The sequence below is a fragment of the Paraburkholderia sp. BR10923 genome (genome assembly GCF_040948765.1).
Lineage (GTDB): Bacteria > Pseudomonadota > Gammaproteobacteria > Burkholderiales > Burkholderiaceae > Paraburkholderia > Paraburkholderia youngii.
Map to the genome: position 1 here is coordinate 1 of NZ_JBFPKO010000026.1, position 104,989 is coordinate 104,989.

General features: G+C 63.9%; 104 protein-coding genes and 1 tRNA gene. 45 read left to right on the forward strand and 60 right to left on the reverse strand.

The window, feature by feature from the left end; all coding sequences use genetic code 11:
• Positions 1 to 170 precede the first annotated feature (170 nt).
• Positions 171 to 1,286 (reverse strand): AI-2E family transporter, encoded by a 1,116-nt coding sequence (locus AB3X94_RS33440; RefSeq protein ID WP_176109096.1) that lies wholly within the window; start codon positions 1,284 to 1,286, stop codon positions 171 to 173.
• Positions 1,287 to 1,557: 271 nt separating this feature from the next.
• Between AB3X94_RS33440 and AB3X94_RS33445 the strand changes: the two genes are divergently transcribed.
• The 4 genes from AB3X94_RS33445 (at position 1,558) to AB3X94_RS33460 (ending at position 5,457) form a co-directional block, all read left to right on the forward strand.
• The gene (locus tag AB3X94_RS33445; protein ID WP_176109097.1) at positions 1,558 to 2,772 is read left to right on the forward strand and encodes a DUF2863 family protein; all 1,215 of its coding nucleotides are present in this window, start codon (positions 1,558 to 1,560) and stop codon (positions 2,770 to 2,772) included.
• Positions 2,773 to 2,985: 213 nt separating this feature from the next.
• A complete protein-coding gene (locus AB3X94_RS33450; RefSeq protein ID WP_176109098.1) occupies positions 2,986 to 3,867 on the forward strand; it encodes a response regulator transcription factor in 882 nt (293 codons plus the stop codon).
• Between the two features lie 126 nt (positions 3,868 to 3,993).
• Positions 3,994 to 4,668, forward strand: a complete 675-nt coding sequence (locus tag AB3X94_RS33455; protein WP_368613749.1) for an energy-coupling factor ABC transporter permease — start codon at positions 3,994 to 3,996, stop codon at positions 4,666 to 4,668.
• Between the two features lie 174 nt (positions 4,669 to 4,842).
• Complete coding sequence (locus AB3X94_RS33460; protein ID WP_368613750.1) at positions 4,843 to 5,457, forward strand: hypothetical protein; 615 nt, start codon at positions 4,843 to 4,845, stop codon at positions 5,455 to 5,457.
• A gap of 112 nt (positions 5,458 to 5,569) precedes the next feature.
• Here AB3X94_RS33460 and AB3X94_RS33465 read toward each other — a convergent pair whose 3' ends face one another.
• Positions 5,570 to 6,736: a M14-type cytosolic carboxypeptidase gene (locus AB3X94_RS33465; protein WP_368613751.1), complete on the reverse strand. Its 1,167-nt coding sequence runs from the start codon at positions 6,734 to 6,736 to the stop codon at positions 5,570 to 5,572.
• A gap of 46 nt (positions 6,737 to 6,782) precedes the next feature.
• Positions 6,783 to 7,565, reverse strand: a complete 783-nt coding sequence (yaaA, locus tag AB3X94_RS33470; RefSeq protein ID WP_176109101.1) for a peroxide stress protein YaaA — start codon at positions 7,563 to 7,565, stop codon at positions 6,783 to 6,785.
• A 57-nt stretch (positions 7,566 to 7,622) separates the two neighbouring features.
• Here yaaA and AB3X94_RS33475 point away from each other — a divergent pair, with 57 nt between their 5' ends.
• Positions 7,623 to 8,138: a putative toxin-antitoxin system toxin component, PIN family gene (locus AB3X94_RS33475; protein ID WP_176109102.1), complete on the forward strand. Its 516-nt coding sequence runs from the start codon at positions 7,623 to 7,625 to the stop codon at positions 8,136 to 8,138.
• A 137-nt stretch (positions 8,139 to 8,275) separates the two neighbouring features.
• Positions 8,276 to 9,448 carry a pyridoxal phosphate-dependent aminotransferase gene (locus tag AB3X94_RS33480; RefSeq protein ID WP_368613752.1) on the forward strand — a complete coding sequence of 391 codons (1,173 nt, stop codon included), beginning with the start codon at positions 8,276 to 8,278 and terminating at the stop codon, positions 9,446 to 9,448.
• Between the two features lie 109 nt (positions 9,449 to 9,557).
• Here the strand turns inward: AB3X94_RS33480 and AB3X94_RS33485 are convergent, their stop codons facing one another.
• Positions 9,558 to 10,205, reverse strand: a complete 648-nt coding sequence (locus tag AB3X94_RS33485) for a glutathione S-transferase family protein (RefSeq protein WP_176109104.1) — start codon at positions 10,203 to 10,205, stop codon at positions 9,558 to 9,560.
• Positions 10,206 to 10,332: 127 nt separating this feature from the next.
• On the opposite strand from AB3X94_RS33485, the gene AB3X94_RS33490 reads away from it, so the two are divergent.
• The 6 genes from AB3X94_RS33490 to AB3X94_RS33515 all read left to right on the forward strand — a co-directional run bounded on the left by AB3X94_RS33490 (position 10,333) and on the right by AB3X94_RS33515 (position 16,684).
• The gene (locus tag AB3X94_RS33490) at positions 10,333 to 11,889 is read left to right on the forward strand and encodes a 3-hydroxyacyl-CoA dehydrogenase (protein ID WP_368613753.1); all 1,557 of its coding nucleotides are present in this window, start codon (positions 10,333 to 10,335) and stop codon (positions 11,887 to 11,889) included.
• On the forward strand, positions 11,886 to 12,674 hold the full coding sequence (locus tag AB3X94_RS33495; protein WP_368613754.1) for an oxepin-CoA hydrolase, alternative type: 789 nt from the start codon (positions 11,886 to 11,888) through the stop codon (positions 12,672 to 12,674). Before AB3X94_RS33490 ends, AB3X94_RS33495 begins: the two co-directional genes overlap by 4 nt.
• Positions 12,675 to 12,695: 21 nt before the next feature.
• The gene (locus AB3X94_RS33500; protein WP_176109107.1) at positions 12,696 to 13,412 is read left to right on the forward strand and encodes a histidine phosphatase family protein; all 717 of its coding nucleotides are present in this window, start codon (positions 12,696 to 12,698) and stop codon (positions 13,410 to 13,412) included.
• A 20-nt stretch (positions 13,413 to 13,432) separates the two neighbouring features.
• Positions 13,433 to 14,539, forward strand: coding sequence for a phosphotransferase (locus tag AB3X94_RS33505; RefSeq protein ID WP_176109108.1), 1,107 nt, complete (start codon positions 13,433 to 13,435; stop codon positions 14,537 to 14,539).
• 57 nt (positions 14,540 to 14,596) lie between these two features.
• The gene (locus AB3X94_RS33510) at positions 14,597 to 15,856 is read left to right on the forward strand and encodes an acyl-CoA dehydrogenase family protein (protein ID WP_368590383.1); all 1,260 of its coding nucleotides are present in this window, start codon (positions 14,597 to 14,599) and stop codon (positions 15,854 to 15,856) included.
• 126 nt (positions 15,857 to 15,982) lie between these two features.
• Positions 15,983 to 16,684, forward strand: coding sequence for a glutathione binding-like protein (locus AB3X94_RS33515; protein ID WP_176109110.1), 702 nt, complete (start codon positions 15,983 to 15,985; stop codon positions 16,682 to 16,684).
• 99 nt (positions 16,685 to 16,783) lie between these two features.
• Here the strand turns inward: AB3X94_RS33515 and AB3X94_RS33520 are convergent, their stop codons facing one another.
• The 30 genes from AB3X94_RS33520 to AB3X94_RS33665 form a co-directional block, all read right to left on the reverse strand.
• On the reverse strand, positions 16,784 to 17,260 hold the full coding sequence (locus AB3X94_RS33520) for a MaoC family dehydratase (RefSeq protein WP_176109111.1): 477 nt from the start codon (positions 17,258 to 17,260) through the stop codon (positions 16,784 to 16,786).
• Complete coding sequence (locus AB3X94_RS33525) at positions 17,257 to 17,715, reverse strand: MaoC family dehydratase (RefSeq protein WP_368613755.1); 459 nt, start codon at positions 17,713 to 17,715, stop codon at positions 17,257 to 17,259. The genes AB3X94_RS33520 and AB3X94_RS33525 overlap by 4 nt, the downstream gene beginning before the upstream one ends.
• Positions 17,716 to 17,749: 34 nt before the next feature.
• Complete coding sequence (locus AB3X94_RS33530; RefSeq protein ID WP_368613756.1) at positions 17,750 to 18,877, reverse strand: acyl-CoA dehydrogenase family protein; 1,128 nt, start codon at positions 18,875 to 18,877, stop codon at positions 17,750 to 17,752.
• 10 nt (positions 18,878 to 18,887) lie between these two features.
• The gene (locus AB3X94_RS33535; protein ID WP_368590378.1) at positions 18,888 to 20,084 is read right to left on the reverse strand and encodes an acyl-CoA dehydrogenase family protein; all 1,197 of its coding nucleotides are present in this window, start codon (positions 20,082 to 20,084) and stop codon (positions 18,888 to 18,890) included.
• 48 nt (positions 20,085 to 20,132) lie between these two features.
• A complete protein-coding gene (locus tag AB3X94_RS33540) occupies positions 20,133 to 20,558 on the reverse strand; it encodes a DUF1178 family protein (protein WP_013088951.1) in 426 nt (141 codons plus the stop codon).
• Positions 20,559 to 20,774: 216 nt separating this feature from the next.
• The gene (locus tag AB3X94_RS33545; RefSeq protein WP_176109115.1) at positions 20,775 to 21,299 is read right to left on the reverse strand and encodes an AlpA family transcriptional regulator; all 525 of its coding nucleotides are present in this window, start codon (positions 21,297 to 21,299) and stop codon (positions 20,775 to 20,777) included.
• Between the two features lie 63 nt (positions 21,300 to 21,362).
• The gene (locus tag AB3X94_RS33550; protein ID WP_246392068.1) at positions 21,363 to 21,608 is read right to left on the reverse strand and encodes a hypothetical protein; all 246 of its coding nucleotides are present in this window, start codon (positions 21,606 to 21,608) and stop codon (positions 21,363 to 21,365) included.
• 292 nt (positions 21,609 to 21,900) lie between these two features.
• Positions 21,901 to 22,491 (reverse strand): NUDIX domain-containing protein, encoded by a 591-nt coding sequence (locus AB3X94_RS33555; RefSeq protein ID WP_368613757.1) that lies wholly within the window; start codon positions 22,489 to 22,491, stop codon positions 21,901 to 21,903.
• Between the two features lie 45 nt (positions 22,492 to 22,536).
• Positions 22,537 to 22,833, reverse strand: a complete 297-nt coding sequence (locus AB3X94_RS33560; protein WP_018420024.1) for a DUF2818 family protein — start codon at positions 22,831 to 22,833, stop codon at positions 22,537 to 22,539.
• A complete protein-coding gene (gene nuoN, locus AB3X94_RS33565) occupies positions 22,833 to 24,305 on the reverse strand; it encodes an NADH-quinone oxidoreductase subunit NuoN (protein ID WP_176109116.1) in 1,473 nt (490 codons plus the stop codon). Before nuoN ends, AB3X94_RS33560 begins: the two co-directional genes overlap by 1 nt.
• A 24-nt stretch (positions 24,306 to 24,329) precedes the next feature.
• Positions 24,330 to 25,820 (reverse strand): NADH-quinone oxidoreductase subunit M, encoded by a 1,491-nt coding sequence (locus tag AB3X94_RS33570; RefSeq protein ID WP_176109117.1) that lies wholly within the window; start codon positions 25,818 to 25,820, stop codon positions 24,330 to 24,332.
• Between the two features lie 14 nt (positions 25,821 to 25,834).
• Positions 25,835 to 27,901, reverse strand: coding sequence for an NADH-quinone oxidoreductase subunit L (gene nuoL / locus AB3X94_RS33575; protein WP_176109118.1), 2,067 nt, complete (start codon positions 27,899 to 27,901; stop codon positions 25,835 to 25,837).
• Between the two features lie 17 nt (positions 27,902 to 27,918).
• The gene (nuoK, locus tag AB3X94_RS33580) at positions 27,919 to 28,224 is read right to left on the reverse strand and encodes an NADH-quinone oxidoreductase subunit NuoK (protein WP_176109119.1); all 306 of its coding nucleotides are present in this window, start codon (positions 28,222 to 28,224) and stop codon (positions 27,919 to 27,921) included.
• Between the two features lie 20 nt (positions 28,225 to 28,244).
• Positions 28,245 to 28,937, reverse strand: a complete 693-nt coding sequence (locus AB3X94_RS33585) for an NADH-quinone oxidoreductase subunit J (protein ID WP_176109120.1) — start codon at positions 28,935 to 28,937, stop codon at positions 28,245 to 28,247.
• Between the two features lie 192 nt (positions 28,938 to 29,129).
• Positions 29,130 to 29,618, reverse strand: coding sequence for an NADH-quinone oxidoreductase subunit NuoI (gene nuoI, locus AB3X94_RS33590; protein ID WP_013088942.1), 489 nt, complete (start codon positions 29,616 to 29,618; stop codon positions 29,130 to 29,132).
• Positions 29,619 to 29,633: 15 nt separating this feature from the next.
• Entirely contained in the window at positions 29,634 to 30,698 is a 1,065-nt protein-coding gene (gene nuoH / locus AB3X94_RS33595) for an NADH-quinone oxidoreductase subunit NuoH (RefSeq protein ID WP_176121312.1), read from the reverse strand.
• Entirely contained in the window at positions 30,699 to 33,032 is a 2,334-nt protein-coding gene (nuoG, locus tag AB3X94_RS33600) for an NADH-quinone oxidoreductase subunit NuoG (protein WP_176109122.1), read from the reverse strand.
• A gap of 128 nt (positions 33,033 to 33,160) precedes the next feature.
• Complete coding sequence (gene nuoF, locus AB3X94_RS33605) at positions 33,161 to 34,489, reverse strand: NADH-quinone oxidoreductase subunit NuoF (protein WP_368613758.1); 1,329 nt, start codon at positions 34,487 to 34,489, stop codon at positions 33,161 to 33,163.
• The gene (nuoE, locus tag AB3X94_RS33610) at positions 34,486 to 34,971 is read right to left on the reverse strand and encodes an NADH-quinone oxidoreductase subunit NuoE (RefSeq protein ID WP_013088938.1); all 486 of its coding nucleotides are present in this window, start codon (positions 34,969 to 34,971) and stop codon (positions 34,486 to 34,488) included. Before nuoE ends, nuoF begins: the two co-directional genes overlap by 4 nt.
• A gap of 133 nt (positions 34,972 to 35,104) precedes the next feature.
• Positions 35,105 to 36,358 (reverse strand): NADH-quinone oxidoreductase subunit D, encoded by a 1,254-nt coding sequence (locus tag AB3X94_RS33615; RefSeq protein WP_176109124.1) that lies wholly within the window; start codon positions 36,356 to 36,358, stop codon positions 35,105 to 35,107.
• A gap of 9 nt (positions 36,359 to 36,367) precedes the next feature.
• Positions 36,368 to 36,970, reverse strand: coding sequence for an NADH-quinone oxidoreductase subunit C (locus tag AB3X94_RS33620; protein ID WP_368613759.1), 603 nt, complete (start codon positions 36,968 to 36,970; stop codon positions 36,368 to 36,370).
• A gap of 20 nt (positions 36,971 to 36,990) precedes the next feature.
• A complete protein-coding gene (locus AB3X94_RS33625; protein WP_006052903.1) occupies positions 36,991 to 37,470 on the reverse strand; it encodes an NADH-quinone oxidoreductase subunit B family protein in 480 nt (159 codons plus the stop codon).
• A gap of 62 nt (positions 37,471 to 37,532) precedes the next feature.
• On the reverse strand, positions 37,533 to 37,892 hold the full coding sequence (locus tag AB3X94_RS33630) for an NADH-quinone oxidoreductase subunit A (protein WP_018420012.1): 360 nt from the start codon (positions 37,890 to 37,892) through the stop codon (positions 37,533 to 37,535).
• A 158-nt stretch (positions 37,893 to 38,050) separates the two neighbouring features.
• A tRNA-Leu gene (locus AB3X94_RS33635) sits at positions 38,051 to 38,135 on the reverse strand.
• A 112-nt stretch (positions 38,136 to 38,247) separates the two neighbouring features.
• Entirely contained in the window at positions 38,248 to 38,643 is a 396-nt protein-coding gene (gene secG / locus AB3X94_RS33640; RefSeq protein ID WP_176109126.1) for a preprotein translocase subunit SecG, read from the reverse strand.
• A gap of 82 nt (positions 38,644 to 38,725) precedes the next feature.
• A complete protein-coding gene (gene tpiA / locus AB3X94_RS33645) occupies positions 38,726 to 39,502 on the reverse strand; it encodes a triose-phosphate isomerase (RefSeq protein WP_176109127.1) in 777 nt (258 codons plus the stop codon).
• A gap of 97 nt (positions 39,503 to 39,599) precedes the next feature.
• On the reverse strand, positions 39,600 to 40,616 hold the full coding sequence (locus tag AB3X94_RS33650) for an NAD(P)H-quinone oxidoreductase (protein ID WP_368613760.1): 1,017 nt from the start codon (positions 40,614 to 40,616) through the stop codon (positions 39,600 to 39,602).
• 145 nt (positions 40,617 to 40,761) lie between these two features.
• Positions 40,762 to 42,897, reverse strand: a complete 2,136-nt coding sequence (gene pnp, locus AB3X94_RS33655; RefSeq protein ID WP_176109129.1) for a polyribonucleotide nucleotidyltransferase — start codon at positions 42,895 to 42,897, stop codon at positions 40,762 to 40,764.
• A 346-nt stretch (positions 42,898 to 43,243) separates the two neighbouring features.
• Positions 43,244 to 43,516: a 30S ribosomal protein S15 gene (rpsO, locus tag AB3X94_RS33660; protein WP_008920609.1), complete on the reverse strand. Its 273-nt coding sequence runs from the start codon at positions 43,514 to 43,516 to the stop codon at positions 43,244 to 43,246.
• A 194-nt stretch (positions 43,517 to 43,710) separates the two neighbouring features.
• Complete coding sequence (locus tag AB3X94_RS33665) at positions 43,711 to 45,018, reverse strand: branched-chain amino acid ABC transporter substrate-binding protein (protein WP_368613780.1); 1,308 nt, start codon at positions 45,016 to 45,018, stop codon at positions 43,711 to 43,713.
• Positions 45,019 to 45,205: 187 nt separating this feature from the next.
• On the opposite strand from AB3X94_RS33665, the gene AB3X94_RS33670 reads away from it, so the two are divergent.
• From AB3X94_RS33670 to AB3X94_RS33680, 3 genes are all read left to right on the forward strand, one after another.
• A complete protein-coding gene (locus AB3X94_RS33670) occupies positions 45,206 to 45,757 on the forward strand; it encodes a hypothetical protein (protein ID WP_176380822.1) in 552 nt (183 codons plus the stop codon).
• Between the two features lie 228 nt (positions 45,758 to 45,985).
• On the forward strand, positions 45,986 to 46,621 hold the full coding sequence (locus AB3X94_RS33675; protein ID WP_368613761.1) for a carbonic anhydrase: 636 nt from the start codon (positions 45,986 to 45,988) through the stop codon (positions 46,619 to 46,621).
• A 107-nt stretch (positions 46,622 to 46,728) separates the two neighbouring features.
• Entirely contained in the window at positions 46,729 to 48,291 is a 1,563-nt protein-coding gene (locus AB3X94_RS33680; protein WP_368613762.1) for a SulP family inorganic anion transporter, read from the forward strand.
• A gap of 126 nt (positions 48,292 to 48,417) precedes the next feature.
• Here AB3X94_RS33680 and AB3X94_RS33685 read toward each other — a convergent pair whose 3' ends face one another.
• From AB3X94_RS33685 to AB3X94_RS33710, 6 genes are all read right to left on the reverse strand, one after another.
• Positions 48,418 to 49,965 (reverse strand): 2-isopropylmalate synthase, encoded by a 1,548-nt coding sequence (locus tag AB3X94_RS33685; protein WP_368613763.1) that lies wholly within the window; start codon positions 49,963 to 49,965, stop codon positions 48,418 to 48,420.
• Positions 49,966 to 50,333: 368 nt separating this feature from the next.
• Positions 50,334 to 51,203, reverse strand: coding sequence for a CDP-diacylglycerol--serine O-phosphatidyltransferase (gene pssA, locus AB3X94_RS33690; protein ID WP_176109134.1), 870 nt, complete (start codon positions 51,201 to 51,203; stop codon positions 50,334 to 50,336).
• Between the two features lie 24 nt (positions 51,204 to 51,227).
• Complete coding sequence (locus AB3X94_RS33695) at positions 51,228 to 51,866, reverse strand: phosphatidylserine decarboxylase (protein ID WP_368613764.1); 639 nt, start codon at positions 51,864 to 51,866, stop codon at positions 51,228 to 51,230.
• Positions 51,867 to 51,999: 133 nt separating this feature from the next.
• A complete protein-coding gene (gene ilvC, locus AB3X94_RS33700; RefSeq protein ID WP_008920617.1) occupies positions 52,000 to 53,016 on the reverse strand; it encodes a ketol-acid reductoisomerase in 1,017 nt (338 codons plus the stop codon).
• Between the two features lie 105 nt (positions 53,017 to 53,121).
• Positions 53,122 to 53,613 (reverse strand): acetolactate synthase small subunit, encoded by a 492-nt coding sequence (ilvN, locus tag AB3X94_RS33705; protein WP_008920618.1) that lies wholly within the window; start codon positions 53,611 to 53,613, stop codon positions 53,122 to 53,124.
• Between the two features lie 124 nt (positions 53,614 to 53,737).
• Positions 53,738 to 55,501, reverse strand: a complete 1,764-nt coding sequence (locus AB3X94_RS33710; protein WP_176109135.1) for an acetolactate synthase 3 catalytic subunit — start codon at positions 55,499 to 55,501, stop codon at positions 53,738 to 53,740.
• 354 nt (positions 55,502 to 55,855) lie between these two features.
• Here AB3X94_RS33710 and AB3X94_RS33715 point away from each other — a divergent pair, with 354 nt between their 5' ends.
• From AB3X94_RS33715 to AB3X94_RS33765, 11 genes are all read left to right on the forward strand, one after another.
• Positions 55,856 to 56,416: an RNA polymerase sigma factor gene (locus AB3X94_RS33715; protein WP_368613765.1), complete on the forward strand. Its 561-nt coding sequence runs from the start codon at positions 55,856 to 55,858 to the stop codon at positions 56,414 to 56,416.
• On the forward strand, positions 56,413 to 56,835 hold the full coding sequence (locus tag AB3X94_RS33720; RefSeq protein WP_176109136.1) for a DUF3619 family protein: 423 nt from the start codon (positions 56,413 to 56,415) through the stop codon (positions 56,833 to 56,835). The genes AB3X94_RS33715 and AB3X94_RS33720 overlap by 4 nt, the downstream gene beginning before the upstream one ends.
• A 16-nt stretch (positions 56,836 to 56,851) precedes the next feature.
• Positions 56,852 to 57,625, forward strand: coding sequence for a DUF3106 domain-containing protein (locus AB3X94_RS33725; protein WP_176109137.1), 774 nt, complete (start codon positions 56,852 to 56,854; stop codon positions 57,623 to 57,625).
• A gap of 21 nt (positions 57,626 to 57,646) precedes the next feature.
• Complete coding sequence (locus AB3X94_RS33730) at positions 57,647 to 58,171, forward strand: RDD family protein (RefSeq protein ID WP_176109138.1); 525 nt, start codon at positions 57,647 to 57,649, stop codon at positions 58,169 to 58,171.
• A 728-nt stretch (positions 58,172 to 58,899) separates the two neighbouring features.
• Positions 58,900 to 59,841 (forward strand): UDP-2,3-diacylglucosamine diphosphatase, encoded by a 942-nt coding sequence (locus tag AB3X94_RS33735; protein WP_176109139.1) that lies wholly within the window; start codon positions 58,900 to 58,902, stop codon positions 59,839 to 59,841.
• Between the two features lie 48 nt (positions 59,842 to 59,889).
• The gene (locus AB3X94_RS33740) at positions 59,890 to 60,921 is read left to right on the forward strand and encodes a glycosyltransferase family 1 protein (RefSeq protein WP_176110622.1); all 1,032 of its coding nucleotides are present in this window, start codon (positions 59,890 to 59,892) and stop codon (positions 60,919 to 60,921) included.
• A gap of 20 nt (positions 60,922 to 60,941) precedes the next feature.
• Positions 60,942 to 61,625 carry a diacylglycerol kinase gene (locus tag AB3X94_RS33745; protein ID WP_176109140.1) on the forward strand — a complete coding sequence of 228 codons (684 nt, stop codon included), beginning with the start codon at positions 60,942 to 60,944 and terminating at the stop codon, positions 61,623 to 61,625.
• Between the two features lie 282 nt (positions 61,626 to 61,907).
• On the forward strand, positions 61,908 to 62,633 hold the full coding sequence (locus AB3X94_RS33750) for a TetR/AcrR family transcriptional regulator (protein ID WP_013088915.1): 726 nt from the start codon (positions 61,908 to 61,910) through the stop codon (positions 62,631 to 62,633).
• A gap of 2 nt (positions 62,634 to 62,635) precedes the next feature.
• Entirely contained in the window at positions 62,636 to 63,223 is a 588-nt protein-coding gene (locus AB3X94_RS33755) for a TIGR00730 family Rossman fold protein (protein WP_176109141.1), read from the forward strand.
• Positions 63,224 to 63,293: 70 nt separating this feature from the next.
• Complete coding sequence (locus AB3X94_RS33760) at positions 63,294 to 64,040, forward strand: SDR family oxidoreductase (RefSeq protein WP_368613766.1); 747 nt, start codon at positions 63,294 to 63,296, stop codon at positions 64,038 to 64,040.
• 283 nt (positions 64,041 to 64,323) lie between these two features.
• The gene (locus AB3X94_RS33765; protein WP_368613767.1) at positions 64,324 to 66,375 is read left to right on the forward strand and encodes an ArnT family glycosyltransferase; all 2,052 of its coding nucleotides are present in this window, start codon (positions 64,324 to 64,326) and stop codon (positions 66,373 to 66,375) included.
• Positions 66,376 to 66,427: 52 nt separating this feature from the next.
• Here AB3X94_RS33765 and AB3X94_RS33770 read toward each other — a convergent pair whose 3' ends face one another.
• The 15 genes from AB3X94_RS33770 to AB3X94_RS33840 all read right to left on the reverse strand — a co-directional run bounded on the left by AB3X94_RS33770 (position 66,428) and on the right by AB3X94_RS33840 (position 82,337).
• A complete protein-coding gene (locus AB3X94_RS33770) occupies positions 66,428 to 67,072 on the reverse strand; it encodes a DUF924 family protein (protein ID WP_368613768.1) in 645 nt (214 codons plus the stop codon).
• Complete coding sequence (locus AB3X94_RS33775) at positions 67,065 to 67,478, reverse strand: group II truncated hemoglobin (protein WP_176109145.1); 414 nt, start codon at positions 67,476 to 67,478, stop codon at positions 67,065 to 67,067. Before AB3X94_RS33775 ends, AB3X94_RS33770 begins: the two co-directional genes overlap by 8 nt.
• A gap of 37 nt (positions 67,479 to 67,515) precedes the next feature.
• Positions 67,516 to 70,005: an ABC transporter permease gene (locus tag AB3X94_RS33780; RefSeq protein WP_246392207.1), complete on the reverse strand. Its 2,490-nt coding sequence runs from the start codon at positions 70,003 to 70,005 to the stop codon at positions 67,516 to 67,518.
• Between the two features lie 101 nt (positions 70,006 to 70,106).
• On the reverse strand, positions 70,107 to 70,718 hold the full coding sequence (locus tag AB3X94_RS33785; protein ID WP_176109147.1) for a DUF4126 domain-containing protein: 612 nt from the start codon (positions 70,716 to 70,718) through the stop codon (positions 70,107 to 70,109).
• A 229-nt stretch (positions 70,719 to 70,947) separates the two neighbouring features.
• The gene (gene sugE, locus AB3X94_RS33790; protein WP_176135238.1) at positions 70,948 to 71,268 is read right to left on the reverse strand and encodes a quaternary ammonium compound efflux SMR transporter SugE; all 321 of its coding nucleotides are present in this window, start codon (positions 71,266 to 71,268) and stop codon (positions 70,948 to 70,950) included.
• A gap of 102 nt (positions 71,269 to 71,370) precedes the next feature.
• Positions 71,371 to 72,069, reverse strand: coding sequence for a two-component system response regulator KdpE (gene kdpE, locus AB3X94_RS33795; protein ID WP_176109149.1), 699 nt, complete (start codon positions 72,067 to 72,069; stop codon positions 71,371 to 71,373).
• Positions 72,062 to 74,914 (reverse strand): DUF4118 domain-containing protein, encoded by a 2,853-nt coding sequence (locus AB3X94_RS33800; RefSeq protein ID WP_368613769.1) that lies wholly within the window; start codon positions 74,912 to 74,914, stop codon positions 72,062 to 72,064. The genes kdpE and AB3X94_RS33800 overlap by 8 nt, the downstream gene beginning before the upstream one ends.
• A 149-nt stretch (positions 74,915 to 75,063) precedes the next feature.
• A complete protein-coding gene (gene kdpC, locus AB3X94_RS33805; RefSeq protein ID WP_368613770.1) occupies positions 75,064 to 75,642 on the reverse strand; it encodes a potassium-transporting ATPase subunit KdpC in 579 nt (192 codons plus the stop codon).
• Between the two features lie 28 nt (positions 75,643 to 75,670).
• Positions 75,671 to 77,782 (reverse strand): potassium-transporting ATPase subunit KdpB, encoded by a 2,112-nt coding sequence (kdpB, locus tag AB3X94_RS33810; RefSeq protein ID WP_368613771.1) that lies wholly within the window; start codon positions 77,780 to 77,782, stop codon positions 75,671 to 75,673.
• Between the two features lie 95 nt (positions 77,783 to 77,877).
• Positions 77,878 to 79,683 (reverse strand): potassium-transporting ATPase subunit KdpA, encoded by a 1,806-nt coding sequence (gene kdpA, locus AB3X94_RS33815; RefSeq protein WP_368613772.1) that lies wholly within the window; start codon positions 79,681 to 79,683, stop codon positions 77,878 to 77,880.
• Positions 79,680 to 79,772 (reverse strand): K(+)-transporting ATPase subunit F, encoded by a 93-nt coding sequence (gene kdpF / locus AB3X94_RS33820; protein ID WP_085484604.1) that lies wholly within the window; start codon positions 79,770 to 79,772, stop codon positions 79,680 to 79,682. Before kdpF ends, kdpA begins: the two co-directional genes overlap by 4 nt.
• A complete protein-coding gene (locus AB3X94_RS33825; protein WP_176109154.1) occupies positions 79,772 to 79,882 on the reverse strand; it encodes a potassium ABC transporter ATPase in 111 nt (36 codons plus the stop codon). The genes kdpF and AB3X94_RS33825 overlap by 1 nt, the downstream gene beginning before the upstream one ends.
• A 178-nt stretch (positions 79,883 to 80,060) precedes the next feature.
• Positions 80,061 to 81,035 (reverse strand): quinone oxidoreductase, encoded by a 975-nt coding sequence (locus AB3X94_RS33830; RefSeq protein WP_368613781.1) that lies wholly within the window; start codon positions 81,033 to 81,035, stop codon positions 80,061 to 80,063.
• A 46-nt stretch (positions 81,036 to 81,081) separates the two neighbouring features.
• Positions 81,082 to 81,471: a methylglyoxal synthase gene (locus tag AB3X94_RS33835; RefSeq protein ID WP_013088898.1), complete on the reverse strand. Its 390-nt coding sequence runs from the start codon at positions 81,469 to 81,471 to the stop codon at positions 81,082 to 81,084.
• A gap of 86 nt (positions 81,472 to 81,557) precedes the next feature.
• Positions 81,558 to 82,337 (reverse strand): SDR family oxidoreductase, encoded by a 780-nt coding sequence (locus AB3X94_RS33840; protein ID WP_176109156.1) that lies wholly within the window; start codon positions 82,335 to 82,337, stop codon positions 81,558 to 81,560.
• Positions 82,338 to 82,553: 216 nt separating this feature from the next.
• Between AB3X94_RS33840 and upp the strand changes: the two genes are divergently transcribed.
• The 10 genes from upp to AB3X94_RS33890 all read left to right on the forward strand — a co-directional run bounded on the left by upp (position 82,554) and on the right by AB3X94_RS33890 (position 91,986).
• Positions 82,554 to 83,204, forward strand: coding sequence for a uracil phosphoribosyltransferase (gene upp, locus AB3X94_RS33845; protein ID WP_013088896.1), 651 nt, complete (start codon positions 82,554 to 82,556; stop codon positions 83,202 to 83,204).
• A gap of 620 nt (positions 83,205 to 83,824) precedes the next feature.
• Positions 83,825 to 84,553 (forward strand): YebC/PmpR family DNA-binding transcriptional regulator, encoded by a 729-nt coding sequence (locus AB3X94_RS33850; protein ID WP_176109157.1) that lies wholly within the window; start codon positions 83,825 to 83,827, stop codon positions 84,551 to 84,553.
• Between the two features lie 104 nt (positions 84,554 to 84,657).
• Complete coding sequence (purD, locus tag AB3X94_RS33855) at positions 84,658 to 85,941, forward strand: phosphoribosylamine--glycine ligase (protein ID WP_176109158.1); 1,284 nt, start codon at positions 84,658 to 84,660, stop codon at positions 85,939 to 85,941.
• Between the two features lie 229 nt (positions 85,942 to 86,170).
• Positions 86,171 to 87,094, forward strand: coding sequence for an oxygen-dependent coproporphyrinogen oxidase (gene hemF / locus AB3X94_RS33860; RefSeq protein ID WP_176109159.1), 924 nt, complete (start codon positions 86,171 to 86,173; stop codon positions 87,092 to 87,094).
• Between the two features lie 10 nt (positions 87,095 to 87,104).
• Positions 87,105 to 87,860, forward strand: coding sequence for a nicotinate-nucleotide adenylyltransferase (locus tag AB3X94_RS33865; RefSeq protein WP_368613773.1), 756 nt, complete (start codon positions 87,105 to 87,107; stop codon positions 87,858 to 87,860).
• Positions 87,861 to 87,864: 4 nt separating this feature from the next.
• Entirely contained in the window at positions 87,865 to 88,314 is a 450-nt protein-coding gene (rsfS, locus tag AB3X94_RS33870; RefSeq protein ID WP_176109161.1) for a ribosome silencing factor, read from the forward strand.
• Between the two features lie 36 nt (positions 88,315 to 88,350).
• Positions 88,351 to 88,821, forward strand: a complete 471-nt coding sequence (gene rlmH, locus AB3X94_RS33875) for a 23S rRNA (pseudouridine(1915)-N(3))-methyltransferase RlmH (RefSeq protein WP_008919684.1) — start codon at positions 88,351 to 88,353, stop codon at positions 88,819 to 88,821.
• A gap of 259 nt (positions 88,822 to 89,080) precedes the next feature.
• Positions 89,081 to 89,710: a nucleoside triphosphate pyrophosphatase gene (locus tag AB3X94_RS33880; protein WP_176109162.1), complete on the forward strand. Its 630-nt coding sequence runs from the start codon at positions 89,081 to 89,083 to the stop codon at positions 89,708 to 89,710.
• Positions 89,711 to 89,719: 9 nt separating this feature from the next.
• The gene (gene rng, locus AB3X94_RS33885) at positions 89,720 to 91,189 is read left to right on the forward strand and encodes a ribonuclease G (protein ID WP_176109163.1); all 1,470 of its coding nucleotides are present in this window, start codon (positions 89,720 to 89,722) and stop codon (positions 91,187 to 91,189) included.
• Positions 91,190 to 91,587: 398 nt separating this feature from the next.
• On the forward strand, positions 91,588 to 91,986 hold the full coding sequence (locus AB3X94_RS33890) for a VOC family protein (RefSeq protein ID WP_176380796.1): 399 nt from the start codon (positions 91,588 to 91,590) through the stop codon (positions 91,984 to 91,986).
• Between the two features lie 18 nt (positions 91,987 to 92,004).
• Here AB3X94_RS33890 and AB3X94_RS33895 read toward each other — a convergent pair whose 3' ends face one another.
• Together AB3X94_RS33895 and AB3X94_RS33900 are read right to left on the reverse strand one after the other, a co-directional pair.
• Positions 92,005 to 92,814, reverse strand: a complete 810-nt coding sequence (locus tag AB3X94_RS33895; RefSeq protein WP_176109165.1) for a mechanosensitive ion channel family protein — start codon at positions 92,812 to 92,814, stop codon at positions 92,005 to 92,007.
• 200 nt (positions 92,815 to 93,014) lie between these two features.
• Positions 93,015 to 93,515 carry a GAF domain-containing protein gene (locus AB3X94_RS33900; protein WP_368613774.1) on the reverse strand — a complete coding sequence of 167 codons (501 nt, stop codon included), beginning with the start codon at positions 93,513 to 93,515 and terminating at the stop codon, positions 93,015 to 93,017.
• A gap of 285 nt (positions 93,516 to 93,800) precedes the next feature.
• Between AB3X94_RS33900 and AB3X94_RS33905 the strand changes: the two genes are divergently transcribed.
• Together AB3X94_RS33905 and AB3X94_RS33910 are read left to right on the forward strand one after the other, a co-directional pair.
• Positions 93,801 to 94,283 carry a lysozyme gene (locus AB3X94_RS33905; protein ID WP_368613775.1) on the forward strand — a complete coding sequence of 161 codons (483 nt, stop codon included), beginning with the start codon at positions 93,801 to 93,803 and terminating at the stop codon, positions 94,281 to 94,283.
• The gene (locus AB3X94_RS33910; RefSeq protein ID WP_176121274.1) at positions 94,280 to 94,717 is read left to right on the forward strand and encodes a hypothetical protein; all 438 of its coding nucleotides are present in this window, start codon (positions 94,280 to 94,282) and stop codon (positions 94,715 to 94,717) included. The genes AB3X94_RS33905 and AB3X94_RS33910 overlap by 4 nt, the downstream gene beginning before the upstream one ends.
• A gap of 36 nt (positions 94,718 to 94,753) precedes the next feature.
• Here the strand turns inward: AB3X94_RS33910 and AB3X94_RS33915 are convergent, their stop codons facing one another.
• Positions 94,754 to 95,179 (reverse strand): molybdopterin-binding protein, encoded by a 426-nt coding sequence (locus AB3X94_RS33915; protein ID WP_184227651.1) that lies wholly within the window; start codon positions 95,177 to 95,179, stop codon positions 94,754 to 94,756.
• Between the two features lie 158 nt (positions 95,180 to 95,337).
• On the opposite strand from AB3X94_RS33915, the gene AB3X94_RS33920 reads away from it, so the two are divergent.
• From AB3X94_RS33920 to AB3X94_RS33940, 5 genes are all read left to right on the forward strand, one after another.
• Complete coding sequence (locus tag AB3X94_RS33920) at positions 95,338 to 96,900, forward strand: SH3 domain-containing protein (RefSeq protein ID WP_368613776.1); 1,563 nt, start codon at positions 95,338 to 95,340, stop codon at positions 96,898 to 96,900.
• A 149-nt stretch (positions 96,901 to 97,049) separates the two neighbouring features.
• Positions 97,050 to 97,535, forward strand: a complete 486-nt coding sequence (locus AB3X94_RS33925) for a VOC family protein (protein WP_368613777.1) — start codon at positions 97,050 to 97,052, stop codon at positions 97,533 to 97,535.
• A 67-nt stretch (positions 97,536 to 97,602) separates the two neighbouring features.
• The gene (locus tag AB3X94_RS33930; RefSeq protein ID WP_176109171.1) at positions 97,603 to 98,076 is read left to right on the forward strand and encodes a VOC family protein; all 474 of its coding nucleotides are present in this window, start codon (positions 97,603 to 97,605) and stop codon (positions 98,074 to 98,076) included.
• 91 nt (positions 98,077 to 98,167) lie between these two features.
• Positions 98,168 to 99,388 (forward strand): MFS transporter, encoded by a 1,221-nt coding sequence (locus AB3X94_RS33935; protein WP_368613778.1) that lies wholly within the window; start codon positions 98,168 to 98,170, stop codon positions 99,386 to 99,388.
• Between the two features lie 560 nt (positions 99,389 to 99,948).
• The gene (locus AB3X94_RS33940; protein ID WP_368613779.1) at positions 99,949 to 100,806 is read left to right on the forward strand and encodes a FecR family protein; all 858 of its coding nucleotides are present in this window, start codon (positions 99,949 to 99,951) and stop codon (positions 100,804 to 100,806) included.
• Between the two features lie 3 nt (positions 100,807 to 100,809).
• On the opposite strand, the gene AB3X94_RS33945 is transcribed toward AB3X94_RS33940, so the two are convergent.
• Positions 100,810 to 101,742 (reverse strand): recombination-associated protein RdgC, encoded by a 933-nt coding sequence (locus tag AB3X94_RS33945; protein ID WP_176109173.1) that lies wholly within the window; start codon positions 101,740 to 101,742, stop codon positions 100,810 to 100,812.
• A gap of 199 nt (positions 101,743 to 101,941) precedes the next feature.
• Between AB3X94_RS33945 and AB3X94_RS33950 the strand changes: the two genes are divergently transcribed.
• Positions 101,942 to 102,268 carry a hypothetical protein gene (locus tag AB3X94_RS33950; protein WP_176109174.1) on the forward strand — a complete coding sequence of 109 codons (327 nt, stop codon included), beginning with the start codon at positions 101,942 to 101,944 and terminating at the stop codon, positions 102,266 to 102,268.
• A gap of 66 nt (positions 102,269 to 102,334) precedes the next feature.
• On the opposite strand, the gene AB3X94_RS33955 is transcribed toward AB3X94_RS33950, so the two are convergent.
• Entirely contained in the window at positions 102,335 to 103,180 is an 846-nt protein-coding gene (locus AB3X94_RS33955) for a glycosyltransferase family 2 protein (protein WP_176109175.1), read from the reverse strand.
• Positions 103,181 to 103,470: 290 nt separating this feature from the next.
• Between AB3X94_RS33955 and AB3X94_RS33960 the strand changes: the two genes are divergently transcribed.
• Positions 103,471 to 104,772 carry an O-antigen ligase gene (locus AB3X94_RS33960; protein ID WP_176109176.1) on the forward strand — a complete coding sequence of 434 codons (1,302 nt, stop codon included), beginning with the start codon at positions 103,471 to 103,473 and terminating at the stop codon, positions 104,770 to 104,772.
• The last annotated feature ends 217 nt before the right edge of the window (positions 104,773 to 104,989 follow it).

Sequence of the window (104,989 nt, forward strand, 5' to 3'; positions counted from 1 at the left end):
CTTTCACCGGATCGTCAACAGGTTTTTATCACTTGCTTAACCTGCCCACGCCGCTGAAGCCCTCGCCAACAAAGGCTTCCCGCCTCTCCGCGCCCCGGCGTCCGGAGCACGAAAGAGCGGAATTCTAATCGCCGCGGCCAGAACTTGCAAGTGATATCCTGGGGTTTTCCTTAAGGGGTCTTCCCCACTCGGCCCGGATCGTCTATCGCTGGCGTTTTGACTTCTGGCGCCACCGTCTGCGCCCCGGATGCGCCGATCGTCCAATCATGCAGCACGGTATGAGCGACCGCCAACAACGTTGGGCCGATGAAAACACCAAGAAACCCAAACGCAAACGCGCCGCCGAGGATGCCAAGCATGACCAGAATCAGGGGCATGTCACTGTTCTTGCCAATCAGGATCGGCTTGATGACGTTGTCCGCCATGCCGACTACAAGCAGACCCCATACAACCAGAAAAATCGCCCATCCAGTCGACCCGCCCTGATAGAGCCAGATCGCTGCCGGCAACCAGACAACGACCGGACCGCCCGGTATCACCGACAGAAAAAACGTCACGAGCCCGAGCAACGCCGGCGCCGGCACGCCCGCCATCCAGAAACCGAATCCCGCGAGAACCCCCTGCACCAGGGCCGTACCAAGAATCCCGTAGACCACACCCTTCACGGTGCTGCCCGCCAGCGCCAGCAGATACTCGGCGCGCTCACCGGCAACTCGACGCATGCCAGCGTTCAGCCATGCACCCGCCCCCTCGCCCCCGGTATAAAAGAAGAACGCAAGCACGATGCTCAGCGCGAGCAGCCCCAGCCCATGCGTCACCGCCAGCGCCGCCGCCAGAATCCACTTGCCAGCCGGCGCGGCGAGTGTGCGCAACTGCGCAATCAGCTCAGAATTGCTGCTTGTCAAGCGCTCCCAAAAAGCTTCGATGCTCGAACCAACCAGCGGAATCCGCTGTACCCACGGCGGCAGATCGGGCAACCCCGACTCGAACAGTCTTTCCACTAGCGCGACGATCTCGTGAACATGCGTGCCGAACGCGAAACCCGCATAGACGAACGGCCCGAGCACCACGACTAGAATGATCAGCACGATCAAGGCCGCGGCCAGCTTGCGCCGGCCACCAACCACGCCAGTGAGTCGCCGGTAGAGTCCCCAGGAGCTGTAGCTGAGGATAGCGCCCCACAGCAGCGCGGTCGTAAATGGCGCCAGCACTAGCAGCGACCCACCCACGAGCACAATCAACGCGAATACGGCGGCTAGTCGCTCGATTAATTGGTCCGATTTCACAATGGATCTCCTGTTGCGCCAGACGTGGCGATGAAATGACACACGCCCGTCAGGCGCCCGCTAAACGCCGTAAGTATAGAAGCGAGTCGGGCGTCCGGGGTGTCGTATCCCATCCCGCCAGGGCGTTACGAGTCGCGTGCGACGTGCCAGCGGCGAATGCATTTTTTTAGATGAAAGAGTTCGAATCTGCCCGAAGATTGCCGACCAAGCCATATAGCTGCCTGGAAAAGACTAGAATATAAGGTTCCGTGCCCCCAATTTTTCTGGATTTATGCGCTCGCGAATCGCCAAACGTCTCCCTCCCGACGCCGACAAGCTCGTCGGTCTCTCGCTCGCGCTTTTCGCGTCGGGCAGCCGTACCGAAGATCGCTTCTGGGAAGCGAAGCTCGACGCGCTGCTGGCCAAAGTCGTGCGCAACGCCAACCAGACTACGCTGGACGCCGCGCTCGACCATCTGCAGCAAAACCATCCGGATGCCTACGGCGCGCTGGCCGACATGGCGGAAACGCATAGCGAATCGTTCGTCATCGAACACGAAGGCGTGTCTTACGAAGCGCTGCTGATCGCAGCTCCCGTGCTCGCCTGGACCCGCTACGTGATCCCGTCCGGCCCGCTCAAGTCCGACGCCGCCGACGCCCTGCGCGCGCACCTGCAAGCGCACGTGCTCGCCGCGAACACGCGAGTGGCAATGGCTCCGTTCCTGTACAGCATCGACCAGTTGCCGCGCCATCACGTCGAAACCTGGCGCATCGCCCAGCAACTTGCGCAAGCCGCGGTCAGCGGCGGCAACGCGAAGCTCAATTTCGGCGAACTGCCGGAGACCTCGCCGATTCTGGCGGACCCGCGCTTTCTGCTTGCCGTAGTCGCCGCGCCCGTCGGCGAAGCGACGTTTCGGTGGCAGGAAGAAGAGCACGGCACGCGGATCGAGCGCGGCCAATGTCTCGAGCAATGGGCCACGCAAGGCGGCGCGAACCTATCGGTCGTGCTGCCGGGCTGTGAATTCGAATGTCTGCTGCCGGATGCTTACTACTCGGCCTGCCGCGACGCCGACGAAAGCGTGCGTCCGCACACTGTGCGGACCGCCGTGCGTTATCTTTTCGACACCATTGGCGCGGCGCCGCAGGATCTGCGCGCGGTGGTCGCCGGCTTCGGTGAACGGCGCATCGATGAGTACCGCGTCGGCTTCACGCGCAAGGGCAGCAACGATGTGATCTACGGTGTCGTGTGGCCGCTCTACGGCCGCGAAAACGGCGAGGCGGGCATCGACGAGGAGCCGGAAGAAGTCACCGGCTCGGACGAGCCGCTGGAGGAAATCGTCGCGCTGCTGAAGGAAACCGGCATCACGGATGTGCGCCGCCACGCGGGCCGCTTCGAGCCGGAATATTGCGACGACTGCGGCGTGCCGCTGTATGCGGACCCGCTAGGCGAAATCGTCCACGCGGAAATGCCCGAGGACGCCGAGCCCGCGCAACCACATTTCCACTAATCCCGCGTCCGCATCCCCACCTTATCGCGAAAAAACCCCGTCTATACGGGGCTTTTTTCGTTGAATGTCCGCTTTTCTTATGCCTTTTGGACAGCCGTCAAAACGGAGGGAATTTGTCATCATAGGCACGGTGACGCATCGCCGTGCTCGGGTCAGCTTTACGAATCCCACAGATGCGTCGCGCCATTTCGCCCGATACATCTGGAGACATGCATGCGCTTCGCGATTCTCAATTCAAATGCAGAACGACGTGATGGACTCAAAGCCTTGCTGCGGCAGATCGACCGGCTGGCGCGCTTCACCGAGGCCGACGAATGGCGTCTGCTCGAACGTCCTTTCAAGCGTTATCGGCCGGATCTCGTCGTGATCGACTGGGAGGACTGGATGTCGGTTGCACAAGTTCGCGCGCTGCTCAGCCACTTCCCCGACCTGCGCATCAGCGTGCTCACCGACGGGACCTTGCCCGCGCTCGTGCGTGCGCTGATGGACGAGGGTGTGCTCGGCGTCGTTCCACGCGACACCGATCCCTGCCTGATCGTGCGCGCATTGGAAATGGTGCTGCTCGGCGGTCACTACGTGCCGCCCGGCGCGCTGGCGATCGATCCGCCGCTGCCGACCGACACCACGATCCGCACGTTCGATGAAGAAAGTCCGCCGCCCCGCCGCAACAAACTCTCGAGCGGGCTGTCGCCGCGGCAAGAGCAGATCATGCGCTGCGTGCACATGGGCAGCACCAACAAGATGATCGCCCGCACGCTCGGCATTAGCGAAGGCACGGTCAAGATCCACCTGACGAGCATATTCCAGCAACTCGGCGCACCCAATCGCGCCGCCGCGGTCGCGCTTTACAACGGCTGGCTCACGAATCATTTGCAAGTGCTGCGCAACAACGGCGAGCACGGCGCGCAGCCGGTCATACGCGGGCAGCCTGGCCCGGTTCCGCTCCGGCGACGCCAACGCGCGCGCTTCCAGTACCCGTTGCCCGGCAGCGACACCAGCAGCGCGCTGCCGATGGCCGCGGAGCCCGCCACTTCGTACGGTGAGACCCCACACGGCAAGCCCGCGCGGAAGTCGGTCAGGCCGGACTCCGCATGACGCGGGTCGCGCCGCGCGTACGGTTAGAACATCCGCATGTCCGCAGCGGCATGCGCGCAGCGTCGAGGGCGGGCTGGCATGGAATCCGCTCACACCTTTTGTCGTCCAACGAGTAATATGAGACTCATGGGTTTCCTCTACACACCGCTTCCGTTCTGGGTCGCTGTCGGTGGCTGGATTGCCACCGCGATGGTGATCGCGCTCGCGCTGTGGAAAAATCCTTTCAAAAGACTTCAGGACGGCACGCTCCAGCATGTCTGGCTCGCAATAATCGTCGCGGTGTCGGTGCTGTGGGCGAGCAACGCCTGGCTCGACGACGGCACCGTGATGCACCTTCTCGGCGCCACGCTCGTCGTCACGCTATTCGACTGGGGACTCGCCCTGATCGCGATGGCGCTGGTCACGGGCCTCGCCGCCATCGTCTTCGATGCGCCGTGGCAAGGCATCGCGCTGACGTTCCTCGTGTACGGCGCCCTGCCCGTCGCCGTGTCGACCTTGCTCCAGCGCATCTGCACCGCGTGGCTGCCGCGCAACCTTTTCATGTTCATCTTCGGCCAGGGTTTCGTTTCGCCCGCCATCGCCGTGTCCTTCACCGCCGCGGCTGCGCTCGGCCTCCATGTCGCGGTGTCCGGCGGTTCGATGACCGTGGTGCCGGTCGGCTACGCGCTCAGCGTGCTGCTGCTCGCCACCGGCGAAGCATGGTTCACCGGCATGGCGACCGCGTTGATCGCGGTCTATCGTCCGGCGTGGGTTACCACCTACGACGTGCGGCGCTATCGCCTGGGCGGCCCGCGCACCTGAGAATGCGCGCTTTGGCGTCGCGTGCGGCGGATCTGTGACAATCAGCGCCTCGTCGCTGGAGACTTTCCGGGCACGCCAATCAGGACAAGACAGAATATTTGCAGCAAGATTGAACTCAACCCTTGCGCGGGGCATCTTATTTGCCTCATCTCCCATTTGCGTCTAAAGAACTAGATGGATCGCACCAATGTACCGAGCCGGTTGCTGCGGGCGATCGGCCGGTTGGCAGCCTGCGCAGCGAGTCTCTCGCTCATCTGCGCGGCTCCCGCATTCGCTGATCAGCTCGAACAGCACAACGACCTCGTCAAAAGATTTATCACCGAAATGCACGCGGATCCGCTCGTCGCGGACTGCGCCGCGCATGGCGACTTCGTCGCGAGCACGTCGACCGCGTTCGACCACGTCGAATTTCCGTCCAGTTCGTTCGACAGCGCGCACTCGTCCGTCACGCCGTGGAATGACTCGTTCGACGAAGGCAAGCAGCGCGTCAAGGTGGACAGTATCGTCACCGTCGAAGGCGTCGGTGTGCGCCAGAACAACTCGGGCGAGCCCGCCGATCTGAAATTCCGCTGCGGCTACGTGGGATCGCAAATGCTCGCGTTCAGCTGGAACGACCCGGTACCGCCGAACCGCGCGCGCAGCGAGGGATCGGGCAAGCACAAAAGCGGCAAAGGCAAGCACGCGGTCGGCGGCAAGACGCCGAAGAAGTCGTCGAAGTCAGGCTCGGGCCAATCGTCGCGCACGACGTCGAGCAAATCGGCAAACAAGAGCTCGAAGAAGAAGAGCTAACCGCATCTGGCGCTGATCGAGCCGCGCCAGCGTCCGATCAGTCGCCCCAATAAAAAAGAGGCACGCACTTTTTCCGTGCGTGCCTCTTTTTTGTGTCCAGCCGTCCGCTTATTCAGGCGAACGTCTCCATGTGACGCAAAATCGCCTGCAACATTGCGGCGCCAAGCGACGCGCTGCGCTCACCGTTCCAGCCCACGCGTTCGTCGGGCAGATTCGCGTTGTCCTTGAACGGCATTTCCAACGTCAACGACAGACAGCCGAATTCATTGCCAATGTACTTTGACGCAAGCTTCAACGCATCCTCGCGATACTTGCTCGCCGCATAGCCATACTTGTCCTGAAAATCCGGACTCGCGTGCTTGAACGCGTCGATGAACGCCTTCTGCTCGCGCCCCTGCCGCTCGGTGAAGCCCGGCAGCATTTCGGAGCCCGCGACGAACACATACGGCAAAGCCTCGTCGCCGTGAATATCGAAGAACAGGTCGCAGCCTGTCGCGTGGATCGCGTCGCGCACCACCAGCACCTCGGGACTGCGCGCGGCGTCCGGCTCCATCCATTCGCGATTCAGGTTCGCGCCGGCCGCGTTGGTGCGCAGATTGCCGCGCACGCTGCCGTCCGGATTCATGTTCGGCACGATGTGAAACACCGCGTGATCGTACAGCTTGCGCGCGACCGGGTCGCCCGCCCAGTCTCCCCAGCCCACGAGGCGCTTCACCAACCCTTCGATAAACCACTCGGCCATCGTCTCGCCCGGATGCTGGCGAGCGATCAGCCAGATGTTCTTTTTGGGCGCGGCGTTGGCGGCATCGTCCGCGGGCGGCGTGCCGAGCGTGAGCAGCGAAATCGGCCGCCCTTCGACCGTCTTGCCGAGCTCGGTCAGCGACGCGTGCGGCATCTGCTGCACGGCGCCGAGAAACTCGGCATGTCGCTCCTCGCTGTACGGTTCGAAGTACGCGTAATAGATGCTGTCGAAATCGGGCGTATGGTCGATCGTCAGCACGCGGCCGTCGTACGAGGTCGGCACGCGAAACCAGTTCACGCGGTCATAGCTCGCGACTGCCCGATAGTCGCGCCAGCCCTCCGCGAACGCGCACGCGGCGGCGTTCTCGAAGCTCATCACGCAGCGCTCGCCCGCCGCGCCCGACAGGCGGAAATAGAACCACTGCGCGAACTCGGCGTGGCTGTCGGGCCGCACGCGCAGGCGAATATTGCCGGCGTCCTCGCAGGACAGCACATCGATTGCGCCTGCGTCGAAATTGCTCGTAATCGATAAGGTCATCAGAGTCTTCCTGATTGCACGCTGCTTTTTTAGCGCAGCGGCCTGCTCATTCCGCAACGCGGCGGCGAAATACGAAAGTGGAGTCGTTCGAAGCTTCGGCGCTGAACGCGTAGCCTTCGGCGTCGAAGTCCTTCAGTTGCTCGGGACGATCGAGGCGGTTTTCCACCGCGAAGCGCGCCATCAAGCCCCGCGCGCGTTTTGCATGGAAGCTGATGATCTTGTAGCGGCCGCCCTTCCAGTCTTCGAACACCGGCGTGACCACCGGCGCGTCGAGCAGCTTCGGCTTGACCGATTTGAAGTATTCGCCCGACGCGCAATTGACCAGCACGCGCGAGGTGTCCGCATTCTTCTCCAACTGCGCGTTCAACGCGTGCGTGATCCGCTCGCCCCAGAACGCGTATAGATCCTTGCCGCGCGGATTGACGAAGCGCGTGCCCATTTCGAGCCGGTACGGCTGCAGCAGATCCAGCGGACGCAGCAGGCCATAGAGGCCAGACAGAACGCGCACATGATTTTGCGCATAGTCGAGATCGGCCGACGACAACGACTTCGCATCGAAACCTTCGTACACGTCGCCGTTGAAAGCGAGCACCGCCTGCTTGGCGTTGTGCGTGCCGAATTGCGGCGACCAGTCCGCGTAACGCTGAAAATTGAGGTGCGCGAGCTGATCGGAAATACTCATCAGCGAAGCGATCTGTTGCGGCGACAAACGGCGCAGGCCGCTGATCAGTTCAGCGGCGTCATCGACGAAATCGGGGATCGTGTGCTTTTTGACGTGCGGCGGGGTGTCGTAGTCGAGCGATTTCGCCGGCGACAGAACGATTATCATAGAGGCTTGCAGGCACGCCGTGCCTGGCGGTCAAAGACGAAAGCCCGATTGTAACGAATGCCCCGTTCCCTCGCCTCAAGCGGCGCGTTGCGCGTCGTACTCGATTCCAATGTGTGGATCGATATTCTCGTATTCGACGACCCGCACACGCGGCCGATCGCCGCCGCGCTCGAAAGTGGCGCGCTTACCGCGCTAATCGACGCGCGTTGCCTCGCCGAGCTCGCCTACGTGCTCGACTATCCACAGTTCGCGCATCGCAACGTCGACAAAGCGGCTGCGCTCGCGGTGGTCGCGCGGCTGGCCCAACTGTTCGAGCCGCCTGCGCCATCCGAGCCGACCGAGTCCACCGATCACGCCCGGCCACTGCCCCAATGCAAGGATCGCGACGACCAGAAGTTTCTCGAGCTCGCGCATGCGGCACGGGCCGACTGGCTCGTGTCGAAAGACCGTGCGGTGTTGAAGCTCGCGAAACGCATCGCGCGCGATTTCGGCTTCAGGATCGCCCCGCCGGCACCGTTCGCCGCGGAAGTCGGCATCGTGCAGAATGCTGGGGGCGAGGCCGTCAGCGCGTGAAGCCGGCCGCCCGTAGGTAACGCCCGCGGCGCGCACAGCGTGTCGCGATTCCCTACAATCAGGCTTCGCCCATCGCAACACAGTTCGAGAATCCGGACAAACCAGGCCCACCTTATCGCCCCGCTACCCACGACGCCATGAACGCACCGCACGACACGCCCACGAGCCCCACGTTTCCGTCTCGCCTGCCGAACGTCGGCACGACGATTTTCACCGTGATGAGCGCGCTCGCCGCGGAAAAAGGCGCGGTCAACCTGGGTCAGGGCTTTCCCGACTTCGCCTGCGATCCGCGCATCGTCGAGGCGGTCGCGAACGCGATGCGCGAGGGCCACAACCAATATCCGCCGATGGCCGGCGTGCTGCCGCTGCGTCAGGCGATTTCGGACAAGATCGCGAATCTGTACGGCCGCCGCTACGACGCGAACAGCGAAATTACCGTCACCGCGGGCGCCACGCAGGCGTTGCTGACCGCGATTCTTTGCACGGTCCATGCGGGCGACGAAGTGATCGTGATCGAACCGACCTACGACAGCTATCTGCCGTCGATCGAACTGGCGGGCGGCAAGCCGGTCTTCGTCACGCTCGACGCACCCGACTACGCAATCCCGTTCGACAAGCTCGCCGCCGCGATCACGCCGAAGACGCGGCTGATCATGATCAACACGCCGCACAATCCGACCGGCACGGTATGGCGCGAACAGGATATGCGCAAGCTCGAGGAGATCGTGCGCGGCACCAACGTGCTGATCCTGTCCGACGAGGTGTACGAGCACATGGTCTACGACGGCGCGCCGCATGAAAGCGTCGCGCGTTACCCGGAACTCGCGCAGCGCAGCTTCGTCGTGTCGAGCTTCGGCAAGACCTACCACGTGACCGGCTGGAAAGTCGGCTATGTGGCCGCGCCCGCCGCGCTGAGCGCCGAGTTCCGCAAGGTGCACCAGTTCAACGTGTTCACCGTCAACACGCCGATGCAGATCGGCCTCGCGGATTACATGTTGGACCCGGCGCCGTATGTGGAGCTACCGGCGTTCTATCAGCGCAAGCGCGATTTCTTCCGCGCGGGCCTCGCGAATTCGCGCTTCCGCTTGCTGCCGTGCACGGGCACGTACTTTCAGTGCGTCGACTATTCTGCGATCAGCGACCTGCCTGAAGCCGAATTCGCGCAATGGCTGACCGGCGAGATCGGCGTCGCGGCGATTCCGGTCTCGGCGTTCTATCACGAGGCTCACGAGTCGGGCGTCGTGCGCTTCTGCTTCGCCAAGCAGGAGGGCACGCTCGCTACCGCGCTCGAACGGCTCACGCGGCTCTAGGATGCCTTGCGCGATGCCACGAACGAACCTGCGTTCCTCGCCATCGCGCTTTGCGGCACGGATGTGCCCTTCACACCCATGCGCGCTTCACCGCACTGCCGTCATCGCCTCAGGACGCCCGCGACGCCGCGACACAGGCCTTGCGATCCTCGGTCACGCGCTGCGCAGCCGGCCGCGCGTTGATCGTCTTCACGTAGCTCTTCCAGTCGATCCCCGCTTCGAGCAGAAAATCGCGGCCGTAAATGGTCTGTGTCGCCATACCGACGAGCGGCAGGCTCACGTAACCGGCGGTATCCGCGACGCTGAATTGCTCGCCGCACAGATACGGTGCGAACTTTGCGATCCGCTTGAAGCCGGCGATGTGATGCGTGAGCAGCTTCTCGACGCGCCCTTTCGTCGCGTCGCTGACCGTGCCGCCGAAAAACGCTTCCTTGTACAGATTGCGCACCGTCAACTCGAGATGCACATCGACGAAGAAGATCATTTCGCGCTCCTTGGCGGCCTGCCACGGATCGGCGGAGAAGATCCGCTTGTCGGGAAACCGCGCGGCCAGGTACTCGACGATGCACTGCGACTCGCACAGATCGCCGTGCTCGGTCTGCAGATATGGCACCTTGCCGAGCGGCGAATGCTCGAGCAGCGCTTCGTCCTGGCTCGGCTTCACGAGGTGCTCCTCGAACTCGATGCGATGCTCGAGCAGCACGAACTTGACCTTGTTGTAGTAGTTGGAAAGTGCAAAACCGCACAGCTTGATCATCGGGTGTCTCCTTGTGTCATGGTGTGTGAGACCGCGCGTCGAGGTCGAAGCAGCGACTTTACATCGAATCATCCAGGAAACTGAACGATCGTGCTATTCTAAAATAACCATGGAGTCGGGCATCTCAATGAACTCTCGCAAATTCAGCATCGAGACCATCGGCATCGTCGGCACTGGCGCGATGGGCCGCGGGATCGCGCAGATCGCGGCGCTCGCTGGCCTGCGTGTGCGGCTCTACGACACCAACGCGGCCGCCGTCGGCGCCGCGCGCGACTATCTCGCGGAGACTTTCGCCAAATTGACGGCCAAAGGCAAGCTCGAGCAGTCGCGCTCGCTCGCCGCGCTCGCCAACGTCAGCGGCGTGCAGGCGGTGAGCGAACTGGTCGGCTGCGATCTGATCGTCGAGGCGATCGTCGAAAAGCTCGAGGTGAAGCAGGCACTGTTTCGCGAGCTCGAAACCGTGGTCAGCGGCCGCTGCATCCTCGCGTCGAATACGTCGTCGCTGTCGATCACCGCGATTGCCGCGGGCTGCACCGATCCGTCACGCGTGGTCGGCTATCACTTCTTCAATCCGGTGCCGCTCATGAAGGTCGTCGAAGTGATCGACGGCCTGCGCAGCGACCCCGAGGCCGGCGACGCGCTGATGGATCTCGCCCGCCGTATGGGCCACACGCCGGTGCGCGCGAAGGACATGCCCGGCTTCATCGTCAATCACGCGGGCCGCGGCATGAATACCGAGGGCTTGCGCGTGGCGAGCGAAGGTATCGCGAGCTTTGCGGACATCGATCGCATCATGCGCGAGCAGGCCGGCTTTCGCCTCGGCCCATTCGAACTGATGGACTTGACCGCGCTCGACGTGTCGCATCCGGTGATGGAGTCGATCTATCACCAGTTCTACGAAGAACCGCGTTACACGCCGTCGCCGATTACGGGCACGCGGCTGTCGGGCGGACTGCTCGGCCGCAAGAGCGGCGAAGGTTTTTATCGCTACGTGGACGGCAAACAACAGGTTCCCGCCGAAGCACCCGCGCCGGCCACGCTGCCGCAAAGCGTGTGGGTCAGCCGGCGCTATCGCGACGCGTATGAGGCCGTCGTGCAACTGGTCAGCAAAGCGGGCGTGAAGCTCGACGAGGGCGAGACGCCCGCCGCCGGTTCGCTGATCGTCGTCACGCCATTCGGCCACGACGCGACCACCGCCGCGGTCGACGAAGCGCTCGACGCGAGCCGCGTCGTCGCCGTCGACGCACTCTTCCCGCTCGTCGGCGCGCAACGCCGCACGCTGATGACCACGCCGGCCACGACACGCGCCGCGCGCGACAGCGCGCATGCGCTGTTCGCCGCCGACGGCATCCCCGTCACCGTGATCCGCGATTCGACCGGCTTCGTCGCGCAGCGGGTGGTCGCGACAATCGTCAATATCGGCTGCGATATTGCGCAAAAGCAGATCGCGACGCCGCAGGACATCGACCTTGCCGTGATGCTCGGTCTCGGCTATCCGCGCGGACCGCTCGCGCTCGGTGATGCGCTCGGCGCCGCCACCATTCTCACGATCCTGCGCAACATGCACAGCGTGCTCGGCGAACCGCGCTATCGGCCGTCGCCGTGGCTCGCAAGACGCGCGCAACTCGGCCTCTCGCTCACCCAGCAAGACGCCGCCGACATTCAAACGGAGACCCAATCATGAGCGCCGCCCTGCTCGCTTCGCGCCCCGCCCGCAGCGAATCCACGCTGGTCCTCACGCTCTCGAATCCCGGTGCGCGCAATGCGCTGCATCCGGATATGTACGCGGCCGGCATCGAGGCATTCGATACCGTCGAGCGCGATCCGTCGATTCGCGCCGTCGTGATCACCGGCGCCGACGACTTCTTCTGCGCGGGCGGCAACCTGAACCGGCTGCTCGAAAATCGCGCGAAAGATCCGTCCGTGCAGGCCGATAGCATCGACATGCTCGCGCAATGGATCTCGGCGCTGCGCCTGTCGTCGAAGCCGGTCATTGCCGCGGTGGAAGGCGCGGCGGCCGGCGCGGGATTTTCGCTCGCGCTCGCCTGCGATCTGATCGTCGCGGCGGACAACGCCAAGTTCGCGATGTCGTACGCGCGCGTCGGCTTGACGCCCGACGGCGGCGGCTCGTGGTTCCTCGCGCAGTCGCTGCCGCGCCAACTGGCCACCGAGGTACTGATCGAAGCCAAACCGATCGGCGCCGCGCGTCTGCACGAACTCGGCGTCGTCAACCGGCTCACCAAAGCCGGCGCCGCGCTCGATAACGCGCTCGCGTGGGCCGACGAGCTCGGCGCGATTTCGCCCAATTCGGTCTCCCGCATCAAAGGGCTGATCGCCGCGGCCGGCACGCAGCCGCTCGCGGATCACCTGGTCGCCGAGCGCGATAACTTCGTCGCGTCGCTGCATCATCGCGACGGTCTCGAAGGCATCAGCGCGTTCCTCGAAAAGCGCGCGCCGATTTACAGATAAGCGACGAGAGAGCCGCCCGACATGCCCGACTATCAACTGCCGAAACGGCGCCGCATCTTCCTGATGCGTCACGGCGACGTCACCTACTTCGACGACTCCGGCCGCGCGATCGATCCCGAAACCGTGCCGCTGAACGCGAACGGCCGCGAGCAGGCGAGCGCGGCGGGCCGCGTGTTCGCCGAGCAGCAGGTGCGCTTCGACCGCGTGATCGTCAGCGGCTTGCCGCGCACGATCGAAACCGCGCGGCGCGTGCTCGTCGAAACGGGTCAGCAGGTCGAACCCGAGATCGAGCCCGCGTTGCAGGAGATTCGCGGCGGGCGGCTCGGCAGCATTCCGCCGAGCGATATCGAGGCGGCGTTTCTCGGCGTGTTCGACGGCATCGTGCCGGAGAGCATGCGCTTTCTCGACGGCGAAACGATCGGCGAGCTGTTCGATCGCGTGCTGCCGGCCGTCGCGGCGCTGCGCGAGGACACGTCGTGGGATACCGTACTGCTGGTGCTGCACGGCGGCGTCAATCGCGCGATCCTGTCGCACGCGCTGACGGCGGGCGGCCGCACCTTCTTCGGTCATCTGTCGCAGGCGACCGGCTGCATCAATGCGCTCGACGTCGGCGCCGCGCCGCGCGACTGGGTGCTGCGCATGCTCAACTATTCACCGCCGTCGCCGTTGCATCGCGACGTTCGCAACACCACGATGGAAATGCTCTACGCACAATTCATCCGATTCCAGCGTAGCTGACACCGAACTGGAGGAGACACATGGCGCAAGCCACGCAGACCGGCGAACCCGCAGGCAGACAGGACTACTCGGCTTTCGAGGGCACCCGCCCGGTCAACGACCGGCAACGTTTCGACCACGACGCGCTCGCCGCGTGGCTGGCAGGACATGTCGACGGCTTCGCGGCACCGCTCACGCTCGAGCAATTCGCGGGCGGACAATCCAATCCCACGTTCAAGCTGATCACGCCAAAGCGCTCGTACGTGATGCGCGCGAAGCCCGGCCCCGCCGCGAAGCTGCTGCCGTCCGCGCATGCGATCGAACGCGAATATCGCGTGATGCACGCGCTCGCCGGCACCGACGTGCCGGTCGCGCGGATGCTCGCACTGTGCGAGGACGAAAGCGTGATCGGCCGCGCGTTCTACGTGATGGAGTTCGTCGAAGGCCGCGTGCTGTGGGACCAATCGCTGCCCGGCATGACGGCGACCGAGCGCGCCGCAATCTATGACGAAATGAATCGCGTGATCGCGGCGTTGCACAGCGTCGACGTCGCCGCCGCCGGCCTCGCCGACTACGGCAAGCCAGGCAATTACTTCGCGCGCCAGATCGGCCGCTGGAGCAAGCAATATCTGGCATCCGAGACCGAACCGATCGACGCGATGCATCGGCTGATCGACTGGCTGCCGCAGCATATGCCGGCTGAAACGAACGAGCGCGTGTCGGTCGTGCACGGCGACTACCGGCTCGACAACCTGATCTTCGATCGCAACGAGCCGCGCGTGCTCGCGGTGCTCGACTGGGAACTGTCGACGCTCGGCGATCCGCTCGCCGACTTCGCGTATCACTGCATGGCGTGGCATGTCGACCCGGCACAGTTCCGCGGCATCGCGGGACTCGATTGGGCCGCGCTCGGCATTCCCGATGAAGCGCGGTACGTCGAGCGTTATTGCCAACGCACTGGCCTCGAGATTCGTGGCGACTGGAATTTCTATCTGGCCTACAACATGTTCCGCATCGCCGCGATCCTGCAAGGGATCATGAAGCGCGCCGTCGACGGTACCGCGTCGAGCGCGCAGGCGCTCGACGCCGGCCGGCGCGCGAAGCCGATGGCCGAACTGGCCTGGCATTACGCGCAGAAGGTTCTCTAGGCACGAGGGCTCGCCCTGCTTCCGATTATTCGCAGTCCGTTACCCGCGAGGTCCCAGATGAATTTCGATTACACCCCGAAGGTCCAGGCGTTGCGCGAAAAACTGCTCGCCTTTTTCGACGAGCACATTTACCCGAACGAGCAGGCGTTCTATGCGGAGATCGCGCGCAATCGCCAGAACGGCAACGCGTGGGTACCCACCGAACTGATCGAACAGCTGAAGCAGAAGGCGCGCGATGCCGGCCTGTGGAATCTGTTCCTACCGCAATCGGAGCGCGGCGCCGGCCTGACGAATCTCGAATACGCGCCGCTGTGCGAGATCATGGGCCGCGTGCCCTGGGCGCCCGAAGTGTTCAACTGCAACGCGCCGGACACCGGCAACATGGAGACGATCGAGCGCTACGGCAGCGAAGACAACAAGCGCGAGTGGCTCGAACCGCTGCTGCAAGGGCAGATCCGTTCGGCGTTTCTGATGACGGAGCCGGAGGTCGCGTCGTCGGATGCGACGAATATCCAGACCAGCATCGTGCGCGATGGCGACCACTACGTGATCAACGGCCACAAGTGGTGGTCGTCGGGTGCGGGCGACCCGCGCTGCGCGATCTATATCGTGATGGGCAAGACCGATCCCGACGCGCCGCGCCATCAGCAGCAGTCGATGATCCTCGTGCCCGCCGACGCCACCGGCATCACCGTGCATCGTCCGCTCACGGTGTTCGGTTACGACGATGCGCCGCACGGCCACATGGAGATCACGCTCGACAACGTGCGCGTGCCCGCCACCAACCTGCTGCTCGGCGAAGGCCGCGGCTTCGAAATCGCGCAAGGCCGTCTCGGCCCGGGGCGCATCCATCACTGCATGCGCCTGATCGGTCTCGCCGAACGCGCGCTCGAACTGATGGCTAAGCGCTCGCTGCAACGTGTCGCGTTCGGCAAGCCGGTTGCGTCGCAAGGCGTCACGCAGGAGCGTCTCGCCGAAGCGCGCTGCATGATCGAGCAGGCGCGTCTGCTCACGTTGAAGACCGCGTATATGATGGACACCGTCGGCAACAAGGGCGCGCGCGGCGAGATCGCGATGATCAAGGTGGTCGCGCCGAACATGGCGTGTCAGGTGATCGACTGGGCGATTCAGGCGCACGGCGGCGGCGGTGTCAGCGACGATTTCCCGCTCGCGTATGCGTATGCGTCGGCGCGCACGCTGCGTTTCGCCGACGGCCCCGATGAAGTGCACCGCAACGCGATCGCCAAGCTCGAACTCGCGCGTCATATGGATGCGGGTGCGGCGGCTCGCGTGGAAATGCCGGTCACGCGGGTTTGAGTGCTTCGGCCCAAAGCGAGTGCGGCCGTTGAGGTCACTGCAAGCAGCATCGCGCGATCTATGCTCTAATTTTCGACAACGGCGGCGCCCTCTTTGCGGCGCCGCTTTGACGAACAAGGAGCCAGGATGATCGATGTCTATAGCTGGGCGACCCCGAATGGCCACAAGGTTCATATCATGCTCGAGGAGACGGGCCTACCCTACAACGTGCATGCCGTGAATATCGGTGCCGGTGACCAGTTCAAGCCCGAATTTCTCGCTATCAGTCCCAACAACAAGATTCCCGCGCTGGTCGATTCCGAAGGTCCGGAAGCCGCCGACGGACGGCCGTTCGCGCTATTCGAATCGGGTGCGATCCTGATTTATCTGGCCGAGAAGACCGGCAAGTTTCTACCGACCGACCCGGCCGGGCGCTACGCGGCATTGCAATGGCTGATGTTCCAGATGGGCGGGCTTGGTCCGATGCTCGGCCAAACGCATCACTTCCGCGTGTATGCGCCCGAGCAGATCGAATACGCGGTCAATCGCTACACCAACGAAGCGCGACGCCTGTACGGCGTGATGGACACGCAACTCGGCAAGACGCGTTACCTCGCGGGCAACGACTATACGATCGCGGACATCGCCGCGTTTCCGTGGACCCGTTCGTGGAACAATCAAGGCGTCGATCTCGATTCGTTGCCGAACGTGAAGCGCTGGCATGAAGAGATCGCCGCGCGGCCGGCGGTCGTGCGCGGCGTCGACGTGCTCGCATCCGCGCGCGAGCCGCTGATGGACGACAAGGCGAAAGAGATTCTGTTTGGCGCGACGCAGTACGCGAAACACTAGTTGCGCGCCGTCTTGCTGACGCGGCTGGACACAAACACAAAGCGCGAGCGGCATGCCTGCCGGCTCGCGCTTTTTCAGTTCACCTGCGAAGGGCGAGCGCTAGAAGTAATGCCGGGTGATGAACTCCGCGACGCACACCGGTCGTTCACCGCCTTGACGCTCCAGCGTCACGTTCCACGCGACTTGGACACCGTTGTTGTCTACGTCGGTCACCGATTCGACGGCGAACTTCCCACGCAGCGACGACCCCACGAGTACCGGCGACATGAAACGCACGCGGTTCAAGCCGTAGTTCACGCCCATGCGCTGCTCGATTCTCAGCGTCTTGCCGAGCAAAGCCGGAATCAGCGACAGCGTCAGAAACCCATGCGCGATCGGCCCGCCAAACGGCGATTCGCGTTTGGCCCGCTCGGGATCGATGTGAATCCACTGATGATCGCCGGTCGCCTCGGCGAAACGGTTGACCCTGTCCTGATCGACGCTCAGCCATTCGCTGACGAGCGGCTCCGCGCCGATGAGCGCGCGCAGAGCATCCGCACTGTCGAAAACGGCGATCGTCGCCGCGCTCGCCGTCATGCCGCCGCTCCCGGATTGCGCAGGCCGAACATGCCGTTCGAGCGCACCGTGATCACGGTGTCGCCGTGCTGATTGATGCCCTCCCAGCGCGTCGACACGATGCCGCGATCGGGCTTGCTCTGCGACACGCGCTTATCGACGATGACGTTCATCATCGTGATCGTGTCGCCGACTCGCACCGGCTTCAACCAGCGAATCTCGTCGATGCCGGGCGAACCCATCGACGTCGAATCCGCCAGCACCTTGCGCACGAGCATGCCCATCATCACCGAGCACGTGTGCCAGCCACTCGCTACGAGCCCGCGGAACGGCGATTCGGCCGCGGCGGCTTCGTCGAGATGAAACGGCTGCGGATCGAACTTCTGCGCGAACTCGACGATCTCCTCGCGCGTGAACGTGTGCTTGCCGATTTCGTGGCTCGTGCCCACTTCCATGTCTTCGAAACTGATTTTCATCAGTGCACCTCCTTGGTTCGGTGGAACGGCCCGATCAGACTTCGGCGACCGCAAATCCGGGCAGCGTGGCAAACCGCGCGAGATGATGATCGACGTCGCCGAGCGTGGTCTCGATGATCGCGAGGCGCTTGAATAGGTGCGCGGCCGCCACTTCGTTCGTGACACCCATGCCGCCGTGCAACTGCACCGACTGTTGACCGACGAAACGCGCGGCCTGGCCGACCCGTACCTTGGCCGCGGAGATCGCGCGACGGCGCTCGTTCGTGTCTTCACTCGCGTAGCGCATCGCTGCGAGATACGTGATCGAGCGCGCCTGCTCCGCGTGGATCAGCATCTCGACCATGCGGTGCTGCAGCGCCTGGAAACGCGCGATCGGCTGACCGAACTGCTGGCGCGTTTTCGTATATTCGACGGTGGCGTGATTGAGCGCGTCGAGCGCGCCGATCGCCTCCGCGCACAGCAGCAGCGTGCCGTAGTCGGCGATCTGCTCGAGCGTTGCCGCCCCCGCATGTTCGCCGGAGAGCCGGCGCGCGGGCGTGCCGTTGAGTTCGAGGGTTGCGGCGCGTTGACCGTCGATGGTGCGGTACTCGGTAAGCGTGACGCCGGTCGCGTCGCGCGCGACGACGAAGAGTGCGATCTCGCCATCGAGGCGCGCCGGCACGATCCAGTGGTCCGCCTGCGCACCGTGCAGCACGACAGATTTGCTGCCGCTCAGCGTGTACTGCACGCCCTGCGCGCTCGCGGTCGTCGCGAGGTCGAACAGATCGTAGCGGGCATGCGGCTCATGAAACGCCACGGCCAGTTTGGCTTCGCCCTGGGCCGCCCGTTCGAGCAGCGCGGCATCTTCGCCGTCGCCGGTGCCGGCGAGCCGCAGTGCTTCGATGCCGACCGCGGTCGCCCAATACGGCTCGACGACGAGCGCGCGACCGAGTTCCTGCATGACCACGAGCATGTCGATCGGGCCGCCGTTGAAGCCGCCCTGCGCTTCTGGCACCGGCAACGCGGTCAGCCCCAACTCGGTGAACGCTGCCCAATGATCGGCCGATGTGCCCGCCTCCGAGCGCACGATCGCCTGGCGCGCTTCGAAGCCGTAGCTCTTCTCGAGATAGCGGCGCAGCGCATCGGCAAATTGCTGCTGTTCGTCGTTGAAAGTGAAGTCCATGCGCCGCTCCTCAAAGTCCGAGAATCATCTGCGCGATGATGTTCTTTTGAATTTCGTTCGAGCCGCCGTAAATCGACGTCTTGCGGAAGTTGAAGTAGTACGCGGCAAGCGGCGCGGCATCGTCGTCGCCGGCAAGACTGTGCTCGCGTTCGCCTTCGAGGAACGGCACGTCGAACGGCGCGGCCAGCGGACCAATCGCTTCGAACATCAGTTCGGTGAGTCCCTGTTGCACTTCCGTGCCCTTGATCTTCAGCATCGACGCTTCCGGGCCCGGGCCGCGACCGCCCGCCTCGTTCGCCACCACGCGTTGCACGGTGACTTCGAGCGCCATCAACTCGATTTCGAGACTCGCGACCTTTGCCGCAAACACCGGATCGTGCAGCAGCGGCTTGCCGTTCTTTTTCTGATTCAGCGCGACACGTTTGAGAAACACCAGTTCGCGCTTCGACGCACCGACTCGCGCGATGCCGGTACGCTCGTGACCGAGCAGATATTTCGCATAGGTCCAGCCGCGATTTTCTTCGCCGACCAGATTGTCGAGCGGGACTTTGACGTCCTCGAAGAACACTTCATTGACTTCGTGATCTTCGTCGAGCGTGATGATGGGCCGCACAGTGATGCCCGGCGTTTTCATGTCGATCAGCAGGAACGAGATGCCCTCCTGCTTTTTGGCGCCGCTGTCGGTGCGCACGAGGCAGAACATCATGTCGGCGTGCTGGCCGAGCGTGGTCCAGGTCTTCTGACCGTTGACCACGTAATGATCACCGACACGCTCGGCGCGAGTGCGCAGCGACGCAAGGTCGGAACCCGACCCGGGCTCCGAATAGCCCTGACACCACCAGTCCGTGCCGTCGAGAATGCGCGGCAGATAGTGGCGTTTCTGCGCCTCGTTGCCGTACTTCATCAGCACCGGCGCAACCATCGACACGCCGAAAGGCAGCACGGTAGGTGCGCCAACACGCGCGCACTCTTCTTCCCAGATATGTCGTTGGGTCGCGTCCCAGCCGGGGCCGCCGTATTCGCGCGGCCACGCGACCGCCGACCAGCCTCGCGTGCCGAGCAGCCTGTGCCAGCTTGCGAAGTCTTCGCGGGAAAGACGTTTGTGATTGAGAACCTTGTCGCTTAGTTCGCGAGGCAGATTCGCTTCGAGCCAGGCGCGGATGTCGGCGCGGAACGCGTCTTCAGCGGGGGAATAGTCCAGATTCATGCGTAGTGTCTCCTGGCCGCCACCACCCAGCCGCCTGGAGCCACCGCGCTACTGCAGTGGTTCCTTCAGCGCAGCCGGGACCGGCAGCGGCATCACTTCGATGCCTTCCTCGACCAAGGCACGCGCATCCTCGGGTGTGGTGACACCACGAATACTGCGCGCGGGCGCTTCGTTGTAGTGAATGCGCCGCGCTTCCTCGGCGAAGCGGTCGCCCACGTTCTCGGTCTTCTCCAGTACCTCGCGCAGCGCGCGAATCATGTGCGCCTGCATTTGCTCCATGCCCGCCGGCGCTTTTGAGTCGGTCGCGCCCGACAGATTCAGACGCGGTGCCGACGGCAAACGGCTCACCTCGTGCGCACCGCAGATCGGACATTCGACAAGCTTGCGGGACTGCTGCGACTCGAAGTCATCAGCCGAAGCGAACCAGCCTTCGAACCGATGGCCATGCGGACACTGTAAATCGAGGACCTTCATGTGGAATCAGGGCTTGCGTGCCAGTTTAGCGCAAAATGGATATTTGTGAACGATCGTTCGTAAAACCTCAGGACCGACGCACAGCCGCCAGCTGCCGCAACGGAATATCACGTGGGTGCGCGATTTTAACGCTTTACGGCATGTGCTGCCGAAGGCGGCCCGAGCGCTAACCGGTGCCACACTTGCTCGGTTCTCCAGCCCGCTTGCGGCGCACCGCTACACCACGAGATTGCCGAGTTGACGACTCACGCGCGGTTCAATCTGACGGGCCTCCTTCGTCAGATTGATCTGCTTCGCCAGTTTTGCGACATCCGCGACACCAATCTCAATCTCGTACCCGCCGCGCGCGGTCAGCCATTCGAGGACGTCGGTCAGATGCCACACCGACGCACTGCCTTCGTGGACCGGGGGCGGAAAGTCGATGGCGTTGTTCAGCATCAGCTTGCGCATGTTTTGCCGCGACACTCCCGCCATTTCGGCCACGTCGGTCAGCCCCACGAAGTCAGGTCCTGCCTCGACCAGTTGCGCGGACGGCACAGCGCGTTTCACGTCCTTGAGCGCGCTGGTGACAGCCTCGAATGCGCTCGTGGCTTCACGGGTGAAAAGCAGCGCGAGGCGGCCTGGTTGCCCGACGCCAATCGTGGCGTCGTCGCACCCCGCTTCGCCCAACCGCTCGACGATTGCGTCTGCATCGCAGTCTTCCGCGGCGAGGCGGTACTTCAACGTGAACACATATTCCATACGTTACTCCTGTCTTTGTTGAGCCCAGGTTATTGCGATTCCTGTTTGCTGCCTACGAACCCACTAGCGCCGTGCCGCGCAGTTGCCGACAATGCGCCGCAAGTGTCTGGCGTGATTGCCGGGATTCTTCGGCGTACTCCAGACGCTCGATATACAGAACTCTCCGCACCGACATTCGGCGTCTTGGTACGGGCAATAGATTTTTCCCCACGCATGACCTCTTCCGCCGTCCTGAACGCGCCAGCCGTGCTGTTCCGCGTACGCCAATGCGGCCTCGATCTCTTTCTTCTTGTGCCTTCCTCGAACCATCGACACCTCCAATGTAGCCGCTCAATTTCGAGTTGTCAATTGACAACCCATGATTGAACCGGAATCAGATCACTCCGATGAGTAGCGTCGGTTATCCCAAACAAAATCGACGACGGACTCGGTAATCGGAGGGTTCATACTAGCCGGCCGGCGGAGCCACGACGAGCCAGCCAGATGGCATAGGAAACGGCATTTTGTTGAGCCAGAAAGAAACCGCGGAGCCAATGACAAAGCCCCTGCCGGTCATCGACCAACAGGGGCTTGGTTAAATCAGCTACCGGGTGACGCGAACTTACACCGTCTCGGGCGCCTCAGTCGGCCACGTGCCCGACAGCACTTTCTCGAGCCAGAAGGTACCGATGATCGTCTTCACATCGGTGATCCTGCCCGTGCGCACCCACTCGGACACTTGCTCCACGGTCGCGGTGAACAGTTCGAGAAACTCACCTTCGTCGAGCTTGCGCTCGCCCGCGGTCAAGCCCCGCGCCAGATAGATATCAATGAATTCGGTCGAGTAAGAAATGATCGGGTGGATCCGTGTCAGGTACACGTACTCGCGCGCGGTATAGCCGGTCTCCTCGCGCAGTTCCCGCACCGCGCACGCCAGCGCGCCCTCGTTCGGGTCGAGCTTGCCGGCCGGATATTCGACCATCACCTTGCCCATCGGATAGCGATACTGACTTTCGAGCAGCACGCGACCATCATCGAACAAGGGGATCACCATGACGGCGCCCGGATGCTGAACGTATTCGCGCGTCGCATGTTTGCCGTCCGGGAGTCGGACCGTATCGTACTTGACCGTCATGAACGGCCCCTGATGGACCGTCTTGCTGTCGATACAAGTCTCGGTTAGCGCGGCGTCGTGATTGGGAAGTTCAGCCATGTGCGGACCTCAGAACAGCCAGGCGCGCGCGACGGCGAGACGCCGTCAGCGGCGTTTGACGAGATATTGGAAGGTAAAGCCGGGAAAAGCGAACACGACGAACAAGGCGAACGTGATCGCATAAAACTGCCAGCCCTGCTCGAAGCGATTTCCCGCGCGCGCTTCGAGCAAAAAGCCCAGCGCGCCGACCACGAAATACAGCACGATCAATTCGGCAATCCGGAGCCAGGCGCTTTTCTTCGCCGCTTTCAACGGCACCGCGGCGAAGAGGCGCTGATTCAGGAACGGCAGGTTGGCGCCGACTAGCGCCAACAGCACGATAAACCAGCCCGCAGCGGACATCAGAGCAACAGCGTGTGCTGGATCGCCTGCAGGCAGGCGCGCAACAGCGGATCCGGCACGATACCGAGCACCAGCACGGCGACGCCGTTCAACGCGAGCAACGCGCGCGTGCTCGTGTCCGCCACGATCGCCGACTTGTCTTGCGGCTCGTCGAAGTACATCAGCTTGACGATACGCAGGTAGTAGAACGCGCCGAACAGCGACGTGATCACCGCGAGCACGGTAAGCCAGGTCAGGCCGGCGTTCATCGTTGCTTGCAGCACGGCGAGCTTCGCGTAGAAGCCGACTGCCGGCGGAATACCCGCGAGCGAGAACATCATGATCATCATCACGAACGCGAAGACCGCGCTGCGCTGATTGAGGCCCTTGAAGTCCTCCAGCGTGTCCGCTTCGAAGTCGCGGCGCGCGAGCAGCATGATGACGCCAAAGGTACCGAGCGTGGTGATCAGGTAGACGATGCTGTAGAACATCGCCGAGCCGTACGCGCTCGCGGCGCCCGTGGTTTTCTGGTCGACCACGCCGGCGAGCAGGCCGAGCAGCACGAAGCCCATGTTCGAGATCGCCGAATACGCGAGCATCCGCTTGACGTTGCGCTGCACGATACCGGTGATGTTGCCGACGATCAGCGACAGCGCCGCCAGAATCACCAGCATCTGTTGCCATTCGACCGCCAGCGGCAGCAGGCCCATCACGAGGAAACGCAGACCCCACGCGAACGCCGCGACCTTCGGACCGCCACCGACGATGAGCGTCATCGCCGTCGGTGCGCCCTGGTACACGTCGGGCACCCACATATGGAACGGCACCGCGCCCATCTTGAACGCCACGCCCGCCACGATGAAGATCACGCCGAACAGCAGCACGGTCGGATCGTAGTGGCTCGTGTTAATCGCCTTGAACACTTCGTTCAGGTCCAGCGAGCCGGTCGCGCCATACAGCATCGAAACACCGTACAGCAGGAAACCGGAAGCCAGCGCGCCGAGCACGTAGTACTTCATCGCCGCTTCGTTCGACGACGCCACTTCGCGACGCAGCGCGATCACCGCGTACAGCGAGAGCGACATCAGTTCCAGACCCAGATACAGCGTCAGGAAGTTGTTGCCCGAGATCATCACGATCTGGCCGAGCAGCGAGAACATGCCGAGCAGGAAGAAGTCGCCGCGGAACAGGCTACGGTCTTCGAGGTAGCGACGCGAATAAACGATCGTCACCGCGTAGCCGAGCGACACCACCGCCTTCATCACGTTGGCGAACGGATCGACCACGTACATGTGATCGAAGAAGTAATGCACTTGCGGGTCGAACGCATTCACCGCGAACCAGATCCCGGCGACGAGCGTCGAGAAGAACGCGATGAAATACGTTGTACGGCGACCCTCCGGGCCGACGAACGTGTCGTTGAGCCACGCGATGACAATGGCGAACATCACCAATGCGTCAGGCAACAGAGCAGTCATAGGGGCGTTTTGCATGGTCTTAAATTCCTCCGCTCGTCGTTACTGAGGCAACGGCAGCTTCGATTGCGCAACGTGGGAGAGGAGGTTTTCCACGGATACGTGCATCACATCGGTAAAGGGCTTCGGATACAGGCCCATGAACAGCGTCAGTGCGGCGAGCACTGCCAGCATGAAAAATTCGCGACGGTCGATGTCGAGCAGGTTCTTCACGTGGTCGTTCGCGACTGCGCCGAAGTACACGCGCTTGTACATCCACAGCGTGTAGGCCGCGCCGAGAATCAGCGTGACTGCCGCGCCACTCGCGATCCAGAAGTTGTACTGGACGGAGGCCAGAATCACCATGAATTCGCCGACGAAACCGGAAGTGCCCGGCAAGCCGCAATTCGCCATCGCGAACAGCATCACGAACGCCGCGAACTTCGGCATCACGTTGACGACGCCGCCGTAATCGGCGATCTGACGCGAGTGCATGCGGTCGTAAAGCACGCCGATGCACAGGAACATTGCGCCCGACACGAAGCCATGCGAGATCATCTGCACGATCGCGCCTTCCGCGCCGAGCTGATTGAAGATAAAGAAGCCGAGCGTGACAAAGCCCATGTGCGCAATCGACGAATATGCGACCAGCTTCTTCATGTCGGCCTGCACCATCGCAACGAGACCGATGTAGATCACGGCGATCAGCGACAGCGTGATGATGACCGGTGCGAGGAAATGGCTCGCATCAGGCGTGATCGGCAGCGAGAAGCGCAGGAAACCGTACGCACCGAGCTTCAGCATGATCGCGGCCAGCACGACCGAACCGCCGGTCGGCGCTTCCACGTGCGCGTCCGGCAACCACGTGTGCACCGGCCACATCGGCACCTTCACCGCGAAGGCCAGGAAGAACGCGATAAACAGTAGCACCTGCGGCGTCATCGCGATCTGCGCGTGCTGCCACGTGGCGATGTCGAACGAGCCGGTCTCGTTGTACAGATAGATCAGCGCAACCAGCATCAGCAGCGAGCCCGCCAGCGTGTACAGGAAGAACTTGAACGCCGCGTACACGCGGTTCGCCCCGCCCCACACGCCGATGATGATGTACATCGGGATCAGCGTCGCCTCGAAGAACACGTAGAACAGCATGCCGTCGGCCGCGCTGAACACGCCGACCATGATGCCCGAAAGGATCAGAAAGGCCGCGAGGTACTGGCCGACGTTCTTCGTGATCACTTCCCACGCTGCGATCACGACGATCACCGTGATCAACGCGGTCAACGAGACGAACCACATCGAAATGCCGTCCACGCCGAGGTGATACATGATGTGGAAGCGCTCGATCCAGTTCGCCTGCTCGACGAACTGCAGGTCGGCGGTGCTCGAATCGAAGCTGGTGATCAGCGGCAGCGTGACGAGGAAGCTCAGGACAGAGCCGATCAGCGAGATCCAGCGCGCGGGAGCGGGGTTCTCGTCGTTGCCGATCGCGAGGACCAGCAGACCGAAGAAGATCGGCAACCAGATCGCGATGCTGAGAATCGGATAAGCGTGCATGAGTGTCTCTCGCCTTATTTGCCGCCGAGCGTTACAAACAGGGTCAGGAGCCCCAGCATGCCGATGATCATGGCGAACGCGTAGTGGTAGATGTAACCGGATTGGAGGAAGCGGATCACGCTAGCGAACCAGCCGATAAAGCGTGCGCTGCCGTTCACGATGCCGTCGATCACGACCACGTCGCCTTCCTTCCACAAACCACGGCCAATGGCCACAGCGCCCCGCGCAAACACGACTTCGTTGATCTTGTCCATGTAGTACTTGTTATCGAGCAACGTGTAGATCGGGCCGAATGCGCGCTTGATGACAGCGGGCAGATCCGGACGGACCAGATACAGGAACCATGCGACCACCACGCCTGCGAGCGCGAGCCATACCGGCAGGCCCGACACCGAGTGCAGACCCATCGACGCCCAGCCCTGGAATTCTTCGGCCATCTCATGCAGCGCCGGATGGTTCTCGCTGATGTAGATCACCTTGTCGAACGCGACGCCGTGCTGGAAGAAGTCGCCGAACAGCATCGGACCGACGCCGATCGCGCCGATCACGATCGACGGAATCGCCAGCAGCACGAGCGGCACCCACACGACCCACGGCGTTTCGTGCGGTTCGTGAGCGTGGTCGCCGTGACCATGGCCATGGTCGTCGTGGCCGTGCGCGCCATTTGCATGCGACGCGGCTTCCGCGCCCATCGGCGATTCCGGGTGCTTCGGATTGCGGAAGCGCTCCTCGCCGTGGAACACCATGAAATACATGCGGAACGAATACAGCGCGGTTACGAACACGCTTGCGACCACCGCGAAGTACGCGAAACCCGAGCCCGGCAGATGCGACAGCTTCACCGCGTCGATGATCGAGTCTTTCGAGTAGAAGCCCGAGAAGAACGGCGTGCCGATCAGCGCGAGCGAACCGATCAGCGACGTGATCCACGTAATCGGCATGTACTTGCGCAGGCCGCCCATGTTGCGCATGTCCTGATCGTGATGCATGCCGATGATCACCGAACCCGCGCCGAGGAACAGCAGCGCCTTGAAGAACGCGTGCGTCATCAGGTGGAACACGGCGACCGAGTAAGCCGACGCGCCGAGCGCGACCGTCATGTAACCGAGCTGCGACAGCGTGGAATAAGCGACCACACGCTTGATGTCGTTCTGGACGATGCCGAGAAAGCCCATGAACAGCGCGGTTATCGCACCAATGACCATGACGAACGACAGCGCCGTATCGGACAGTTCGAACAGCGGCGACATGCGCGTAACCATGAAGATACCGGCCGTCACCATGGTCGCAGCGTGAATCAGCGCGGAGATCGGCGTCGGACCTTCCATCGAGTCCGGCAGCCACACGTGCAGAGGGAACTGCGCCGACTTACCCATCGCGCCGATGAACAGGCAAATGCAGGCCACCGTCAGCAAGCCCCAGTCGGTACCCGGGAAGTTCAGCGCCGCGAGTTCGGTACGCTTTGCGAAGACTTCGCCGTAGTTCATCGAACCGGCGAACGCGAACAGCAGACCGATGCCGAGCAGGAAACCGAAGTCGCCGACGCGGTTCACGATGAACGCCTTCATGTTCGCGTAGATCGCGCTCTCACGCTTGAAGTAGAAGCCGATCAGGAGGTACGAAACGAGACCCACCGCTTCCCAGCCGAAGAACAGCTGCAGGAAGTTGTTGCTCATCACGAGCATCAGCATCGAGAACGTGAACAGCGAGATGTACGAGAAGAAGCGCTGGTAGCCGTCGTCGTCGGCCATGTAGCCGATCGTGTAGATGTGCACCATCAGCGACACGAAGTTGACCACGACGATCATCATCGCGGTCAGCGAGTCGACCAGGAAGCCGACTTCGAGCTGTGTCTTGCCGATCGACATCCATTGATAAACGGTCGCGTTGAAGCTCGCGCCGTCCATCACCTGGAAGAAGACCATGACCGACAGGATGAACGAAATCGCGACGCCGAGGATCGTGACAGAATGCGCACCCGCCCGCCCGATCGCCTTGCCGAACAGCCCTGCAACCAGGGAACCGGCGAGCGGTGCCAGCGGAATTGCCAACAGCAGGTTTTCATTGAGTATCGTGGACATAACCGCTTTTCCTGAAATTAACCTTTGAGCTGATCGAGATCCTCGACATTGATCGTGTCGAGACTACGGAACAGGGTCACCAGAATTGCGAGACCGATCGCCGATTCGGCTGCAGCAACCGTCAGCACGAAGAAGACGAAAACCTGGCCGTGCACGTCGCCCAGATAGTGCGAGAACGCGACGAAATTGGTGTTCACCGCGAGCAGCATCAGTTCGATCGCCATCAGGATGATGATGACGTTGCGGCGGTTCAGGAAAATGCCGACGACGCTGATCGCAAACAGGATCGCGCCGAGGACGAGGTAATGGGCAAGGGTCAACATGATTTCTATCTCCTGTCCGCTCAGCTGTTCTTGGCTGCTGCCGAGTCGGCTGCTGCTGCGGCTGCCGCGGCAGCCGCTTGTTCCGCCGCGATGGTCGCCGCGGTTTTCTCCGACGGCATCTTCACGACGCGCACGCGGTCCTGAGCACGCACCTTGACCTGCGCGCTGACGTTCTGACGCTTGCTGTCCTTCTTGTGGCTCGTGGTCAGCGCGATCGCCGCGATGATGGCGACCAGCAGAATCAGGCCGGCGATTTCGAACGCGAAGATGTAGTTGGTGTAGATGACCTTGCCGATCAGGCGCGTGTTCGACCAGTCGCCCATACCGGCGGCGGCCGAGGCCGTGTCGTGCAGTGCGGTAGCCGTCGCGCCGTAGCCGTGCCACAGGATCAGTGCGGTTTCGATCACGATGATCGCGCCCACTGCCGATGCCATCGGCACGAAGCGTTTGAAGTCCTTGCGCAGCACGTCGAGATTGATGTCCAGCATCATCACGACGAACAGGAACAGCACCATCACCGCGCCGACGTAGACCAGCACCAGCAGGATCGCGAGGAACTCCGCCTCGAGCAGCATCCAGATCGCGGCTGCGTTGAAGAACGCCAGCACCAGATACAGTGCGCACGCCACTGGATTGCGGGAGGTGATCACCTTCAGCCCTGAAACCACGAGGAGCAGCGCGAAGATGTAGAACAGTACGGTCGTGAATTCCATGATTACCGGTTCATCGTTAGGCCATCGTCAGGCATTGTTCTTTGGCACGCGCGGTTGGCAAAAGCGGAGCAAACCGCCAGTACCGCCACACAGGTGCGCCGTGCCGCGGCGTTCAGGCCGCGGCGGTCGGCCCGACAGCAGGCCGTGTTAATGCTTTTACTGCCGCATTTACTGCATCAGCGGGAAAGCGCTTCAACGATACGGTGCGTCGGCTGCCTTGTTGGCGGCGATTTGTGCTTCGTAGCGGTCGCCAACGGCCAGCAGCATTTCCTTCGTGAAGTACAGGTCGCCGCGCTTCTCGCCGTGATACTCGAGAATGTGCGTCTCGACGATCGAGTCGACCGGGCAGCTCTCTTCGCAGAAACCGCAGAAGATGCACTTGGTCAGGTCGATGTCGTAGCGCGTCGTGCGGCGCGTGTTGTCCGCGCGCGTTTCCGATTCGATCGTGATCGCGAGTGCCGGGCACACTGCTTCGCACAGCTTGCAGGCGATGCAGCGCTCCTCGCCGTTTTCATACCGGCGCAGCGCATGCAGACCGCGGAAACGCGGCGAGATCGGGGTCTTTTCTTCCGGGAACTGCACGGTGACCTTGCGCTGGAACGTGTAGCGTCCGGTCAGCGCGAGGCCTTTCAGCAGTTCCGTGAGGAAGAAAGTCTTGAAGAAGTTTTGGATTGCGGTCATGGGTTCGTCCGCCCTTTATTTCCAGATGTTCAACGGCGACATGATCCAGAAGCCGACCACCACGAGCCACACCACGCAGACCGGAATGAAGACCTTCCAGCCTAGACGCATGATCTGGTCATAGCGGTAGCGCGGGAACGTGGCACGCGCCCAGATGAACACCGACAACAGCAGGAAAACCTTGAGGACGAGCCAGAAGATGCCCGGGATGAACGACAGGAACCCGAACGGAGCGCTCCAGCCCCCAAGGAACAGTGTTGCAGCCAATGCCGAGATCACGATCATGTTGATGTACTCGGCGAGGAAGAACAGCGCGAACGCCATGCCCGAGTAATCGATCATGTGACCCGCGACGATTTCCGATTCGCCTTCCACCACGTCGAACGGGTGACGGTTCGTTTCGGCGATGCCCGAAATGAAGTACACGACGAACATCGGCAGCAGCGGTAGCCAGTTCCACGACAGGAAATTCAGGCCGTGCGAGGCGAAGAAGCCCTGCTCCTGCGAGCCGACGATGCCCGACAGATTCAGCGTACCGGCCGTCATCAGCACGACCACCAGCGCGAAGCCCATCGAGATTTCGTACGAGACCATCTGCGCGGCGGCGCGCATCGCGCCGAGGAACGCATATTTCGAGTTCGACGCCCAGCCGGCCAGAATCACGCCATACACGCCGATCGACGAGATCGCCATCGCGTACAGCAGACCCGCGTTGATGTCGCCGAGCACCGCGCCCGCCTGGAACGGAATCACCGCCCACACCGCGAACGCCGGCACCACCACCATGATCGGCGCGATGACGTAGATCCAGCGGCTCGCCTGGGCAGGCTGGATCACTTCCTTGAGTAGAAGCTTCAGCACGTCGGCGATCGGCTGCAACAGGCCGCCGGGGCCGACGCGGTTCGGACCGAGACGCACGTGCATCCAGCCGATCAGCTTACGCTCCCACAGGATCAGGTAAGCGACGCACAGCAGGATCACGACGGCCACCACCAGGATGCGCACGAGCGCCCACACCGTAGGCCATGCCACACCGAGAAGCTGGGCGCCGCCCGAGTTGATCGTATCGAACAAGCTCATTTACGCCTTCTCCACCACCAGTTCACCGAACAGGCTGCCCAGCGCCGCACCGGCAGGCGTAGCCGCCGATACGCGGACGACCGTCTCCGCAAGATTCGCGTCGCGCACGGCCGGCAACTGCACCGCTTGCTCGCCCTGACGAACGCGCACCGCGTCGCCCTCTTTCAAACCCAGTTTGTCGAACAGCGCAGCCGGCAGGCCTACCGAATTCGCCGTACGGGCCGCCGCGGTCAGATGCAGCGACTCCGCGCGACGCACCAGCGCGTCGGCGTGATAGATCGGCACGTTCGCGAGACGCTCGAACTTGCCTTCCGCCGCCTTCACGGCCTGGCCGCGCGTCACCGCGACGCCGGTACGGTTCGACAGCCTCGAACTGACGTCACCGTCGCCGAGCGCCGCTGTGCGCACTTCTTCGACCGTGTCGTATTCGAAGCCCGGCGCGCCGAGCAGGCTGCCCAGCACGCGCAACACCTTCCACGCCGGACGCGTGTCGCCGAGCGGACGCACGACGCCGTTGAAAGCCTGCACCGTGCCTTCCGCGTTGACGAACGAGCCACCCGTTTCGGTGAACGGTGCAATCGGCAACAGCACGTCGGCATAGTCGGCGCCGGTCTGGAACGGCGACATCACGACGACCATCTCGGCCTGCTTCAGCGCTGCAAGCGCTTGAGCCGGATTGGCCGTGTCGAATTCCGGCTCGAGATTCAAAAGCAGATAGCCCTTGCGCGGTTGCTCGAACACTTCGCGTGCATTCAGACCGCCTTCGCCCGGCAGCGCGTTCACGAGGTGCGCGCCGACCGTGTTGGCCGCTTCGGTCAGGAAACCGAGCGTGGCGCCGGTCGCTTCGGCAATCCATTGAGCCGCGGCGTGGATCGCCGCGAAGTCCGTATGACGGACCGCGTCGTTGCCGAGCAGCACGACGCGCAGTGCGCCGTTGGTCAGCGATTTCGCGATCTGCTTGTGCGCGTCCGTCGGCTGCGTGCCGGCGAATGCTTCCGGCAGTGCGACGCCCTTCGCTTCGCCCACCGCGCCAGCGATCCCTGCCAACGCCTCGAGCCATGCCGACGGTGCGGCGACCACACGGTGCGCCTGCGGGATCATCGCGTCGTCGTTGGTGGCCTGGATCAACGTGAGCGCCGAACCGCCGCGTGCGACCTGGCGCAGACGCGCGGCGAACAGCGGATGATCACGACGCAGATCCGAGCCGATCACGAGCGCCGCATCGACGTTCGACAGATCGGCGATCGTGCCGCCGAGCCACGGCGCGCCGGTAACGGGGGCCGAGAAGTCCGACTGACGCAGACGGAAGTCGACGTTCGGCGTGCCGACCGCTTGCGCAATCTGCTTCAGCAGGAACAGTTCTTCGATTGTGCTGTGCGCGCTCGACAACGCCGCAAGCGCGTTCGCGCCGTGGTCGCCCGCGATGCCCTTCAGGCCCTTGACCACATAATCGAGCGCGGTTTGCCAGTCGGTTTCGACCCACTGGCCGCCCTGCTTGAGCATCGGCTTGGTCAGACGCTCGGGGCTGTTGAGACCTTCGTACGAGAAGCGGTCCTTGTCCGAAATCCAGCACTCGTTGATCGCTTCGTTTTCGAACGGCAGAACGCGCATCACGCGATTGTTCTTCACCTGCACGATGAGGTTCGCGCCAACGGAATCGTGCGGGCTCACCGACTTGCGGCGCGACAGCTCCCAGGTACGGGCGCTGTAGCGGAACGGCTTGCTGGTCAGCGCGCCGACCGGGCACAGGTCGATCATGTTGCCCGACAGTTCCGAGTCGACCGTCTTGCCGACGAACGAGGTGATTTCCGAATGCTCGCCGCGGCCCAGCATGCCGAGTTCCATCACGCCGGCGATTTCCTGGCCGAAGCGCACGCAACGCGTGCAGTGAATGCAGCGCGACATCTCTTCCATCGAGATCAGCGGGCCCACGTTCTTGTGGAACACCACGCGCTTTTCTTCGCTATAGCGCGACGACGACTTGCCGTAACCGACGGCCAGATCCTGCAACTGGCACTCGCCGCCCTGGTCGCAGATCGGGCAATCGAGCGGATGGTTGATCAGCAGGAATTCCATCACAGCTTGCTGACCTTTCACCGCCTTGTCCGACTTGGTGCGCACGATCATGCCGGCCGACACCGGGGTCGCACACGCAGGCACGGCCTTCGGCATCTTCTCGACATCGACCAGACACATCCGGCAGTTGGCCGCAATCGACAGCTTCTTGTGATAGCAGAAGTGAGGAATGTAGGTGTCGACCTTATGCGCAGCCTGGATCACCATGCTGCCTTCAGGCACCTCGACTTTCTTGCCGTCTATTTCCAGTTCAACCATGATGGTCAATCTTCCTTAACCTGTTACCGCTCAATCGTTCGCCTGTTCATCGCCCGCTTCGGGCGATGAATCCTGCGGTTGAGGTGTTCGTCTGGTAGTTATTCGTCAGCCAAATCTGTCGGCGCGACTCAGGCTGCCACTGTTTCGGGCGCCGCCGCCGTGCCGGCATGGCCGCCGACGAGGCAATGCTTGTGGGCGACGTGATATTCGAATTCGTCCCAGTAGTGCTTGAGCATGCCCCGAACCGGCATGGCTGCCGCGTCGCCGAGCGCGCAGATCGTGCGGCCCATGATGTTTTCCGCGACCGAGTTCAGCAGATCCAGATCTTCCTGGCGGCCGAGACCATGCTCGATACGATGTACGACGCGATACAGCCAGCCCGTGCCTTCACGGCAAGGCGTGCATTGACCGCACGACTCTTCGTAGTAGAAGTACGACAGGCGCAGCAACGAGCGCACCATGCAGCGCGTCTCGTCCATCACGATCACCGCGCCCGAGCCGAGCATCGAGCCAGCCTTCGCGATCGAGTCGTAATCCATGTCGGTCTGCATCATCATCTCGCCCGGAATCACCGGCGCCGATGAACCGCCAGGAATCACGGCCTTGATCTTCTTGCCGCCGCGCATGCCGCCGGCGAGTTCCATCAGCGTCGCGAACGGCGTGCCGAGCGGAATTTCGTAATTGCCCGGACGCTCGACGTCGCCCGACACCGAGAAAATCTTCGTGCCGCCGTTGTTCGGCTTGCCGATTTCAAGGTAATTCTGCGGTCCGATGGCGAGCAGGAACGGCACCGCCGCGAACGTTTCGGTGTTGTTGATGGTGGTGGGCTTGCCGTACACGCCAAAGCTCGCCGGGAACGGCGGTTTGAAGCGCGGCTGACCCTTCTTGCCCTCGATCGATTCGAGCAGCGCGGTTTCCTCGCCGCAGATATAAGCGCCGTAACCGTGGTGCGCATGCAGCTGGAACGAGAAGCACGAGCCCATGATGTTGTCGCCGAGGAATCCGGCGCGGCGAGCTTCTTCCAACGCTTCTTCGAAGCGCTTATAGACTTCCCAGATTTCGCCGTGAATATAGTTGTAGCCGACCGTGATGCCCATCGCGTACGCGCCGATCGCCATACCTTCGATCAACGAATGCGGATTGAAGCGCAGAATGTCGCGGTCCTTGAACGTACCCGGCTCGCCCTCGTCCGAATTACAGACGAGGTACTTCTGGCCCGGGAACTGGCGCGGCATGAAGCTCCACTTCAGACCGGTCGGGAAGCCCGCGCCGCCGCGGCCCCGCAGACCCGACGCCTTGACGTCGGCGATCACCTGCTCGGGCGCGATCTTTTCTTCCAGGATGCGACGCAGCTGGGCATAACCGCCGCGCGCCACGTAGTCTTCGAGATGCCAGTTGTCGCCGTTCAGTCCGGCGAGAATCAGCGGTTTGATGTGACGATCGTGTAAAGCCGTCATTTCGAAAGTTCCTCGAGCAGCTGGTCGATCTTCTCGCGGCTCATGAAGCTGCACATGCGTTGGTTGTTCACCAGCATCACCGGCGCGTCGCCGCACGAACCCATGCACTCACCTTCTTTCAGCGTGAATTTGCCATCGGGCGTGGTTTCGCCGAAGTCGATGCCGAGCTTCTGCTTCAGGTATTCAGCGGCGCTTTCGGAGCCGCCGTCAGGGCCGAGCTGGCACGGCAGGTTCGTGCAGAGCGTGATCTTGAACTTACCGACCGGCGAGGTCTCATACATCGTGTAGAAGGTCGCTACCTCCTGCACGGCGATTGCCGGCATGCCGAGATAATCCGCGACGAACTGCATGAGTTCGGGCGACAGCCAGCCATGCTCGGTTTGAGCAGTGGCCAACGCCGACATCACGGCGGACTGTTTCTGATCGGCGGGGTACTTTGCGACCGCACGATCGATTTCTTTCAGGCCTTCAGCTGAGATCATTTTCAGACACGACTCTTTCAATTCCTACCGAACGAAAACCTGTCGCTCACGTGATACTGCGACAGACCCGGCGTTCCTTTGCTTGACGCGCGTGGCGGTGCAACGACCGCGGACGCGCGTCGATGAATACGTCCTAGCGATCCACTTCGCCGAACACGATGTCCTGCGTGCCGATGATCGTCACGGCATCGGCGATCATGTGGCCGCGGGCCATTTCGTCAAGCGAGGACAGGTGTGCATAGCCCGGCGCGCGGATCTTCAGACGGTATGGCTTGTTGGCGCCGTCCGAGATCAGATAGATGCCGAACTCGCCCTTCGGATGTTCGACTGCGGCGTACGCCTCGCCTTCGGGCACGTGGAAGCCTTCGGTGAACAGCTTGAAGTGATGGATCAGATCTTCCATGTTCGACTTCATGCCGACGCGCGACGGCGGCGCCACCTTGTGATTGTCCGTCATCACAGGGCCGGGATTTTTACGCAGCCACTCAATGCACTGTTTCGCGATCCGGCACGATTGACGCATTTCTTCGACGCGTACCAGATAGCGGTCGTAGCAATCGCCATTCACGCCGACCGGAATGTCGAAGTCGAGCTTGTCATAAACTTCATACGGTTGCTTCTTGCGCAGGTCCCACTCGACGCCCGAGCCACGCAGCATCGCGCCGGTCATGCCGAGTTGCAGCGCCCGCTCCGGGCTGACCACACCGATGCCGACCAGACGCTGCTTCCAGATCCGGTTGTCGGTGAGCAGCGTTTCGTATTCGTCCACGCACTTCGGGAAACGGCTGAAGAAGTCGTCGATGAAGTCGAGCAGCGAACCCTGACGGTTCTCGTTCATCTTCGACAACGCCTTCGCATTGCGAATCTTCGACGCCTTGTATTGCGGCATTGCGTCAGGCAGATCGCGGTAGACGCCACCCGGACGGTAGTAGGCCGCGTGCATCCGTGCGCCGGACACCGCTTCGTACACGTCCATCAGGTCTTCGCGCTCACGGAACGCATACAGGAACACCGCCATCGCACCGACGTCGAGCGCGTGCGCGCCGATCCACATCAGGTGATTCAACACGCGCGTGATTTCGTCGAACAGTACACGAATGTATTGCGCGCGCAGTGGCACGTCGATGCCGAGCAACTTCTCGATGGCAAGCACGTAGCCGTGCTCGTTGGCCATCATCGACACGTAGTCGAGACGGTCCATGTACGGCACGGACTGGATAAACGTCTTGCTTTCGGCGAGCTTTTCAGTCGCGCGATGCAGTAGACCGATGTGCGGATCGGCGCGCTGAATCACTTCGCCGTCGAGTTCGAGCACGAGACGCAACACACCGTGCGCTGCCGGGTGCTGCGGACCGAAGTTGAGCGTGTAGTTCTTGATCTCTGCCATGACGTTCCCTTAGTGTTTCAGACCGCCATAGCGATCCTCGCGGATCACGCGCGGCGTGATTTCCCGCGGCTCGATCGTCACCGGCTGATAGACGACGCGCTTCTCTTCCGGGTCGTAACGCATCTCGACGTAGCCGGAGACAGGGAAATCCTTGCGGAACGGATGACCGATAAAACCGTAGTCGGTCAAAATGCGGCGCAGGTCCGGGTGACCTTCGAAGACGATGCCGTACAGGTCGAACGCTTCGCGCTCGTACCAGTTGACCGAATTCCAGATATCGACGACGGACGGCAGGATCGGCATGTCGCCGTCCGGCGCGAAAACGCGCAGACGCAGACGCCAGTTGTTCTGCACCGACAGCAGATGCAGCACTGCTGCAAAACGCGGGCCGTCGTAAGCGCCTTCAGCATAGGTCTGGTAGTCGACGCCGCACAGGTCGACGCACTGCTCGAAACCGAGCGAGCGGTCGTCGCGCAGGCGCTTTGCCACGTTGAGGTAGTCGCCAGCCTTGACGACGATCGTCAATTCACCGACCGACTCGGTCACGCTCGTCAGGAGGCCGCCAAAGGCCGCCTCGAGGTTCGCTTTCAGGGTCTCGAGTTTGCTTGCCATATCGTGGGGAGGCTTTGGCCTTATTGACGGGCGATGGTGTTGGTGCGGCGAATCTTGGCTTGCAGCTGGATCACGCCGTACACCAGCGCTTCCGCGGTGGGCGGACAACCCGGCACGTACACGTCGACCGGGACAATCCGGTCGCAGCCGCGCACCACCGAGTAAGAGTAGTGGTAATAGCCGCCACCGTTCGCGCACGAGCCCATCGAGATCACCCAACGCGGCTCCGCCATCTGGTCGTAGACCTTGCGCAGAGCGGGCGCCATCTTGTTGCACAGCGTACCGGCGACGATCATCACATCCGACTGACGCGGACTCGGACGGAACACGACACCGAAACGGTCGAGGTCATAACGGGCGGCGCCCGCATGCATCATCTCGACCGCGCAGCATGCGAGACCGAACGTCATCGGCCACAGCGAGCCGGTGCGCGTCCAGTTGATCAGTTTGTCTGCCGTAGTGGTGACAAACCCTTCTTTCAAGACCCCTTCGATACTCATTTGCTTTCCACTCCAGACGGGGCGGCAAGCCTGGCCACCCACGCAAACCGGCGATTAATCCATCATTCCCAGTCGAGGCCGCCCTTCTTCCAGATGTAGGCAAAACCAAGCAGGAACTCGAGCAGGAAAATCATCATTGCCGTGAACCCGGCCCAGCCGATGTCACGCAATGCCACGCCCCACGGGAACAGGAACGCGGTTTCAAGATCGAAAATGATGAAGAGAATGGCGACGAGGTAGTAACGCACATCGAACTTCATGCGCGCATCTTCGAATGCTTCGAAGCCGCACTCGTACGGTGCGTTTTTTTCGGTGTCGGGTTTGTTGGGACCGAGGAGCTTGCCGATACTGACCAGTGCTACGCCTAAACCGGTGCCCACAATAAGGAACAACAAAACGGGGAAATAGGCTGCGAGGTTCAAGACAATCCTCAATCGGTTGGTTCTGAGTGCCGTCAGGAGCATAGCACCCCTGACGCGAAATCACTTCCTCAACACGCATGACGTAAGCCCTGCAGCCATACGCCAGAAGTGAAAATGCCAGCCGAAGCGAAGCAAGCGGCTGGCATTTAGATAACATTTGGTGCCGACGGCGAGACTCGAACTCGCACAGCTTTCGCCACTACCCCCTCAAGATAGCGTGTCTACCAATTTCACCACGTCGGCACTATATGCAATCCGGGAAAACAACTTGTAAAACCCGCGAATCGCTTCAAGACTTGAATTGTAACTTGTTTAAACAGATTGTTCAACGCACAAGAGCACGCCTACAGAAAATTTATTTCGGCACACCCGTTGCCGGAACCGACGCAGGCGAAGCCGGCACTGCGGGCGATGCCGCCACCGGAGCCGAGCCTGCAGCCGGTGCGGAAGCAGGCGAAGCCGCGATCGGTGCAGTAGCCGCCGCGCCCAGCACGCCTGCCGACGGCTTCACGTGATACGCACCAAGGTAGGTGAGCGCCAAGGTCGTGGCAAAGAACAGCGCTGCGAGCACCGCCGTGGTACGCGACAGGAAGTTCGCCGAACCCGTCGCACCGAACAGGCTACCCGATGCGCCGCTGCCGAAAGCTGCGCCCATGTCGGCACCTTTGCCGTGCTGCAGCAATACGAGGCCGATGACCCCGAGCGCGGACAACAACTGAACGACGATAATCAATGTTTTCAAATACAGCATCACACTCACCTGAGTCTTTATTTAACCGCGCCGCACACTGTGTGTTGCGCGAAAAGGAGTCATCCTCGTCGAGACGCCCTGCTTAACCCGCCACGCTGGTCGCAGCGGCCGCCTTGCAGATCGCCAGGAAATCCTGATCTTTCAACGACGCGCCGCCGATCAGGCCGCCGTCGATATCGTTCTGACGGAACAGTTCTTCCGCGTTGTCCGGTTTCACGCTGCCGCCGTACAGCAACGGTACGTCTGCCGCACCCTTTGCCGCGAGACGAGCACGCAGGAACGCATGCACGGCCTGCGCCTGTGCCGCCGATGCGCTCTTGCCGGTGCCAATTGCCCACACCGGCTCATACGCGACGACGAGGCGAGCCGCGTCCTGAGACGACAGCTTCGCGAGCACTTCGTCGAGCTGACCGCCGACGACCTGCTCGGTCGAACCAGCCTCGCGTTCTTCGAGCGTTTCGCCGACGCACACGATCGGCGTCAAACCCGCCTCGAGCACACGCTGCGCTTTCACCGCGACCAGCTCGGCGCTTTCGCGGTGATACGCGCGACGCTCCGAATGCCCGACGATCGCAAACGTGGCACCGAAGTCCGTCACCATCGGCGCAGCAACTTCGCCGGTATAGGCGCCATGCGTGAACGCGGACACGTCCTGCACACCCCACACGACCGGGCTGCCTTCGAGCAGCGACTGCGCCTGCGCGACATAGAGGCTCGGCACGCAGACACCGACGCGCACGTCGGCCGGCAATTCATTGGCGCCCTGCACGACTGCGCGCAACAACGCGGCGTTCGCGGCGAGCCGCCCATGCATCTTCCAGTTACCGACTACCAGTTTGGCTCGTTGTTGATTCGACATCGTCTCGTATTGTCCTGTCTTGCCAGTCCGACCTGCTCCGGCGCGCGCAAAACGCGCAATTTTACTGCGTGGGGTGGATCGGGTCAAACCGATGGTGTCAAGCCTCCTGACCCCACGTCAACACGATCTTGCCGACGTGGGTGCTGCTTTCCATCAGCGTATGCGCGTCGGCAGCCTGGGCGGCGGGAAACACGCGATGCACGACCGGCTTGATGCGCCCGGCTTCGAGATGCGGCCATACGCGCTCTTTCAATTGCGCGGCGATCTGTGCCTTGAACTCGATCGGCCGTGGCCGCAGCGTCGAACCGGTAACGGTCAGACGGCGACGCAGCACTTCGTTCAGGTTCAGCTCCGCCTTCGCGCCGCCGAGCAGCGCAATCAGCACGATGCGGCCACCGTCGGCGAGCGCCGACAGTTCGCGCGGCACGTAGCTGCCCGCGACCATGTCGAGGATCACGTCGACGCCACGATCGTTGGTCAGCGACTTGATGACTTCGACGAAATCTTCAGTCCTGTAGTTGATCGCCCGTTCAGCGCCGAGCGCTTCGCACGCGCGGCACTTGTCGTCCGAGCCTGCGGTGGCGAACACACGGAAGCCCAGCGCGTGCGCAATCTGGATCGCCGTCACGCCGATGCCGCTCGATCCGCCCTGCACGAGCAGCGTTTCGTTCGCGCCGCCCTCACCCTGGCCGAGCTGCGCGCGATTGAAGACGTTGCTCCACACCGTGAAGAAAGTCTCGGGCAGCGAAGCCGCTTCGACGTCCGACAATCCCGCCGGCACGGGCAGGCATTGCAGAAGCGGCGCCGCCGCATACTCGGCATAGCCGCCGCCCGCGAGCAGCGCGCAAACGCGGTCGCCAATCTTCAGACCGAACGGATTGTTCTTCGCTTCGAGCGTGCCGCCGACGATCTCGCCCGCCACCTCCAGCCCCGGCAGATCCGACGCTCCCGGCGGCGGCGCATAGCCGCCCTTGCGCTGAAACACGTCCGGACGATTGATGCCGGATGCCGCCACCTTGATCAGCACCTCGCCAGCCTTGAGCTGCGGCGTCGGACGCTCCGCCAGCTTGAGGACTTCCGGGGCACCGAATTCAGTGATTTCGATCGCTTTCATCTGCGTCAACTCCAAGATTGGATTGCGTTGCCTACCCGTTGCTGCCGTCCGCCGTAGCGCTGCGATTCGAATACGCAACGCAATCCATCCTGCATGAAAAACGGCCGGCGTGCATGACACGGCCGGCCGTTTGTCCGTTACCGACTTACTGCGGCGTCGGTTCGCCTTGCGGCGCGTCGTTCAGCAGTGCCTTCGCCGACAGACGCACACGACCCTTCTCGTCCGTCTGGATGACCTTGACCTTCACCTGCTGGCCATCCTTCAGATAGTCGTTGATGTCCTTGATGCGCTCGTTCGCGATCTCGGAAATATGCAGCAGACCGTCCTTACCCGGCAGGATGTTCACGATCGCGCCGAAGTCGAGCAGCTTGAGCACGGTGCCTTCGTACACCTGGCCCACTTCGACTTCCATCGTGATCGCTTCGATACGACGCTTCGCTTCGGCCATGCCTTCGCTGTTCGTGCTCGCGATCGTGACGACGCCGTCGTCCGAAATGTCGATCGTCGTGCCGGTTTCTTCGGTCAGCGCACGGATCACCGAGCCGCCCTTGCCGATCACGTCGCGGATCTTTTCCGGGTTGATCTTGATCGTGATCATGCGCGGTGCGAACTCCGACAGCTGCGTGTTCGCGCCTGCCACGGCCGAGGTCATCTTGCCGAGAATGTGCATGCGGCCTTCCTTAGCCTGCGCGAGCGCGACCTGCATGATTTCCTTCGTGATGCCCTGGATCTTGATGTCCATCTGCAGCGCGGTCACGCCTTGTTCCGTACCCGCGACCTTGAAGTCCATGTCGCCGAGGTGATCTTCGTCGCCGAGGATGTCGGTCAGCACCGCGAAGCGGTTGCCTTCGAGAATCAGGCCCATCGCGATACCGGCGACGTGAGCCTTCATCGGCACGCCGGCGTCCATCAGCGCGAGGCAGCCGCCGCACACCGAAGCCATCGACGACGAACCGTTCGACTCGGTGATTTCCGAGACGACACGGATCGAGTAGCCGAATTCGTCGGCGCTCGGCAGGCACGCGACGAGCGCGCGCTTGGCGAGACGGCCGTGACCGATTTCACGGCGCTTCGGCGAACCGACGCGGCCCGTTTCGCCGGTCGCGAACGGAGGCATGTTGTAGTGGAGCATGAAGCGTTCGCGGTACTCGCCTTCCAGCGCGTCGATGCTCTGCTCGTCGCCCTTCGTGCCGAGCGTCGCGACCACCAGCGCCTGCGTCTCGCCGCGCGTGAACAGCGCCGAGCCGTGGGTACGCGGCAGCACGCCGGTGCGGATTTCGATCGGGCGCACGGTGCGCGTGTCGCGGCCGTCGATACGCGGCTCGCCGTTCAGGATCTGGGTACGGACGATCTTCGCTTCGATGTCGAACAGCACGTTGCCGACCGACGCTTTGTCGGCCGCCACGGTACCGGCTGCCGCCGCTTCTTCTTCGAGCTTCGCCGAGGTCGCCGCGTAGACTTCCTTCAGCTTGGTCGAGCGAGCCTGCTTGTCGCGGATCTGGTAAGCGGCGAGCAGATCGGCTTGCGCGAGTTCCGTGACGCGCGCGATCAGCGCTTCGTTCTTCGCGGCCGGCTGCCAGTCCCACTCGGGCTTGCCGCCTTCGCGGACTAGTTCGTGGATCGCGTCGATCGCGGTCTGCATCTGCTCATGACCGAACACGACGGCGCCGAGCATCACCTCTTCGCTCAGCTGCTGCGCTTCCGATTCGACCATCAGCACCGCGCGTTCCGTACCGGCGACGACGAGGTCGAGCGCCGATTCCTTCATCTGCGGACGCGTCGGATTCAGCACGTATTCGTTGTTGATGTAGGCCACGCGTGCCGCGCCGACGGGGCCATTGAACGGCAGGCCGGACACCGCGAGCGCCGCCGATGCGCCGATCAGCGCCGGGATGTCGGCGGGGATTTCCGGATTCAGCGACAGCACGTGAATCACGACCTGCACTTCGTTGTAGAAGCCTTCCGGGAAGAGCGGGCGCAGCGGACGGTCGATCAGTCGCGAGATCAGCGTCTCGCCCTCCGACGGACGGCCTTCGCGACGGAAGAAGCCACCCGGGATCTTGCCGGCGGCGTAGGTCTTTTCGATGTAATCGACGGTGAGGGGGAAGAAGTCCTGGCCCGGCTTCGCGGTCTTCGCGCCGACCACGGTGGCGAGCACCACGGTGTCTTCGACGTCGACGATCACCGCGCCGCTCGCCTGGCGAGCGATTTCACCGGTTTCGAGGCGAACGTTGTGCTGCCCCCACTTAAACTCTTTGACGATCTTATTGAACATAGTCATTGCTTTTCCTCATCGTAATGCCGCGCGGACCGGAAGCGGCGCGGCAACGCCGGGGCCGGCGCCGCATGGGAAGAGTCGTGCTATGCCATTCCAGAGAGTCACGTGCTGCACGCGCGCGCGAACCGCTGGAATGACACAAAACTCTGCCCTGAAGCCCGGCCTTGTTTCCTGTTACTGCTTTTCTACTGCTGCTCTGCTACTGCTACTACGCTTGCCCGTGGACGCCGCGCGAACCGGCATACGCCGCGGATCACAGGCGGTGCGCGTTACACGAAGCGCGCCGTGCAAAAACAAAATGCCTGTATCAGCGAAACTGACACAGGCATCTTGCTGAACGACTGGCCGATTACTTACGCAGACCCAGCTTCTCGATCAGGCTGCGGTACCGATCCGCGTCCTTACCCTTTAGGTAGTCGAGCAGCTTGCGACGGCGGCTCACCATGCGCAGCAGACCGCGGCGGCTGTGGTGATCCTTCGTGTGCTCCTTGAAGTGGGAGGTCAGTTCGTTGATACGGGTCGTGAGCAGCGCGACCTGAACTTCGGGGGAGCCGGTGTCGTTAGCTGCGCGTGCGAATTGCGCGACGACTTCGGACTTCTTGCTTGCTTCAACTGCGGACATGTCAATTTCCTTGATAACTGGACAGGCGGTCACGGAAGAAAGGCCGTGCCGTGGGATACCCGTTTCACAATTTACTGAGCCCCGTTCGTGGCTGAATTAGCTGAATGAGAACCCAGCCGAACAACGGGACGCGTATTGTAGCACAGCCGACTTCTGCCGCGAAGCCCGCACTAGCAAGGCGAATCGCGCGTCGCTCAGGGGCGCCGCATCCGACAGACCGTCGGCAATACCGTGCGCTCGGCTGATAGCGCCAGCACCGTGCGAAAGCCGTAGCCGGAACCTTCGTTATCGAAATGCACGCCGGGTGTGCCGGCTTTGTCCATCTGCATCACGTAAAGGGGCTGGATCAGCTGATGGTCGTCGGCGCGCATCCAGGATGCGTGAAAACCGTTGTCGAAGCGGATTGCCTCGAGCGCTTTCGCGACCGCCGTCGGATCGGCGCTGCCGGCGCGGTTCATCGCGGCGGCGAGTGTGTCGAGCAGCAGTGGCATACGCAGCACCGGATAGTCGTCCTGCGCGGCCGGATAGCGCGCGCGGAACGCCGCGTACCATGCATCGGAGGGCGCGCCGCCGACGTTCGGATGCCACTCGGCCACGGCGATCACGTGACCCACGCCCGCGTCGCCGAGGGCGGCCGGCGCCCCGAGGCTGTTGCCATAAAACGTGTAGAACTTCATGTCGAGGCCCTGCTCGCGCGCCGCCTTCACGAGCAACGTCAGGTCGTTGCCCCAGTTGCCGGTGATCACGGCGTCCGCGCCGCTCGCGCGGATCTTCGCGATGTACGGCGCAAAGTCCTTCACTCGACCGATTGGGTGAAATTCGTCGCCGACCACCGCGATGTCGGGGCGCTTCGCCGCGAGCGTCGAGCGCGCGAGGCTGCTCACGTCGTGGCCGAAGCTGTAGTCCTGGTTCAGCAGGTAGACCTTTTTCACCGTCTTGTCGCGCTCAATCACCTCGGCGAGCGCGGCCATCCGCATGCCCGCGTGCGCGTCGAAGCGGAAGTGCCAGAAGCTGCAGCTCGCGTTGGTGAGCGCGGGGTCGTCGGCCGAGTAGTTCAGGAACAGTTCCCGGTTGTCCGGCTCGCGGCTGTTCTGCTTGTCGATCGCGCCGATGAGCGCCGCGGCGACCGCCGAGCTATTGCCCTGCAGGATGTAGCCGATATGGCGATCCGCGGCTGCGCGCATTTGCGTCAGCGCTTCCTCCGCGCTGCCCTTGCTGTCGAGCACGACGAGTTCGAACGGATGCGCGCCGTCCGCGAGCTTCACGCCGCCGCGCGCGTTGACCTGCTCGACGCCGAAGCGCAGATTGCGCTCGACCGCCGCGCCCGCGTTCGCGAACGGGCCGGACATGCCTTCGATCAGCGCGAGCCGGATCGGGGTGCCCGAGGGTTTGCCGGTCGGATTCACCCCCGAACTCGTCGCCTGAGCCACGCCAACGGCCACCGCCGAAATTGAGATCGCCGTCAGCGCAATCGCCGCCGCCCGTTGCCACACCGCCGTCATGGTCGTCCTGCCTGAATCTTCGAAGCGCGGATCATAGAACCACGCGCACGGAATAGGCAAGCCGGCGCATCCGTTCTCCTTTGGAGGCGACCCACGTTCGGGCGGCGCCATTCTTCCGCCACGGCGCGTGTCAAAATGGTGGGTCTCGATGATAAGAACCGCTATTCAAACGCCATCGGAGGAATACATGTCGAACCGCCATCACCGCACGGCGGCCTCTATCACAACCCCGGCCGGCGCGAGTCTGCGGCGCGCCGCGTTCGTTTGCCTGAGCGTGCTCGCGCTCGCCGGCTGCGCCCAGCCGTGGCAGCAGTATCAACAGGGAGCGGATGCATCGACGGTGATCGCGCGGCTCGGACCGCCGCGCGAAACCTACGACCTGCCCGACGGCGGCAAGCGCCTGATGTGGCCGACCCAACCGATGGGCGAAACCACCACCGCCGCCGACATCGACGCGGCCGGCAAGATCGTCAACATGCGCCAGGTGTTGCAACCCAACGAGTTCTACCGCGCCGAGATCGGCAAATGGACGCGCAGCGACGTACTGGTGAACTTCGGCCGTCCGGTCGAAACGTCGTACTTCCCGATGATGAGGCGCGAAGTCTGGACCTATCGCTATCTCGAGGACAACGTCTGGTACATGCTGTACAGCTTCTACTTCGATGACCAGGGCATCTTGCGCCTCACGCAGAAGACCCCCGACCCGCTGCACGAGCCCGACCGCCGCAGCCTGTTCTGAATGCTGAGCGCGATCTTCGAACGAAGAACGCTATCTCGATAAAGCTGCCTTCCGTAGGCAGCTTTTTTATTCTCTAAGCATAAAGACGAATTTTATCCTGTTCACGTCAACAACTTCGCAAAAGAAAGGTTATTGTAAACACCGTTCGTGCACCGGCTGACGATCGACCGCGCAACTGCGGTTCCGGTCCGGTGCCAGGTCAATTGCCTCTGTTACGGAGCTGCTACGATGAACCGCCCCAAACACCTGCTGGTCGCCAACGTCGCGTGGGCCCATGAAACCGCGACGCGCAATCCGGCATTCTTTCGCGACCTCATGCGCGGACAGAATCCACACATTCTGTGGATAGGCTGTGCGGACAGCCGAGTGCCCGCCGAAACGATCACGCATTGCGAGCCCGGCGATCTGTTCGTCCATCGCAACATCGCCAACCTGTTTGATCCCGGCGACGACAACGTCGCGAGCGTCCTCGAATACGCGGTGAGAGTGCTCAAAGTCGGCCACGTGATCGTCTGCGGACACTATGGCTGCGGCGGCGTGCGCGCCGCGCTGCTGCCCCCGGACCCCGCGCTGCCCCATGTAAACCGGCGTATCGCGCCGCTCTGCGCGCTCGCGCAAACGCATCACCCGGAACTGGACGGCGCGGCGACCGAATCGGATCGCGTCAACCGCCTCGCCGAGTTGAACGTGCTTGAACAGGTGCGGCAGCTACGGGCGAGCCCGATCGTGCACGAGAGTGATCCGGCGCCGCTCGTGCACGGCTGGATCTTTGCGCTCGACGACGGGCGCATCAAGGTTCTCACCTCCGGCTACAGCGCCGACGACGCGATGACATGCCCGACCGCCGCGCACAGCGCGGCCTAGCGAAGCGCGTCGCACCCGCGATTCGAACCGCGGACGGAGCCGACAGCGGAATCCTCATCGAGCCCCCTGTTCGTCGCCCGCCGCCCCACCTCTCGCTTCTGGACTCCATGGATACTCAAACCCCCTTCTCCGCGCTCCAGCGCGACGTGCTCGCCGGAACGGCCGTTTTTCTGGTGGCGCTGCCGCTTTGCCTCGGCATTGCTCACGCATCGGGCGTCGACCCATTTGCCGGACTGGTGTCGGGCATCATTGGCGGGCTCGTGGTTGCCGCGTTGAGCGGCTCGCGCCTGAGTGTGAGCGGCCCGGCCGCGGGCCTCGTCGTGATCGTCGTCGACGGCATCGCGCGGCTTGGCGGCTTTTCCGCTTTCCTGCTGGCTGTGCTGCTGTCGGGCGTCATCCAGTTCGGCTTCGGCATGCTCAGGGCTGGCCGGTTCGCCGCCTACGTGCCGTCGCCGGTGATCAAGGGGATGCTCGCGGCCATCGGCGTGCTGTTGATCCTCAAGCAGTTTCCCGTAGCGCTGGGGCTATCCGGCACCGCTCATTCCGCCCACTCGGCGGCGGCGCTCGCAACGCCGCTCGGCCCAATCTCGCTGACCGCCGTGCTGATCACGCTGCTGTCGCTAGCGATCCTCGCCGGCTGGGAAACCCGCGCGCTGCGCCGCTTCGCTGTCGTGCGCATCATGCCGGCGCCGCTCGCGGTGGTGCTGCTCGGCATCGGCGCGACGCTCGCTCTCGATCTCGTCGCGCCATCGCTGGCACCGGCCGCCGAACGGCGGGTCGCGTTGCCGTCGCTCGAATCGTTCGCGGCACTGCAAGCCGTGCTCACGTCGGCCGACTTCGGACCACGGTTCGCCCAGCTCATCAATCCAGACATATGGCGCGTTGCGATCACGATCGCCATCCTCGCAAGTCTCGAAACGCTACTGAGCCTCGAAGCGGTCGAACAGATCGATCCGGAACGCCGCCGCGCACCGCCCGATCGCGAACTGAAGGCGCAGGGCGTGGGCAATCTGATCGCGGGTGCGATCGGTGGCCTGCCGATCACCGCGGTGATCGTGCGTAGCTCCGCGAACGTGCATGCCGGCGCAAAAAGCCGGCTCTCAGCGATCGTTCATGGCGTGTTGCTTCTCGTCAGCGTGTTCGCGCTCACCAGCGTGATCAACCTGATCCCGCTCGCCTGCCTTGCCGCGATCCTGATCTTCACCGGGTTCAAACTCGCCAAGCCGTCGTTGTTCGCCGGGCTCGCGCGACAGGGATTCGCGCCGTTCGCACCGTTTATCGTCACGGTCGCCGGCGTGCTCGTCACCGATCTGCTGATCGGTATCGTGCTCGGCATACTGTGCAGCATGCTGTTCGCGCTGTACGCAAACCTGCGCGGCCCGATCGTGCTCGCGCAGCATGGCGATCATTACCTGCTGTCGTTTCGCAAGGACGTATCGTTTCTCGGCAAGGTGCCGCTCAAGCACTATCTGCAGCAGATTCCGGATGGCGCCACGGTCATCGTCGACGCGACACGCGCCGATTTCGTCGATCACGACGTGCGCGAACTGCTGGATGCGTTCGTCGCGGATGCGCCCCGCCGCGGAATCACCGTCGACCTCAGATATCAGGTCCGCGAGCAGGCGCGCGCAACGAGCGGCTGGTCGCTGCGGCGCACGACAGCGGAGTAATCCCCGCGTATCGGGTCATCGCGCCCGCGCGATGACCGCGAAAAAAAGCCCCGCGTGCCAGGCATCGCGGGGCTTCTCCTTCGATTCACCGTCGAGATTGCGCGCTACCGGCGCGCCATGTTCGCGTTACTCCGAGCGCTGCGGATTCAACTTGTCCGCATTCGAATAGAGTTTGTTGAGCGCCGAGAAATACGCCTTCGCGGACGCCGCGACGATATCCGGATCGGTGCCGGTGCCGTTGACGATGCGCCCGCTCTTCGACAACCGCACGGTCACTTCGCCTTGTGCCTGAGTGCCGGTCGTGATCGCGTTGACCGAGTACAGCAGCAGCTCGGAGCCGCTGCCCACTTCCGTTTCGATCGCGTTGAGCGTGGCGTCGACCGGGCCGTTGCCGCGTGCTTCGCCGGTGATCTCTTTGCCCTCTACCGAGAACACGACCTTCGCGTGCGGCTGCTCGCCGGTTTCCGAATGCTGCGACATCGACAGGAATTTGTAGTGTTCCTTCTCGTGCGCTTCGGCCGATTCCTCGTTGACGATCGCGATGATGTCTTCGTCGAAAATCTCCGCCTTGCGATCCGCAAGTTCCTTGAAACGCGCGAACGCGGTATTCAGTTCGGCTTCACTGTCGAGCGCGATGCCGAGCTCCCGCAGACGCTGCTTGAACGCATTGCGGCCCGACAGCTTGCCGAGCACGATCTTGTTCGCGGTCCAACCCACGTCTTCCGCACGCATGATTTCGTAGGTGTCGCGCGCCTTCAGCACGCCGTCCTGATGGATGCCCGACGCGTGCGCGAATGCGTTCGCGCCGACCACGGCCTTGTTCGGCTGCACGACGAAACCAGTGATCTGCGACACCAGCTTCGAGGCCGGCACGATTTGAGTCGTATCGAGACCGACTTCGAGTCCGAAGTAATCCTTGCGGGTCTTCACCGCCATCACGATTTCTTCGAGCGACGTATTGCCCGCGCGCTCGCCGAGACCGTTGATCGTGCATTCGACCTGGCGCGCGCCGCCGATCTGCACGCCGGCGAGCGAATTCGCGACCGCCATGCCGAGGTCGTTGTGGCAATGCACGGAGAACACCGCCTTGTGCGAGTTCGGAATGCGCTCGCGCAGCGTCTTCACGAGCTGGCCATAGAGCTCCGGCACGCCGTAGCCGACCGTGTCCGCGATGTTGATCGTGGTCGCGCCTTCGGCGATCACCGCTTCCAGCACACGGCACAGGAAGTCCATATCCGAGCGGCTGCCGTCTTCCGGCGAGAATTCGACGTCGTCCGTGAACTTGCGCGCGAAACGCACCGCGAGCCTGGCTTGCTCGAAGACCTGCTCGGGCGTCATGCGCAGCTTCTTTTCCATGTGAAGCGGCGACGTCGCGATGAACGTGTGGATGCGGAAATGATCGGCCGGTTTCAGTGCGTCGGCGGCCTTCTGAATGTCCTTGTCGTTCGCGCGCGCAAGCGAGCAGATCGTGCTGTCTTTCACCAGACCGGCGATCGTATGGATCGCGTCGAAGTCGCCGTTCGAGCTGGCCGCGAAACCCGCTTCGATCACGTCGACTTTCATCCGTTCGAGTTGCTTGGCGATGCGGATCTTCTCTTCCTTCGTCATCGACGCGCCGGGCGATTGCTCGCCGTCACGCAGCGTGGTGTCGAAAATGATCAGTTTGTCGGACATGTCGGGCCTCCTCGGGAGTCGTTCAGATGTGGGACTTGGTTTTGGAATAGGACGATGGGCGCCACCGCTGGCAAGGTAGGGCGATCGCGATGATCGCGGCCGGCGCGGACGGAACGCAAAAACGCATAAGGACGAGAACCAAGCATGATGGCGCGGCGCAGCGAACGGTCTCGCCGACCCGGCAAAATCGGCCACGCCAACGCACTGATCCGACGACTATAGCGGCATTCCAGCCACCACGCAATGCACGCCTGGGCGGCCTGCGGCGCGCTCCGAAGCGGGCTCGTAACAGCATCAGCCAACGAAAAACGGCAGCACGTGGGCTGCCGTTTTTGGTATGTCGCTGCGATGCAGCGAAGTTCGAATCGTCACCGGTCGTGCGACATCGAACGCGCCGGATTGGCCCGGCCGCGCATCGCCTGATACGCCCAGAACACGTAGCCGGACAGACCGTACAGCACGAACAGACCGAACAGCATCAGCGGTGGGTCGGACGACACCAGCACGAACGCGACCACCACCAGCAGGATCACGCCGAACGGCACGCGATGCCGCACGTCGAGCGCCTTGCCGCTGTAGAACGGTGCGTTCGACACCATCGTCACGCCCGCATAGATGGTCAGCACGAACGCGACCCACGGCAGCCAAACGAGCTTCAGCGGCACGCGGTTGTCGGTGGCGAGCCACACGAAACCGGCGATCAGCGCCGCCGCGGCCGGGCTCGGCATGCCCTGGAAAAAACGCTTGTCGACCACGCCGATGTTCGTATTGAAACGCGCGAGCCGCAGCGCCGCGCCGGAGCAATAGACGAACGCCGCGAGCCAGCCCCACCGGCCGAGGTCTTTCAGTATCCACTCGTACATCACGAGCGCGGGCGCAACCCCGAACGACACCATGTCCGACAGGCTGTCGAACTGCTCGCCGAACGCGCTTTGCGTATGCGTCATGCGCGCGACGCGGCCGTCCATGCCATCGAGCACCATAGCGACGAAGATCGCGATCGCCGCGATCTCGAAGCGCACGTTCATCGCCTGCACGACGGCGAAGAAACCGCAGAACAGCGCGGCCGTGGTGAACGCGTTCGGCAGCAGGTAGATGCCGCGCTTTCTGAGGAATTGCTGACGCTGCGCGCGCCGGCTGTCGACGGCCGGCGACTCCGTGACCACCGGCTTGTTGCGACGAAACGGACGCGGCAGCGGTCCGCTGCTGCGAGGTCGACGCGGTTTGAATGCGGCCATTCGGACAACCTCCTGTATGCCGCTTTACAGCTCGGCGAGGATCGTGGACGACGCCGACACCTTCTCGCCGATCGATACGCGCGGGCGGCTGCCCACCGGCAGATACACGTCGACGCGCGAACCGAAGCGGATGAATCCGTAGCGCTGGCCACGGGTCAGCGGCTCGCCGGCACGGACGTAGCAAAGAATGCGCCGTGCGATCAACCCGGCGATCTGCACCGACGTGACCGTCTGGCCGCCGGCCGTCTCGATCACGACCGCGTTGCGTTCGTTTTCGAGCGAGGCTTTATCGACCGCGGCGTTCAGATACGCGCCGGGAAAGTATTCGACCTTCGAGATCGCGCCGTCGACCGGCGAGCGCTGCGAGTGCACGTTGAACACGTTCATGAACACGCTGATCTTCAGCGCTTCGCGATTCGCATAAGGGTCATGCGCGGTTTCCACCGCGACGATGCGACCGTCGGCGGGACACAGCACCGCGTTGGCCTGGGTCGGAATCGGACGCGCCGGATCGCGGAAGAACTGCACGATGAAGATCAGGATCAGCCAGAAGAGCCACGCAAAGCCGAACCCCGCGAAGGCGTGAACCAGTAATGCAACGACGGCCGCGATGGCGATGAACGGCCAGCCTTCTCGCGCGATGATCGGATGAGGGTAATTCATGGATGGCTTCTGTGTTTTTGTAAAACCGTAGGATAGCAAAAGCCGCCCAGGGTTCAGCACCCTTGGACGGCTTTTTGACTGGTCCGGCCGCCGCGCTGAAGGCGCCGCGCCGGACCTCGTGACGTCGAGACGCTTAGTTCTTCGACTGGTCGACGAGCTTGTTCTTCGCGATCCACGGCATCATTGCGCGCAGCTTCGAGCCAACCTGCTCGATCTGGTGCTCGGCCGTCAGACGGCGACGCGATTGCAGCGTCGGTGCGCCAGCCTTGTTTTCGATGATGAAGCTCTTCGCGTATTCGCCGGTCTGGATGTCGGTCAGCACGGCCTTCATCGCCTTCTTCGTTTCAGCGGTCACGATGCGCGGACCCGTCACGTACTCGCCGTACTCGGCGTTGTTCGAGATCGAGTAGTTCATGTTCGCGATGCCGCCTTCGTAGATCAGGTCGACGATCAGCTTCAGTTCGTGCAGGCACTCGAAGTACGCCATTTCCGGCGCGTAGCCCGCTTCGACCAGCGTTTCGAAGCCAGCCTTGATCAGGTCGACGGTACCGCCGCACAGCACAGCCTGCTCGCCGAACAGGTCGGTTTCGGTTTCTTCGCGGAAGTTCGTTTCGATGATGCCCGCACGGCCGCCGCCGTTAGCCGCTGCGTACGACAGCGCGATGTCGCGCGCTGCGCCCGACTTGTCCTGGGCAACCGCGATCAGGTGCGGCACGCCGCCACCTTGCGAGTAGGTGCCGCGAACCGTGTGGCCCGGTGCCTTCGGGGCGATCATGATCACGTCGAGGTCGGCGCGCGGGATCACCTGGCCGTAGTGAACGTTGAAGCCGTGCGCGAAAGCGAGCGCTGCGCCCTGCTTGATGTTCGCGTGAACTTCCTTCGCGTATACGTCGGCGATCTGCTCGTCCGGCAGCAGCATCATCACGACGTCCGCGCCCTTCACCGCTTCCGCGACTTCCTTGACTTGCAGGCCAGCGTTTTCAGCCTTGCTCCACGATGCGCCGCCCTTGCGCAGACCGACCGTGATGTTCACGCCGCTTTCCTTCAGGTTCAGCGCGTGCGCATGGCCTTGCGAGCCATAGCCGATGATGGTGACCTGCTTGCCTTTGATGAGGGAGAGATCGGCGTCCTTGTCGTAGAAAACTTTCATGTCGGTTCCTTGGCTAGATTCGATGATTCAGAAAAATTCAGGTACTGCGAATGTTGTTATTGCCGGTTGGGCGATGCCGCGTTGCCCGGCCGTTCGATCGTGACGTCAGACCTTCAGAATGCGCTCGCCGCGACCGATGCCCGAGCTGCCCGTGCGGACCGTTTCGAGAATCGCCGTGGAGTCGAGCCCCTCGATGAAGGCGTCGAGCTTGTCGCTCGCCCCCGTCAGTTCGATCGTGTAGGTCTTTTCGGTGACGTCGATGATGCGGCCGCGGAAAATGTCCGACATCCGCTTCATCTCCTCACGTTCCTTGCCGACCGCCCTCACCTTGATCAGCATCAGCTCGCGTTCGATGTGGGCGCCCTCGGTAAGGTCGACCACTTTCACCACCTCGATCAGGCGGTTCAGATGCTTCGTGATCTGTTCGATCACGTCGTCCGAGCCAACGGAGACGATGGTCATGCGCGACAGCGAACGATCTTCGGTCGGAGCCACCGTCAAGGTTTCAATGTTGTAGCCGCGTGCCGAGAACAGACCCACCACGCGCGACAATGCGCCCGGTTCGTTTTCCAGCAGGACGGAAATGATGTGTCTCATGTTTCGCTTCTTCCAGATGTAGTGTCGATGTCTGCGAGCGGAGCGGCGCCGCTTCGTCTGCTTTCGCCTTTTGTGAAGGCGCGCATCACGAAGCCGGCGCTGGAGTTACCCGTGCGCCCCGTCGTTAAAGATCTTCCGAACCCATGAGCATCTCGGTGATGCCCTTGCCGGCCTGAACCATCGGCCAGACGTTTTCGGTCGGATCGGTCTGGAAGTCGAGAAACACCGTGCGATCCTTCAGGCGCAGCGCTTCCTTCAGCGCCGGTTCCACATCGGCCGTGCGCTCGATGCGCATGCCCACGTGACCGTACGCTTCGGCGAGCTTCACGAAGTCCGGCAGCGCATCCATGTACGAATGCGAATAGCGCTTGCTGTATTCGATCTGCTGCCACTGGCGCACCATGCCCAGATAGCGGTTGTTCAGCGAAATAATCTTGATCGGCAGGTCGTACTGCTTGCAGGTCGACAGCTCCTGGATGCACATCTGGATCGAGCCTTCGCCCGTGATGCACAGCACGTCGTCGTCCGGATGGGCCATCTTCACGCCCATCGCGGCAGGCAAGCCGAAGCCCATCGTGCCGAGGCCACCGGAGTTGATCCAGCGACGCGGCTTGTTGAACTTGTAGAACTGCGCGGCCCACATCTGGTGCTGGCCGACGTCGGAGCACACGAACGCGTTGCCGTCGGTCAGCTCCCACGCCTTTTCGACCACGTACTGCGGCTTGATGATGTCGCTCTTGCGGTCGAACTTCAGGCAGTCTTTCGCGCGCCAGCCTTCGATGTCCTTCCACCACTCGGCGAGCGCCGCGGTGTCGGGGCCATGCTCGGCCGTCTGCAACTGCTCGATCAGTTCCTTCAGCACTTCCTTCACGTCGCCGACGATCGGAATGTCGACCTTGACGCGCTTGGAAATGGAAGAAGGATCGATGTCGATATGGATGATCTTGCGCGGCCGCGACGCGAAGTGATTCGGATCGCCGATCACGCGGTCGTCGAAACGCGCGCCGATGGCGATCAGCACGTCGCAGTGCTGCATCGCCATGTTGGCTTCGTACGTACCGTGCATGCCGAGCATGCCGAGGAATTTCTTGTCGCTCGAGCGGTAGCCGCCAAGGCCCATCAGCGTATTGGTGACCGGATAGCCAAGCAGATCGGCAAACTGGTTCAGCTCACGCGACGCGTCCGCGAGCACGATGCCGCCGCCGGTATAGATATAGGGGCGCTTCGCCGACAGCAGCAGCGACACCGCCTTGCGGATCTGACCGGAGTGGCCCTTCGTGACCGGGTTGTATGAGCGCAGCGACACGCTCTTGATCGGCTCGTATTGGCACGCCGCCTTCGACACGTCCTTCGGAATGTCGATCAGCACAGGGCCGGGACGGCCGGTACGGGCGATGTAGAAAGCTTTCTTGACGGTGGCGGCGAGATCGCGCACGTCCTTCACGAGGAAGTTGTGCTTCACGCAGGGACGCGTGATGCCGACCGTGTCGCATTCCTGGAATGCGTCCTGACCGATCGCGGCAGTCGGCACCTGGCCGCTGATCACGACCATCGGGATCGAATCCATATAGGCGGTGGCGATGCCGGTCACGGCATTGGTGACACCGGGGCCGGAGGTCACGAGACAAACGCCGACCTTGCCGGTGGAGCGGGCATAGGCGTCGGCAGCATGCACGGCGGCCTGCTCGTGGCGCACCAGCACGTGCTGGAACTTGTCCTGCTTGTACAGCTCGTCGTAAATGTAGAGTACCGAGCCGCCGGGATAGCCCCAGATGAATTCGACGTCTTCGTCGGCCAGTGCCTTCATGAGCACGGTGGCGCCGATAGAGTCTGCTTCGTGAGGGGGGGTCGTATCCGACGTGGAGAATTCCGCGCTGGGCATATTCATTGATTCACCTTTCGAATTTTCGGCAAAAAATTGATCGGGTGCTCTCTGCCGGGCTTGTGGCTCGGGTTCAAGCGGCGCGTCCAGTTGACAGGCGGGCTTCTTGGGCCACACCTCAATTGAGACAACTCACTTATGTTGCGAACCAGCGACGATAGCTGTTGGCGCGCTCGCGGTCAAGAAAATATTGCCATTAGGACACCCGCAGGAGCACGCGATCGGACGGAATGTGATTGTCATGCAATTGCAAGGTTCAGCAGTTTCACCCCAATCTGAGCAAAAATTTGTTAGCATCCGCGAGTTTTACGACATTTTTCGACCGATTACGCGCACGCTTGCTGCGCCGACCCCACACGGATGGCATCAGACAAGGAACTCGCCGATTTTCTGGCGGGCGTCGAAAGGCGCGCGTTCAAGCAGACGGTCTACGCCGTGCGGGACGACGATGCGTCCCTCGACATCGTGCAGGACGCGATGATCAAGCTCGCCGAGAAATACGGCGACCGCCCGGCCGCCGAACTGCCCCTCCTGTTTCAGCGTATTCTGCAGAATGCGACACACGACTACTTCCGTCGTGCCAAAGTACGCAATACCTGGGTTAGTCTGTTCTCGTCGCTCGGCAACGCCGACGACGAATTCGACCCGCTGGAAACCTTCGAGGCCGAGGCGGGTTCGGCTGGCGCCGAGAGCAACGAGCAGAAGCTCGAGCGCGAGCAGGTCCTGCAGTTGATCGACGACGAGATCCAGAAATTACCGGCACGTCAACGGGAGGCGTTTCTCATGCGTTATTGGGAGGATATGGATGTCGCCGAGACTGCCGCCGCAATGGGCTGCTCCGAAGGCAGTGTGAAAACGCACTGCTCCCGGGCCACCCACACGCTGGCGCAAGCGCTCAAGGCGAAAGGAATCACGCTATGAGCTCCCTCGAAAACACAGAACTCGAGTTTGCGCGTCGACTGCGCCGCGCGCTCGACGAAAACACCGCCAGCCTCCCTCCCGCCACCGTCGACCGGCTCGCCGCCGCGCGTCGCGCCGCGTTGGCGCGCAAGAAGCCCGAAGCCGTCAGCGCGCCGGTGTTCGTGCCTGCGTTCGCCGGCATGCCGGCCGGGTTGCCGCAGAGAGGCTTCGAGCCGCGCCGCCGCTGGTCGCTGCGCCGCTTCGCGCTCGCGTGGCCGCTCGCCGCGCTGGTGGTGAGCCTGATCGGCATCGCGTACTGGGAAGACCAGCAGCGCACCGCCGAACTCGCCGATATCGATGCCGCCATGCTTAGCGACGACCTGCCGCTCAATGCCTATCTCGACCACGGCTTCAACGCGTATCTTTCACGCGCCCACTGAGCGGGAGATTCCTCGGGTGAGTTACAAGCGCGGCCTGGCCGTTGTTTTCGGATGCACGATCGCGGCACTGGTGTCGTTCGTCGCGACCTATCCGCGCTTTCATCCGAGCCCGTCCCCGGCGGGCCATCCGTCGCCCGGCGTCAACGTCGCCGCGCCCGCGCCCGCCCCCGCACTTTCCGTCGACTTGCCTAGCCTGCCCGGCAGCAACAGCCCGCTCGCGTGGTCGCGTCTAAGCGCCGATGAGCATATCGCTCTCGCACCATTCGCATCGCAGTGGGATTCGTACAGCGACGAACGCAAGCGAAAGTGGATCAAGATCGCGTCGCGATACGCAAAGATGTCGCCGGATGCGCAAAAGCGTCTGCATGAGCGCATGAGCGAATGGGTGCGCATGACGCCCGATCAGCGCCGCGTCGCGCGAGAGAACTACCAGGTTTCGAAGGAATTGCCGCGCGAAGCGCGCCAGAACGCGTGGAAGGCGTACCAACAACTGCCCGAAGAAACGAAGGAGCGGCTCGCCGCCAGTGAGCGCAAGCGTCGCCCCAGCGTCGTCAGCGCGCCGCCGTCGGCTCGCAATGAGATCAAGGGCATCGACCGGTTCTTGAACGCGCGCGAGCACGGCGCGGGCGCCAGCGCTGCCGCGGCGGCGAGCGCCGCACCGGGCGCCTCGGCACCGGCCGCGGCCTCGCTGCCGGCCACCCCCGCGATTCCGGCGCCGGGCAGCTTCGTGCCGGCGACGCCGGTGCCGGTGTCGCCGGCCGAGGCGCCGGCGATCTTCCACGGCTCCTGATCCCGATCCCGAGCCCATTACGTGTCCCAGTCGCTCGTCACTCCCAGCCTGCCCGCCGCCGCGCTCGGCGGCACGGCGCCCACCGTCCGGCGACGGCTGGCGGCGCTGCTCTACGAGGCGGTCATTCTGTTCGGCGTGGTGTTTCTCGCCGGCTATCTGTTCAGCACGCTGACGCAGCAGCGTAACGGGCTCGCGCATCACAACCTGCTCGCCTGCTGGATTGGCTTCGTGGTTGGCGTGTATTTCGTCTGGTTCTGGACGCATGGTGGCCAGACGCTGCCGATGAAAACCTGGCGGTTACGGGTTGTTGGCGCTGATGGCGGGCCGGTTTCCGTTGGACGGGCGATTGCGCGGTATGTGCTCGCCTGGTTGTGGTTTTTGCCGCCGCTGGCCGTGCATCCGCTTCTTGGCTTGCGGGTGCCGCAGACGCTTGTTTTTGCGGGCGTCTGGTTCGTGGTCTGGTCCGCGAGTGGGCGGTTCGATCCGCAGCGGCAGTTTTTGCATGATCGGCTCGCGGGGACGCGGGTGGTCCAGGTTGTGCGCTAGCGCGCGTGCTGAATGCGTTGCCGCCTTTGGCGGGGTTAGGGCTTTTTGTCTTTGTTCTTGCGGTGTTGGCCTTTCCTTGCTGACTTGTCGGTCTATTAGCGTTGCCCCTGTGCGGGGCGGCACCTACTTTCTTTGCTGCTGCAAAGAAAGTAGGCAAAGAAGACAGCTCATACCGCTAACTCTTAAGCGGGTCCCTCGGTCCGCGTGAGGTAGTGGTGCATCTGGAATCCGTGCTACCGCACATTCCGCGTTCGTGACACGGCAGTCATTCTTCCGGCGGCGCTGCGCGCGCCGAATCCCCGCTCCAAAACCCCTCGTTGTTTCGGCGCCTCGCCGAGGCAACCCGCCGGTTTCCCCGGCTGACCCGTCCGCGACGCACGCAGTGCGGAGTGGGATGAATGACGGCTTTGTCACTGCCGTCGAATCTGCGGGGGCACGGATTCCAGATGCACCACTACCCCTGCCAAGCCAGGGGACCCGCTTATGAGCTGGCGGTTTGAGCTGTCTTCTTTGCCTACTTTCTTTGCAGCAGCAAAGAAAGTAGGTGCCGCCCCGCACAGGGGCAACGCTAATAGACCAATAAGTCAGCAAGGAAAGGCCAAAAAGGCCAGAACAACGAAAAAACAGGCCCCGCCAGGACCCCACCGTAATAAGAACTTCTCGTGACTGTCACGGCAGAGTCACTCGCGCCTGGCCCAATACGGGCACCGCCACTCGACGCGTGAGCCATGGACCCCAATACGTCCGCGACTTCCCTGTTTCGTCAAACCGGTCCGAGCGTCGACCCCGTCGCGTTCCGGCCCGCCCCGGGTTCTACTCATCACGGCCTGCCGCTGCCGGCGACGCCATCACTCGACGCCCACGCCGATCATCCCGATGACGGCCACGACGATCCGCATCGCTATCGCACGATCTGGCTCTCGGATATCCATCTCGGCTCGAGCGGCTGCCAGGCCGGTTATCTGCTCGACTTCCTGCGCCACAACGAATCGGAGTACCTGTACCTGGTCGGCGACATCATCGACGGCTGGCAGTTGAAGAAAGGCTGGTACTGGCCGCAGGCCCACAACGACGTCGTGCAGAAAGTGCTGCGCAAAGCGCGCAAAGGCACCCAGGTCATCTACGTGCCCGGCAATCACGACGAAGCCGCGCGCCAGTTCTGCGACCTCGCGTTCGGCGACATCCACGTGCGCGGCGAAGCGTTCCACACGACGCTCGCCGGCAAGCGGCTGTGGATCGTGCACGGCGATTTGTTCGACGGCGTGATCCAGCATGCGAAATGGCTCGCCTATCTCGGCGACACGCTGTACACGATGATCCTCGTGCTGAACCGCTGGTTCAACCGGATTCGCAGCAAGCTCGGCTTCCCGTACTGGTCGCTGTCGCAATACCTGAAGCATCAGGTCAAGAACGCGGTCAACTTCATCTCGTCGTTCGAAACCGTGATGACCGACGAAGCGCGTCGCCGCGGCTGTGACGGCGTCGTCTGTGGGCACATCCACAAGGCCGAAATGCGCGAGATCGACGGTGTGCTCTATTGCAACGATGGCGATTGGGTCGAGAGTCTGTCGGCGCTCGTCGAGACCTATGAAGGCGAACTCAAGGTGGTCTTCTGGACCGCGCTGCGCGCGCCCCAGAAGGGCACGCAAAAAGCCCGCGCCACTGCCTGAGCAGTTCCACTCTCCAATTCCACAGGGCCCGCAGCGATGAACAACGCGATGAAGATCATGATCGTCACCGACGCATGGGAGCCGCAGGTCAACGGCGTCGTGCGCACGCTGAAGAACACCCGGCGCGAACTCACCGCGCTCGGCCATCAGGTCGATCTGCTGACACCGCTCGAATTCCGCACCATCCCGTGCCCGACTTATCCGGAGATACGCCTGTCGCTGCTGCCGCGCCGCCGGCTGCGCGAGCGCATCGACCGTTTCGCGCCCGATGCGTTGCACATTGCGACCGAAGGTCCGCTCGGCATGGCCGCGCGCGCATATGCGATCGAGCACAAGCTGCCGTTTACGACCGCGTATCACACGCGCTTTCCCGAGTACGTGCAGGCGCGCTTTCGCATCCCGCTCGCGGCGACCTACAAGTTTCTGCACTGGTTCCACGAGCCATCGCTCGCGGTGATGGCGCCCACGCCCGTCGTCAAGCAGGACCTCGAAAAGTTCGGCTTCACCAATGTCGTGCTGTGGACGCGCGGCGTCGATCTCGAGATCTTCCGGCCGATGGACTCGAAGGTGCTCAACACCGCGCGGCCGATCTTCCTGTATGTGGGACGCGTGGCGGTCGAGAAGAACGTCGAGGCTTTCTTGCAGCTCGATCTGCCCGGCTCGAAGTGGGTCGCGGGCGAAGGTCCGGCGCTCGCCGAACTGAAGTCGCGCTACCCGCAGGTCAACTATCTGGGCGTGCTGTCGCAGGCCGAACTCGCGAAGGTCTACGCGGCCGCCGACGTCTTCGTGTTTCCGAGCCGCACCGACACGTTCGGGCTCGTGCTGCTCGAAGCGCTCGCATGCGGCACGCCGGTGGCCGCATATCCGGTCACCGGCCCGATCGACGTGCTCGGCGACGGCGGCGCCGGTGCGATGCACGAGGATCTGCGCGAGGCCTGTCTCGAGGCGCTGAAGATCGAGCGATCGCATGCGCGCGCATGGGCCGAGCGCTTTTCGTGGGCAGCGGCGTCCGCACAATTCGCCGCGCATTTGAAGCCACTGCGCGGCACGGCGTATCGTGAGGAAAGCGCCGCTGCGTGATGCGGCGCGCGGAGCTATCCATGCGAAGCAGTCGATCCAGCGCCGAAGGCGCGTCGAACGGCGCGCTGCGCGCCGTCGAGTCCAGCCCCGACACCACGAGCATCGAACCGTTCGACGATGTCCGCGAGCCGGGTGTGAGCGGGCATGCGGATACCGTGCATCGGGTGAACGGCGAGAGGTCCAGGAACGGCGGCCCGAGCGTCTCGGGCGGCGTGCAACGCGACGCCAGCCACGACACAACCCGCGACTCGAGCCACGACGCCCCTAACGAACCCCTCAGCCCCGACGACCCGCTCGCCCCGCTGCCCTTCAACCCCTACAAAGGCAACCGCGGCCTCACGCGCGCATGGCACGCGATGAAAAACTCGCTGGCCGGTTTTCGCGTCGCGATTCGCGAGGAAAGCGCGTTTCGTCAGGAACTCACGCTGGCCGCGATCCTGATTCCGTGCGGCCTCGTGGTGCCCGTCGATCCCGTGTCGCGCGTGCTGCTGCTTGGCTCGGTGCTGCTCGTGCTGATCGTCGAGCTGCTCAATTCGAGCGTCGAAGCGGCGATCGACCGGATCTCGCTCGAACGTCACGAGCTCTCCCGCCGCGCGAAGGATCTCGGCAGCGCGGCCGTGATGGTCGCGCTCGGCATGTGTGTGATGACGTGGGGGGTGATCGTCGGGCCGCTGGTGGTCGGCTGGGTTCGCGCGTGGCTTTGAGTCTCCACGCGGGTTGAAGCGCACGCTTGGGCCATGTCCAACAGGTTGAATATCCGCGCAGGCGGTTGGGTATTAGAACGCTCGGTTTATAATCGTTTAACGGTCTCACAGGAAAGCGCTCGCGCAAACGTATCCGCGCCTCGCCTCATCCTGCCCTTTCGGGGGGCCTGCCGCGTGTCGGCGGGTTCGGGAGAGCTCAATATACCAACCGCATCCGGGTGGAACACGCAGCAGCGGCACGCCGCCATGCGCCCCAGCCCGGCATAACCAGGGCCGGACGACATGGAAGCCAAACCTCCCCGCCGCACGCGCGAACGGATTCTCGAACTGTCGTTGAAGCTGTTCAACGAAATCGGCGAGCCGAACGTCACGACGACGACGATCGCCGAGGAAATGGAAATCAGCCCAGGCAACCTGTACTACCACTTCCGCAACAAAGACGACATCATCAACAGCATCTTCAGCCAGTTCGAGCAGGAGATCGAGAAGCGTCTGCGTTTCCCCGACGACCATCGTGCGACCATCGACGAAATGTGGTCGTATCTGCAGTACATGGTCGATTTCACTTGGCGCTACCGCTTCCTGTACCGCGACCTGAACGACCTCCTCGCGCGTAACCGCACGCTCGAGACGCATTTCAAGCAGATCATCAGCCACAAGGTGCGCTTCGCGAGCCAGTTCTGCGAGCAACTCGTCGCCGACGGCGAAATGGTCGCGACGCCGCAGGAAATGCAAGTGATCGCGACCAACGTCGGCGTGATCGGCACGTACTGGCTGTCATATCAGTTCGTGATGAATCCGCGCAAATACAACGAGCAGGAAGCGATCCGCGAGGAGCTGCATCAGGTCAGCGTGCAGATCGTCTCGCTGATGGCGCCCTATCTGCGCGGCCGCTCGCGGCAGCTGTTCGACGACCTCGTATCCGGCACACTGCCCAAGCGCGAGTTCTACGACTACTTGCCGCCGCGTGAAGGCGCCGCGCCTCGCAACGAATCGAAGGAAAGTTGAGCATGAAGTCGGTGTGTGTCTATTGCGGCTCTTCTATGGGAGCCAAACCGTTGTATGCGCAGGCGGCGCGCGCGTTCGGCCGCGCCCTCGTCGAGGCCGATCTCGCGCTCGTGTTTGGGGGCGGCAAGGTGGGACTCATGGGCGTGATCGCCGACACCGTGATGGCCGAAGGCGGCCGCGCGATCGGCGTGATTCCCGAACTGCTCGTCAGCAAGGAGGTGGGTCATAACGGCCTGACTGAGCTGCACGTGGTGCCCGACATGCATCATCGCAAGAAGATGATGGCCGAACTATCCGATGCGTTCGTCGCGATGCCGGGCGGCGCGGGCACGCTCGAGGAGCTGTTCGAGGTCTTCACGTGGGCGCAGCTCGGCTATCACGGCAAGCCGGTCGCGCTGCTGAACACCGGCGGCTTCTACGAGCCGCTGGTCCGCGTGCTTCAGCACACGGTCGACGAAGGCTTCCTGCGCAAGACCTATCTCGACATGCTGCAAATCGACGCCGATCCGCTCGCGTTGATTGGCAAGCTGCAACGTTACGCGCCGCCCGCACGCGACAAATGGGCGGCAGTGCAAAGCGACGCGATCTGAATCCCGTTCCGCCAAACTCGAACGCGAGGGCGGACCGCCGCGCACGCATCACCCCAACGACGAGGTTGCGATGACGAAAGCTGTTCTCATCACCGGCGGCAGCCGCGGCATTGGCCGCGCCACCGCGCGTCTGCTCGGCGCGCGCGGCTGGTGTGTCGGCGTGAACTACGTGCGTGACCTCGCCGCCGCGCAGCAGACGGTCGCCGAAGTCGAACACGCGGGCGGCCGCGCGCTGCCAATCGCCGGCGATGTCGCGAACGAAGCCGACGTGACCGGCATGTTCGATACGCTGCAGCAAACCTTCGGCCGCATCGATGCGCTCGTCAACAACGCCGGCATCGTCGCGCCGTCGAGCCAGCTCGCCGATATGGACTTCGCGCGTCTGAAACGCGTGTTCGACGTCAACGTGCTCGGCGCCTATCTGTGCGCACGCGAAGCGGCGCGGCGTATGTCGACCCAGCGCGGCGGCTCAGGCGGCGCGATCGTCAATGTTTCGTCGGCGGCGGCGCGGCTGGGTTCGCCGAACGAATACGTCGACTACGCGGGATCGAAAGGCGCCATCGACACGATGACCATCGGCCTCGCAAAAGAACTCGGCCCGCAGGGCGTGCGCGTGAACGCGGTGCGTCCGGGTCTGATCGACACCGAGATCCACGCGAGCGGCGGCAAGCCGGAACGCGCCGCACAACTGGGCGCGACCACGCCGCTCGGCCGCCCCGGCCGCGCCGACGAAGTCGCCGAGGCCATCGTATGGCTGCTCAGCGATGCGTCGTCGTACGTGACGGGCGCGCTGTTCGACGTTGCCGGCGGCCGGTGAGCGAACGTCGCGTGCAAGTGGACACGCAAGCCTTGAACGCAGAGCGCGGTCCGCTACGGCCGCGCCTTGTTCCGCGCTCCACACCTCCTCTCGTTCCACGTATTCCCGTCGATTTGTCGTGAAACCGACACAGCCGCTCATCGAATGCGAGCGCCTCCCCGCGACTGTAATCTTCCGTAATAATGCAGCGATACAATCGACCGGATCGAATGCATTTGCAGGCGACGTAAGCAAAACATAGGTACGAGGCCAACGCCGACGCGTACGCTGACCAGAGACATCCATGCAAGACAAGCAGTCCACGCGCTGGCGCGCGCACAATGCCAGCGCGACGGCCGCGACCTCGGCCGCTCCAGCTGGCCGTGCGCAAGAGGCCGCGCTTACCGCCAGCACCGCGCACCCGTTTGCCGGCGCGCAGGTCCAGCCCGCCATTAGAGACACCGCAGATTCGGCGCTCGCGAACCACAGCGTCGACACCGCGCACGCATCGGGCTCAGCGGTTTCCGCCGACCGCGCCACGCGCGGCCTGCAGCGTTGGCGCGCGCTCGCGGCGATCCGCCCGCTGCTGTGGTTCGTCGCGCTGGCGATCCTCTGCGCGTGGCTCGTCCCCGGCATTCTCGGCCACGAGCCATGGAAGCAGGACGAAACCTACACATTCGGCATCGTCCAGCACATGCTCGATACCGGCGATTTGGTCGTGCCGACCAATGCCGGCCAGCCCTTCGTCGAAAAGCCGCCCATCTACGACTGGGTCGCCACCGGCTTCGCGTGGATGTTCGGCCGCTATCTGCCGCTGCACGATGCGGCACGGCTCGCGAGCGCGCTGTTCGCGGGCCTCACGGTGTACTACACCGCGCGGGTCGCACGTCGCGCGGTCGCTGCGCCGAGCTGGTTCGACCTGCGCGTGATCGGCACGCTCGCGCTGTTCGGCGGCACGCTCGTCGTCGTCAAGCACGTGCACGACATGATGACCGACGTCGCACTAATGGCCGGCGCCGCGCTCGGCTTTTGCGGATTGTTCGAACTCGTGCTCGTGCATCTGCGTGACGACCCGGGCGCGGCCTCGTATTTCCCGATGCATGCTCAGGCCGCCCGGCAGATCAAACCGCTCGATGCCCGCACGCGGCGTCACGCGATCCTCAGCGGCGCGGCGATGTTCGGCGCGGGTGTCGGCGTGTCGCTGCTTGCCAAGGGGCTGTTCGTGCCGCTCGTGTTCGGCGCCACCACCTGCGCGGCGCTGCTGCTCTATCCGGCATGCCGCAGCCGCGGCTTCGCGGGCGCGCTGTGCCTCGCCGCGCTCGTCTGCGCGCCATTCGCGCTGATCTGGCCGATCTGCTTCTACCTGCGCTCCGAGGCGCTCTTCAAGGTATGGCTGTGGGATAACAACGTCGGGCGCTTCTTCGGTTTTTCGGTCGCCGAGCTCGGCTCCGAAAACGAGAGCCACCTGTTCGTGCTGCGCACCGTGCTGAGCGTCGGTTTTCCGGTCGTGCCGCTCGCGCTGGCCGCGCTCGCCGGTGGCGCATGGCGGCGCTGGCGCGATCCGCGCGTGGCGTTGCCGATGCTGTTCGCGGGCACCGGTTTCGCGGTGCTGCAAACTTCGGCGACGGTCCGCGAGCTCTACATCCTGCCGTTCATCGCGCCGCTCGCGCTGGTCGCGATGCAGGGCGTCGAACGCTTGCCGGCGCGCCTGCATACCGGCTGGGATATGACGAGCCGCGTGCTGTTCGGCAGCGCGGCCGCACTCGTGTGGATGGTCTGGTCCACCATGACGAACCCGGCGAGCAACCATGCGTCGCTGCATCTGCTCGGCCGCTGGCTACCGCTCGACTGGGTGCTGCCGATTTCGCCCGCGCTGATCATCGCCGCGCTGGTGCTGACGATCGGCTGGCTGTGGCTGCTGCCGTCGTTCAAGTACGCGGGCAAATGGCGCGGCGCGCTCAGCTGGTGCGCGGGCGCGATGCTCGTCTGGGGGCTCCTCAGCACGCTGCTGCTGCCGTGGCTCGACTACGCAAAAAGCTACCGCTCGGTGTTCCGCGACCTCGGCGCGAAGATGGATATCGAATGGAACGACGGCGACTGCATGGCGAGCTCCGGACTCGGCGAATCGGAAGCGCCGATGCTCTTCTACTACACGGGCATCGTGCATCAGCCGAGCGAAGATCCGCGCACGACCGCCTGCACGTGGCTGATCGAGGAAAGCCGCCGCGACAACGCGCGGCCGCCGGCCGGCGAATGGCGGCTGTTCTGGTCCGGCGCGCGGCCGGGTGATTCGGATGAGCTATTGCGCGTGTTCGTGCGTACGCCGGTGGCGGGCAAGATACACGGCGACGAGTAAAGCCGCGCAACGCGTCGCGCCGGCCGAGCGCCTCGCGCGCGTCCGTGCTGATTCAAAACGACGAACCGGGCTCGCGCAGAAACGCGATCTCCTCGTCGCTCGATTCACGTCCGAGCAACGCGTTGCGATGCGGAAAGCGGCCGAACCGCTCGATCACTTTCGCGTGGCGCAGCGCATATTGATAGTAGCCTTCACCGCCCGGCTCCTGCGCAAGCTGTTTGAAGAGCCGGAGCGACTCCTGCTGGCTAGCGAGCGATTCATCGTGCTCGAACGGCAGATACGCGAACGCGCGATGCTGCACGCCTGGCAACAGCCGATCGGCGCCGCTCGCGACCATTCGTTGCGCGGTTTGCAGCGCCTTGCTGTCGGTCGCGAAAGCGCGCGGCGTCCCACGATGGCAGTTGCGGGAAAACTGGTCCAGCACGATCACGAGCGCCAACGCGCCCAACGGCGTGGCCTGCCATGCGTCGAGCTCACCCGCGTTGGCCGCATCGATCAGGTTACCGAAACGTTCGCGCAGCATCGCATCCACGGCGTCATTGCGCTCGAACCAGAGCTTGCGCTCCGTGCCGTGCTCCGGCGTGCCCGGCGCGCCGAACCAGCAGTCGAGAATCTCTCGCGCGCGCGGCTCGAGCGCCGCGTAGTCGGCTTCGACCGAGTACGGTGCCGAGGCGGCGTGCGGCGGCGTGTCAGCCATTGCGGTTGCGCATCCAGTCGGCGGTTTCGAAGAACGAACCGAGCAGGCGCTCGCGCAGCGGCTCCGGCAAACCGATGTCCTCCATCGCCCACGCCATGCACCTCAACCACTGGTCGCGCTCGCTCGACGCGATCGCAAACGGCAGATGCCGCGCGCGCAAACGGGGATGGCCAAAGCGGCTGATGTAATGATCGGGACCGCCGAGCCAGCCGCACAAAAACCAGAACAGCTTGTCGCGCGAACCCTCGAGCGATGCCGGATGCAGCGCGCGAATCCCGGCGAAATCCGCCTCGAGATCCATCAGGTCGTAAAACCGGTCGACCAGTTCGCGCACACGCGCCTCGCCGCCCACCAGTTCGAAGGCCGTCGGCTTGTCCGAGGACACTTCGTCGTTCAAATCGCTCATACCCTGCTCAACAGCAAATAAACATCACAAAGAAAACTCACGCGTCGCGCAGCGATTGCAGCGCCGGCCGCGCCAACACATGCCGCAGACTCAGCCACCCGCCGACGCCCGCACACGCGATACCGGCGCCAATGCCCGCCGGCAGCAGCCACGGATCGAAGTCCAGATAAAACTCGAACACGTGCGTGGCCAGCAGCGAGCCGATGATCTGCGCGCCGGCCGCCGCCATCAGGCCGGCCAGCGCACCGACCGCGACGAACTCGGCCACCTGCACCGCCCGCACCTGACGATGCGATGCGCCCAGCGCGCGCAGCAGCGCGGATTCTCGCATACGCTCGTCGCGCGTGCCGGCAAGCGCCGCGTACAGCACCAGCACGCCGGCCGCGAGCGTGAACGCGAACAGGAACTGCACCGCGCCGATCACCTGCTGCAACACGCGCTGCACCTGCGCGAGGATCGGGCCGGTGTCGATCGCGGTCAGATTGGGATACGCGGCGATCAGGCCGTCGATCGTCGACTGCTTATCCGCGGGCAGATGGAAGCTCGTGATGAACGTCGCCGGGAAGTCCTGCAACGAGACGGGCGGCATCAGCACGAAGAAGTTGACCTTGAACGACCCCCAGTCGAGCTTGCGCACGCTCGTCACCGGCGCCTCGACAGTCAGGCCCGTCACGTCGAAGCGCAGCACATCGCCGGGCTTCACGTTGATCAGCTTCGCGAGACCCTGCTCGATCGAAATCTGCGGCTTCGTCGTATCGCCGAACCAGCTGCCCGCGGCGATCCGGTTGTCGTCGGGCAGTTGCGTCGTGTACGACAGGTTGAACTCGCGGTCCACCAGACGCCGCGCGTCCGCGCCCTTGAACGAGTCCGGGTTGACTGCCTTGCCGTTGATCGCGACGAGCCGCCCACGCACCATCGGCGACAAGTCCACACCAGCGATGCCGTGCGCGTCCAGATACTGCGTGACCGCGTCGCGCTGATCGGGCTGGATGTCGATGATGAACTCGTTGGATGCATCGGGCGGCGTCGATTTACGCCACCCCTGCACGAGGTCGTTGCGCGTCATCGCGATCAGCAACAGGCACATCAGGCCGATGCCGAGCGCGGTGATCTGCAGCGCGCTCGTGCTGCTGCGCCGCTCGAGCGACGCGAGCGCATAGCGCCAGCCGATGCCCGCATTGACGCGCTCGCTGCGCACCACGCGCGCCGCGCCCCACAACGCGAGCCGTGCGATGCCGGCGAACACCAGCAACCCGCCCGCGAATCCACCCGCGACGATGCCGCCGAGCTTCAATTCGCCGGCGGCGAGGATCAGCAGCCCCGCGAACAGCACGATGCCGAACGCGTAGGCGGCCCACGCGGTGCGGCCCTCCTCGCCCCATTCACGCCGCAGCACGCGCACCGGCGGCACCCGCGTGAGCGGCACCAGCGGCGGCAGCGCGAAGCCGAGCAGCAGCACGAGGCCGGCCGCGACACCTTCGAGCGCGGGCCACAGCGTCGGCTGCGGCAGCACCACGTCGATCAGGCCGCCGAGCCACGTCAGCAGCGCGAGATGCCCCAGATAGCCGAGCGCCACGCCGAGCGCCCCGCCGATCACGCCGAGCCCGACGAATTCGAGCGTGAACAACGCCCGTAGCGCGGAGTGGCTCACGCCCAGACAGCGCATCGCCGCGCAGCCGTCGAGATGCCGGCGCATGAAGCGGTGCGCGGCCATCGCGATTGCGACCGCCGCGAGCAGCGCGGTCAACAGCGACACGAGCGTCAGGAAATGGCCCGCGCGATCGAGCGTCTGACGCACCTGCGGCTGGCCGTCCTGCAGCGACTCGAGCGCGACGCCGCGCATCTTGCCGGCGTCGACGTGCTCGTGCGCGAACTGCGCGAAGCGCGCGACAGCGTCGTCGGACCCGGCGACCAGCAACCGGTACGTGACCCGGCTGCCGTACGTGATCAGGCCGGTTGATTGCACTTCGTCGGCGCGCAGCATCAGGCGCGGCGAAAAGTTGACGAACGAGAAGCCGCGATCGAGTTCGCGCGTGATCAGCGCGCCGACCGTGAAGTTGCGATTGCCGACCTTCACCGCATCGCCGACCTTCAGCTTCAGTGCGTCGAGCAATTCCTGGTCGACCCACACGGTGCCCGGCGCCGGAATCGACGTCGCCGGATGATCGGCCGCACCCGGCGCCGCCGCGATGCGCAGCGCGCCGCGCAACGGATAGCCCGGCGACACCGCCTTGACGGCGGCGAGCCGCGACGCCGGCTGCGCGCCGGTCGAGTTGATCATGCTGGGAAAGATCGCCGTGGTGGCGGTGCGCAGGCCCAGGGCGTGCGCCTCGGCCGCGAATTGCGGATCGACAGGATGATCGGCGCGCACGATGAAGTCGGCGGCGATCATGCGCCGCGCATCGCGCTCGAGCCCCTGATGCAGCCGGTCGCCCAGAAACCCGACGCTCGACAACGCCGCGACCGCCAGCACGAGCGCGAGCAGCAACATCGTCAGTTCGCCCGCGCGCCAGTCGCGCGCCGTCATCCGCATGGCCTGGCGCAACAGATCGATGCCGCCGAGCCGGCGCGCCGGTCTCGTATCGGCGCGCGTTCTTGAACCCGCCTTAGATCCTGGTAGTGCTTCGCTCAATCGTGCCTGCTCCTCGCCAATCGCGACACCATGTGCGTGGCCATGCCGCGAAAACCGCCCTGCACGCCACGCCACAATCGCGGCAATGCCCACGCCGCGAGTAGCAGAAAGCCTACCATCAAGACCAGAAACGCGAGCGGCACGAATAGCGCAAGCAGTACCCCGCCAACCGCGAGGCCGTCCTCGGCGGTCGACGTGACGACGTTCGACAGCGGTTCGGGCGACAGATTGATCAGCGCGCGGGTGCCCGCCTTCGCAAGATGCGCAGTGCCGGCGAGCGTGCCGCCCGCGAGCGCGGCGACGGTCAGCAGCGTCGGATCGGCGTGGCCGAGCGCGCCGGCGGCCAGCACGGCGCCGGCCGGAATGCGGATGAAAGTGTGGATCGCGTCCCACAGCGTGTCGAACGCGGGGATCTTGTCGGCGAGGAACTCGGCCAGCGTCAGCACGGCCGCCGCGCCGATCACCCATGGCGATGACAGCGCGGACAATGTGTTCGGCAAGTGAATCAGGCCAAGACGTTCTAATACGCCGGCCAAAAGGACCGTCAGATAGAGGCGCAGACCGCTGCCCCATGAAAGGCCCGCTGCAAGCGAAAGTGATTCAAGCATGGCCGCCTCCACGCGCTTTGTGCTTGCCGGACGCCGCGACGGGACCCAGCGGGGTTCCGCGCCGAAGCCGTCAGGCTTGCCAAGCCGGCCGCGCCAGCCAGGCCGCGGGCAATCTCAACGTCGTTGCTGTCTCATTATAGCTACGATGATTCGCAGAACGTAGAGCGGCGAGGCCGCGCTGTGGCTTACAGGCAATGGCGGCCGCGCGCCGGGCGGACGTAGCCGAGGGTCAGTGCCCCGACGACAGCTTCAGCCCGACGAGGCCGATCACGATCAGCGACGCACTGGCGACGCGCGCGACCGTCAGCGCCTCGCCCATCATCACGACGCCGAAAATGAACGCGCCGACCGCGCCAATTCCTGTCCACACCGCATAGGCCGTGCCGAGCGGCAGTTGCCGCATCGCGAGCGCGAGCAGCGCGAAGCTGCCGAGCGCGGTCACGACCGTGAAGACGGACGGCCAGAAACGGGTGAAACTTTCGGAAGTTTTGAGACCGGCCGCCCACGCGACTTCGAGCAAACCGGCGATCAACAGAAGAAACCAGGACACCGAAACAGCTCCATGAAAAATGGGGCCGTCCCCGATGATTGATAGAAGCGTAAGGTCGTCCTTACGTCGGGAGATTATAACGGAGCGGCTTCGCGGACGACCTCACACCGCGCCCACCAGCCGATACCCGACGCCCGTCTCCGTGACGATATGCTCCGGCTGCGCGGGATCGCGCTCGAGCTTGCCGCGCAGGTGCGCCATGTAGATGCGCAAATAGTGGTGACTCTCGACATGCGACGGCCCCCACACATCGCGCAGCAGCTGCCGGTGCGTGAGCACGCGGCCAGCGTGGCGCACGAGCGTCGCGAGCAGCCGGTATTCGATCGGCGTCAGATGGACCGCGGCGCCGTCGCGCGTGACCTGGCGCAGCGCGAGATCGACGGTGACCGCGCCGAAGCGCACCTGCGGCGATTCGTTCGCGCCGCCGTGATTGCGCCGCCGCAGATGCGCGCGGATGCGCGCGAGCAACTCGGACACGCCGAACGGCTTGGTCAGGTAGTCGTCGGCGCCGGCGTCGAGCGCGGCGACCTTTTCGCTTTCCTGGGTGCGCGCCGATAGCACAATTACCGGCAGCTCGCTCCAGCCACGCAGCTCTCGGATCACGTCGAGGCCATCGGTGTCGGGCAGGCCCAGATCGACGATCACGAGATCGGGCTTGCGCGTCGCCGCTTCGACGAGCCCTTGCTTGCCGGTCTCGGCGTCGTACACGGCGATGCCCTCGCCTTCGAGCGCCGTGCGCACGAAGCGGCGTATCTGCTTTTCGTCTTCGATCAGAACGACGGTGATGCTCAGGTCACTCATGGGCGGGTCGGGTGAGCGGGTTGAGGTCGGCGGCGGCGGCGGGGGCGCCTTCGTCTTCGAGCGTATCGAACGTCTCGGGCGCGTCGGGCGGCGTCTTGACCGGCAGCGTGAACCAGAAGCGCGCGCCCTCGATGTGGCCATCCGCGGCCGTCCGGTTGAGCGCGCCGATTGTACCGCCGTGCGCCTCGACGATCGCGCGGCAGATCGCGAGGCCAAGGCCGATGCCCGGTTTCGCCGATTCCTTCTCGCCGCGCGTGAACTTCTCGAACACGCGCGCTTCCATGCCGGCGGGCAGGCCGGGGCCGTTGTCGTCGATCGTCACGCGCACGAACGGCGCGCCATCCGCGTCGATCTGCTGCGCGCCGATCATGAGCGGCGTGCCGGACGCCGTGTATTTGGCCGCGTTCTCGAACAGGTTCGAGAACAGCCGCTCCATCAGCACCGCGTCGAGATGCAGCAGCGGCAGATCGGCGGGCAGCGTGACCTGCACCGGATGATCGGCGAGCACGCGCTTGCACGCGCGCAGCGCGGCGCCGACGGTCTCCTCGAGCAGCGTCCATTGCTGGTTCAGCTGCAAGCTGCCGGCCTGCAGGCGCGCCATGTCGAGCAGATTCGTGACGATGTCGGTCATGCGCAGCGCTTCTTCGTGGATTGCATCGACGAGTTCGTCGTTACGACGCGCTGCGGATTGCGGGTCGGTCGGCCCCTGCCCTCGCTGCCCCTGAGCGAGCATCGATGAAAACCCGACGATCGTCGTCAGCGGCGTGCGCAGATCGTGCGATATCGCCGACAGCAGCGAATTGCGAAGCCGTTCCGACTCCATGTTGACGAGCGCATCGCGCGCGATATCGACGTAATGCACGCGTTCGAGCGCGAGCGCGATCTGCGCGGCGAACGCATCGAGCATGCGCCGCTGTTCCGGCACGGTCAGCTCGCGCTCGTCACGCACGACGACCGCGAGCACGCCGCGCGTGCGCATCGGCGCCTTCAGCGGCAGATACAGCGCCGCGGCGGCCGGCAGCGTGTCGGTGCCGTGGCCGGCCGGCTTCTGCTGATCGTAGACCCACTGGCCGACGTCGAGGTCGAGCGCGTCGCCTTCGAGCGTGATCGCCGGGTCGGGGTCCTCGATTTTCTGTTTGACCTGATCGGCGCTGTCGGGCAGCAGGATCGCGACACGCGCGCCGAACACCTCGCTCACGTGCCGCGTGCCGATGCCGACGATCTGCTCGGTCGCAAGCGCCGCGGCGAGCTCGCGCGCCATCTCGTACATCGCGCCGGTGCGCTGCTCGCGGCGTCGCGCGACGCTCGCCTCGCGGCGCAGGCTCGAAGTCAGATGGCTGATCACGAGCGATGTCAGCAGCATGCCGAAGAACGTCAGCAGGTACTGCGTATCGGACACCGACAGTGACATGCGCGGCGGCACGAAGAAGAAATCGAACGCGGCGACGCTCGCGAACGACAGCACGACACCCGGCCCGCGCCCGAGCTTCACCGCGGTGAAGATCACGCCGAGCAGATACAGCATTACCAGGTTGGTCAGATCGATGCGGTCGATCAGCTGGCTCGACAGCAGCGTGATTGCCGCGCCGATCGCGAGCGCGAACGCATACGCGCGCGGCGGCGAGCGACGCTCGCGCGCCGCGCTCAACGCCTCGCGCCACGCGTTCGCGGTCGTGTTCAACAGATGGCGCTGTTCGCCGCCGTCGCGCTCCGACGACACGCGAATCAGCGTGAGATCAAGATCGCCGCTCTTCTCGGCGATGCGCTCGCCGAGCGGCCGGCGCAGCCAGCGGCTCACGCCCGTGCGCGACGATGCGCCCGCCACCAGCTTCGATACGTTGCGCGCCTGCGCGTAACCGATCAACGCGTCGAGCGCATCGGTGGCGGCGAGCGTCGCGGTTTCGGCGCCGAGTTCGGCGGCGAGCTTCAGCGCGTTCAGCGTGCGTGCGCGGCGCGCGTCGGGCAGACGCTGCAACGCGGGCGTTTCGACATAGACCGCGAGCCAGTCGGCCTTCAGGCTCGCGGCGAGGCGCGCCGCCGAGCGCACCAGCGCCGGCGCTTCGGGACCAGGACCCACGCACACCAGCAGCCGCTCGCGCGCCTGCCAGATGCGCTGGATCGAACGATCGGCGCGGTACTCGCGCATCTGCGCATCGACGCGATCGGCGGTGCGGCGCAGTGCCAGTTCGCGCAGCGCGATCAGGTTGCCCTTGCGAAAGAAGTTGCGCACCGCGCGCTCGGCCTGCTGCGCCATGTACACCTTGCCGTCGCGCATGCGGTCGAGCAGTTCCTCGGCCGGCAGATCGACGAGCGTGACTTCGTCGGCATGATCGAACACGCGATCGGGCACGGTTTCCCACACGCGGATGCCGGTGATCTGGCCAACCACGTCGTTCAGGCTCTCCAGGTGCTGCACGTTGACGGTCGTATAGACGTCGATGCCGGCGTCGAGCAGTTCGTAGACGTCCTGCCAGCGCTTCAGATGGCGCGCGCCCTGCACGTTCGAATGCGCGAGTTCGTCGACGAGGATCAGTTGCGGCTTGCGCGCGAGCGCGGCGTCGAGATCGAACTCGCCGAGCTTGCGGCCGCGATACTCGATATGCGCGAGCGGCAGCACCTCGAGCCCCGCGAGCAACGCGGCGGTTTCGCCGCGCCCGTGCGTTTCGGCGATGCCGACCAGCACGTCGATACCCTCGTCCTTGCGGCGGCGCGCGGCCTGCAGCATCGCATAGGTCTTGCCGACGCCAGCCGACGCGCCGAAGAAAATTTTCAGCCTGCCGCGCAAGCGCTTTTCTTCGTCGCGCTGCAGCTTGTCGAGCAGTTCGTCAGGATCGGGGCGGTTCATGCTCAGTGATTGTCATAGTCGTGCGAGCGGCGGTGCCTGCATGTTGGCACGGCCCGCGCCGGTCCGCAAATGGCGGCGCGGCGCCACGCGGACGCCGCTGTTATCGATGAACCGCAAGCGCGGCTGATGCGTTGCCGTTGCGTTTCGCGTCAACCGCGCTTCATTTCATCGAGCGCGAGATTGAGCTTCAGCACGTTCACGCGCGGCTCGCCGAGCACGCCGAACTGGCGCCCCGTCGTGTAGCGCTCGACGAGCGCCTGCACGTCGCTCGGCGCGAGGTGGCGCGCCTGCGCGACCCGCTCGAGCTGGTACGCGGCCGCGGCCGGACTGATCTCCGGATCGAGCCCGCTGCCCGACGACGTGACCAGATCGACCGGCACCGGCTTCGACATGTCGGTGCCCGCGGCCTTCAGCGCGTCGAGACGGCCCTTGATCTCGTCGAGCAGCGCCGGGTTGTTCGGCCCGAGGTTCGAGCCGCCGGAGTTCTGCGGGTTGTACGGCATCGGGCTCGTCGCCGACAGGCGGCCCCAGAAATACTGAGGCGCGTCGAACTGCTGGCCGATCAGCTGCGAGCCGACCACCTTGCCGTTCTGCTCGATCAGGCTGCCGTTGGCCTGGTGGTGGAACGCCGCCTGGCCGAACGCGGTCATCACCGCGGGATAAGCGAGTCCGGTGACCACGGTCAGCACCGCGAAGATCACGATCAGCGGACGGAACAGATTTTTCATGATGAGTCTCTTTCCCTTTTCATCCATCTCATACCCAGCCGAACGCGGCCAGCACCATATCGATCAGCTTGATGCCGATGAACGGCACGATGATCCCGCCGAGTCCGTAGATCAGCAGATTGCGGCGCAGCAGGATCGCGGCGCCTAGCGCGCGGTAGCGCACGCCCTTAAGCGCAAGAGGAATCAGCAGCACGATGATCAGCGCGTTGAAGATCACCGCCGACATGATCGCCGAGGTCGGTGTCGCGAGATGCATCACGTTCAGCGCATTCAGCGCCGGATACGTCGATGCGAACGCGGCCGGGATGATCGCGAAGTACTTGGCGACGTCGTTGGCGATCGAGAACGTGGTTAGCGAACCGCGCGTCATCAGCATCTGTTTGCCGATCTCGACGATCTCGATCAGCTTGGTCGGATTCGAATCGAGGTCGACCATGTTGCCGGCCTCTTTCGCCGCCTGCGTGCCAGTGTTCATCGCGACCGCGACGTCGGCCTGCGCAAGCGCGGGCGCGTCGTTGGTGCCGTCGCCGGTCATCGCGACCAGACGCCCTTCAGCCTGGTGCGCGCGGATCGTCGCGAGCTTCGTCTCCGGTGTCGCTTCGGCGAGGAAGTCGTCGACGCCTGCTTCGGCCGCGATCGCGGCGGCGGTCAGACGGTTGTCGCCCGTCACCATCACGGTCTTGATGCCCATCTTGCGCAGCTCGGCGAAGCGCTCCTTGATGCCGCCCTTCACGACGTCCTTCAGCTCGATCACGCCGAGCACGCGCGCGCCCTGCTCGCCCTTCTCGGCGACCACGAGCGGTGTGCTGCCGCGTCGCGCGACCTCGGCGACCACATTGCTGACTTCGTTCGGGAAACGGCCGCCGTTCGCCTCGACGTAGTGCTTGACCGCATCGGCCGCGCCTTTGCGGATCTCACGGCCGTGGGTTCCGGCGGGCGTTCCTTGCGGCGACAGATCGACCCCGCTCATGCGGGTCTGAGCGGTGAACGCGAGAAACACCGCGTGCAGCGAGGCCATGTCGCGCTGACGGATATTGAAGCGCTGCTTCGCGAGCACGACGATGCTGCGGCCTTCCGGCGTTTCGTCGGCCAGCGACGATAATTGCGCGGCATCGGCCAGCGCCTCTTCGCTCAAACCCGGCGCGGGCAGGAACTGCGACGCCTGGCGGTTGCCGAGCGTGATGGTGCCGGTCTTGTCGAGCAGCAGCACGTCGACGTCGCCGGCCGCTTCGACGGCGCGGCCCGAGGTTGCGATCACGTTCGCCTGCATCATGCGGCTCATGCCGGCCACGCCGATCGCCGACAGCAGGCCGCCGATCGTCGTCGGGATCAGGCACACGAGCAGCGCGACGAGCGCGGTGATCGTCACCACGTGGCCCGCCTTGGCGGCCTCGACGGAAAACATCGAGAACGGCAGCAGCGTCGCGGTGGCGAGCAGCATCACGATCGTCAGCGCGACGAGGAGAATCGTCAGCGCGATTTCGTTCGGCGTCTTCTGACGCTTCGCGCCTTCGACCATCGCGATCATGCGGTCGAGGAACGCCTCGCCCGGGTTCGCCGTGACGCGCACGACGATCCAGTCCGACAGCACGCGCGTGCCGCCCGTCACCGACGAAAAGTCGCCGCCCGACTCGCGGATCACCGGCGCCGATTCGCCGGTGATCGCCGATTCGTCGACCGATGCGACACCGTCGATCACTTCGCCGTCGGCCGGAATCACGTCGCCGGTTTCGACCAGCACGACGTCGCTTTTGCGCAGATCCGATGCGGTGGTGATGCGGATCGGCGACTTCGGATGCGGCTCGTTGAGCTTCTTGGCCATCACGTCTTTCTTCGCGCTGCGCAGCGACGCGGCCTGCGCTTTCGAGCGGCCTTCGGCGAGCGCTTCCGCGAAGTTCGCGAACAGCACCGTGAACCACAGCCATAGCGTGACCGCGAGAATGAAGCCGGCGGGCGCCTCCGCCTGACCGCCGAGCGCGGCGATCCACAGAATGGTCGTCAGAATGCTGCCGACGTACACGCAGAACATCACCGGGTTGCGAAACTGCGTGCGCGGCGTGAGCTTTTTAAAGGAGTCCACGATCGCCGGACGCAGCAGCGCCGGGTCGAACATGGACCGCGTAGCGTTATGTTCAGTCATTGAATCCTCGAATATCCTTGTGCGCTTGCGGGCTTGCCGCGTGCAAGCGCCTGTTCGGTCGTTGGGCGTCGTTGATCGGGGCCCCGCGTCACTCGTCACTGCACGCCGATCATCATCAGATGCTCGACGCCGGGACCGAGCGCGAGCGCCGGGACGTAGGTCAGCGCGCCGACCAGCAGCACCGTGCCGAGCAGCAGCACGACGAACAACGGGCCGTGCGTCGGCAGCGTGCCGCCGGTAACGCCGATGCGCTTCTTCGCGGCGAGCGAGCCGGCGATCGCGAGCACCGGCACGATCGTGCCGAAGCGGCCGAACCACATCGCGATCGCGGTGAGCCAGTTGTAGAACGGCGTATTCACCGTGAGCCCCGCGAACGCGCTGCCGTTGTTGTTCGCGGCCGAGCTGAACGCGTAGAGGATTTCGGAGAAGCCATGCGCGCCGGGGTTCGCGATGCCGGCCTTGCCCGCGTCGGTCAGCACCGCTATCGAGGTGCCCACCAGCACGAGCAGCGGCGTGAGCAGCACCACGATCGACACCATCTTCATCTCGTAGGCCTCGATCTTCTTGCCGACATATTCAGGAGTACGCCCGATCATCAGCCCCGCGACGAACACCGCGAGCAGCGCGAACACGAGCATCCCGTACATGCCGGAACCGACACCGCCGAAGATCACTTCACCAAGCTGCATCAACAGCATCGGGTACAGGCCGCCGATCGGCGTCAACGAATCGTGCGTATTGGCGACCGCGCCGCACGAAGCCGCCGTGGTCGCGACCGTGAAGATGCCCGACTGCGCGATACCGAAGCGCGTTTCCTTGCCTTCGGCATTGCCGCCCGCCTGCAGCGCGTTCGCCGACTGATCGACCTTGAGCGCCGTGAACGCGGGATTGCCGCTTTGCTCGGCGCTGATCTCGCCGATCACGCAGACGCCGAACGCGATCGTCATCGCCGCAAGCACCGCGACACCCTGGCGGCGGTCGCCGATCACGCGGCCGAACACGAGCGCGAGCGCCGCCGGGATGATCAGGATCGAGAAGATCTGCACGAAGTTCGAGAACGGCGTCGGGTTTTCGTACGGATGCGCGGAGTTGCCGTTGAAGAAGCCGCCGCCGTTGGTGCCGAGCATCTTGATCGCTTCCTGCGACGCGACCGGACCCATCGCGATGGTCTGCGTCTTCACGGGCGTATCGACCGTCACCGGATTGCCCTTTGCGTCCTTCACCGGATTACCTTGCGCGTCGAGCTTCGGCGCGGCGTAGGTGGTGGTCTGCAGCGTCGGCACGTCCTGATAGGCCTTGAAGTTCTGGATTACACCCTGGCTCATCAGCAGCGCGGCGATGATCATCGACATCGGAATCAGCACGTACATCGTCACGCGCGTGATGTCGACCCAGAAGTTGCCGATCGTCTGCGCGGTATGACGCGCGAAGCCGCGAATCAGCGCGATCACGACGACGATCCCGGTCGCCGCCGACAGGAAGTTCTGCACGGTCAGGCCGAGCATCTGCGTCAGATAGCTGACCGTCTGCTCGGGCGTGTAGTCCTGCCAGTTGGTGTTCGACACGAAGCTGACCGCGGTGTTGAACGCGCTGTCGACCGACATCGCGCCGAACTGCTGCGGATTGCCCGGCAGCCATCCTTGCACACGCAGCAGCACGTACAGGAATGCCACGCCGAACACGTTGAACGCGACCGTGGCGATCGCGTAGTGCTTCCAGCCCATTTCCTGCGATGGATCGACGCCCGCGATACGGTAAAGCAGCCGTTCGAGCGGCGCGCCGAAGCGCACCACGCTTGAGCTGCCGTCCATCACGGCGCCAAGATAGCTCGCCACCGGCACCGCGGCGGCCAGTAGCACGACGATAAAAAGACTCGCCTGCAGGACATCGTTCGTGTTCATTCAATGTCCTCCGCGCGCAGCAGCGCATACACGAGATAGATGAACAGCAGCGCGGTGGACGCGCCGGCCAGCCACAGCATCCAGGTCATCAGCGCACTCCCTGTCCGCGACGGAACTGCATCAGCTTCTCGCAGCCGCCAATCAGCGCAAAGGTCAGCACGGCAAACAGCGCCAGGCCACCGACATACAACACATCCATTTGTGTTCCCCATTTACGGATTTTGGATAGGTAGAACGGTATGCCGATCCGCCTAAAGGGCCGGTCAAAGATTGCGCGGTGCGCGTAAAAATCGCGTAAACGGAAAAGGCCGTTTCATCTCGCGATGAAACGGCCTTGGTGAAGGTCGGGTAGCGCAGCCGGAGGCCGCGAAGATTTTTTACGGAAGCAGGATCGTCGACCCCGTCGTGCGGCGCCCTTCGAGCTCCGCATGCGCCTGGCCGACATCCGGCAGCGCATAGCGCTGATTGATGCTCGTCTTCACCTTGCCCGAGCTCAGCACGTCGAACAACTCGGCCGACATCGCCTCGTAATCGGCGCGTTTCGCGATGTAGGTGAAAAGCGTCGGGCGCGTAAAGAACAGCGAACCGCGTCCTGCGAATTCCGACGAGTCGATCAGCGGCAGCGGACCCGACGCGTTGCCGAAGCTCACGAACAGGCCGAGCGGCGCGAGACAGTCGAGCGACTTTTCGAAGGTGTCCTTGCCGATCGAATCGTAGACGACCGGCACGCCCGCGCCGTTGGTGATCTCGCGTACGCGCTTCGTGAAGTTTTCGCGCGTATAGACGATCGCGTGATCGCAGCCGTGCGCTTTCGCGATCTCGGCTTTTTCGTCGGAACCGACCGTGCCGATCACCGTCGCGCCGAGCGCCTTCGCCCACTGGCACACGAGAAGGCCGACGCCGCCCGCCGCGGCCTGAATCAGGATCGTGTCGCCGGCCTTCACCCGATACGTGCGGCGCAGCAGATACTGCGCGGTCAAGCCTTGCAGCATCACCGACGCGGCCTGCTCGTCGCTGACCGCATCGGGCAGCTTGACCACCTGCGCGGCCGGCAGCACGCGCTCCTGCGCGTACGCGCCGGGCGGCCGCGCGACATACGCGACGCGATCGCCGACCTTCAGACCGCTCACGCCCGAGCCGAGCGCGCTGACCTCGCCGGCCGCCTCCATGCCGAGCCCGCCCGGCAGCGGCAGCGGATACAGGCCGGTGCGGAAATACACGTCGATGTAATTGAGGCCGACCGCCGTCTGGCGAATGCGGATCTCGCCCGCACCGGGCTCGCCCACCTCGACGTCGACCCATTTCATGACTTCGGGGCCGCCGGTTTTGTCGAAACGGATTGCCTTGACCATCATGTCTCCTTGTTCTGTAGGGGTATGGGTGCGGGGAGCCGCGCGCTCACGCCTCGCCGGACAGGCGCAGCGTCAGCACGTCGAGCACCATGCGCGCGGTCGAAATATTCGTCGCGCACGGAATGTTGTGCACGTCGCACGCGCGCACCAGCGCGTTGATGTCCGGCTCGTGCGGCTGCGGCGTCATCGGGTCGCGCAGGAAAATCACCATGTCGACGCGCCCTTCGGCGAGCTGCGCGCCGATCTGCAGATCGCCGCCGTGCGGGCCCGACAACATGCGCTCGACCGTGAGGCCGTGCGCGTCGCTGATGCGTCCGCCGGTCGTGCCGGTCGCCACGATCTCGCAGCGCGCGAGCGTGTCGACGTATTCGCCGGCCAGTTTGACGATGTCGTCCTTCTTGTGATCGTGTGCGATCAGCGCAATGCGGGTGCTCATGACTTAAGACTCCTCAAACCGTTGTGAATATCGTTGTTGTGATGTGACGGGTGACGTCGGTACGTGCGTGCTCAGTACGCACCAGCTCAGTACGTACCGGGATACGCGCCGCCGTCGATCAGCCAGTTCTGCCCGGTGATGTAGCCGGCATGCGTGCTGCACAGGAACGCGCAGGCCCGGCCGAATTCTTCGCGATTGCCGAAGCGCCCGGCGGGGATCGTCTTCATGCGCTGCTTGCGCGCTTCGTCGATGGAAATGTTGTGCGTCTTCGCCTGCGCCTCGATCGTGACCGCGATGCGGTCGGTATCGAACAGACCCGGCAGCAGGTTGTTGATCGTCACGCCGGTCGGCGCGACCTTGCGCGCGAGACCCGCGACGAAACCGGTCAGCCCCGAGCGCGCGCCATTCGACAGGCCGAGCACGTCGATCGGCGCCTTCACCGCGGAGCTCGTGATGTTGACGATGCGCCCGAAGCCGCGCGCGCTCATCGTGTCGATGGTCTGACGGATCAGCTCGATCGGGGTCAGCATGTTGGCTTCGAGCGCGCGGATCCAGTCGTCGTGCGTGAAGTCGCGGAAATCGCCCGGCGGCGGGCCACCCGCGTTGTTGACGAGAATGTCCGGCTGCGGGCAGGCGGCGAGCGCGGCGGCGCGCCCTTCGGGCGTGGTGATGTCGCATGCGACCGCCTTCACCTCGACGCCGCTCTGCTTGCGGATCGCCTCGGCGGTCGCTTCGAGCGTTTCGGCGGTGCGCGCGACGATCGTCAGGTTGACGCCCTCGGCCGCGAGCGCTTCCGCGCAGCCGCGTCCCAGACCTTTGCTCGCCGCGCAAACCAGCGCGGTACGTCCTGCGATTCCCAAGTCCATGTGGATGCCCTCGTAGCGAAGTTTCCCCAGATTCTAGAAGAATCGGTGGCGGACTGTGCCGCGTCGCTTCAATCTCAGGTATCGCCGGGCGGTACTCTTTCGGTAAACTTGCGCGGTGGCGCGCATTTCCTCCGTTCGTCCGAGCTTCGGGCGCTGGTGAAACCAACGGATGGGCGCGCCGAACCGATCCACCTTGCCGCCGCGCGCGAGCCCGCCATGACCCAGGACAGCCGTTTCCCCAATCTTTTCATCCTCGATCACCCGCTGATCCAGCACAAGCTGTCGCACATGCGCGACCGGGACACGTCGACGCGCACGTTCCGCGAACTGCTGCGCGAAATCACGCTGCTGATGGGCTACGAAATCACCCGCAACCTGCCGATGACGACGCGCCGCATCACCACGCCGCTCGTCGAGATCGACGCGCCGGTGATCGCCGGCAAGAAGCTCGCGATCGTGCCGGTGCTGCGCGCGGGCGTCGGCATGTCGGACGGCCTGCTCGAGCTGGTGCCGTCGGCGCGGGTCGGCCACATTGGCGTGTATCGCGCGGAGGATCATCGGCCGGTCGAATACCTGGTGCGGCTGCCGGACCTCGAAGACCGCGTGTTCATCCTCTGCGATCCGATGGTCGCGACCGGCTACTCGGCCGTGCACGCGGTCGATGTGCTCAAGCGCCGCAACGTGGCCGCCGAGAACATCCTGTTCCTCGCGCTCGTCGCCGCGCCCGAAGGCGTGCAGGTGTTCCAGGACGCGCACCCGGACGTCAAGCTGTTCGTCGCGTCGCTCGATTCGCATCTGAACGAGCATGCGTACATCGTGCCGGGCCTGGGCGACGCGGGCGACCGGTTGTTCGGTACGAAGAACTGACGCGCAGGAGCCGGCGGGGTGGTTCGGCGGTGTCCCTGCCCTAAAGCCGCCCCCGCTTTCGACGGCATCCGGCCGTCCCGGTGACACATCCGCGCCGCCTCCATTCATTTTCACTTCGATTTCATTGCATTTGCGGCCGGTTTCGCGCCGCGGCCCCCTCTGCCGCACCCTCGCGGCGTGATAAAATTCGAATCCGCTCGATGAGCGGCTCGACTCGCACGATCACTCGCACCACCGTCTGCAATTTCGACCGGCGCCCCGCGCCTTCGCATCAGGTCATGCGGCGCCTGGCCGCGCAAGCTGCCCCGCTTCCATCGCGTTGCCGCCCTGCGGCCCCGCTTGGGCCGCGGCTCATGCATGAACCGGCTCGAACGCCTGCCGGCGGGCAAGCGTGGAACGACGCGCGGGAACGGCCAGGCTGAGATCGGCGGCAGGAGTGGCCGCGCCGACGGGCCAAGCCGAGCAACAAGCGCGAGCAACGAGCGCGAGCGGGCGGCAGCCTTTCACCTGACGGTTTGGGATCGGGACACGACACGCGAGGCGCAACCCGCGGGGCGCCGACATCGCAACGACAATTGCACTATGCGTGCGCCCCGCTGGCGCGCGCGACGGAGAAAAGTATGGCGGGTCATTCGAAATGGGCCAACATCAAGCATAAGAAAGCAGCGGCCGATGCCAAGCGCGGCAAGGTGTGGACGCGGCTCATCAAGGAAATCCAGGTCGCGGCGCGTATGGGCGGCGGCGAAATCGACTCGAACCCGCGTCTGCGGCTCGCGGTCGACAAGGCGTACGACGCCAACATGCCGAAGGACAACATCAACCGCGCGATCCAGCGCGGTGTCGGCGGCGCGGAAGGCGCGAACTACGAGGAAATCCGCTACGAAGGCTACGGCATCGGCGGCGCGGCGGTGATCGTCGACACGATGACCGACAACCGCACCCGCACGGTCGCGGAAGTGCGTCACGCGTTCTCGAAGAACGGCGGCAACATGGGCACGGACGGCTCGGTGTCGTTCATGTTCGATCACGTCGGCCAGTTCCTGTTCGCGCCCGGTACCGCCGAAGACTCGCTGATGGAAGCCGCGCTAGAGGCGGGCGCCGACGACGTCGTGACGAACGAGGACGGCAGTATCGAAGTGCTGTGCCCGCCGCACGATTTTTCGAAGGTGAAGACAGCGCTCGAAACGGCGGGCTTCAAGGCCGAACTGGCCGAAGTCACGATGAAGCCGCAGACCGAAGTCGAATTCACCGGCGACGACGCCGTGAAAATGCAGAAGCTGCTCGACGCGCTGGAAAATCTGGACGACGTGCAGGAAGTCTATACAAACGCGTCGATCGCGGGCGAGTAATGGCGCGCCGGGCTTTCGCATCGTTTGCCCTTGCTGTCGATGGTTTATTGCACGGCCGAGCACAGCGCTCGGCCGTTTATGGTTTTTAAGTCTCGGGGATTCACATGAAGTTACTCGTCGTCGGTTCCGGCGGTCGCGAACATGCGCTGGCATGGAAGCTCGCGCAATCGCCGCGGGTTCAGCTCGTCTACGTCGCGCCCGGCAACGGCGGCACCGCTCAGGATGAGCGTCTGCTCAACGTCGACATCACCGATCCGGCCGCGCTCGCCGATTTCGTCGAAAAAGAACAGATCGCGTTCACGCTGGTCGGGCCGGAAGCGCCGCTCGCGGCAGGCATCGTCAACCTGTTCCGCTCGCGCGGTCTGAAGATCTTCGGGCCGACCAAAGAAGCCGCTCAGCTCGAAAGCTCGAAAGATTTCGCCAAGGCGTTCATGAAGCGCCACGGCATCCCGACGGCCGAGTACGAAACCTTCGCCGACGTCGCCGCCGCGCACGCGTATCTGGACGCCAAGGGCGCGCCGATCGTAATCAAGGCCGACGGCCTCGCCGCCGGCAAGGGCGTGGTGGTCGCGCAAACGCTGGAAGAAGCGCACGCCGCGGTCGACATGATGCTGTCGGACAACAAGCTCGGCGACGCCGGTGCGCGCGTCGTGATCGAGGAGTTCCTCGCCGGCGAGGAAGCGAGCTTCATCGTGATGGTCGACGGCAAGCACGTGCTCGCGCTCGCTTCGAGCCAGGATCACAAGCGTCTGCTCGACGGCGACCAGGGCCCGAACACGGGCGGCATGGGCGCCTACTCGCCTGCGCCGATCGTCACGCCGCAGCTGCATGCGCGCGTGATGCGCGAAATCATCCTGCCGACGGTGCGCGGCATGGAGAAGGAAGGCATCCGCTACACCGGCTTCCTGTACGCGGGCCTGATGATCGACGCACAAGGCAACCCGAAGACGCTCGAATTCAACTGCCGGATGGGCGACCCCGAAACGCAGCCGATCATGGCGCGTCTGAAGGGCGACTATTCGAAAGTGGTCGAACACGCGATCGCCGGCACGCTCGACACCGTCGAGCTCGAATGGGACCGCCGTACCGCGCTCGGCGTCGTGCTCGCCGCGCACAACTATCCGGACACACCGAGGAAGGGCGACCGCATCAACGGCATTCCCCCCGAAACCGCGGATTCGGTCACGTTCCACGCCGGCACCACGCTGACGGACGGCAAGCTGACTACCTCGGGCGGGCGCGTGCTGTGCGTCGTCGGTCTGGCGGATTCGGTGCGCACCGCGCAGGCGGCCGCCTATCACACGATCAACCAGATCGCCTTCGACGGCATGCAGTACCGCCGCGACATCGGCTATCGCGCGCTCAATCGCAAGCACGACGGCAAATAAGCGGTACCGCTGGGCGCCGTGCGAGCGGCGCCCACGCGACAGCGCGCCGCGGGCGCGCGGCACGACGCGCGCTACACTGCATTTTTCGCGCTCGTCGCGACAGGCGGGCACGGAGCCCGCGGATCGACCGAAGCGGCAAGCCGCTTTCATCCGAACGCGCGGTCCGAGCGTCCCGGCAGCCAACCCGGCGCGAACGCGGCCGTCGCCCTCTTTCGAAGAACCTGCATTCATGAGCAATTCGAGCTACGACGCACAAGCCGTGCGCAACTGGCTGCAAGGCCTGCAATCGCATATCGCCGACACGCTGGGCGCCTTCGACGGCACCGCATTCGCGACCGACGCATGGCAGCGCGGACCTGGCGAGAAGCTGCGCGGCGGCGGCGTCACGCGGATTCTCGAAGGCGGCCAGTTCTTCGAGCGCGCCGGCATCGGCTTCTCGGACGTCGCCGGCGACGCGCTGCCGGGCTCGGCGAGCGCCGCGCGGCCGCAACTGGCCGGGCGCGGTTTCGAGGCGATGGGCGTGTCGCTCGTGCTGCACCCGCACAATCCGCACTGCCCGACCGTGCACATGAATGTGCGCCTGCTCATTGCGACCAGGGAAGGCGAAGAGCCGGTGTTCTGGTTCGGCGGCGGCATGGATCTGACGCCCTACTACGGCTACGAAGAGGACGCGCGGCATTTCCATCAGGTGTGCCGCGACGCGCTCGCGCCATATGGCGCGGACCTGTACCCGAGCTTCAAGCGCTGGTGCGACGAGTATTTCTTCCTGAAGCACCGCAACGAGGCGCGCGGCATCGGCGGGATTTTCTTCGACGATTTCTCGGCGCCCGGCTTCGAGCAATCGTTCGCGATGCTCAAAAGCGTCGGCGAAGGTTTTCTCAAGGCGTACCTGCCGATCATCGAGCGGCGCCGCAATACGCCCTACGGCGAAGCCGAACGCGCGTTCCAGGCCTACCGGCGCGGGCGCTACGTCGAGTTCAATCTGGTCTTCGACCGTGGCACACTATTTGGGCTGCAGAGCGGCGGACGCACCGAATCGATCCTGATGTCGATGCCGCCCGTGGTGAACTGGCGCTACAACTGGCACCCCGAGCCGGGCACGCCGGAAGCTCGCTTGTACAGCGATTTCCTCGTGCCGCGCGAGTGGGTGTGACGCGCCGCCCGTGTCGCTTACGGTCACGACAAAGGATCCTCACCTGAAGCCGAACGCTCACCCTGTCGCACTGCCCCGCCGGATCGGTCTTCTGGGCGGCACTTTCGATCCGATCCACGACGGTCACCTCGCGCTCGCGCGGCGGTTCGCCGACGTGCTGCGGCTGACCGAACTGGTGCTGCTGCCGGCCGGCCAGCCGTGGCAGAAAGCCGACGTATCGCCTGCCGAACATCGACTCGCAATGACGCGCGCGGCGGCTGCGTCGCTCGCGATCCCCGGAGTGACGGTGCGCGTCGCGACCGACGAAATCGAGCACGAAGGCGCGACCTACACGGTCGATACGCTGCAACGCTGGCGCGAGCGCGAAGGCGACGACGCATCGATCACACTGCTGATCGGCGCGGATCAACTGGTGCATCTCGACACGTGGCGCGACTGGCGGCGCCTGTTCGAGCTTGCGCATATCGGCGCGGCCACGCGGCCCGGCTTCGACCTCGCCTCGGTCGCCCCCGCGGTGGCGAGGGAAATCGCCGCGCGCCGCGCGAAAGCCGAGGTGCTGCAGGCCACGCCCTGCGGCCATCTGCTGATCGACACGACGCTCGCGTTCAACGTTTCGGCCACCGACATTCGCGCGCAGCTGCGCGAGCAGGTCAACCAGCGGCTGGTCCACGCGGGTGCGAGCGACACCGCCCAGGATCAGGCCACGAGTCACGTCCCCGCCGCGGTGTGGGACTATATTCTTCAACATCATCTGTACCACCGGTAACTCCATGGATATTCGCAAACTGCAGCGCGTAATCGTCGACGCTCTCGAAGACGTCAAGGCGCAAGACATCAAAGTGTTCAACACCAGCCACCTGACCTCGCTGTTCGATCGCGTGATCGTCGCGAGTGGCACGTCGAACCGGCAAACCAAGGCGCTCGCGTCGAGCGTGCGCGAAGGCGTGAAGGAAGCCGGCGGCGAGATCGTCAGCACCGAGGGCGAGGACATCGGCGAATGGGTGCTGGTCGATTGCGGCGACGCGATCGTCCACATCCTGCAGCCGGCGCTGCGCCAGTACTACAACCTCGAGGAAATCTGGGGCGACAAGCCGGTGCGCATCAAGCTGTCCACGCCGAGTCCGTTCGGCGGCGCGCGTGCAAGCGAGCCCGACGACGAGGAAGACGAGGATTTGCCTGCCGCGAAGCCCGCGCGCAAGACTAGCGCGCGCCGCAAGTAAGCGGGCCGTGTCGGCCACATCGCTAGTTTCCTCGCAATGAAACTGCATATCCTCGCCGTCGGCCACAAGATGCCGGACTGGATCGCGACCGGCTTCGACGAATACGCGAAGCGCATGCCGCCCGAGCTGCGCATCGAGCTGCGCGAGATCAAACCGGAGCAGCGCTCGTCGGGCCGTTCGGCCGAAAGCGTGATGGCCGCCGAGCGGCAGAAGATCGAAGCCGCGTTGCCGAAGAACGCGCGCATCGTCGCGCTCGACGAACGCGGCAAGGACTGGACCACGATGCAGCTCGCGGGCGCGTTGCCGGGCTGGCAGCAGGACGGCCGCGACGTGGCCTTTCTGATCGGCGGCGCGGACGGTCTCGATCCCGAGCTGAAAGCACGCGCCGATATGATGCTGCGCGTGTCGAGCCTCACGCTGCCGCACGCAATGGTGCGCGTGCTGCTGGCCGAACAGCTTTACCGTGCGTGGACCATCACGCAAAATCACCCGTATCATCGCGCGTGAGTGCCGGAGCCAGCGCGGCGACGCCTGGGCAACCGTTCGTTGTTGATGGCACGTCGCGGGTGCTCTGATCGATACGCTTCTTGAACGCATTGCCGCCACTTCATGCGATGATGCGCCCGACGCGCCGCGCATCGATGCCATGAATGGATTCGGCGCATCGATCGCGTCGCCGAATCAAGCTCGCCCCGCCCGCTCTTCCACGCCCATCCGCGTTCACCGCCGCCACGCCATCCGTTCCCCGCTCCATCGAGACCCGTTCATGCTCACGCCCTCCGCTTCGCTGCATCCGTTCGTCTACCTCGCCTCGCAAAGCCCGCGCCGCCAGGAGCTGCTGCAACAGCTCGGCGTGCGTTTCGAATTGCTGCTGCCGCGCCCCGATGAAGACGCCGAAGCGCTCGAAGCCGAACGGCCCGGCGAACACGCGCGCGACTACGTGCGGCGCGTATGCATTGCGAAAGCGCACGCGGCGCGGGCGCGTCTCGTGGCCGCTGGTCACGCGGTGCGGCCGATCCTCGTCGCCGACACCACCGTGACGATCGACGACGCGATTCTCGGCAAGCCCATCGACGCCGACGATGCGGTCGCGATGCTCACGCGCCTCGCGGGCCGCACGCACGAAGTGCTGACCGCGCTCGCCGTGATCGATGCCGACGGCGCGCTGCTGCCAGCGGCGTTGTCGGTGTCGAAGGTGCGTTTTGCTGCAGTGCACGCAGACGCGTTGCGTCGCTATGCGGCGAGCGGAGAACCGCTCGGCAAGGCCGGTGCCTATGGCGTGCAGGGACGCGCGGCGGAGTTTATCGAGCATATAGACGGGTCCTATTCGGGTATCATGGGTTTGCCGCTTTTTGAAACCGCTGCCCTCCTGCGTGCAGCGCGCATCGACTTCTAGAACAACACCATGAATGAAGAAATCCTGATCAATGTCACGCCGCAGGAAACGCGCGTCGCGCTCGTTCAACAGGGCGCCGTCCAGGAACTTCATGTCGAACGAACGCTGTCGCGCGGGCGCGTCGGCAATGTCTATCTCGGCAAGGTCGTGCGCGTGCTGCCTGGCATGCAATCGGCGTTCATCGACATCGGCCTCGAACGCGCTGCGTTCCTTCACGTCGCCGACATCTGGCATCCGCGCATTGCCGGCGAAGCGCAACATCAAGCACCGCATCAGCCGATCGAAAAGATCGTCTTCGAAGGTCAGACGCTGATGGTGCAGGTCGTCAAGGACCCGATCGGCACGAAGGGCGCGCGGCTGTCCACGCAAGTGAGCATCGCCGGGCGCACGCTCGTTTATCTGCCGCAGGAACCGCACATCGGCATCTCGCAGAAGATCGAGAGCGAGGCCGAGCGCGAGGCCGTGCGTGCGCGACTGACCGCCGTGCTGCCCGCCGACGAGAAAGGCGGCTACATCGTGCGCACGATCGCCGAGGATGCGACGAGCGAAGAGCTCGCCGCCGATGTCGCGTATCTGCGCAAGACGTGGGCGACGATTCTGTCGCAGGCGCAGCGCATGCCGCCCACCAGCCTGCTCTACCAGGATTTGAATCTCGCGCAGCGCGTGCTGCGCGATTTCGTCAACGATGAAACGTCGCGCATCCAGGTCGATTCGCGCGAGACGCATCAGATGCTCGCCGATTTCGCGGCCGAGTTCACGCCGGCGGTATCGTCGAAGCTGCATCACTACACCGGCGAGCGGCCGCTATTCGATCTGTACAACATCGAGGCCGAGATTCAGCGCGCGCTGTCGCGTCGCGTGGACCTGAAGTCGGGCGGCTACCTCGTGATCGACCAGACCGAGGCGATGACGACGATCGATGTGAACACCGGCGGTTACGTCGGCGCGCGCAACTTCGACGACACGATCTTCAAGACCAACCTCGAGGCCGCGCATACCATCGCGCGGCAATTGCGGCTGCGCAACCTGGGCGGCGTGATCATCATCGATTTCATCGATATGGAAAACGCCGAGCATCGCGACCAGGTGCTAGGGGAACTGAAGAAAGCGTTGTCGCGCGATCGCACGCGGGTGACCGTCAACGGCTTCTCGCAGCTCGGGCTCGTCGAGATGACACGCAAGCGTACGCGTGAGTCGCTCGCGCATGTGCTGTGCGAACCGTGCCCGGTTTGCCAGGGCAAGGGGCAGGTGAAGACCGCGCGCACGGTGTGCTATGACGTGTTGCGCGAGATTCTGCGCGAGTCACGGCAGTTCAATCCGCGCGAGTTCCGCGTGGTCGCTGCGCAGCAGGTGATCGATCTGTTTCTCGAGGAAGAGTCGCAGCATCTGGCGATGCTGATCGATTTCATCGGCAAGCCGGTGTCGTTGCAGGTGGAGTCGAATTTGAGTCAGGAGCAGTACGATATCGTGCTGATGTAGGTATTGCCCCGGATCAGGCCGGATCATTCATACCGGTCTGGGCGCAGTGCCCGCATCAGCTTTTCGATGTTCTTGTCAGCACCCGATTCAGATTCTCGCCTTTAGCGAAAGTGATTCGCAAAGCACGGCCATTTCAGCACCACACGACGGCTCGAGAACAAATAACAGGCGAGCTCCAGCCCTCAGTTTCTGGACGTACTCATCACCCTTCTGCTCGCTGAGCGTGGCCCCCTTCGAGTCGTCGCGACTATCGATCCACTGGATCCACATCCGAACCTCCGCGAGCGAAAACACCCGCCGGCATATCCGGCTGATAGTCGAACGCCTGCGCATCGCCAAGCCCTGTTGAAACGAGTCAAAGGTATAAACTCAGCGCAACTTCCAGAGGGAGACATCTAATGCAGCTTCTCGATCACGTATCGATCGGCGTTCCCGACATCGAGGCAGCCCGCCCTTTCTACGACGCCATCATGTCAGCTCTCGGCACGAGCAAAGTCTTCGACCGTCCCACCGCCTTAGGCTACGGCGAGCGTTGCACGATCGACGACACCTCATCGACCTATTTGGCCGTGTATCTCGATCCAAATGAAATAACAGAAAACAAACGTCACTGGTGCTTCAAAGCGCCGTCCCGCGAGCACGTTGATGCATTCTTCAAAGCGGGACTCTCGACCGGCGGCAAATCCGACGGCCAACCTGGCTTGAGGCCCCACTATCACCCCGGCTACTACGCCGCATTTCTGATCGACCCGGCCGGCAATCGCATCGAGGCCGTATGCCATGCCGCGAAACCCTAAACCCGAACCTCTCGAGGCCTAAGCCGCCACCTCACACCCCGCCTGCTCCAGCACAGACTGCGCCCTCTGTTGCAGATCGCCGCCAGCCAACGACGCGTCCGGCGACCTGACCCACGCGGCGATCCTTAACGTCGCGCCGCCATCCGCCGGATAATCCGCAACCGACACCACCGGTGCAAGCGTCGAACCGCTCAGCACACGCGGCTCGTCGGCCACGAGTTTCTGCAGTTGCCCGATCGCCGCATCCACGTCCTTGCGCTGCGCGAGTTCCACGTCGACCTCGATGCGCTGCGTCCCGCCACAACTGTAGTTGATCACCGGATTGCTCCAGATCTGGCTATTCGGCACGAACACGATGTTGCCGTCGCCGCGTTCGATCCGCGTCGTGAAGAGCCCCACCTCGCGGACGATGCCAGCCGCGGCGCCGCTGCCTTCGATCACGTCGCCGACGCGAAACGGTCGCAGCAACAGCAGCATCATGCCGGCCGCGATGTTCTGCAACGTGCCTTGCAGCGCGAGGCCGATCGCGAGGCCAGCCGCGCCGAGCACGGCCAATACGCTCGCGGTCGCGATGCCGACTTCACCGAGCGCCGCGATGAAGGCGAGCACGCGCACGGCCCACGTGCCCATCGCCGCGAGCATCGGCGCGAGGGTCGGGTCCGCGTGCGTGCGTGCGAGCGCCTTCGCTAACATCGCGCCGACGCGATTCGACAACCACCAGCCAATCACGACGATCAGCACGGCAATCGCGATATCAACGACGTCGTGTGTCAGCGTGACGAGCAGTGACGGCTGAAGATGAAAGAAACGGTAGAGGGAGTCGTCCATCGTCGGCTTGGTCCGCTTGATCGATACCGATGCAGAGCCAGCACGACGCGTTCCTGTCCATCGGTCGCAAGATGCGGTACGCGACTTGTAACCGGGCGTCGATCTCGACGGCATAAAGAAGATGCGCTCGAGCGTCTCAAAGATTGAGATGGACGATCTGCGCTTCATTCTGCGCGCCGCGCTCGGCGCGATTCGCGACGTTACACGCCGCGCGGCAGCGCTGCCTCGATGAACACCGCGCACAACGCTTGCATGCCCTTCGCGTCCTCCTCGTCGAAGCGCGCGATGATCGGGCTATCGACATCCCACACGCCGATCAGCGTACCGTCGGGCGCGACGAGCGGCACGACGATTTCCGATTGCGACGCCGAATCGCACGCGATGTGACCAGGAAACTCGTGCACGTCGCGCACGACCTGGGTCTGACGGGTTTGCGCGGCCGTACCGCAGACGCCCTTGCCGAGTGCAATGCGCACGCACGCGGGCTTGCCCTGGAACGGGCCGACCACCAGTTCGCGGCCGTCGTGAAAGTAAAAGCCGGCCCAGTTCAGATCGCTCAACGAATGAAAGACGAACGACGAGAAGTTCGCGGCGTTGGCGATCCAGTCCGTTTCGCCGGCCAAGAGCGCGCGCGCCTGCGCAACCAGTTCTTCATATTGCGCGGCTTTCGGCAGATGCGAGGTGGAGGAAACTTCGAACATGACGGGGTCTCTAATCAGAGCGGGATGGTAAACGGCAAAGTTTAAAGCAAGCGCAATCCCCACGCGCGGATGTCGAACGCGGCGACACACACCGCGCGCATATGCTCGCGTCCCCTCCAATTCTCAATTTGCCCTTTTCAGATTCTATCTTAATATTATAAATAACTCATTTCGCATTATTTTAACTCAAACTGATTTTTGCGAGTTCTATTTTGTTATATTACTCACTCCATTCGATCTGCTTTTTTAAGATACTCGATGCCAAACGCAAATTCAGATAAATCCATGAGTGAAGCAGGCTATACCGCCCTTCGTATAAATGAAGGCGTCGTTATGCGCTACTACAACGATGCACCAAAGAATGGTAATTGCACCTGGGGCATCGGCACATTAGCCCACTTCGGTCCGTGTACGGCGGAGGAACTAGCGCGAACGGTTGTTCCCGAAGAGGCAAACACTATCCTGCGAAATCGGGTTCGTGAGGCAGAGGCAGCAGTTAAAACCGTGGTCACGCAGTACGAATTGACTCAGGCACAGTTCGATGCTGCCGTGTCTTTTGCTTATAACTCGTCACGCCAGAACACACGCGACGCGCTAGGTCCCGCAAATACCGGAAACATGACAGCCGTCGCAGAAAAAATGATGCTCAATGTGATGATTACCCCGCGCGATCGCAATGGCCGAAAGATCGGTCCTGCGAAGAGAAGCCGGGGACTAACGAGCCGCCGCCAACGAGAATCCGCGCCCTTCCGGCAGTCCGCACAATGACAGGCCACAAGATTTTTGCATACGTGGCTCTCACACTGACCGCCTCGGCGAGCGTGTGCGCCGCACAAACACCACACGCGACAATCAATGATTTCGTCGGCAATTGGGTCGTGACCGATGTAGTTGACTACGCCGATATTTCTGGTGGCATCCCCGAAGCAAAAAGGATTCTCGGCATGACGATGACGATTACGCCGCAATCCATGAGCTTCGACAGGGAAACCTGCCAGCCGAACACAGGTTTTACCGTCAAACGAATCGACACGCTTTCGGCGTTGAAGAATCAGTTCGGGCTTCGCGTAAATGAAACCGGATTGCCCGCTACAACTGTTGTCGTAGATAGCGACAATTGTTTTGCGGTTTTCCGGATGGACGCTCGCAGGATTGTGTTTGGATGGGACGGCATCATCGTTCGCGCGCTACGCGATCAGTGAGAGCTCGCTGAGTACCGTCCCAGAGGCCTGGGCCTGCTACTGATCGACCCCAATAATCACGCTCGACGCCTTGAAAATCGCCGTCGCCGTCTTGCCGCTCGCGAGGCCAAGACGCGCCACGCTGTCGTTCGTGATGATCGCCGCGATCTGTGCGCCACCTGCACTGATCGTCACTTCCGAATTGACCGCGCCCTTCGTCACGGCCGCGACGGTCCCTTCGACGCAGTTGCGCGCCGACACCTGGTGCTTCGCGACATCGACCATCACGATCACCGACGATGCCTTCACGAGCGCAAACGCCTGCTTGCCAGCCGCGAGCCCGAGCGATTTCGCGCTGCCGTGCGTGATGATCGCGACGATCTCGAGACCGTCCGACGTGCGCAGCGTGACTTCGTCGTTGACGGCACCGTGCGTGACGTCAGTGATTTCACCGCTGAACTGATTGCGTGCGCTGGTTTTCATAGCGTGCTCCCTGTCGATTGAAGCGCGTGGCAACGCGCGGGTGGACGGACAAAACGAGTGTAGCGGATGCCGTGCGCGCCACCGCTAAACATCCAATGCGCCGCGGGTGTCGGCGACACCGTATCATCGTGGCCTTGCACGTCACACGCCGAATCCTTATGTCAGTCGCCGTTCTCTCCCGCCGTGCCTGCCGCACCGCCATGCTATGCGCCGCCGTCACGATGCTCGGCGCGTGCGGCACGCCAACGCCGCCGCATGGCACGCACGCTTTCGTCGACAACGTCACGCTGTTTCCGCTCGCCCATTACGACCAGAACGTCGATAACTGGCTCGATCCGAACAGCCCCGACTACGATAGGCCGTTTCTCAGCGCCGCCGAGCAGCACGCACATTTCGACGCGCTATTCGCGCGCTACTTCGGCACGGGCGAGAACGCGCCGTCGCCATGGAACCCCGCCTGGGTGAGCGCACGCGTGTTTCGCGAACAGGGCGAGGACATTGCCGCACTGCAACAGCGCCGCATCGACAAGTTCGACAACACCGGCAAGCATGGCGGCGTCATCGGTTACGGCGAAAACTTCCGGCCGCACGACAAGGCGTGGATCGACGCGATCGCCCGCAACATCAACGTCGCTCAGTTCACGCAAGCGCCGGTGTATCAGCCCGAGCGGCGCGCGATCGCGACCGGCAACCTGATGGTGCGCGAACTGCCAACCACCGATCCGTCGTTCTACGACCGTCACCTGGCCGGCGAAGGCTATCCGTTCGACAACCTGCAGATTTCGGCGGTGCGGCCGGGTACGCCGCTCTATGTGCTCGGCGGCAGCGTCGACGGTGCATGGCATTACGTGCAGACGCCCGACGTGCAGGGCTGGGTGCGCAGCGACGGCGTGGCGTTCGCCGACGATCGTTTCATCGATCAATGGCGCACGGCGGCCGGCAAGTCGCTGGGCGCGGTGATCGCCGCGTCGGCGGCGGTCAACGACAGCCGCGACGTATTCCGCTTCAACGCGCCGGCCGGGACGATGCTGCCGCTGCTGACGGGTGTCTCGGCATCGCCAGCCGCGACCAGCACCAACGCAGGCGCGCTCCAGCTACTCGTTCCCGCGCGCGACGTCGACGGCCGCGCGCTGATCCGCACCGCGTCGCTCGACACCACGCAGATCACGCCGATGCCGCTCACCGCGACACCGCGCCATCTCGCGATGCTGTTGAAGGCGCTGATCGGCCGGCCGTACGGCTGGGGGAACAGCGGCCTCTACAACGATTGTTCGTCGGAACTGCAAAGCATCTTCGCGGCGTTCGGCGTGTGGCTGCCGCGCCATTCGTCGACGCAGATGAGCGCCGGCCGCATGATCGATCTGTCGGACTCGACGCCCGCCGAGCGGCTCGACTATCTGGCGCGGCATGGCGTGCCGCTGCGCACGCTGATCTACATCGGCGGCCACGTGATGCTGTACCTCGGCACCACGACGCGCAACGGCGCCACCGTCCCGGTCGTCTATCAGGACGTGTGGGGCCTGCGTCCGGCCGACAACAGCCGGCGCGCGGTGATCGGTGGTTCGGTAATCCTGCCGCTCGACGAGCGCATCGCCGAGGACGCGACGCTGCAGTCGCTCGCCGCGACGCGGACGTTCCAGATCAGCATCCTCGGCGCACCGGCCGGCAGCGTGGCGCCGTCGTCCGCGCCGCCTGCGGACGAGGACAATCCGGCGGGGTGAATGACAACGGCGACTCGCCCTCGCCCGGGCCCGAAAATATTTTTCCCGGAGTGTCGATCCAACGGTCACAAACTCGTCGTAACGTTGAAGACCCAGCTCACGCAGCCGGTCTTTCCACTGAGGAACCGTTACTTCAAGGAGTCACCGTCATGTCCAGCGCCGCAGTCAAACCGATCCCGGAAGGGATGCACTCACTCACGCCGTACCTGATCTGCAAGAACGCCGCCGATGCGATCGCGTTCTACACGAAAGCCTTCAACGCCGTCGAACAGGTCCGTCTGCCCGGCCCCGACGGCAAGGTGATGCACGCGACCCTGAAAATCGGCGACTCGATGCTGATGCTGACCGACGAATGGCCCGAGCACCAAAGCTTCGGCCCGAACACGCTGAAGGGCACGCCGGTCACGATTCACCACTACGTACCGGACGTCGACGCAAGTTTCAAACAGGCGGTCGACGCAGGCGCGACCGTCACGATGCCCGTCACCGATATGTTCTGGGGCGACCGCTATGGCCAGGTCAAAGACCCGTTCGGCCACAGCTGGTCGCTCGCGACGCACAAGCGCGACCTTAGCGCCGAGGAAATCCAGAAGGCGATGGCCGCGATGGATTGTTCGTCCCAAGAGAAGAAGTGAGCTGAAGGTGGGCGTCGGGCGAACGCACGCCCGGCCCCACCGACACCCGTCCCGAAGGAGCAACGCCATGCAGAAAATCGCGCCGTGCCTGTGGTTCGACGGCAATGCGGAAGAGGCCGCGGAGTTCTACACGTCGGTGTTTCCGGCTTCGCGCATCGCCACCACACTGCACTCCACGGACGCCGGCCCCGGACCGGCGGGCGAGGTCGTCGCCGTCACCTTCGAAATCGAAGGCCAGGAGTTCATGGTGCTGAACGGTGGCCCGCAATATAAATTCACGCCGGCCATCTCGCTGATGGTTCACTGCGACTCGCAGGAAGAAGTCGACCGCTACTGGTCGAAGCTGCTCGACGGCGGCGAGCCGGTGGCCTGCGGCTGGCTGCGGGACCGCTTCGGCGTGTCGTGGCAGATCACGCCCAACGTTCTGCTGCAGATGCTGCGCGATCCGGATCGCGCGAAGGCAAGCCGCGTGATGGCGCAGATGATGAAGATGGTCAAGCTCGATATCGCGCCGCTGGAACAGGCGTATCGCGGCGAGTAGGACCGCGTCGGCAGCGAGCGCCCCGCCTTCCCTCGCTTGCGCGATCTTTTGATAGGATCGGACTCCACCCCAACACGGCGAGACAACCACGGTGCGCGTCAACCATCAGGCGTTCTTCTGCTCGCTGTTCATCGCACGTCTCGCCGATCAGATCCTGCTCTTTCTGGTGCCGCTCGTCGTCTATCAAACGACGCGCCAGGTTTCATGGTCGGGCCTCGCGTTCTTCATCGAAACGCTGCCGCGCTACCTCGTGTTCCCGTTCTTCGGCGCGCTCTGCGACCGCTTCCCGCCGCTGCGTCTGATGCGGCTGAGCCAGGCAGTGCGCGCACTCGCGTGCTTCGGTGGTATCGCCGCGTATGCGCTGTTCGGCGGCATCGGCTGGCTGATCGCGCTGTCGGCCGCGTGCGGCGTGCTGACGAGCCAGGGGCTCGTCGCGCGCGAGGTGATGCTGCCGCAGATCTTCAGCACGCAGCAGATCCAGAAAGTGCTCGCTTATTCGCAACTGGCCGACCAGCTCGGCTTTGTGCTCGGGCCGATGCTCGCCGCCCTGCTGCTCGGTGTGTGGCGTTGGGAATGGGTGGTCGCCGCGACCGGCGTGCTGTTTCTGTGCGCCGACGCGGCGCTGTTGGTCTGGCAGCGACTGAGCGGTTTTCGCGCGCGCTCGCCCGGGTCCGCTCAATCGCTCGCGCGCGCCGCTCGCTGGAGCACGCCGCTGCGCATCGCGCTCAAGCACGTGTGGACGCTGCCGGGTTTGAAAAAGGTCATCATGCTCGCGGCCGCGGAGAACCTCGTCATCGGTGTCACGCTCGCGACATCGGCGGCGATGGTGACGGACTTGCATGCGCAATCCAATCGCTACTACGCAGCTTTGCAAACGGCCGGCGCGGTCGCCACGGTGCTGGTGCTGCTGACGGTGGCGCGCGCCGGCTGGCCCGCGCGCGTGCTCGGTCTCGTCGCGTTCGTGATGATCTGCGCGGGCGGCGTGATCGCGGGCGCGAGCGCGTCGCCGGGGGGCTATGCGCTCGGCTTTCTGCTGATCGTCGGCTTCGACAAGATGTTCAACGTGTACATCCGCAGCGCGCGTTTGCAGATCATTCCGCCCGAGGACTACGGCAAGACGATCGGCGTCGCGATTTTGCTGAACAATCTGACGCAGCCGCTCGCCGGCCTGCTGGTCGGCGTGTTCTCCGCTCGTACGCAAACGGGCCCACTGATCGTCGCGCTATCGCTGACGATGGGCGGCATCGGCGCCGCGGTATCGATCGGCTCGGCGCTGCTGCGCCGCAAGCGCGCGTGGGCGCTCGAAGACTGACAGCGCTTCGACACGCGACCATACTCGCAAAGTTACCCACAGTTTTTGTTGGCAAATCTGTGCATAACTTCCTGGAAAAAGCCGCAAGCCTTTGATACGGCTGTCGTTTTTTCGTCTGCATCGAAGGTGCGGCAGCGCACGGAGCTTTACCGGGGTTCATGCTCGAACGGAAGTCATGATGCATGACAGGTTGCAACGCAACCGGGAACTCGCCCGCGCGCAGGACGGCGATGATCCGCGTGGCCCAGCTAAACCCGGCACTCTGTAATTCATGACGAAAGGGCTACGTTCGCTTGCGGCACAATTAGCCGTATTTCACGGCCAAACATTCATGAAAAAGTAAAGTCACACGCATGGCGCAGTTTTTTTGTATCGGTGACAATGTGTCTGCCTGATCTGAAATTACCGGGTGTGCGTGCGTAACCCCGATGTGAACTCAGGTTCACATTCAACCGGAAATAGCCAATTCAATAGGCATGGATTGTTAAATGTGATTTGCAAAATTCAATTGATAAATCACATCTGTCAATTGCGTTCAGAATGCAGCACATTTAATCAAAATGCTTTGCGAGTCGAATACGGAAAGACAGGCCAATCATGAATTGCGGCGCGAAGCCGGCACCGCGCTACGCGAAGACGCGGGGGTTGTCGGCGTGTCGGCGGGACGGCGACGCGCGCTGAAGGCGCTGTCGTGGCTCGCCATCGCCGCGCCCGCGGGCTGGCTCGCGAGCCGCCCGCCATGGCGCACATGGACCGCCGACTTCCGCACCGCGACCGGCGAACTGCATGACATACTGCTCGCGGATGGCTCCCAGATCACGCTGGGCAGCGCGACCGCGATCGACGTCGCGTTCGAAGCGAACGTTCGGCGCGTTCATCTGCTTGAAGGGGAAATCATGGTGCGGCCCGTGAGCGATGTCCGCGGCAGCGCTGGCACCCGAACGACTCATGCGCCTTTACTCGTGCAAACGGCCGAAGGCGTCGTCGAAGCGCGTGGCGCGCAGTTCAGTGTGCAGCAACGCGATGGTTTCACGCGCGTGGCTGCGTTTCGCGGCGACGCGCTGGCGACGCCGGCAGCGACCGCGGCGCTGATGCTGACGCAGGACCAATGGTGCAGGTTCACGCGCGACGGCATCGCGGCGCCGCTCACGCTCGACCCACGCGAGGCGATGTGGACGCGTGGCCTGCTCTACGCGAACGACATGCGTATCGCGGACCTCGTCGATGAACTCGCGCGCTATCACGCCGGCGTGTTGCGCTGTGCCGCCGACGTCGCCGATCTACGCGTGTCGGGCATCTATCAGCTCACCGATAGCGACGCGACGCTCGCGCTGCTGCGGCGGATCTACCCGATCCGTCTGCGCTCGATCACGCCTTACTGGACCCTCGTCGAAGCGCTCGACAGCACGAGAATCTGACGCTCAAGCCGCCACGGCCTGCGGCAGCGCGAACCCTTGCTCGCCCTGCTCGCCGCCGAGTGCATCGATCAGATCGCGCAGCATGCGGTCGAGTTCGGCCGTCATCAGCGCGACGTCCGAATCGAAGCGTTCGTCGTCGTTCTGCGCGGTCGGATCGCTCGCTTCCTTGAGCACGTCGAGCGGCGCGATGCGCTTGATCGTCAGCGACGGCGTCAGCACGAACGACACGCGATCGTTCCACGTCATCGCCAGCCGCATGCATTGCTTACCTGCCTCGATATGGCGACGCATGTCTTCGGCGTCCAGTGCATGTCCGACATAGCGGACCGTCGCGTTGCCCTCGGCGGGCGAACGCAGCTCGGTGTCCTGATCGAGCGTAAAACCCGCCGGCGCGTCGCCGTCGAGCAGCCAGCCGGTCATCGCCGCGACCGGCGACTGCGCGACGCGCACCGTCATCAGCGGCAACTGGTCGATCGACTTGACGAGCAGACCGCGCACATCGTCGGCGAGCGCCTGCGACGCCGCGTCGATCACGAGCCAGCCATTCGTGCAATCGATCCACACGCGCGTATCGCGGCGGATGCTGAATGCGCGCGGGCGCAACTCGTCGGTGACCTGCTCTTTCAGGTCGCGCATCTGCTTGCGGCCCGGCTTGAAGCCCTGCTGCTCCTCGAGCTCGGCCGCGCGCTCGCGCGTGATCTGGGTGACCACCGACGCGGGCAGCAGCTTCTTCTCGGCACGGAACGTCAGCAGCATCTGACCATTCATGGCGTAGACGAGCGAGTCGCCGTCGCGCGGCGGCGCCCACCCCTGGGCCTGCATCTCGACGCTCTGGCCGGGCGCGAACGCGTACGGCGCGAGCCACTTCTGCAACTGTTCAGGGGTGACGGACCACGGAGCGGGCAGACGGTGCAGCTGAAGGTTTTTGAACCACATGAGCGAAGTCGGATTTAGGCAAAGCGCAGCATTTTATCCGACGAGAACCAGACGGGGCGTTCTGGCCGACGCGATCGTGGATACTGCCGATTTTCAGAAATAAAGCAAAAAACCTTCCGACTACAGGCCCGCGCATCCGCGCGTTTTGGCGGCAAATCACCTAGACTTTTGGACAGGACAGAGCTAGACGGAGGCGGTCATGGCCGACCAAACCGCAAGTTGGCAAACGGTGCAATACGAGGGCTTCGAGATACACGTGTCACCTGTTCCAAAGGACCCGCCCGACCCGGCGCATGCCGCCGACGCGGCCACGCAAAAGAGTCGCTACACGTATCTAGGCTACGTCTGTCATCCGGGCGCCAATCCCCAGCTTCCTGGCCATGCGGTGCCGTTTCACGCGGATGGCGAGGAGAGCTTCGCGAGTGTCGACGACGCGCTCTACGAAGCGGTGCACGTGGGACGCAGCATCGTCGACGGCACGCATCCGGACCTGACGGTGCTGCCGCTCGTGACGGGCGGCGTTTGACACCCGCAACGACACCCGCAACGACACCCGCAGCGCGTCGAGCCGCCGTTTTCGGTTCGGCGCCAGTCAGCCCAACGCGCGTTTGATGCGCGACTTCAGCAGCGCCCGGCGCAGCCGGCCGGTGCGCTCCGGCTCGCTGACCGCTAGCGCACCGTCGATGGCGGTGCCGCGGCGCAGGTAATAGCGGTCGAACGTCGCCTGCGTCATCCCCCACTTGTTGAGAAACTGGCGACGGCCGTCGTTCTTCACGATCTTGCCGGTGCTCTTCTGCTGGAAGTGATAGACGAGACTGTCGCCGACGCCGACGAACACGCGGCAGCCCGCGTCCCACAGCTTCATCGAGAAATCGTTGTCGCTGCTCATGCCGGGGCTCAGCTCGCTGCTGTAGCCGCCCACCTTGAACCACCAGTCGCGATGCACGAGCGTCGGCGGCCACGTCGCGCCGCGCCAGTCGGCACGCACGAGACTGGGCGCGGCAGCGACCAGCTCGTCGGCGCGAAACACCTGGGCATCGCGGCCGAAGTCGCGTACGACCACGCACGGATTGCCCGAATCGACCGGCTCGATCATCGTGCCCGACAACATGAACAGCCTGTCGGCCGGCATCTGCGCGAGACGCTTGACGAGCGCTTCATCCCATCCCGGGCAGCAGTACATGTCGTCGTTCATGTAGACGATGTAGTCCTGCGTCGCGCGCGCCGCCGCGATATTGACCGCGTGGCAGATGCCGATATTGCCGGGCGACGCCGTATGCTCGATGCCCTCGTCGCGCACCCACGCGAGCGTGCCGTCCGAACCGTCGTTGACGTGCACGATGATCTGGTGCGGATACGTCGAATGACGGCGCAGGCTTTTGATCACGAGGCGCAGATAAGGCAGGTTGTTCCAGGTCGGGATGATGATTGAGAACATCGAGTCGGTCCGTTGAGCTGGGCGCGGGGCGCGGCATGCGCCGCGCGCCGGCCATGAATGTCGCGCGATTGTACCGCCCCCCGCCTGCGCGCACGACAGGCGCCGCCTGCCGCCGCCACGCCGAATACCGCGGGCCGACGGTACCTTACCGCGTGCGGCAGCAAGCATTCCGCAAGGTAGCGCATGGTTATAATCCGGATCGCTCTGCCGTCTTGAAAACCTCAAATGGTCCGGCGTCCCCTGCAATTTCACCACCGGAACGGTAGTGTGCTCATCGATAACGTAGACCTATGATTTTTGCTTCCAGTCTGGTCTGGCTCACGTCGGCCCTGCTGTTTCTCGCGCCCGCGGTCAATCTGATGTGGCGCGGCGGCACCGGCTACTGCTTTTTCGTACTCGTCGCGCTCGCGCTCGGCGCGGCCATCGTCAACCGGCGCATGCCGGGCTATTTCTCCGCGTTGCGCACCTATCGCTGGTTCACGATCGGCATGCTCGCGTTCGTCGTCGGGATCGGCGCGCAGCAGCTGGCGCTCGGCTACTGGCTGCCACGCGAACTCGACTCGGTCGCGCGCTTCGTGTTCGCGCTGCTGGTGTTCCTGCTGCTGCGCCAATTGCCGTCGCGCAATCTGCGCATGATCGGCTGGGGCTGTGCGGCCGGCGCGCTCGCGGTGGGCGCATGGGCGATCATCAATCAGCCGCCCGGCGGCTGGACCGATGCGAACCGTCTGAACAACTCGTACACGAACGCGATTCCGTTCGGCGATACCGCGCTGCTGCTCGCGTTCCTCTCGGTATTCACGCTCGGCTGGGACAATCCGCGCGACTGGCGCGTGCTCGTGCCGCGCGTGCTCGCGCTGGTGTCGGGCGGCTATGCGTCGTTTCTGTCGGGCTCGCGCGGCGGCTGGCTCGCGGTGCCGGTGTTCGTCGTGCTGCTAGGCATGCAGTACCACTGGTTCACGCGGAAAAAGCGCCTGCTGGTCGCGACGCTCGTGATCGTGATCGGCGCGGGGGGGCTGTTGTCGACCGAACGGGTCCAGAAGCGCTTCGCCGAAGTGCCGAACGATGTATCGATGATGCACAAAGGCGAAGACTTCACGGCCACCGGTCTGCGCCTGCAACTATGGAACGCATCGCGGATGATCGTCGAGCGGCATCCGCTGTGGGGCGTCGGCAAGGGCCATCTGGTCAACGAGCTCGGCGCGATGGCCAAGCGCGGCGAGGTGAAGGCCGAGATCGTCAACGAACGCGCGCATAGCGACTTCTTCTCGACCCTGGCCGAGATGGGCGCGGTCGGCGTGATCTGCCTGCTGCTGTTCTACTACGGCATGACGGTGTATTTCTGGCGGCACCGGCATGCGAGCGACCCGGCGATTCGCGCCGCGTCGTATTCCGGTCTGGCGGTCGCGTCGAGCACGGTAATCTTCGGCCTCACGATCGACGTGCTGGTGCCGGTCATGGTGACGGTACTGCTCGCGCTGCTGGTAGCGACACTGCTGGCGATGATCGATGCACGCAAGCGCGAGCTGCGCAGCGAAGCGCCGGCCGCGCCGACGCCAGCCGCGCTCGTGCGCGAGACGCAGCCGCGCGATTGATTCCGATTCGACGAGAAGCGGCTGCCCGAGCGCGGAGCGCCGCCCTCATCCTCGCGTGAACACCTCGTAAAGCGCCGCGACGTGCGCGTCGACGCTCGGGTCGTACACGAGGCTGTCGCGCGGCGCCGCGATGCGCGCGGCGCCGCTCTTCACGCGTTCGACCGCCTGCCCGATCGCACGCTCGAAACTGCCCTCGGACTGCCGCGAAAACTCGATC

Coding starts and splice junctions, on each gene's coding strand:
- AB3X94_RS33495 (WP_368613754.1), top strand. CDS start 11,886: ATGAGCGCCGCCCTGCTCGCTTCGCGCCCCGCCCGCAGCGAATCCACG.
- AB3X94_RS33535 (WP_368590378.1), bottom strand. CDS start 20,084: ATGAATCTGGACTATTCCCCCGCTGAAGACGCGTTCCGCGCCGACATC.
- AB3X94_RS33955 (WP_176109175.1), bottom strand. CDS start 103,180: ATGTTCTCAATCATCATCCCGACCTGGAACAACCTGCCTTATCTGCGC.
- AB3X94_RS33570 (WP_176109117.1), bottom strand. CDS start 25,820: ATGCACGCTTATCCGATTCTCAGCATCGCGATCTGGTTGCCGATCTTC.
- AB3X94_RS33500 (WP_176109107.1), top strand. CDS start 12,696: ATGCCCGACTATCAACTGCCGAAACGGCGCCGCATCTTCCTGATGCGT.
- pnp (WP_176109129.1), bottom strand. CDS start 42,897: ATGACTATGTTCAATAAGATCGTCAAAGAGTTTAAGTGGGGGCAGCAC.
- AB3X94_RS33670 (WP_176380822.1), top strand. CDS start 45,206: ATGTCGAACCGCCATCACCGCACGGCGGCCTCTATCACAACCCCGGCC.
- AB3X94_RS33530 (WP_368613756.1), bottom strand. CDS start 18,877: ATGGACTTCACTTTCAACGACGAACAGCAGCAATTTGCCGATGCGCTG.
- AB3X94_RS33550 (WP_246392068.1), bottom strand. CDS start 21,608: ATGGTTCGAGGAAGGCACAAGAAGAAAGAGATCGAGGCCGCATTGGCG.
- nuoK (WP_176109119.1), bottom strand. CDS start 28,224: ATGTTGACCCTTGCCCATTACCTCGTCCTCGGCGCGATCCTGTTTGCG.
- nuoG (WP_176109122.1), bottom strand. CDS start 33,032: ATGGTTGAACTGGAAATAGACGGCAAGAAAGTCGAGGTGCCTGAAGGC.
- nuoF (WP_368613758.1), bottom strand. CDS start 34,489: ATGACGGCTTTACACGATCGTCACATCAAACCGCTGATTCTCGCCGGA.
- AB3X94_RS33800 (WP_368613769.1), bottom strand. CDS start 74,914: ATGAACCGCCCCGATCCTGACGAACTGCTCGACAAGCTGCAGCGCGAC.
- AB3X94_RS33960 (WP_176109176.1), top strand. CDS start 103,471: ATGATTTTTGCTTCCAGTCTGGTCTGGCTCACGTCGGCCCTGCTGTTT.
- AB3X94_RS33625 (WP_006052903.1), bottom strand. CDS start 37,470: ATGAGTATCGAAGGGGTCTTGAAAGAAGGGTTTGTCACCACTACGGCA.
- nuoH (WP_176121312.1), bottom strand. CDS start 30,698: ATGAGCTTGTTCGATACGATCAACTCGGGCGGCGCCCAGCTTCTCGGT.
- AB3X94_RS33900 (WP_368613774.1), bottom strand. CDS start 93,515: ATGTTCGAAGTTTCCTCCACCTCGCATCTGCCGAAAGCCGCGCAATAT.
- AB3X94_RS33710 (WP_176109135.1), bottom strand. CDS start 55,501: ATGAATATGCCCAGCGCGGAATTCTCCACGTCGGATACGACCCCCCCT.
- AB3X94_RS33915 (WP_184227651.1), bottom strand. CDS start 95,179: ATGAAAACCAGCGCACGCAATCAGTTCAGCGGTGAAATCACTGACGTC.
- AB3X94_RS33525 (WP_368613755.1), bottom strand. CDS start 17,715: ATGAAAATCAGTTTCGAAGACATGGAAGTGGGCACGAGCCACGAAATC.
- ilvN (WP_008920618.1), bottom strand. CDS start 53,613: ATGAGACACATCATTTCCGTCCTGCTGGAAAACGAACCGGGCGCATTG.
- AB3X94_RS33505 (WP_176109108.1), top strand. CDS start 13,433: ATGGCGCAAGCCACGCAGACCGGCGAACCCGCAGGCAGACAGGACTAC.
- pssA (WP_176109134.1), bottom strand. CDS start 51,203: ATGGCCGCATTCAAACCGCGTCGACCTCGCAGCAGCGGACCGCTGCCG.
- AB3X94_RS33890 (WP_176380796.1), top strand. CDS start 91,588: ATGCAGCTTCTCGATCACGTATCGATCGGCGTTCCCGACATCGAGGCA.
- AB3X94_RS33930 (WP_176109171.1), top strand. CDS start 97,603: ATGCAGAAAATCGCGCCGTGCCTGTGGTTCGACGGCAATGCGGAAGAG.
- secG (WP_176109126.1), bottom strand. CDS start 38,643: ATGCTGTATTTGAAAACATTGATTATCGTCGTTCAGTTGTTGTCCGCG.
- AB3X94_RS33560 (WP_018420024.1), bottom strand. CDS start 22,833: ATGTCCGCTGCGGGCTGGTTTATCGTGCTGTTGGCGCTAGTCGGCGCC.
- nuoL (WP_176109118.1), bottom strand. CDS start 27,901: ATGTCCACGATACTCAATGAAAACCTGCTGTTGGCAATTCCGCTGGCA.
- nuoI (WP_013088942.1), bottom strand. CDS start 29,618: ATGACCGCAATCCAAAACTTCTTCAAGACTTTCTTCCTCACGGAACTG.
- AB3X94_RS33675 (WP_368613761.1), top strand. CDS start 45,986: ATGAACCGCCCCAAACACCTGCTGGTCGCCAACGTCGCGTGGGCCCAT.
- ilvC (WP_008920617.1), bottom strand. CDS start 53,016: ATGAAAGTTTTCTACGACAAGGACGCCGATCTCTCCCTCATCAAAGGC.
- hemF (WP_176109159.1), top strand. CDS start 86,171: ATGAGCAATTCGAGCTACGACGCACAAGCCGTGCGCAACTGGCTGCAA.
- AB3X94_RS33490 (WP_368613753.1), top strand. CDS start 10,333: ATGAACTCTCGCAAATTCAGCATCGAGACCATCGGCATCGTCGGCACT.
- kdpA (WP_368613772.1), bottom strand. CDS start 79,683: ATGAACACGAACGATGTCCTGCAGGCGAGTCTTTTTATCGTCGTGCTA.
- AB3X94_RS33745 (WP_176109140.1), top strand. CDS start 60,942: ATGCGAAGCAGTCGATCCAGCGCCGAAGGCGCGTCGAACGGCGCGCTG.
- rng (WP_176109163.1), top strand. CDS start 89,720: ATGAATGAAGAAATCCTGATCAATGTCACGCCGCAGGAAACGCGCGTC.
- nuoE (WP_013088938.1), bottom strand. CDS start 34,971: ATGATCTCAGCTGAAGGCCTGAAAGAAATCGATCGTGCGGTCGCAAAG.
- AB3X94_RS33825 (WP_176109154.1), bottom strand. CDS start 79,882: ATGGATGTGTTGTATGTCGGTGGCCTGGCGCTGTTTGCCGTGCTGACC.
- rpsO (WP_008920609.1), bottom strand. CDS start 43,516: ATGTCCGCAGTTGAAGCAAGCAAGAAGTCCGAAGTCGTCGCGCAATTC.
- AB3X94_RS33910 (WP_176121274.1), top strand. CDS start 94,280: ATGACAGGCCACAAGATTTTTGCATACGTGGCTCTCACACTGACCGCC.
- AB3X94_RS33780 (WP_246392207.1), bottom strand. CDS start 70,005: ATGACGGCGCGCGACTGGCGCGCGGGCGAACTGACGATGTTGCTGCTC.
- AB3X94_RS33685 (WP_368613763.1), bottom strand. CDS start 49,965: ATGTCCGACAAACTGATCATTTTCGACACCACGCTGCGTGACGGCGAG.
- AB3X94_RS33695 (WP_368613764.1), bottom strand. CDS start 51,866: ATGAATTACCCTCATCCGATCATCGCGCGAGAAGGCTGGCCGTTCATC.
- kdpF (WP_085484604.1), bottom strand. CDS start 79,772: ATGACCTGGATGCTGTGGCTGGCCGGCGCGTCCACCGCGCTGCTGTTC.
- AB3X94_RS33555 (WP_368613757.1), bottom strand. CDS start 22,491: ATGGCTGAACTTCCCAATCACGACGCCGCGCTAACCGAGACTTGTATC.
- kdpB (WP_368613771.1), bottom strand. CDS start 77,782: ATGACTGAACATAACGCTACGCGGTCCATGTTCGACCCGGCGCTGCTG.
- AB3X94_RS33665 (WP_368613780.1), bottom strand. CDS start 45,018: ATGACGGCGGTGTGGCAACGGGCGGCGGCGATTGCGCTGACGGCGATC.
- AB3X94_RS33445 (WP_176109097.1), top strand. CDS start 1,558: ATGCGCTCGCGAATCGCCAAACGTCTCCCTCCCGACGCCGACAAGCTC.
- AB3X94_RS33785 (WP_176109147.1), bottom strand. CDS start 70,718: ATGCTTGAATCACTTTCGCTTGCAGCGGGCCTTTCATGGGGCAGCGGT.
- AB3X94_RS33520 (WP_176109111.1), bottom strand. CDS start 17,260: ATGACGGCGAGCGCGGCGACGATCGCCGTTTTCGACAGTGCGGATGCT.
- upp (WP_013088896.1), top strand. CDS start 82,554: ATGACCCAGGACAGCCGTTTCCCCAATCTTTTCATCCTCGATCACCCG.
- AB3X94_RS33775 (WP_176109145.1), bottom strand. CDS start 67,478: ATGAGCGATTTGAACGACGAAGTGTCCTCGGACAAGCCGACGGCCTTC.
- AB3X94_RS33750 (WP_013088915.1), top strand. CDS start 61,908: ATGGAAGCCAAACCTCCCCGCCGCACGCGCGAACGGATTCTCGAACTG.
- nuoN (WP_176109116.1), bottom strand. CDS start 24,305: ATGCAAAACGCCCCTATGACTGCTCTGTTGCCTGACGCATTGGTGATG.
- AB3X94_RS33840 (WP_176109156.1), bottom strand. CDS start 82,337: ATGGACTTGGGAATCGCAGGACGTACCGCGCTGGTTTGCGCGGCGAGC.
- AB3X94_RS33455 (WP_368613749.1), top strand. CDS start 3,994: ATGGGTTTCCTCTACACACCGCTTCCGTTCTGGGTCGCTGTCGGTGGC.
- AB3X94_RS33755 (WP_176109141.1), top strand. CDS start 62,636: ATGAAGTCGGTGTGTGTCTATTGCGGCTCTTCTATGGGAGCCAAACCG.
- AB3X94_RS33515 (WP_176109110.1), top strand. CDS start 15,983: ATGATCGATGTCTATAGCTGGGCGACCCCGAATGGCCACAAGGTTCAT.
- AB3X94_RS33770 (WP_368613768.1), bottom strand. CDS start 67,072: ATGGCTGACACGCCGCCGCACGCCGCCTCGGCACCGTACTCGGTCGAA.
- AB3X94_RS33510 (WP_368590383.1), top strand. CDS start 14,597: ATGAATTTCGATTACACCCCGAAGGTCCAGGCGTTGCGCGAAAAACTG.
- AB3X94_RS33715 (WP_368613765.1), top strand. CDS start 55,856: ATGGCATCAGACAAGGAACTCGCCGATTTTCTGGCGGGCGTCGAAAGG.
- AB3X94_RS33475 (WP_176109102.1), top strand. CDS start 7,623: ATGCCCCGTTCCCTCGCCTCAAGCGGCGCGTTGCGCGTCGTACTCGAT.
- kdpE (WP_176109149.1), bottom strand. CDS start 72,069: ATGAGTGACCTGAGCATCACCGTCGTTCTGATCGAAGACGAAAAGCAG.
- AB3X94_RS33940 (WP_368613779.1), top strand. CDS start 99,949: ATGCTTTGCGAGTCGAATACGGAAAGACAGGCCAATCATGAATTGCGG.
- rlmH (WP_008919684.1), top strand. CDS start 88,351: ATGAAACTGCATATCCTCGCCGTCGGCCACAAGATGCCGGACTGGATC.
- AB3X94_RS33850 (WP_176109157.1), top strand. CDS start 83,825: ATGGCGGGTCATTCGAAATGGGCCAACATCAAGCATAAGAAAGCAGCG.
- AB3X94_RS33650 (WP_368613760.1), bottom strand. CDS start 40,616: ATGAAAGCGATCGAAATCACTGAATTCGGTGCCCCGGAAGTCCTCAAG.
- AB3X94_RS33735 (WP_176109139.1), top strand. CDS start 58,900: ATGGACCCCAATACGTCCGCGACTTCCCTGTTTCGTCAAACCGGTCCG.
- AB3X94_RS33545 (WP_176109115.1), bottom strand. CDS start 21,299: ATGGAATATGTGTTCACGTTGAAGTACCGCCTCGCCGCGGAAGACTGC.
- AB3X94_RS33540 (WP_013088951.1), bottom strand. CDS start 20,558: ATGAAGGTCCTCGATTTACAGTGTCCGCATGGCCATCGGTTCGAAGGC.
- tpiA (WP_176109127.1), bottom strand. CDS start 39,502: ATGTCGAATCAACAACGAGCCAAACTGGTAGTCGGTAACTGGAAGATG.
- purD (WP_176109158.1), top strand. CDS start 84,658: ATGAAGTTACTCGTCGTCGGTTCCGGCGGTCGCGAACATGCGCTGGCA.
- kdpC (WP_368613770.1), bottom strand. CDS start 75,642: ATGAAAAATCTGTTCCGTCCGCTGATCGTGATCTTCGCGGTGCTGACC.
- AB3X94_RS33615 (WP_176109124.1), bottom strand. CDS start 36,358: ATGGCAGAGATCAAGAACTACACGCTCAACTTCGGTCCGCAGCACCCG.
- AB3X94_RS33835 (WP_013088898.1), bottom strand. CDS start 81,471: ATGAGCACCCGCATTGCGCTGATCGCACACGATCACAAGAAGGACGAC.
- AB3X94_RS33480 (WP_368613752.1), top strand. CDS start 8,276: ATGAACGCACCGCACGACACGCCCACGAGCCCCACGTTTCCGTCTCGC.
- AB3X94_RS33920 (WP_368613776.1), top strand. CDS start 95,338: ATGTCAGTCGCCGTTCTCTCCCGCCGTGCCTGCCGCACCGCCATGCTA.
- AB3X94_RS33450 (WP_176109098.1), top strand. CDS start 2,986: ATGCGCTTCGCGATTCTCAATTCAAATGCAGAACGACGTGATGGACTC.
- AB3X94_RS33620 (WP_368613759.1), bottom strand. CDS start 36,970: ATGGCAAGCAAACTCGAGACCCTGAAAGCGAACCTCGAGGCGGCCTTT.
- AB3X94_RS33680 (WP_368613762.1), top strand. CDS start 46,729: ATGGATACTCAAACCCCCTTCTCCGCGCTCCAGCGCGACGTGCTCGCC.
- AB3X94_RS33880 (WP_176109162.1), top strand. CDS start 89,081: ATGCTCACGCCCTCCGCTTCGCTGCATCCGTTCGTCTACCTCGCCTCG.
- AB3X94_RS33925 (WP_368613777.1), top strand. CDS start 97,050: ATGTCCAGCGCCGCAGTCAAACCGATCCCGGAAGGGATGCACTCACTC.
- AB3X94_RS33895 (WP_176109165.1), bottom strand. CDS start 92,814: ATGGACGACTCCCTCTACCGTTTCTTTCATCTTCAGCCGTCACTGCTC.
- AB3X94_RS33585 (WP_176109120.1), bottom strand. CDS start 28,937: ATGGAATTCACGACCGTACTGTTCTACATCTTCGCGCTGCTCCTCGTG.
- AB3X94_RS33950 (WP_176109174.1), top strand. CDS start 101,942: ATGGCCGACCAAACCGCAAGTTGGCAAACGGTGCAATACGAGGGCTTC.
- AB3X94_RS33460 (WP_368613750.1), top strand. CDS start 4,843: ATGGATCGCACCAATGTACCGAGCCGGTTGCTGCGGGCGATCGGCCGG.
- AB3X94_RS33760 (WP_368613766.1), top strand. CDS start 63,294: ATGACGAAAGCTGTTCTCATCACCGGCGGCAGCCGCGGCATTGGCCGC.
- rsfS (WP_176109161.1), top strand. CDS start 87,865: ATGGATATTCGCAAACTGCAGCGCGTAATCGTCGACGCTCTCGAAGAC.
- AB3X94_RS33945 (WP_176109173.1), bottom strand. CDS start 101,742: ATGTGGTTCAAAAACCTTCAGCTGCACCGTCTGCCCGCTCCGTGGTCC.
- AB3X94_RS33740 (WP_176110622.1), top strand. CDS start 59,890: ATGAAGATCATGATCGTCACCGACGCATGGGAGCCGCAGGTCAACGGC.
- AB3X94_RS33905 (WP_368613775.1), top strand. CDS start 93,801: ATGAGTGAAGCAGGCTATACCGCCCTTCGTATAAATGAAGGCGTCGTT.
- yaaA (WP_176109101.1), bottom strand. CDS start 7,565: ATGATAATCGTTCTGTCGCCGGCGAAATCGCTCGACTACGACACCCCG.
- AB3X94_RS33485 (WP_176109104.1), bottom strand. CDS start 10,205: ATGATCAAGCTGTGCGGTTTTGCACTTTCCAACTACTACAACAAGGTC.
- AB3X94_RS33465 (WP_368613751.1), bottom strand. CDS start 6,736: ATGACCTTATCGATTACGAGCAATTTCGACGCAGGCGCAATCGATGTG.
- AB3X94_RS33830 (WP_368613781.1), bottom strand. CDS start 81,035: ATGGTCAAGGCAATCCGTTTCGACAAAACCGGCGGCCCCGAAGTCATG.
- AB3X94_RS33765 (WP_368613767.1), top strand. CDS start 64,324: ATGCAAGACAAGCAGTCCACGCGCTGGCGCGCGCACAATGCCAGCGCG.
- AB3X94_RS33720 (WP_176109136.1), top strand. CDS start 56,413: ATGAGCTCCCTCGAAAACACAGAACTCGAGTTTGCGCGTCGACTGCGC.